Source organism: Limnohabitans sp. 2KL-17, from assembly GCF_003063415.1.
Taxonomy (GTDB): Bacteria; Pseudomonadota; Gammaproteobacteria; order Burkholderiales; family Burkholderiaceae_C; genus Limnohabitans_A.
Window position 1 is genome coordinate 1 of the sequence record NZ_NESK01000015.1, and the last position, 97774, is coordinate 97774.

Sequence of the window (97774 nt, forward strand, 5' to 3'; positions counted from 1 at the left end):
CCTCGCAAGCCTCGTCGGCCAAGTTGAACCAGTGCTGCACAAAGTACATGCGCAACATACGCTCAAGTCCCACCGGCGGGCGACCATTGCCCGGCTTGGGGTAATGCGGCTCGATCACTTCGCATAGCGCATGCCACGGAACGATCTCATTCATTGTGGAGAGGAACACGTCGCGCCTGGTTGCGCGACGGTATTGTTCGAATCCGGCTCCTGCATCGGCCGCTAGGGCAAGGGTCTGTTGTTTCATCGACCTATAACGAAACAGCACCCAATGCGGTGGACTTATTCAGCGCAGCCCTAATCAATTACTGTTGCCAAACTTTTGATTGAACTGGAGCACCCTAAAGCCGACTGTCGTGGACTACCAGTTGCAGCCTGAACCCACCTTTGCCTCACCAAGCGCCAAGTAGCCCAGCACTCACAGCGCCATCAACCTATCTCGCACCCACCCACCCGAATCTCTGGCCTGCGCCATCTCACGCGCAGCGACCAACATCATTCAGTTCTTTTTTGGCGAGATAGATCTTGGCGCGTGTTTTTACGCACACTGCCGCGCAAAAGACAGGCGCCAATCCGCGACAATCGGGGCTCTACCGATGAACACCATGCACACCCAGAAATTTTCTCTCCTGTCCGTCATCCTCGCCATCGCCGTCGGCATCCTGGCGCCCAGCGCCAGCAGTTTCGCCGCCAAACCCCAAAAAACCAAACCCGCCGCCAAATCAAGCGCGGCCAAGCCCAACACCAAAAAGCTGGCGGCGGCTGCCCTCGCTTTGCCCCCGCTGGCGGCGCAGGTGGCCTTGGCCCCCAACGCACCGGCACTGCAGGCCAAAGCCTGGTTGCTGATGGACTTTGACTCGGGCGAAGTGCTGGCCTCGGCCAATGCCGACGAGGCCCTGCCCCCCGCCTCGTTGACCAAGATGATGACCAGCTACATCGTCGAGCAGGCGCTGCGCTCAGGCAAGCTCAAGCCCACCGATCTGGTCACCGTGAGCGAAAACGCCTGGTGTCGGGGCACGAGCGCCGAGTCGTGCATGTACCTGCCTCTTAACAGCCAGGCCACGGTGATCGACATCCTGCGCGGCATCATCATCCAGTCGGGCAACGACGCCTCCAAAGCGATTGCCGAGCACATGGCCAGCTCCGAAGCAGGTTTTGCCAAGCTGATGAACGCCGAGGCCCAGCGCTTGGGCATGACACACACCCACTTTGTGAACCCCACGGGCCTGCCCGATCCGGCGCACAAGTCTTCTGCGCGTGACCTCGCCATCTTGGCGCGTGCCATCATCCGCGACGGTTCCGAGTACTACCCGCTCTACGCCGAACGTGATTTCAAATACAACGGCATCAAGCAAGGTAACCGCAACGCCCTGCTCTACACCGACCCCAGCGTGGACGGCCTCAAAACAGGCCACACGGCCGAAGCCGGTTACTGCTTGGTCACATCGTCCAAGCGCAACGACACGCGTCTGATCTCGGTCATCCTCAACACCCACAGCGCCCAGGCACGCGCTGACCAGACCCGCACGCTGCTCGGCTGGGGTTTTGGCAGCTTCGAGAAAGTCACCCCGTTTGCTGCGAACGCGGTGGTCGGCACGGCCAAAGTCAGCTTTGGCAAGGCCGACACCGTGGCCGCCGGTCTGGGCACCCCTTGGATGCTGACCGTGCCACGTGGCACGCCAGTGCAAACCGCAGTGGAACTCAAACCAGGCCTGGAAGCCCCAGTGCCCAAGGGGACCGTGATCGGCAAGGTGATGGCCACCGTCAATGGCAAGCCGATGGGCGAAGCCCCGCTCGTGGCGCAGGCCGAAGTGGAGCGATCAGGTTGGCTGCTGCTGGCATGGCAGCATGTGAGCAAGTTGTTCGGCCAGTAAACCGCCGAAAAAAGGCTGCACAATGGGCGCCGTCCCAGGCGCCCTGCCCACTTACAGCATCCGCGCCAACGCCGCCTGCAAATGTTCTGAGGGCAAGCGCTTAAAGCCCGTACGGGCAAAGCGGTTCAAGCGGCCTTGCATGAAGGCCACCAGCAAGGAAGCGGTTACCTGCGCATCTCCGGTGGGGGTCGCAGACTCGCTGCCTTTGAGGGATTGGCGCAACTGCGCCTCAATCTTGTCAAACAGCAAATTGATGCGCTCTTGCAAACGCTCGTGCTCTAAAACCAGCGCATCGCCCATCATGACGCGACTCATGCCCGGGTTTTTTTCGGCAAACTGCAACAGCAAAGCCACAATGCGCCCGGCCTGGTTCGGGCCGGCCGGCTCGCGGTCGGTGACCTGACGGATCAGGCCGATCACCGATTGGTCGACAAAATCGATCAGCCCTTCAAACATCTGCGCTTTGCTCGCGAAGTGCCGGTACAAAGCCGCTTCGCTCACGCCAATTTTGGCAGCCAGCCCGGCTGTGGTGACCCGCTCGGCACCCGGCTGCTCGAGCATGGCGGCCAGGGTTTGCAAAATTTGCAAACGGCGCTCACCCGGACGTGGCCGTTTGCGCGCAGGAACGATCTCGTCTTCCGAGAAGTGCTCGCTTTGCTGTGCTGGATCAGACATCTTGTTCCCCTGTTGTCGTGCGGCTTGTGTCTGCTGCTTGTTTTTATCGGCTGCGAATCATGGTGCCAAAAGCCTGCTCGGACAACACTTCCAGCAACATGGCATGGGGTACACGGCCATCAATGATGTGCACCGCGTTCACACCGCTCTTGGCCGCATCGAGGGCGCCCGCGATCTTGGGGATCATGCCGCCACTGATGGTGCCGTCGGCGCACAGCTCATCGATGCGACCTGGGGTCAGCTCGGTCAGCAACTGGCCTTCTTTGTCCAGCACACCACGGATGTTGGTGAGCATCAGCAGCTTTTCGGCTTGCAGCACGGTGGCCAGTTTGGCGGCCACGACATCGGCATTGATGTTGTAGCTTTCGTTGTTTTCACCAAAACCGATGGGGCTGACCACCGGGATGAAGGCGTCGTCTTGCAGGCATTTCAAAATAGACGGGTCGATGCTTTCGATCTCGCCGACCTGTCCTACGTCGTGCTCTTTGCTCGGGTCCTGGCTGTCCACCATGCGCAGTTTTTTGGCGCGAATCAGCCCGCCGTCACGCCCCGTCAGGCCCACAGCTTTGCCGCCAGCGCGGTTGATCATGCCGACGATGTCTTGCTGCACTTCACCGCCCAGCACCCACTCGACCACTTCCATGGTCTCGGCATCGGTCACCCGCATGCCTTGGATGAATTCGCCGGTTTTACCGAGGCGTTTCAAGGCCGCCTCAATTTGCGGCCCCCCCCCATGCACCACCACCGGGTTCATGCCCACCAGCTTAAGCAGCACCACGTCTTCAGCAAAGGCCTGCTGCAAGACCGGGTCGGTCATGGCGTTGCCGCCGTATTTGATGACCAATGTTTTGCCGTGAAACTTGCGGATGTAGGGCATGGCCTGCGCCAGGATCTGGGCCTGGTCGTGAGGCGCAACGGGCTTGACAGCGGTGTGATCGGTCATGGTTTAAAACAAAGCATTGAGGAAAGGTTAAACAGTCCAACAGATTGTGCCGCAAGCCCAAGGCGGCTCAGAGGATCTCGGCCAACATGCGGTCAACACCTTGCTGCCACGGCGGCAACACCAAACCAAAGGCCTGTTGCAGCTTGTGGCTGCTGAGTCGGGAGTTGAGCGGACGCTGCGCTGGTGTTGGGAACGCCGAGGTCGGTACAGGCGCCATATCGGTCACTTTCAAGGTCAGCTGCGGCTGAATATGCCGGGCTTGGGCGATGACATGGCTGGCATAACCGTGCCAAGTGGTCTCGCCGCTGGCCACCAAGTGGTAGATGCCCGCCAGTGACGCAGACTGAGGCTGCATGAGCTGCCGAATGGCATGCGCCGTGACATCGGCGATCAGATCGGCACCCGTGGGCGCGCCATGCTGGTCGTCGATCACGGTCAGGCGTTCACGCTCCCCCGCCAAGCGCAACATGGTGCGGGCAAAGTTGCCGCCCCGCGCCGCATACACCCAGCTGGTGCGAAAAATCAGGTGTTTGCAGCCACTGGCGACGATGGCCTGCTCGCCTTCGAGTTTGGTTTGCCCGTACACGCTCAGCGGCCCAGTGGCATCGGCCTCTTGCCAAGGCCGATCGCCTTGGCCGCTGAACACGTAGTCGGTCGAGTAATGGACCAGCAAGGCACCGACTTCGGCGGCGGCCTGCGCCAACGCAGCAGGCGCCGTGGCGTTCAGGCAGCGGGCCAGCTCAAGCTCGGACTCGGCCTTGTCCACCGCCGTATGGGCTGCGGCGTTGACGATCACGTCAGGCCGGTAAGACAACACCGTTTGCGCCAGGCGCTCTGGCTGGCTCAAATCGCCGCAGAAATCGGTGCTGTGTCGGTCTAGCGCCAGCACCTCGCCCAGCGGGGCCAAGCTGCGCTGCAGCTCCCAGCCGACTTGGCCGTTCTTACCGAGCAGCAGGATTTTCATGAGGCGCTGTATTGTTTGTTCACCCATTCGCGGTAAGCACCGCTTTGCACATGGGCCACCCACTCAGGGTTGTTCAGGTACCACTCAACCGTCTTGCGGATACCGGATTCAAAAGTCTCGGCAGGCTTCCAGCGCAGCTCGGCTTCGAGTTTGTGGGCATCGATCGCGTAGCGACGGTCATGACCGGGTCGGTCGGTCACATAGGTGATCTGCTGGGTGTAGCTGCTGCCGTCGGCTTTGGGACGCATGTGGTCGAGCAGTTGGCAGATGGTTTGCACGATCTCGATGTTGGGCTTTTCGTTCCAGCCGCCCACGTTGTAGACCTCGCCCAAGCGCCCGGCTTCGAGCACGCGGCGGATCGCGCTGCAATGGTCTTTGACGTAAAGCCAATCGCGTATTTGCATGCCGTCGCCGTACACCGGCAGGGCCCTGCCTGCCAGAGCATTCACGATCATCAGCGGGATGAGTTTTTCGGGAAAATGGTAGGGGCCGTAGTTGTTGCTGCAGTTGGTGGTGAGCACCGGCAGGCCGTAGGTGTGGTGCCAGGCGCGCACCAGATGGTCGGATGCCGCCTTGCTCGCGCTGTAGGGGCTGTTGGGCTCGTAGCGGTGGGTTTCGGCAAAAGCCGGATCGCCCTGACCCAATGAGCCATACACCTCGTCGGTCGAGACATGCAAAAAGCGAAAAGCGGATTTTTCGGCCTCGGGCAGGGATGACCAAAAGCCCCGCACCGACTCCAGCAAACGGAAGGTGCCGACGATGTTGGTTTCGATGAACTCGCCGGGGCCATGAATGGACCGGTCCACATGGCTTTCAGCGGCAAAGTTGACCACAGCACGCGGCCGGTGTTCGGCCAACAAGCGGCTGACCAGTGCGGCGTCTCCGATGTCGCCCTGCACCAGTTGGTGGCGCGCATCGCCTTGCAGGCTGGCCAGGGTTTCGGGGTTGCCCGCGTAGGTGAGCTTGTCGAGATTGATGACAGGCTCGTCATGGGCGGCAAGCCAGTCCAGCACAAAGTTGGCGCCGATGAAGCCGGCGCCGCCGGTGACAAGTAGGGTCATGAAAGTGAACGATGGTTGGGCACTACGGGATGTTGTACCTTGATTTCAGGATTTTAGAAGCATTGCGCGGCCCTCAGGTTAAAGTGGCAGCTTGTTCAGGAAGTTAGCCATGGCCAAATCAAACGACTCAACACGCAGCAAAACCCAACCCGTGTCCCAGCCGGACATGCCGACACCGCCAGCCCAGCATGTTTGGCTGGCTGGTTTAGGGGCTATGGCCAAGGCCCAGGAGCAAGGCAGCAAAGCCATCGAAGCCCTGGTCAACGATGGCCTGGCCTTTCAGCGCAAAAGCCAGGCCGAAGCGCAACAGCGCCTGCACGAGGCCACCGAGCGCCTGAGCCACATGGCCACAGGCTTTGGCGAGCAGGCCTCCGGGCGTGTCGACAAACTGGAGCATTTGTTTGAAGACCGTGTCGCCAAAGCCTTGCACCGCTTGGGCATGCCCTCGCTGCTGGACATTCAGATGCTGACCGACCGGGTAGCCCAATTGGAGGCCAAACTCGAAGCCCGCCCCAAGGCCACGCCAGTCAAGCCGGCCACTTCGGCCACTTCGGCGCGCGCCAAACCCAAAGCACCGGTCGCGCGCAAAACGGCCACCCCTCAGACCCCAGCGTCGCGCCCCGCAAAACCCCGCCCCAAAACAGCCTGATGGACAGACTACGCCCCCTGCCATGGCCAAAAAAGCACCCCGCCGCACAGCCCAGCGTATCGCCGAGGTCTCGCTGGAGTTGTTCAACCGGTTCGGCGAGCCCAACGTCTCGACCACGCTGATCTCGGCAGAGCTCAACATCAGCCCTGGCAATCTGTATTACCACTTTGCATCGAAAGACACCCTGGTCAACCAGTTGTTTGACCAATACGAAGTGGCCATGTTGGGGCTGCTGGAGGCAGCGCCCGATGTGAAAGACGTCGAAGACGCCTGGTTTTTTCTGCACTCGCTGTTTGAGCAGGTGTGGAACCACCGTTTTTTATACCGCGACCTGAACAACCTGCTGTCAGGCAACCGGCATTTGGAGACGCATTTTCACGATATTTTGGAGCGCAAAACCCACGCGTTTAAATTGATGCTGGAGGGCTTGGCCGCTGCAGGCCTGATGAAAATTGACCCCGACAACATCGAGACCCTCTCGGCGAGCATGTGCGTGATGGTGACTTACTGGCTCAGCTATGAATATGTGCGCAACCCTCGGCAAGCCCTGGAGCCGGCCAGTGCAGGCTTGGCACTGACCCGGGGTGCGCAACATGTGCTGGCGTTGTTGACCCCCTACATGGCGAACACCGATTTGCAAACCCATCTGCAAGGTTTAACCGCTGCTTACAGCGCCCCAGAACGCTGAGACCTGGCCTGCCAGCAGGCATAACCAACGAGCCCGAAGCGAACCGGGTCAGTTGAAGCGATGCGCAGCCATCGCCAAAAGCCCATCGAAAATCAGGTTGTCCACCAGTTCGAACTGAACCGACATGCTGGGCGCCATTTTCCAGCCTGCACCGCCGGTCATGATGCACATGGGCTCTTGCCCGGTGTGCTCACGCAGGTGCTGTACCGTCCGCTCACAGGCACCGGCAATGGCGTACGTCCCGCCACTGGTCAGGGCATCGCTGGTGTTGGTCGGGAAGGGCGTGACCTCTCCGGTCGGCACATGCAAACCAGCCGTGCCTGATTCGAGTGCCTTCAACATGATGCCGTGGCCTGGCAAGATGAGGCCGCCCAGGAATCGACCTTCGGCATCGATTGCCTCGACCGTCACGGCCGTACCCACCATGACCACCACCAGGGGCCGGGCAGGGCCGCAAGCCAGCATGCGCTGGCGCGCGCCGATCATGGCCACCCAGCGGTCCGAACCCAAACGTGAAGGGTGGTCATAACCATTGATCAGGCCCGCCTCCTGGACGCCCGGCACCACCCATTGCGGGGCGAAATCCCAAATCTCCATTTGCTCTTGAACGCGCCGCTTGATGGCATCGCCTGCGACGACGCAGCCAAGCATCTGGTCTGGCTTGGGCAGTTGCGCCCAGGCGCCTTCAGACAGGCGGTCGATGTTTTCCAGGAATTCAGCGCCATGGGACAGCAACTGCCCTTGGGGGTTGGGTTGGTCGTACAGCGCCCATTTCAGGCGCGTGTTGCCCACATCGATGGCTAAAAATGTCATGGGCCGATGATAATGAATTTCACCCAGAGAATTCACACCCAAAGGCTGGCTTTAAATGACTGGCCGCAGCACCGGCATGACCGACTCATAGGCTCTGGCGGCGCGCAGTACCAAGGCGTCGCCAAACATGGGGCCAACGATCTGCAAGCCCATTGGCAAACCCGACCGGGTCAGCCCGCAAGGCACCGTGATGGCCGGTTGCTGAGTCAGATTGAAGGGGTAGCTGAAGGGTGTCCAGCCCAGCATGGCCTCGGGGGTCATGGGCGCCGAGCCGGCTGGTCGGGCTTCAAATGCCGGGATCGAGACGGCTGGAGTGACCAGCAAATCGAAGCGCTGCATGAACTGGCGCATGTGCGAACCCAAAACGCCGCGGCGCTGGTTCAGTTGCTGCACCTGCAGGGCGCTCAGCTGCGCGCCCAGAGCCGCCTCGGCGCGAAAGTCAGGGTCGGCCAGGGCTTGCTGCTCGGCGCTCAGGCCCGTCCAGACGGTGTAGGCCCCCAAAAACCACAAGCCGGTGGTGATGTCCAGCGGGTCGTCAAAACCCGGGTCGGCCTGCTCGACGTGGGCACCCAGGGCTTCCAGCTGTTTGACCGCAGTGGCCACGGCCGCTGCGATTTCAGGGTGCACGTTTTGCGCAAAGCCCAAGGTGGGGGAATAGGCGATTCGCAGGCCGCGAACACCGTCTTCTAGGCCCACGCTGTAATCGGTGGCATCGGGCGGCAACGCAGTCCAGTCGCGGGCGTCGGGCTGCTTGAGCACATTGGTCATCAAGGCGGCGTCGCGCACGCTCATGGTGTGGGGCCCAAGGTGCGCCACCGAGCCAAAAGGCGACAAGGGGTAGGCGGGTATGCGCCCAAAACTGGGCTTGAGGCCGACGTTGCCGCAAAACGCGGCGGGTATGCGCACGCTGCCCGCGCCATCGGTGCCCACACTCAGCGGCCCCAGGCCTGCGGCCACAGCAGCAGCGGTGCCCCCTGAAGACCCGCCAGGTGTGTGGTTCAGGTTCCAGGGGTTGCGCGTGATGCCGGTGGCAGGCGAGTTGGTCTCGCCCTTGCAACCAAATTCGGGGGTGGTGGTTTTGCCCAGCAACACGGCGCCCGCCTCGCGCAGTCGCGCCGTGGCAGGGGCATCAACCTCCCAGGGTTGGTTCGGGTCGATGGTGCGGCTGCCGCGAAGGGTGGGCCAGCCTCGGGTCAGAATCAAATCCTTGATGGAGGCCGGCACGCCTTCTAGGGCGCCCACAGGCGTGCCTTGCTGCCGATGCGCCTGCCAGCGCGCCTCACTGGCGCGCGCACTGGCCAAAGCGGCCTGTTCGTCGACCAGACAAAAGGCGTTGATTTGGGGGTTGACCCGTTCTATGCGCTTTAAAACGGCCTGGGTCACATCGACCGGCGAAGCATGGCCACTGCGGTACAAGGCCAGCAGCTCATGGGCGGGGGTCTGGGTCAGGTCTTGGTTGGTCTTGCTCATGCGCTTGTCTTTCCAAAAAAATAATCAGGCCAGGCCCCAAGATGAAGTTCAGGGCCGGGTGCGGGTGTTGGGGCTGAGTTTTTTCCAGGGCAAATCGCCTGGATCTGCGGCCATGGGGCCTGCGGCCTTGGCCACCAGCACACGGCTGGCGATGGGCGTGAAATCGGCGCGGAAGTGGTTGGAGCTCTTGACCACCAGCAACTTCATTTGTTCGGGGTGAATGCCCACAGCACGGAACAATTCACGGTCAAGCATCTGCATTTTTCCGCTGGCCACCGCGATCAAAACGCCATCGATCTCCAGGCAGGCGCAGGGGCCGATGTGGGCCTTCATGCCGGTCATCATCGGGCCTTTCAGCTCGCAGTAATCGGGCCCCAAGGCTCGCACTGTGAAGCGGCCTTGCAAAGGCGGGTCACTGGGCTCACCTGTGAAAGTGGGCACGGCACGGCCCAAAGCCAGTTGCAAGACAGCGCCGATACCGGCTGCGTGGGCCTTGCTGGCGGCCTCAGGGTCAAACAACAAACCCAGGGCAACCTGGCCAGGCCAGCGTTGACCGGCCCCTTGTTGCAGCAAGGCGTGCAGCATGCCGGTGGTGTTGCTGTCGCCACCAGCGCCCGGGTTGTCTTGCGTATCTGCGATGACCACAGGCGCTGCGGACACATCGGCTGTGGCCAAGGCCTGAGTCACCGCTTCCCGGGCGGGCAAAACATCCGGGCGCCACTGGCCCGGAGCAGCCACCCGTTCAAACAAACTTTGCACGGCGGCGTCTGCTTGCGGACCGTGGCCCCACACCACGGGGCCGCATTCGGCAAAGTCAGAAGCCGGAAAACCCATGCAAAAACTTAAGGTGCAGCCGGTCTGGGTTTCCAGCGCGATCATCTCGTCGTAGAGATCTTTGGCCGGAGCCATCCAGGTGCTTTGGGCATTGAGAGGAATCAGAAAAGGCAGCCGGCGCGACCGCATCGGACGTTTGCCGCCGGCGCGCAAATGCTCTCGCAGCAGCATGGCTGCCCGTTCGCCAGTTTCGGCCATGTCGATGTGCGGGTAAGTGCGATAGGCCACCAAAGCATCGGCCAACTCAAGCATGCGTTGGGTCACGTTCGCGTGCAAGTCAAGGCTGGCCACAATGGGCAGCTTGGGCCCCACCACCGCGCGGATGCGGGCGATCAACTCACCTTCGCTGTCGTCGGCGTTTTCAGCCACAGCGGCGCCATGTAAATCGAGGTACACGCCGTCTAGGCCCTGCAGCATCGCCGAACGCACGTCTTCGAGAATGGCGGCACAAATGCGCTCGAAAGCATCCCGGGTCACATACGAAGACGGCGTGGCACCGGCCCACGCCGAAGGCACCAATTGCCAGCCTTCACGACGGGCCGCGTCGATGAAGCCGCCCGCAGGAATGTTCACGCCCGTCATCTGGTCCAGCATGGCCTGTCCGCGCACATAGGCCGGAAAGGCCTCGCCACTTTCAAAGGCCGCCCAATGGGCCAGGCTGGGGGCAAAGGTGTTGGTTTCGTGCTGGTAGCCAGCCATCAAAATGCGGGTCATGGGACTTGTTTAAAAAGCTTCAGGTTTCAAGTGCAGGCAAGGCTGCAGGCGCAGCATCGAGCAGGCGACGGGTGTAGTCTTGCTGCGGGTTGGCGTAAACCTCGGCTGTGGGGCCTTCTTCAACAATGAGGCCCTGGTGCATCACGATCACACGGTCACACAATTGAGCGGCCACCCGCAAGTCGTGTGTGATGAAAAGCAAACCCAAACCAAGTCGCCCCTGGATTTCACGCAGCAGGTTCAGGATCTGCGCCTGCACGCTCACGTCCAGGGCGCTCACGGCTTCATCGGCCACCAAGACCTTGGGGCGACAGGCCAGCGCGCGCGCAATGGCCAGGCGTTGCCGCTGACCGCCGCTGAACTGGCTGGGGTAACGCTTGAGCGCTTCGACAGGCAAACGCACCTGGCCCATCAATTCGGCTGCAAGCGCCTCGGCCTCGGCCCGTGACTGGCCGAAATTCATGGCGCCTTCCACCAGGGACTGCCCCACCGTGCGGCGTGGATTGAGTGAACGGTTCGGGTCTTGAAACACCACCTGTACCTGGCTGCGCAAAGGGCGCAACCGGTTTTCAGGCAGTTGGGCCACATCGTTCTCAGCCCAAAAAATCCGCCCCTCAGTCGGGTCGATCAGTCGGATCAGGCAACGCGCAAAAGTCGACTTGCCCGAGCCGGACTCACCCACCACACCCACGGTTTCGCCGGCATGCACCGCCACATGGGCGTTTTGCAAGGCCGCGGTGGCGCGGTTACGGCCCATCCAGTCACGGCTCATGTAGGTTTTGCCCACACCCTGCCCCGACAACAAAACTGGACCGGTGAACGCGGGTTTGGGTGCAGGCGGTGTCATGGCCGGTACTGCCGCCAACAACTGGCGCGTGTACTCGGCTTTGGGGCGGCGCAAGACCTGCTCGCAAGCCCCGCCCTCCACCGCCTCACCCTGGTTCATGACCAGCACGTCGTCGGCAATCTCGGCCACCACGCCCATGTCGTGGGTGATGAACAACACCGCGCTGCCCTGCTCACGTTGCAGATCGGCGATCAGGCGCAATATTTCTTTTTGTGTGGTGACATCGAGCGCCGTGGTGGGCTCGTCACAAATGATCAGCGCAGGTTTGAGGATCACCGCCATCGCGATCACGATGCGTTGGCGCTGCCCCCCGCTGAGTTGATGCGGGTAGCTGCGCAACATGCGCTCGGGCTCGGGCAATCGCACCCGGTCAAAAATGCGCAAGATTTCGGCTCGGCGTTTGTCAAAGGGCCAGTCGGTGTGGGTCGACAACAATTCGTCCACCTGGTCCCCGCAAGTCATGACCGGGTTGAGTGCGGTCATCGGCTCCTGAAACACCATGCCCATGGCCTGCCCGCGCAATTGGCGCATGCGCAAGGCCGACGCTTTGAGCAGCGACTCACCTTGCAAAAGGATCTCTCCGGCATCGGGTCGCAACTCTTTGGCCAGCAAACCCATCACGGTGGTGGCCATGACCGATTTGCCAGAACCCGACTCACCCACCACGCACAAGGTTTTTCCGGCATGAATGTCAAACGACACCCCTTGAACCGCATGGGCCCGGTCTGCGCCAAAAGGCAAGGCCACCGAAAGATGGCGTACCGAGAGCACCGTCTGTTGTTCAGTGGAGGCCATCACGCGCTCCTCTTGGCAAACTTGGGATCGAGCACATCGCGCAAGCCGTCGCCCAGCAAATTGATGGCCAGCACCGTGGGCACCAAAAACAGGGCCGGATACAGCACATTACCCGGGAACTGCGTGAATTGCACACGCCCCTCGGCCATGATGTTGCCCCAGGTCGGAACGTCGGCGGGCAAACCCAAGCCCAGGAAACTCAAGATTGCTTCGGTCAGCACCGCACTGGCGGCGATGAACGTGCCCTGCACAATCAATGGCGCCATGGCATTGGGCAGGATGTGGCGCAACAAGATCACCGGCGTCGGCGTGGCCAGGGCCCTTGCCGCCTCCACAAAAGGTTCTTCGCGCAGGGTCAGCACCAAAGACCGGACCAGGCGCGTGACGCGGGGAATTTCTGGCACGGCAATGGCCACCACCACCGTCCACAGTTGCGCGCCCAGAGCGGCCACCAGGGCAATGGCCAGCAAAATCGCAGGGATCGCCATCAGGCCATCCATGAAACGCATGAGCACCGTGTCCATCAAGCGAAAGTAGCCCGCCAGCATGCCCAGAAAGCCCCCGATGGACAAGGCCACCGTGGCCGAGAACAAGCCCACCAGCAAGGACACGCGTGTGCCAAACAGCACACGGCTGTAAATGTCACGGCCAAAGTTGTCGGCGCCCATCCAGAAGGTGTGCGCCACGCTGGAGCCGTCCAGCAAGGCAAACTGCCCGACCGTGCCAGACAGGGTGTTGATGTTGGCCGAATCCATGGCGGCAGGGTCCACGGTGCCCAGCCATGGGGCGATGGCTGCGATCAAAATCAAAAGGGCCAACACACTCGACCCAAAGCGGATCGAAGTGTTTGCCATCAGTTTGCGAAAAAGCGTTGTCATGCGGTTCTTGGGCTCAGTAACGGATGCGGGGGTCGAGCCAGAGGTAGCTCAGATCGACCAGCAGGTTGATCACCACATAGAGCACGCTGAAAAACAGCACCACGCCCTGGATGACCGGAAAATCGCGGTTGAGCACGGCATCCACCGTGAGAGAACCCAAGCCCGGAATGGCGTACACGGTCTCGGTCACGACAACGCCGCCAATCAGCAGTGCAATGCCAATGCCGATCACGGTGACGATGGGCACCGCCGCATTGGCCAGCGCATGGCGCAGCAACACGGCCTGCTCAGTCACGCCCTTGGCACGCGCAGTTCGAATGTAGTCTTCAGTCAATGCCTCAGACACACTGGCACGGGTGACACGGGCGATCAAGGCCACGTAAATGGTGGCCAGGCTGACCCAGGGCAAGACCAGTTGATAAGCCCAAGGCCCGATGCCCTGCGAAGAAGGACCGAACAAGCGCCGATAGCCTTGCACCGGCAACCACTGCAACTCGATGGCAAACACATAAATCAGCACATAGCCGATCACAAAGACCGGGACCGAAAAACCAGCCACGGCAAAGCCCGAGAGAATCCGGTCGAGCCAGCCCCCCATGCGCCACGCGGCCAAGGTGCCCAAGGGCACCGCCACCGCCACCGACAACAGCATGGTCCCAGCGGCCAAGGACAAAGTCGGCTCGATGCGCTGTGCGATCAACTCGATCACCGGCTTGTTCAGGTAAAACGAATAGCCCAGGTCGCCCTGCAGCACGCCACTCAGCCAAATCGTGAATTGCGTGAACAAGGGCTTGGTCAAACCCAGTTGCTCACGAATCCGGTCGATGTCTTCGTTGGTGGCGTTGTTGCCCGCAATGACCGCAGCCGGATCGCCTGGCGTGAGCCTGAGAATCAGGAACACGATGATGGCCACCGTGAAAAGAACAGGGATCAGCGCCAGCAGGCGCTGCATCAAAAAACGCAACATGAATGATTCCGAGGGTCGAGGAAAAAGACCTGCAGGCCGGGATCAAAACCCCTGACCAGACACTGCACGAAGGTGCATAAGGCTTGCCGAACTCAGCGAGTGCGGCAAGCCCCGGGAATCAGTTCTTCTTGATGTTCCAGTAGACCTGTGCGCCGCCAGGCACCAGCCCGGAGATGTTTTTGCGCAAGGCTGCGGGGTTGAAGTACTGGCCCAATGGCACATGGGAGGCTGTTTCCATGGCGCGCAACTGGATCTGCTCGGCAATCTGCTTTTTCTGTGCTTCGGTGGTGGACTGTGCAAACTTGACCTTCAGGTCCTCAATTTGCTTGTCGTCTTGCCAGCCAAACCAGCCCTTGTCGCCCGCCGCATTCATCATGGACATGGTCAAGGGGTTGAGGATGTCGCCAGCGGTCCATGCGGTCATGAAGGCATTCCAGCCACCTTGTGCAGGCGCATCCTTCTTGGCGCGGCGCGCCACCAGGGTGGCCCAGTCCATTTGCTGCATGTCGACTTTGAAGCCAGCGGCTTCGAGTTGCTGCTTGGCCACCAAAGGCAGTTTGGCAATCGCGGCCAGATCGGTCGGACGCATCAGCAGCACAGGCGTGCCGTCATAGCCCGCATCCTTGAGCATTTGAGCGGCCTTTTTCGGGTCGGCCATGCCGGTGTAAATGCCTGTTTTTTCGCTGGCGAACGGTGTACCGCAGGGGTACATGCTCTTGCAGAAAGTGAACATGCCGGGCGCACCCACCTGGGTCTTGAGGTGAGCCTCCTGGCCCAGTGCCACCATGGCAGCCTGGCGGATTTTCACGTCATTGAACGGGGCATGCAGGTGGTTAAAACGGAAGATGTATTGCAAACCGGCCGGCTGAGCGTCCACCAACTGGATGTCTTTTTGGGCTTTGAGCGAAGCGTATTGCTCGAACGTAGGCTGCTCGACGATGTCGACCTCGCCCGCCACCAAGGCATTGAACTGGGTTTGCGGATCACGGATGATGACCCACTCGACGCGGTCAAGATAGACCTGCTTGCCACCGGTGGTGCCATCGGGCGCTTCGGCACGGGGTTTGTATTTTTCGTTTTTCGCGTACACCAAGCGCTCGCCGGGCTTGTATTCAGCGGACACGAACTTGTAGGGGCCCGAACCGATGTTTTCCTTGATCTGCTCGCTGCCGGGGGTGGCCGCGATACGGGCCGGCATGATGAACAGCACGTTGGAAGACGGCTTGCCCAGCGCCTCGAGCATCACGCCAAAGGGCTGCTTGAGCTTGATCACAAAGGTCTTGGCATCGGGTGTGGCGTACGAATCGACGCTTCTGGCAAGTACACCGCCAAAACTGTCACGGCTGGCCCAACGTTTGATGGAGGCCACCACGTCTTCGCTGGTAACGCTCTTGCCGTCGTGAAACTCCAGGCCGTCACGCAGTGTGAAAGTCCATGTCAGGTTGTCTTTGCTGACATTCCACTTGTCCACCATCTGGGGCTTGACCTTGCCAGCCAAGTCGGTGCCGAACAAGGTGTCATAAATCATGTACCCGTGGTTACGCGTGACAAAGGCTGTGGTCCAGATCGGATCGAGGATCGTGACATTGGAATGCGGTACCACCTTGAGGGTTTTGCCCTGCGCCTGGACGGCCAGCGGTGCGCACAAGGCTGCGGCCAAAGCCGCGACAGCCAAAATTGAACGACGTTTCATGAATTCACTCCAGTCAATAGGGGGACAATGCAATCTTTCTCGTCACACTATAAGTCCATTTATGCAAAGAAGTCATCAGGGCCTTACCCAATACGGTGCATGCGAGTTGTCGCATGCGATACACACCAAGCAAGTGTCGTGCCGGGAGGTCATGCTTGGCACGCTCGCGCAAATCGACCAACACAACACGCACAGCAACGCCATCGTCAGCCGCGTTGAAACGCCACTTCTGCTGGCGCAAGCCGACGAACGTGACGCCCAACTGGCCCGCGGTCAATCCATGGGATGGATGCACGGCATGCCCCAGGCCATCAAGGATCTGGCCAACGTGCAGGGCCTGCGCACCACTTTGGGCAGTCCCTTGATGAAAGACTTTGTGGCCAGCGAAGACGGCCTCATGGCCCAGCGCATGAAGGCCTCGGGCGCCATCTTGATCGGCAAAACCAACACACCGGAGTTCGGCCTGGGATCGCACACTTTCAACGAAGTGTTTGGCCCTACCCGCAATGCTTGGGACGCCAGCAAGTCAGCGGGTGGCAGCAGTGGCGGCGCCGCTGTCGCCCTGGCCAAACGCATGCTCCCCGTGGCAGATGGTTCGGACTTCATGGGCAGCCTGCGCAACCCTGCAGGTTGGAACCATGTGTTTGGCATGCGCCCCTCACAAGGCCGTGTGCCCATGTTGCCCGCGCAAGACGTTTTCATTGCCCAACTGGCCACCGAGGGCCCGATGGCCCGCCATGTGCGCGATCTGGCCATGCTGCTGTCGGTGCAAGCAGGCGCCCACCCATCAAGCCCCTTGAGCCTGACCGACGACCACGCCGTGTTTGCCGGTTCGCTGGACCACAACCCCCAGGGCACGCGCATCGGCTGGCTGGGCAACCTGCGGGGCTATTTGCCCATGGAGGACGGCATTTTGGCCGTCTGCCAATCGGCTCTGGCCAGCCTGTCGGGCATGGGCTGCCAGGTCGATGAAGCCACGCTGGGCATGCCCCCTGAACAAATCTGGCAAGCCTGGCTGGTCTGGCGGCAAGCCCTGGTCGGGCCTCGCGTGGCACCCTTCCTGATTAACCCCGACAACCGCCAGCACATCAAACCCGAAGCGCTGTGGGAGTACGACCAGCATCTGGCCTTGACCGGCGCCCAACTCATGTCGGCCAGTGCCACCCGCACACGCTTTTACCAAAGCATGCTGCCGCTGTTTAAAAAGTTCGATGTGCTGGCCATCCCGGTGGCACAGTCCTGGCCTTTTGACATCACTATGCGCTGGCCGCAAAGCCTGGCGGGGCGACCCATGGACACCTACCACCGCTGGATGGAAGTGGTGATTTACGCCACCTTCGCCGGTCTTCCCTCGATCAGCGTGCCTGCGGGTTTTGGGGCCAACGGCTTGCCCATGGGGCTGGCCTTGATCGGCAAGCCCCAAGGCGACTGGGACTTGCTGAAACTGGCCCACGCTTACGAAATGGCCAACCAAGAACTGGTGGCCCAGCGCCCACCGGGCATCTGACGCTCAGGCCTGGCAGGACCGCCGGCCTGTTGAGCTTGGAAGAGTCGCGTCAGGCAGACACCATGCGCGACCAGCCCGTCAGGTCCAGCGATGCCAGAGCCATGATCTTGGCCGAATCCACCAACTCCTGGATGCCGACGTATTCATCGGGTTGGTGCGCCAGATCAAGGATGCCCGGACCATAGGCAATGCAGTCTTGCAACTTGCCCGTGCGCACGATGTGTTTTTGATCGTAGGTACCGGGGCTTGAAATGTAGCTGGGCTCGCGTCCCAGCACCCGGGCAATGGCCCGCGCTGTGGCATCCACCACCGGGGCGTCTTTGGGAGTAGCGGTGGGCACAAAACTCATGATCTCGCGAACGCCGTAATCAAACCCTGGCCGAGTGCGCTTGAGCTCGTCGAGCATGTCGATGATTTCCTGCTTGACGGCTTCGAGGTTTTCTTCAGCGATGAAACGCCGGTCCAGCACAGTGCGGCAACTGTGCGCCACCACGGGCGCAGGCGTTTGCGCTGTAGGCCAGCCCCGTTCGTCATTCGCGTAATGCTGCTCCACCTGACCGCCGTGGATGCTGTTGATGTTGAGCGTGCTGACCCGTGCGCCTGGTGGCTCAACCGGCTCGGCCGTGTGCCGGCCTTGCAAGCGCGGCTGCAATTGCGTCTCCAGCAAGTGGATGAAGGCACTCATATGGTTGATGGCGCTGTCGCCCAGAAAGGGCATGGAGCCGTGCGCAATGCGCCCTCGGGTTTCCACCTCACCCCACCACACGCCCCGGTGCCCCAGACAGATGCGGTCAACACCCAAGGGCTCAGGAATGATCACATGGTGCACACGCGGTTTGCTGAAATACCCGCGCTCAGACAGGTAGCCCACCCCGGCAAAACCACCCGACTCTTCGTCGACCGTGCCGCTGATTTCCAGTGCGCCGGGAATTGGCAAACCCGATTCGATTAGGGCCTCGCAGGCGATGATGCTGGACGCCAGCCCGCCCTTCATGTCACAGCTGCCGCGGCCATAGACCCGTCCGTTGGCCACCTGCCCGCCAAACGGCTCATAGGTCCAGCCCGACCCCGCCTCGACCACGTCAATGTGGCTGTTGAAATGCACGCACTCGCCGGGCGCCTGGCCTTGCCAGCGCGCCACCACATTGGTGCGAGGATGGCTGTCGCTGTCGCCCGGTGCACCAATGGCGCGCACATATTCAATCGCAAAACCCTTTTTGGCCAGCCGCTCGCCGATGAAATGGGCGCAGGCTTCGTAAGCGTCTCCCGGTGGGTTGATGGTGGGAATGCGAACCAGCGCTTGCGTGAGGGCGGTGACTTCGTCGCGTTTAGCTTCGATGCGGTCGAGCAGCTTTTGAACAGATGTATTCATGACTTCAGTTTATCGCCCGGCGCTGCCTGCCCAAAGTCGCAAAGGGCACAGGTGCAGCACAGTTGCCAAGGAAGGCCCGTCAGCTTTGCTGCCAGGGCAGACCCCGAAAACGCCAGCCCCCCTTCAATCCCCGGTGGGCATGGCCATCCGGATCGCCCTCAAAGCCTTCCAATATGTTGTACGCCTGCAGGCCCAACTCGTTGGCGCGCTGCGCTGCGGCGATGGACCGCACCCCGCTGCGGCAAAGCATCAACAGCTTCTTGCCACCGGCAGCCAGACTTTGAATGCCTGCGTCAAACTCAGGGTTCATGGCCATGCCGGGCCACTGCTTCCAGGCCAGCGCATGGGCGCCGGGCACAAAGCCCACCCAGGCCCGTTCGGCATCGGTGCGCACATCGACCAGCAAAGCCTCGCCCGACTGCACCCAGGCCCAGGCCAGTTGGGGGCTGATGTCACCGGCATAGCCCGAAGCGGGCTGAACATCGAATCCTGAGGAGGTTGGGGGTGTCGTCATGGTGTGGCCATCGGGCTAAATTGGTCAAGAATGATAACTTTTTGCCAGCGCGTCAGCCTGTCAGTGACAGGAAAGGCGGCAGCGGCTAAGATGCTGTATGTGATTGACGTTTACGTCAACGTCAATGCAAACAGACCGCTAACGGAGACACCGAATGACCGACTTGTCCGCAGAGTTCAAGGCCCTGGCCGAATACCGCCCCACCAACAAGGTGCGTTTTGTAACCGCCGCCTCCCTGTTTGACGGCCACGACGCCGCCATCAACATCATGCGCCGCATCCTTCAAGGCATGGGCTCAGAGGTCATCCACCTGGGCCACAACCGGTCGGTCGACGAGGTGGTCACCGCCGCCCTGCAGGAAGATGCCCAAGGCATTGCGATCAGCTCCTACCAGGGTGGGCACAACGAATACTTCACCTACATGATGGAACTGCTCAAAGCCCGGGGTGGTGAGCACATTCAGGTGTTTGGCGGTGGTGGCGGCGTGATCGTGCCCTCCGAAATCCGCATGCTGGCCGAGCACGGCGTGCGCATTTTCAGCCCCGAAGACGGCCAGAAAATGGGCCTAGCCGGGATGATTGGCGAAATGGTCATGCGCTGCGACCAGGACGTCAGCCCACTGGCCCCCAAAACCGTAGACGACATTCAGGGACACGGCGAGATGAACTGGCGCGCGCTGGCACAACTGATCACCGCTTTGGAGAATGACAAGGCCGATGCCGGCGTGGTCAAAGCTGTGCGCGAACAAGCCGCCCAAAAGAAAGTACCCGTGCTGGGCATCACCGGCACCGGCGGCGCAGGCAAATCTTCACTCACCGACGAACTGATCCGCCGTTTGCGGCTGGACCAAAACGACAGCTTGCGTGTGGCCGTGATTTCGATTGACCCCTCACGCCGCAAGAGCGGAGGGGCCTTGCTGGGCGACCGCATCCGCATGAACGCGATTTCGCCTTGGTCGCAAGGCCCTCGTGTCTTCATGCGCTCGCTGGCCACACGTGACTTTGGCTCTGAAATTTCGGCCGCTCTGCCCGATGTGATCGCGGCCTGCAAGGTGGCTGGTTTTGACCTGATCGTGGTGGAAACGTCCGGCATCGGCCAAGGCGATGCGGCCATCGTGCCGCATGTGGATGTGCCCATGTATGTGATGACGCCCGAATTTGGCGCGGCCAGCCAGCTCGAAAAGATCGACATGCTGGACTTTGCCGAGTTCGTGGCCATCAACAAATTCGACCGCAAGGGCTCAAGCGACGCGCTGCGCGATGTGGCCAAGCAGGTGCAGCGCAACAAGGAAGCCTGGACGGTACCGACCGAGCAGATGCCGGTGTTTGGCACCATGGCCGCACGCTTCAACGACGACGGCGTGACCGCGCTGTACCAGGCCCTCAAAAAACGTTTGGCAGAGCTGGGCATGCCCACCACCGAGGGCCGTCTGCCGGTGGTGGATGTGCGCTACAGCACCCACCAGAACCCTGTCGTGCCTTCAGCGCGCACCCGGTATTTGGCCGAGATCAGCGACACCGTTCGCGGCTACAAAAAGCGCGCCATTGACCAGTCGCGCCTGGCCCGTGAAATCCAGCAGCTTCGCGCTGTGGCCCGCATGCTCGAAACGGGCAAGGCCGGTCGCGCCAAAGCCGCCGAGGCCGCCATCGACCTGGCAGTGCAGCGCGAACAAACCCAAGACCCCACTGCCCGCAAGCTCTTGGGCCAGTGGCCTGACATGCAAAAGGCCTACGCGGGCGACGAGTACGTGGTCAAAATCCGTGACAAGGAAATCCGCACGGCCCTCACCACCAAGTCACTCAGCGGCACCACCATCCGTAAAGTGGCCTTACCCAAATACGAAGACGATGGCGAAGTGCTCAAGTGGTTGATGCTGGACAACGTACCTGGCAGCTACCCCTACACCTCAGGCACTTTTGCATTCAAGCGCGAGGGCGAAGACCCTACCCGCATGTTTGCCGGTGAAGGCGACCCGTTTCGCACCAACCGCCGCTTCAAACTGGTGAGCGAAGGCCTGCCCGCCAAGCGCCTGTCCACCGCATTCGACTCGGTCACGCTGTATGGCAACGACCCCGATCTGCGCCCTGACATTTACGGCAAAGTGGGCAACTCGGGCGTGAACGTGGCCACGCTGGACGACATGAAGGTGCTGTATTCGGGGTTTGACCTGTGCAACCCCACCACATCCGTGTCGATGACCATCAACGGACCTGCGCCATCGATTCTGGCCATGTTCATGAACACGGCCATCGACCAGAACATCGACAAATTCAAGGCTGACAATGGCCGCGAACCCACCGAAACCGAAGCCGCCAAGATCAAGGAATGGGTGCTGGCCAACGTGCGCGGCACCGTGCAGGCCGACATCCTGAAAGAAGATCAGGGCCAAAACACCTGCATCTTCTCGACCGAATTCAGCCTGAAAGTGATGGGCGACATTGCGCAGTATTTTGTGCACCACGATGTGAGCAACTTTTACTCGGTGTCCATCTCTGGCTACCACATTGCTGAAGCCGGGGCCAACCCGATCAGCCAGCTGGCCTTTACGCTCTCCAACGGCTTCACGTTTGTCGAAGCCTATCTGGCGCGTGGCATGCACATCGACGATTTCGCGCCCAACCTGAGCTTCTTCTTTTCCAATGGCATGGACCCGGAATACACCGTGCTCGGCCGCGTGGCGCGCCGCATCTGGGCCGTGGCCATGAAAGAGAAATATGGCGCGAATGAGCGCTCGCAAAAGCTCAAGTACCACATCCAGACCAGTGGCCGCAGCTTGCACGCGCAAGAAATTCAGTTCAACGACATCCGCACCACATTGCAGGCGCTGATCGCGATCTACGACAACTGCAACAGCCTGCACACCAACGCGTTTGACGAAGCCATCACCACCCCCACCGAAGAGTCGGTGCGCCGGGCCATGGCGATTCAGCTCATCATCAACCGCGAGTGGGGCCTGGCCAAGAACGAAAACCCCAACCAAGGCGCTTTCATCATTGACGAACTGACCGAGTTGGTTGAAGAATCCGTGCTGGCCGAGTTTGAAAAAATCGCCGAACGTGGCGGGGTTTTGGGCGCGATGGAAACCGGCTACCAGCGCGGCAAGATTCAGGACGAGTCCATGCACTACGAGATGCTCAAGCACACGGGCGAGCTGCCCATTATTGGCGTCAACACCTTCCGCAATCCACATGGCGACCCAGTCAATTACAAGCTGGAGCTGGCCCGTTCGACCGAAGAAGAAAAGCAATCGCAACTCAAACGCCTGCACGATTTCCAGGCCCTGCACGCCAGCGAATCGCCTGAGATGCTCAAGCGACTGCAGCAAGCGGTGATTGACAATGGCAACGTGTTCGAGGTGCTGATAGATGCGGTGCGTGTTTGCTCACTGGGTCAGATCACGAATGCGCTGTTTGAGGTGGGCGGGCAATACCGACGCAATATGTGAGTTTTTATGATCGGCAGATGGTCCTGAATCAACATCCCGATGGCGTTGCCCTCTACACTGGAGAGCACTGATCGAGATTTTCACATGCAGCACCTACCGCCCTTCATCGCCCCATCTGAACACCAGGATGCCGACAGCGCCTTGGCCCAGGTCCAGCACATTTACCAGCAAGGCGTCAACCACCTGCGCCAAGCCATGCGCGACTTTGTGGCAGGGGCGGACATGGCAGGTACCAGGGTACGGGCTTTCTATCCTTTTGTTCGCGTCCAGGTCAGCAGCGCCAGCCGTAAGCCCGCCGGGCTGGACAGCCCTTTAAGCTATGGTTTTGTGGCCGAACCGGGCCGCTTTGAAACCACCCTGACCCGGCCAGATCTGTTCGCTTATTACATTCAAAAGCAGTTGTCGCTTCTGCTAAAAAATCACGGCGTCAGCTTGCAGGTGGGCACCAGCAGCCAACCCATCCCAATCCATTTTTCATTTGCCGAAGACGAGTACATGGAAGGCAGCCTGAGCCCTGATCGACAGGCTCTGATGCGTGAGGTATTTGACCTGCCCGACCTCACCGCCATGGACGATGGAATTGCCAATGGCACCCATGAGCCAGCCGCTTCAGAAGCCCGTCCTTTGTCGCTGTTCACGGCGCCCCGGGTGGACTATTCCCTGCAGCGCCTGCGCCACTACACAGGCACTTCACCACACTGGTTTCAAAACTATGTGCTGTTCACCAATTACCAGTTCTACATCGACGAATTCATCGCCCTGGGTCATGCCGAGATGCAAAACCCTGACAGCGCATACATCGCCTTCATTGAACCCGGCAATGTGGTGACTCGCCGGATTGGCCTGTCACCTGAAGACGCCGATGCACAAGGCCAGCCGCCGCCTCGGCTGCCGCAAATGCCGGGCTACCACTTGGTGCGCAAAGGCCACAGCGGCATCACCATGGTCAACATTGGCGTGGGGCCTGCCAATGCCAAAACCATCACCGACCACATTGCGGTGCTGCGACCGCATGCCTGGCTGATGCTGGGACATTGCGCGGGGCTGCGCACCACACAACAGCTGGGCGACTATGTGCTGGCCCACGCCTATGTGCGTGAAGACCATGTGTTGGACGAAGAGCTGCCGCTGTGGGTGCCGATTCCTGCATTGGCCGAGATTCAGATGGCCCTCGAGCAAGCCGTGGCCGAGATCACCGGGTGTCATGGCGCAGAGCTGAAACGCCTCATGCGCACCGGCACCGTGGCCAGCACCGACAACCGCAACTGGGAACTGCTGCCCACCAGCAATGTGGCCAGCACCCCGCAGCGGCGTTTCAGCCAAAGCCGCGCCGTGGCGCTGGACATGGAAAGCGCCACCATTGCGGCCAACGGTTTTCGCTTCAGAGTGCCCTACGGCACCTTGCTGTGTGTCAGCGACAAGCCGTTGCACGGCGAGATCAAGCTGCCCGGCATGGCCAACCAGTTTTACCGTGAAAGGGTCAAGCAGCATCTGCAAATCGGCATCCGTGCCGTGACCTTGTTGCGCGATGCGGGGCCCGAACAATTGCACAGCCGCAAGCTGCGCAGCTTTGCCGAAGTCGCGTTTCAGTGACCCCATGACACTCATCCTGCTTAACCCGCATGCGCAAGGTGGGCGTGCTGCACGAGCCATTCCTCCTTTTAAAAATTGGCTTCAAACGCACGCACCAGACAGCAGCTTTGCGGCCCCGGATAAGCTGCAAGAAAGCCTTGCATTGCTGCAAAACTTGCCCGAAGGCAGTCGGGTGGTGGCTGTGGGTGGAGATGGCACCCTGAACCGTTGGCTGCCCGCCTTGCTGTCGCGCAAGCTGACACTGGCCCTGGTGCCCATGGGCAGCGGTAACGACTGCGCCAGGGCGTTGGGCCTGTATGGCTTGTCATGGACCGCCGCTTTGCAGCATGCCCTGAACGGCCCGGCCCGATCCGTTGATACCGGCTTGGCGTGCTGGACAGACTTGCAAGGGCAAAGCCATGACACCCACTTTTTTTCGAGCCTGACGGCAGGCTTTGATTCTTCAGTGGGTCTGCGCGCCCTGAACGGACCGCGCTGGTTGAGAGGCTTGCCGCGCTACCTTTGGGCCACACTGAAAGAATTGGCTTATTTGCAAACCTGGCAACTCTCGGTGAGCGCAGACGGTGAGCCGATGTCCTCGGGGCCCGCGCTGTTTGCATCCAGCCTGAACACTCCCAGCTTTGGTTCGGGCATGCCTGCAGTGCCCCACGCCCGGATAGACGACGGGCAACTGGATGCGCTGCTGGCCGGGCCAATGGGGCGGTCAGGCGTTCTGAATTTGCTGCCGCGCTTGCTGGTCGGCAAGCATTTGACCGATCCACGCCTGCAGTGCCGACCCTTCAAGACACTGACCATTGATTGCGTGGATGGCGTTCCGCTGGCGGCTGATGGTGAATGCCTGGGCTTGGCAACGCAGCTTCGCGTTCACTGCCAGAGGGCCCGATTGCAGGCCGTCACTCGCCAGACAAGTTCCAACCGCCCACCTACAATGAACGCATGAATATTCTCTTTATTGCCGACCCCCTCGAGTCCTTCAAGATTTACAAGGACACCACCTTTTCGATGATGCGCGAGACGCAAAAGCGCGGCCATCAGGTGGTCGCCTGCAAGATGACCGATGTGCGGTGGCAGCAAGGTGAAGTCGTATCGGCGCAGGTGCGCGACATCACCCTGACGGGGCAAGCCGATGCCTGGTTCAAGCAGACCGCTACACGTCGCGCAAACCTGAAGGACTTTGACGCCGTCATCATGCGCACCGACCCGCCTTTTGACAGCGAGTACTTTTACGCCACCCACCTGCTGAGCCAGGCCGAGCGCGAAGGCGCCAAGGTCTTCAACAGCCCTGCCGCGCTGCGCAACCACCCCGAAAAACTGGCCATCCTGGAGTTTGCGCAGTTCATCGCGCCCACCCTGGTGACGCGAAGCGATGCCGACATCCGGGCGTTTCATGCCACGCATGGCGACATCATCCTCAAGCCCCTGGACGGCATGGGCGGCATGGGCATTTTCAAGGTGGGGGCTGACGGACTGAATCTGGGTGCGATCATTGAAACACTCAACCGGGACGGCGCGCAAACCGTCATGGTGCAAAAGTTCTTGCCCGGCATTGCCCAAGGTGACAAGCGTGTGCTGTTGATTGGCGGCAAGCCCGTGCCCTTTTGCCTGGCCCGCATCCCGCAAGGCGGGGAAGTGCGCGGCAACCTGGCGGCTGGCGGCAAAGGTGTGGCGCAACCGATTTCAGCGCGTGACCGTGAGATCGCCGAAACCCTGGGACCAATTTTGGCAGCGCGCGGGCTGATGCTGGTGGGCCTGGACATCATTGGCGACAGCCTGACAGAAATCAACGTGACCAGCCCAACTTGTTTTCAGGAAATCACCGACCAGACAGGGTGTGATGTGGCGGCGCTGTTTATGGATGCCATAGAAGCAGCGCTTTAAACATCAGATGGGTTTTGCTGGCGCTGAGGCGGCGTGGGCTAGGGCCTCAAGTCACCGTCTTCAAAGGTGTACAAGCGCCCAGGCTCAAAAGCGATCCAGGCCTCATTGGTGGTCAGCGGGGCAGTCACCACCACCGCCACCCTGTCGTTCTCGCTGGCATGGTCAGCAAAATTCACACTCAGGTCTTCATCGCTCAAAGTCGCCTTCGTGAACGGGTGACTGCGCAACACGTAATGCAGGTTTGTGCTGGCATGCGCCCACAATGCCTGGCCGTTGGAGAGCAAGAAATTGAACGTGCCAAAGCGGGCGATCTGCGGCACCAACTCACGCAATGTCATGGTCAGCTCTTGCACGCTGGGCAGGCTGGCATGTGACTTGGCCAACTCCTGCATCAGCCAGCAAAAGGCGCGCTCGCTATCGGTCTGCCCCACAGGCTTGAAGCTGCCATGCAATCGGGGTGCGTAACTCACCAGGTTGCCGTTGTGTGCAAACACCCAATACCGGCCCCACAGCTCACGCACAAACGGGTGGCAATTTTCCAGGCTCACTTCGCCTTGCGTGGCCTTGCGAATGTGCGCGATCACGTTGCGGCTTTTGATCGGGTAGCGGCGAATCAGCTCGGCCACCGGCGAACTGCTGGCGCTTTGGTGGTCCACAAAATGGCGCACGCCCAGACCTTCAAAAAAGGCAATGCCCCAGCCATCCCCATGGTGGTCGGTGATGCCGCCTCGCTGCGCAAAGCCGCTGAAGCTGAAGGTCACATCAGTGGGGGTGTTGCAATTCATGCCGAGCAATTGACACATGGTTCAGTCCTTGGCGGGGGTGGCTGTGGGCTCGGCCATTTTCCAGGCGGCCAGCAAGGCCAGCGCGGTCGTGGTGGCCAGAAAAACAAAGGTTTCGTTGAAAGCCCGTAAGTCGGCTCTGCTCGGGCTGTTTGCGGCCAAGGCGTAGACCGCCAGACGCCACTCCAGCACGATGGCGCAAATGCTCACACCCGCCGCGCCGCCCAGCATGCGTACAAAACCGATCACGCTGGAAGCCTGCGGGATCAGGTCCTTGGGCAAGCCGCGCAAAGCACCCAGGTTGAGTGAAGGCAAGATGAAGCCCAAGCCAATGCGGCCGAGGATCACCAAAATCCAGAGCAAGGCCAGTCCCGCTGCAGGGTGCACCAAAGGCATGAGCGCAAAGGACAGCGCCAGCAAGGCCAGGCCCCAGCTCACCCAATGCGCTGGCGGCATGCGGTTTGACAAACGCCCCACCGCGGCGATGGTTACGGCCAGCAAAATACCTGCTGGCAGCAAGGCCGCACCAATATAGGACGGCGACAGGCCCAAGCCCATCTGCATATAGACCGGCAGCAAATAAGTGGAGCCAAACAGCGCAATGCCATAGGTGAAAGACACCAACGCCCCCATGGCGAAATGGCGGTGCCCAAATACTCGCAGGTTCATGAGTGGGCCACGCAGTGCCTGCCGTACCGGCTTGCCTTGGCGGCCCGAAGCCGCACGACGCACGCGTCGGCCTGGCTGCAGCAAATGACGCTGCCATGCCACAAACACCGCCATGCCCACGCCCGCCAGCGCCAGCAAGACCATGGCCACCGTATCGTCGTCGCCGCGCAGCTGAACCAGGCCGTTGAGCAGCATCAAGGTGGAGGCACTGGCCAGCGCCAGTCCGATCCAGTCGAGGCCGGGGCTGTCGGCATCGGCCTGAACGCCGCCCGGGGCCGATGTGGGCACGTAGCGTCGTGACAGCCACAGCGCCACCATGGCCAGCGGCACCACCATGAAAAAGATCGAGCGCCAGCCGAACATGTCGACCAGCACACCACCAATGCTTGGGCCGATGGCCGGAGCCAGCACCACGCCCATGCCGAACAGTCCGCTGGCGCGGCCCTGCTCTTCAGAAGCAAACGCCCGCAAGATGATGATGGCAGGAATGGGCTGCACCACGCCTGCAGCCAGGCCTTCGGCGACGCGTGCGGCCATGACCAGTGGGAAATCATTGGCAAAGCCCCCCGCCACACCGCCACCCAAAAGCAACCACATGCACACCTCATAAACCCGGCGATAGCCATAACGGGCCAGCAGCCAGGGAGTAGTGAGCATGGACACGGTCATGGCCACCATAAAGCCCGAGGTGACCCATTGCACCCGGCTTTGACCCAGCGCAAAGTGCTGGCTCATGTCCGGGATGGCCACGTTCATGATGGTGGACGACATCACCGCCGCCATCGAGCCCAGCATCACCGACAGCAGCAACAACCAGCGGTGCCGCTCACCATAACGCGCTTGCAGCGCCTGCAAACTGTGGGGGCCTTGGGCTAGGCTCATGCGCCCTCGCCTTTGGATGGGTCTTCAACTTGGGCTTTGTTGTCTTCAGATGCAGCCACACACGCCGCGCAAATGCAGGCCTTGTTGCGAGCCGCTTCGGGCACCTGTGCCAGCAAGTCGGCACTGAAGTGCACGCGCGTACACCAGCACGGCCCAGGCGCCAAGGCACCCGCCATGGCGCAGGCATTGGGCTGCCCGCACAAGGGGCAGCGGCATGGGTCCATCGCAGGCAGTAAAAGGCTCATGTGGTTTGGCTCACCCTGTTGACTCAATGGGGGGGGTCAGTCCTTGCTCTGACGGCGGCGGTGCGCGTCACGCCACAGGCGAATGACCAGCACCACCAGGGGGAGGGAGTGCAAGAAAAAGTCAAAGATGTCAATGGGCTTGCTCAAGGTGCCTTCGAAGAGCATGCGCCACTTCTCCAACAGGTGCGGCTCCGGCACAAAAGGGGCCCCAGCCAGGTAAATGGCAATACCCAACAGCAGCAACATCGGAATCCGGTCTATCCAGCGCATCACGCCCTCCAAAAAGCCCATTTTCAGGCATTGCCGATGTGCCAAACCTGACACGCAACAAAAACGGCTCCCGAAGGAGCCGCTTTCAAATGTCGGACTTATTTCAGTCCACCCGCCTTCAGGCTGCAGCCTTGACTTTCAGGCGCCAAGCATGCAACAGCGGCTCGGTATAGCCGCTGGGCTGTTCTTTGCCCTTGAAGACCAGGTCACAGGCCGCCTTGTAGGCTGCCGATTTGGCGAAGTTGCCTGCCATGGGCTTATAAGCCGCATCGCCTGCGTTTTGAGCATCCACCACGGCCGCCATGCGCTCCATGGTTTTCTTGACCTGCTTTTCGGTCACCACCCCGTGGTGCAGCCAGTTGGCCATGTGCTGGCTGGAGATGCGCAGCGTGGCGCGGTCTTCCATCAGGCCAACGCCATGGATGTCAGGCACTTTGGAGCAGCCCACGCCTTGGTCAATCCAGCGCACCACGTAGCCCAAAATGCCCTGGGCGTTGTTGTCGAGTTCCTTTTGCTTGTCTTCTTCAGACCAGTTGGCAGCGTCTTTGGCCACGACTGGGAACTGCAGCAACTTGCTCAGGGTTTCTTCGCGCAGTTCTTTGGCATCTTGCTTGGCTATGGCTTTTTCCATTTGCTTTTGCAGGGCCGGCACGTCCACCTGGTGGTAGTGCATGGCGTGCAGTGTGGCGGCCGTCGGACTGGGCACCCATGCGGTGTTGGCACCGGCCAGGGGGTGACCTATTTTTTGCTTGAGCATGTCGGCCATCAAGTCGGGCATGGCCCACATGCCTTTGCCGATCTGGGCGCGGCCACGCAGGCCACATTGCAGACCCACGGTGACGTTGTTCTTTTCGTAAGCACTCAGCCAAACGCTGCTCTTGATATCGCCCTTGCGCATAACCGGGCCAGCCAGCATGCAGGTGTGCATTTCGTCACCCGTGCGGTCCAGAAAGCCGGTATTGATGAAGGCCACGCGGCTCTTGGCCGCAGCGATACAGGCTTTCAGGTTGACGCTGGTGCGCCGCTCTTCGTCCATGATGCCCAGCTTGACAGTAGACGGCTTCATGCCGATCACTTTTTCAACCCGGCTAAACAACTCGTCGGCAAAAGCGACTTCGGCCGGGCCATGCATTTTGGGTTTAACGATGTAGACGCTGCCCGTGCGGCTGTTGCGCAAGGTGCTGGACTTTTTCTTTTGCAGATCGGCCAGGGCGCAGGTCACGGTGACCATGGCGTCCAGGATGCCTTCAGGAATCTCTTTGGTGCTGCCATCGGCGGCCTTGTAGAGGATGGCGGGATTGGTCATCAAATGACCGACGTTGCGCACGAACATCAGCGAGCGGCCGTGCAAACGCACCGAACCCTTGCCATTGGGTTGGGTGTATTCGCGGTCCGGGTTCATGGTGCGGGTGAAAGTCTTGCCGCCCTTTTGCACCTCTTCGCTCAGGGTGCCTTGCAGGATGCCCAGCCAGTTGGCATAGGCCAGAACTTTGTCGTCCGCATCGACAGCGGCCACCGAGTCCTCAAGGTCGAGAATGGTGGACAGTGCGCTTTCAGCGATCAAGTCCGAGACACCGGCGGCATCGGTCTTGCCAATGGCTGTGCTCTTGTTGATTTGCAGGTCGAGGTGAATGCCGTTGTGCACGAACAGCACCGAAGCAGGCGCCTTGGCGTCGCCGGTGTAACCGACCCACTGCTTGGCATCGGCCAGAGTGGTGCTCTTGCCGTTGGCGAGGGTCACCAGCAGCTTGCCCGCCTTGACGGCATAGCCCTTGCTGCCCACGTGCGAACCAGATTTGAGGGGCGCACAGCGGTCGAGCACATTGCGGCAGTAATCAATGACTTTGGCGCCGCGCTTGGGGTTGTAGCCCGAGCCTTTTTCGCAACCATCGGCTTCGCTGATGGCATCGGTGCCATACAAGGCGTCGTACAAGCTGCCCCAACGGGCGTTGGCAGCGTTGAGGGCATAGCGGGCATTCAAAATCGGCACCACCAACTGCGGGCCGGCCAGCTTGGCCAGCTCGGCGTCGACATTGGCGGTGGTGGCCTGGGCGCTTTTGGGCTCGGTCACCAGGTAGCCGATTTGTGACAGGTATTTGCGGTAGGCCTTCATGGCCTTGCCTTCAGCGACCGGGCCGGGGTTGGCGGTGTGCCACTGGTCCATGGCGGTCTGGATGCGGTCCCGCTCGGCCAGCAAGGCGATGTTTTTCGGGGCCAGATCGGCCACGATGTCGTTGAAGCCTTTCCAGAACACGTCTTGGTGCACGCCGGTGGCGGGCAGCATCTGGTCGTTGATAAAACTCAGCAAGGAGTTGGCCACTTGCAGGTTGTGGATCGCGGTGCGTGCAGTCATGAAAACCTCTGGGGTCAAGTCAAAAAATCGGGGATGGACAACATTCAAAGCGACAGATCGCCAGCGGTCCAAAGGGAATATCCACTCTATTCTAAATTTAGACGGTGATAAACCCGCAAAAACTTCTGAGACTCCTGACTTTTAAACACAAATGCGGCGGCAGAAAACCGGCATTTGCCCCCAAAACCTCAAGAGGGGCGTCTTGAAAAAATGCAGCGCTTTTGGCCCACAGCAACGCGCTGCGGTTTAATTCAGCCATGACACGCCCCCACACACCGGACGTCCTGATCAGCGAAGTCGGCCCTCGCGATGGCCTGCAATCGGTCAAGGCCACCATGCACACCACCCACAAGCTGCTCTGGATCGATGCGCTGGCCGCTGCAGGCCTGCGCGAGATCGAGGTGGCCTCGTTCGTTCCCGCGAAACTGCTGCCGCAAATGGCCGATGCCGCGCTGGTGGTGCAGCATGCGTTACGGCATACAGGTCTTCGGGTAATGGCCTTGGTACCCAACTTGCGCGGTGCACAGGCCGCGCTGCAGTCCGGGGCACAAAAGCTCACATTGCCCGTGTCGGCCAGCCCGGCGCATTCGATGGCCAACGTGCGCAAAACACCCGAGGCCATGGTGCAAGAAGTCCAGGCGGTGCTGCATTGGCGCGATCAGCATGCGCCCGGCGTGCCGGTCGAAGTGGGCATGTCCACTGCTTTTGGCTGCACCTTGCAAGGCCATGTCCCCGAAGCCGATGTGTTGCGCCTGGCGGTGCAACTGGCACAAGTGGGCGTGGACGAAATCGGCCTGTCGGACACCACGGGCATGGGCAACCCGGCGCAGGTAAGCCGGCTGTTCCAGCAGCTTTTTCGAGAAATTGGCGAGCGCACGGGATCAGCCCACATGCACAACACCCGCGGTCTGGGCCTGGCCAATTGTCTGGCCGCCTATGAGGCGGGTGTGCGCACGTTTGACAGCTCTTTGGGCGGCCTGGGCGGCTGCCCCTACGCACCCGGCGCGTCGGGCAATGTGGTCACCGAAGACTTGGTCTTCATGCTGGAGGCCATGGGCGTGTCGACGGGCATTGATCTCGAAAAGCTGATGGCAGCCCGTTTGCCACTGCAAGACGGCCTGCCTGGCGAACCTCTTTATGGCATGACGCCCGAAGCCGGCTTGCCCAAAGGCTGGCGAACTTGATGCCGCACAATCAAGGCCATGGACAAGCTCAAAGCCTTTGAAACCTTTGTGTCGGTTGCCACCAAGGGCAGCCTGACCGCTGCGGCCCGCGCCGAGGGCGTGGCCCCGGCCATCATCGGTCGGCGACTCGATGCCCTCGAAGAAAATTTGGGCGTGAAACTGATGGTGCGCACCACGCGCCGCATCACCTTGACCCACGAAGGCAGCGCTTTTCTGGAAGATTGTCAGCGCTTGCTATCTGACGTGGCCAACGCCGAAGCCAGTGTGTCGGCGGGTGGCGTCAAGGCCAGTGGGCATTTGCGCATCACGGCGCCCGCCGGTTTCGGTCGTCGCCATGTGGCGCCTTTGGTGCCGCGCTTCAGAGAGTTGCACCCCGATGTCTCGATATCCCTGAACCTGAGCGACCGCGTGGTGGATCTGGCTGCCGAAGGCTTTGACTGCGCGGTGCGTGTCGGCGACCTGCCCGACTCGTCACTGGTGAGTGTGCGCATGGCCGACAACCGGCGCCTGTGCGTTGCCACCCCGGCTTATTTGGCCCGGAGAGGCACACCCCTGCAACCGTCCGACTTGCTGCAGCACGACTGTCTGACTTTGTCGAGCGATGCCTCGCAAACCCGAGGCTGGGCCTTTAGAAGCCCCACCGACAGCGGCCACGAGGTGGTTCACCTGCGACCCGGCGGCCCCCTCGATTGTTCAGATGGGCAGGTGCTGCACAGTTGGTGCCTGGCCGGTTACGGCATCGCTTGGCGAAGCACCTGGGAGGTGGAAAGCGAAATCCAGTCGGGCCAGTTGGTGGCGGTGCTGGAAGACTTTGCCGCACCACCCAACGGGATTTATGTGGTGTTTCCGCAGCGCAAGCACTTGCCGCTGAGGGTCAGGCTCTGGATTGACTACCTGAAACACCACTACGCACAACCCGGCTACTGGCACAAACCGGGGCATTGACCCTGACAGATCCGGCGAGTGGAACGCTGCAATCGGGCATTTCAGGCCCAGACCGTAAAATCAGACCTTATGCTTTTTGCCAAACAACATTTGCTCACCGCCCTGGCCGCCGAGCTTGAGAAACTTCACACCGGCGCCGGTGCGCGCGCGGCCTTCGAATCCCCCAAAGTGGCCGCCCATGGCGACCTGGCTTGCACGGCGGCCATGCAACTGGCCAAAGCCCTCAAGCAAAACCCCCGGCAACTGGCCGAGACTCTGCGCACCGCCCTGTTGCTGACCCCCGCCTTCGAGCGCTGGGTCGATGCCATCGAGATCGCTGGGCCGGGCTTCATCAACATCCGCCTCAAGGACGCGGCCAAACAGGCTGTGGTGCACGAGGTGCTGCAAGCGGCCGATTGTTTTGGACACCAGCCAGCTCAAGCCGAAAAGGTTCTGGTGGAGTTCGTCTCTGCGAACCCGACCGGTCCGCTGCATGTGGGCCATGGCCGCCAAGCGGCTTTGGGCGACGCCATCTGCAATTTGCTGGCCACACAAGGGCAGCAGGTCTACCGCGAGTTTTATTACAACGATGCGGGGGTGCAGATCGGCACCCTGGCCAGCTCGACCCAGTTGCGCGCCAAGGGCTTCAAGCCCGGCGACGCCGAATGGCCCAGTGGCGAAAATGCCCCGGCCTACAACGGCGACTACATCCAGGACATTGCCAACGACTTTTTGGCCAAAAAGACCGTCCGATCCGACGACCGCGAATTCACTGGCAGCGGGGATGTGAATGACCTGGACGGCATGCGCCTGTTTGCGGTGGCCTATCTGCGCCACGAACAAGACCTTGATTTGAAGGCCTTTGATGTCCAGTTTGACAATTACTACCTGGAATCAAGCCTCTACACCAGCGGCAAGGTCGATGCGGTTGTGCAAAAACTGCGCGATGTGGGCAAAACCTACGAGCACGATGGCGCCCTTTGGCTCAAGTCCACCGACTACGGCGACGACAAAGACCGTGTCATGCGCAAAGGCGATGGCAGCTACACCTACTTTGTGCCCGATGTGGCGTACCACATCACCAAATGGGAGCGCGGCTTTACCCGGGTGGTGAACATTCAGGGCACGGACCACCACGGCACCATCGCCCGCGTGCGTGCGGGCCTGCAGGCGGCCCATGTCGGCATTCCCGAAGGCTACCCCGACTATGTTCTGCACACTATGGTGCGCGTGATGCGCGGTGGCGAAGAGGTCAAGATCTCCAAACGTGCAGGCAGCTACGTCACACTTCGCGACCTGATCGAGTGGACCAGCAAGGATGCCGTGCGTTTCTTTTTGCTGTCGCGCAAGCCCGACACCGAATACATCTTTGACATCGACCTGGCACTGGCACAAAACAACGACAACCCGGTCTATTACGTGCAATACGCGCATGCCCGTATCTGCTCCGTGCTGGCTGCCTGGAAAGACAAAGACGGTGGTGACCAGAGCACGTTGGCCAAAGTAAATCTGTCACCGCTGCAAAGCCCTCAGGCCCATGCACTGATGCTGGCCCTGGCCAAATACCCCGAGATGCTGACATCGGCGGCCACCGACTTTGCCCCACACGATGTCACTTTCTATTTGCGCGACCTGGCATCGCTGTACCACAGCTACTACGATGCCGAGCGTATTCTGGTGGACGACATCCCTGTTAAAAACGCCCGCTTGGCCTTGGTCGCTGCCACAGCGCAGGTTTTGCGCAACGGACTGAAGGTGCTGGGCGTGTCTGCACCTCAAAAAATGTGAATGGAACTGGCATGAGACTCCACCCCCAACGCGGCGGTACTTTTTTGGGCCTTTTCATTGGGCTGGTGCTGGGCCTGGGCGTGGCTTTGGGCGTGGCCATCTATGTCACCAAGGTGCCCACGCCTTTTTCCAACAAGAACCAGCCCCGCACCAACGACCAGGACGCGCAGGAGATCGAGAAAAACAAGGACTGGAATCCGAATGGCGTGTTCCAGCCCAAAGCGCCAGCAGAAACGCCGGCTGCACCCGCTGCTCCGGCCCCGGAAGCTGCCAGCGACAAAACATTGCCCGGCTCAGCCAGCAAGAGCGCCGCCGAGGCGCCCAAAACAGAGCCGCGTCCTGCCGTCACTGCCGATCCCCTGGGCGATTTGGCCAAATCCAAATCCGGGCTTTCCACCCCCGCCCCTTCCAGCCCTTCCGCCGATCCGTTTGATTACGTCATCCAGGTGGGCGCCTACCGGACCAGCGGCGATGCCGATGCCCAAAAAGCCAAACTCACCCTGATGGGTCTGGACGCCAAAATCTCTGAACGAGATCAAGCCGGGCGCACGGTTTACCGCGTACGCTTGGGGCCCTTTGCCGACAAAGCCGCTGCTGAACGCATCCGCACTCGCTTGGAAAGCAGCAGCATTGAAAACACTTTGGTGCGTGTTCAACGATGAACCCGCCCTGTCCATTTGGAGCATGCCCATGAAACGCCGTTTCTTCTCTTCTGCCCTGGTGACCGCAAGCGCTTGGCTGAGCGCCCCTGCGGCTTGGTCCCAAGCGGCCTTGTTCAAGTCGGGCAAAGACTTTCTGACACTGGATCGCCCGGTCGCCACCGAAACGAGTGGGGGCAAGGTCGAGGTCATCGAGTTCTTCTGGTACAGCTGCCCACACTGTTACGCTTTTGAATCGAATTTTGCCCAATGGGTCAGAAATGCCCCAAAAGACGTCTTGGTGCGGCGCATCCCGGTGTCGTTTCGCGATGACTTTGCACCCCAGCAGCGCCTGTTTTTCACAATTGAAGCCATGAATTTGATGGACAGCTTGCACCCCAAGGTGTTCAGTGCGATACATGTGGAAAAACTGCTTCTGAACACCGATGCCAGCGTACTGGCCTGGGCCGAAAAGCAAGGCGTGGACAAAGCCAAATTCAACGAAACCTACAAATCATTTGGTGTGGCCACCAAACTCAAGCGAGCGGTTCAGCTGCAAAATGATTTCAAGGTGGAGGGCGTGCCCTCGCTGGGCGTTGCCGGACGCTACTACATCGATGGAACGCTGGCGGGCAGCATGGACCGTGCCCTGAAAGTGGCTGAATCCTTGATTGCGCAGGTTCGCCAAGGCCGTTGAGCGCATTCCACCCCAGGCGAGATGCCTCTCCACAAGCCCGCCGCATCAAAACGGTGGGCTTTTTTATGCCCGAATCAATGCATTCGTAAGGTTTCGGGTGCGCTTGAGCCTACAATCAAAAGCCATTACCAGCAAGATTCATGCCCTCAATGAAACTCCTCCGTGCCATCGGCCTCCTTGCTTCGGGGCTGTGCTGCCTCAGCCTACCGGCTTGGGCCGAGAAAGCCGACCGCGACAAGCCCATGCTGATTGAGGCGGATGCCATGCGGCACGACGAGAACAAAATGCTCACCCAGTTCACGGGCCAGGTGGTTGCACTCAAAGGAACCATGGTGCTGCGTGGCGCGCGCATGGAAGTGCAGCAAAACAAACAAGGCCAACAAATTGCGCAAATTTGGGCTGCCCCCAACGAGCGCGTGTTTTTCCGCCAAAAACGGGAAGGCCTGGACGAATTCACCGAAGGTGAAGGCGAAATGGCGATTTATGACAGCCAAGCTGACGTCGTGACGTTGATACATCGGGCTGAGGTCCGGGTTTTGCGGGGCACCGAGGTGGCCGATCAACTCAATGGCCAAAAAATCGTCTTCAACAACACAACCGAAGTGATGACGGTGGACGGCATGCCCAAAGGCGCCCAAGCCACCAACGGCCGCGATCAGCGTGTTCGCGCCGTGCTGACCCCCCGAAAAACAACTGCCGCACCCAACGCAGTTCCGGCGACGGCACCAGCCACACCGGCAGCACCGATATTGCGGCTCAGCCCCAATGCCCTTGAAAGCAAAAAGCCATGAGTGAGCCGCTTGTCACCAGTCGGCTGGAAGCGCGCCACCTGAAAAAGGCCTATGGCAGCCGCAAGGTGGTTCATGACGTGTCTGTTCAAGTCGACAAAGGCGAAGTGGTGGGCCTGCTGGGCCCCAACGGCGCTGGCAAGACCACTTCTTTTTACATGATCGTGGGCTTGGTACGCGGGGATGGCGGACAGATCCTGATCGATGGACAGGACGTGACACGTCTGCCGATCCACAAACGTTCGCGCATGGGCTTGTCTTATCTGCCCCAGGAAGCCTCGATTTTTCGCAAGTTGTCCGTCGCCGAGAACGTGCGGGCCATTCTGGAGTTGCAGACCGATGCACAAGGTGCACCCCTGGAAAGTGTCGACCTGGAAAAACGCCTGGACGAATTGTTGAACGATTTGCGAGTCGCCCATTTGCGCGATTCTCCGGCCATGTCATTGTCCGGGGGGGAACGCCGCCGGGTGGAAATTGCCCGCGCACTCGCCACCAACCCGCGCTTCATCTTGCTCGACGAGCCCTTCGCGGGCATTGATCCGATTGCCGTCATCGAAATCCAGCGAATCATCGCCTTTCTCAAGCAACGCGGCATTGGCGTGCTGATCACAGACCACAACGTGCGCGAGACCCTGGGCATTTGCGACCACGCCTACATCATCAGCGAAGGCCGTGTGCTGGCCGAAGGAACGCCTGACGAAATTGTGGCCAACGCCGATGTACGCCGGGTGTACCTGGGCGAACACTTCAGGATGTGATGAACAAATCAAATGCCATCAACATGAAAGCGCAGGCATGAAGCCCGGTCTGTCGCTGCGCATGTCCCAGCACCTGGCGCTCACGCCCCAGTTGCAACAATCGATCCGCCTGTTACAGCTGTCCACGCTGGAGTTGTCGCAAGAAGTCGACCAGATGCTGGACGACAACCCTTTTCTGGAGCGCGCTGAAGAAGAAGCCCCTGCCGAAGCCTTTGGCCTGGACCAGGCAGACACCCATGTCAGCCTGGGCGACCGCGTGAGTGAAAGCGCCAGCTCGTCCAGCAGCAGCGATGACAGCCCCAGCGAAACACGCGAAGAAGCCGTGACCGATGTGGCCGAAAGCTGGGATGGCGATGGCAGCGTGGACATGCGCCCCGACGACAGCGAATGGGGTGGTGACGCCGTGCCACGCCAGAACAACGGCGAAGAAACAGCCGATGCCATTGACCTGGCCCGCAGCAGTGGCTCACTCACCGATTTTTTGCACCGCCAAGCCCTGTCGCTGCGCCTGTCTGAAATCGACCGCGCAGCCCTGCGCTTTCTGATCGAGTCACTCAACGACGATGGCTACCTGACCGACACCTTGCCAGAACTGGCTTCGAGCCTGGCAGGCGCCGACGACTTTGAGCAACTGGACGAACTGGTGCACCGCTTCACCGTGGCGCTGGGCTTGCTGCAGTCGCTTGAACCTGTGGGCGTGGGCGCACGCGATCTGGCCGAATGCATGCGCATCCAAATCAAGGCCTTGCTGCAAGAAGACCCCGACGACGAGGTCGCACAAGCTGCGCTGGCCGTTTGCGCTCATCCACTGGAGATGCTGGCCAAGCGTGACTACAAACGCCTGGCCGTGGCATGCGGCCTGGACGAGTCCGTGGTCAAAGCAGCGATCCCGTTCATCGCCAGACTGGAGCCCAAGCCAGGTCGCCCATTTGCTTTGGCCGAGCAGAACATCATCATTCCCGATGTGCTGGTGGTCAACATCAGCAAAACGGCCACACCCAAGTTCCGCATCCAGCTCAACCCTGACGTGATGCCCAAACTGCGCGTACACGACATCTATGCCAACGCGCTGCGCGGTGGCAAGGGCGACAACCACGCCGGATTGCAGCAACGCCTACAAGAAGCCCGCTGGTTCATCAAAAACATTCAGCAGCGCTTTGACACCATCTTGCGCGTCTCGACAGCCATCGTCGAGCGGCAAAAAAACTTTTTGACCCACGGCGAGCTGGCCATGCGGCCCCTGGTGTTGCGTGAGATCGCCGATGAGCTGGGCATGCATGAGTCCACCATCAGCCGCGTGACCACCGCCAAATACATGTCTACACCGCAAGGCACGTTTGAGCTGAAGTATTTCTTTGGCTCAGGCCTGGGCACTGACAGCGGCAGCGCTGCTTCGAGCACCGCCGTGCGCGCCCTGATCAAGCAATTCGTGGCCGCCGAAAAACCGGCCAAGCCACTGTCCGACAACCAAATATCCGAAATGCTGAAAGAGCAAGGCATCGACTGCGCACGGCGCACGGTAGCCAAATACCGCGAAGCGCTGAAGATTGCCCCCGCGAACCTGCGCAAAACCCTTTGAGAAGAATGCTCCCGTGAATTCATTGAACTTGTTCATGCCTTGTGCCGCTGGCGTGGAGGGCTTTTTGGCCGACGAAGTGCACGCCATCACCGGCCTCACGGGCCAAGACCTGATGACCGGGCGTGGCGGTGTGATGGCCCGCGCCTCATGGCGCGATGCGATGCGCATCAACCTGCACAGCCGCCTGACACAGCGCGTGCTGGTGCAACTCTCGGTCACCGATTACCGCAACGAAAACGACCTGTACAACGCCGCCAGCGAAGTGGCCTGGGAGATTTGGTTCACGCCCAAGCAGACCTTCAAGATCGACATCACAGCGCAGCACAGCCCGCTCAACAGCCTGAACTTTGCTGCCCTGAAAATCAAAGACGCCGTGGCCGACCGCTTTCGCGCCAAGCGCGGCGAACGCCCCAGCGTGGACACCACCTGGCCCGATGTGCGCATCTATGCGCACGTCACACCCGAAACCCTCACGCTGTACATCGACACCTCGGGCGAGCCCTTGTTCAAGCGCGGCTGGCGCACAGAAAAGGGCGATGCGCCTTTGAAGGAAACGCTGGCTGCCGCCATGATCGCCGCCAGCGGCTGGGACGGCACCGTGCCTTTGTACGACCCCTGCTGCGGCAGCGGCACCATCCCGATCGAAGCGGCGCAAATCGCCTGCGGTATTGCCCCCGGTTTGCAACGCCGCTTTGGCTTCGAAAAACTGCTGCCCTTTCAAAACCATGTCTGGCAAGGCCTGGTCGAGGAAGCCCGCGACAACGAACATGAACCTACCGCGCCCGTTTTTGGCAGCGATGTGGCCTTCAGGATGGTCGACTTTGCCGAACGCAACGCCGAGCGTGCAGGCGTATCCGGGGTGGTGGCTTTTCGGGGTGGCGACGCACTGCAACGCATGCCGCCTTGCGAAACACCGGGCGTGATGCTGCTCAACCCGCCCTACGGCGAGCGCATTGCAGCCGCCGGTGTCGCAGGTCGTGGACGCGAAGGGTTTGAGCCAGGGGCCATGTCTGACGCGCGCTCCAGCACACGGGCGGCTGAACCTGGCCACCACCGAGAAACCTCACAAACCGCACCTACCGACGATGGCAGCGAATTTTTTGCACAACTGGCCAGCCACTGGAAGAAAAACTACACCGGCTGGAGCGCCTGGATGCTGACGCCCGATCTGAAACTGCCCGGCAAGATGCGCCTGAAGGAATCGCGCCGCGTGCCCATGTGGAACGGCCCCATCGAATGCCGCTTGTTTCGCTTTGACATGGTCAAGGGCAGCCATAAACGCACGCCAACCGACGCTTCTGTAGACAACCCAGGGGCACCCGAAGCGCCTGCGCCATGACCGTTGATCAGATTGAAAGCGCCCCGGTACGTCGTGTGCTGGACACCAACATCGTGCTCGACCTGTGGGTGTTTGACGAGCCCAAGGCCGAAGCGCTGCGCGTGAGCGTTGAGGCGGGTAACACGCATTGGCTGGCGACTGCCGCCATGCGAGAAGAACTGGCCCGCGTGCTCTGCTACCCGCAAATCGCCAAACGACTGACGCACCGCGAAATACCCGCCGATACCGTGCTCGGCAACTTTGACCGCTGGGCACAAATGCACCCCGATGCCCCCAAAGCAGAATACGTCTGCAAAGACCCCGACGATCAAAAATTCATTGACCTGGCCGTGACCCACACCGCCGCCCTGCACAGCAAAGACGCGCAAGTGCTGTGCATGAAAAAACGCCTGGCACGCTGCGGCGTCACACTGAACCCCGTCACAGCCTGAGCACTCAGTTTACGCAGCTTTTTTAGGGACAGCCTTCATCTGCGCGAAGGTCTTGCAATGCCGTTTACGCATCTTTGATTTAGGCTATAGCGTGAACCTTAACGGAAGTCTGCGGCCAGACTATCAGGCCCGCAGCCATGTACGCACTGTTGGCCACGAATACCAAAAAATCGAGGCTGAAAATCTCAATTTTGCCCATGAGTAGTTGATCCAAGCGTGGTTGGGCCAAGGTCTTGGGCGTGGATGCTTGCGTCTAGATGTTGGCGTTGAAACGCTGCCCCAAAGCGATCATGCTCTGCGAGCGCCAAAGCAGGTATTGCGACAATTGCGACCCAAGGCCGAGAGCTCACGAGTTTTGAGTGCAGGGGCTGGTATAAGTCCTTGGGTATGCGGCCTCAGAACTTAATGGCAAACCGTGTCTATTCAGCGCCAGGTAGAACAACTTCAACAGTGCCTCATCGCCTGAGAACGAGCCCCGGCTCTTTACTTTCGAAATACGTCGTCGTTTTATTAGGCTTTCGGGCCTCATCTTGACTCTGGCAAGTTACAACCACAGCCGGGTCATTTCCATTTGCTTGGCACTCACGCGCTTGTCGCGAGCATCTTGACCTTGCCGTCGAGCCTGACCCCGTTCTCCAGCTTCTGCCTGGGGGTACCAGGCACCTTGTCCGTGACCACCGCCACATGACTCCCTCTGATCAGTCCGGCGGCTTACATCTTTAACTCCAGCGTGTACTTGGCCCGTTTTCTCGTCTCACTCATTGCGTTCTTCTTGAACTGATTTTTAATCATTAGCTAAGCAGTACGTTTTTCGGGGGCAAGGTTACATCGAACATACCCATTCCGTCCAAACCATCTTCTCTTACTTGATAGTGATGTTGGGCTATCCGCTGAGGAGTACGGTTTTCGGGTCACAAGGCTATCAGTTTTTCTTGAACTTTCAAGTTCAAAAAGTTGCTTTTAGATATTTAACAAGCAATTAATGCAATACTGAATATTAAAATACCTAAAAAAGTAATATTTGTTTATTATAAACAAACTAAGGAATCATCATGGCTATCACACCGGCAGCAGCACTCAAGCAGATCCAAGACTACGCAACCAACAACTCCGGAGCAGCGCCCACCCTCAGCACCTACACCGACGCAGGCATCAAAGACGCCAGCGGCAAACTGCTGGTCACAAGCCTGAACTTGGCCGCCATCAACTCAGCTCTGGCCTCTACCAGCGTGACCGCCGCGCAGCTCAACAACACTGCCGCCATCGCTTTACTGGTCGCGTCCTACAACACCATCCTCAACTGGGCCAACGGCACTCTGTCCGACAGCGGCACACGCCCTCAGGCAGCTGACTACACCAAGATCGGCGTGTCTCTTGGCAAAGCTGCCAGCGGCAATACCCTCAACCTGCTCAACGCCGTCGTCGGCGGCAAAACCCGCAGCGGCGTGGACTCGATTGGCGAGCTGCAAACCCTGGTCAACGCCACCAACACCCTGCAAGCCGTGGTCGCAGGCACAACACCGGTCAGCGCACTGACCGTGGCCAACCTGCAAAGCCTGGGCTTGAGCGGCATCACCACCAAAAACTTACCCGCCGTGCTCAGCGCCCTGGCTGCACAGGCAGATGACGGCAGTGCCACAGACTCCCTGACCGAACTGCAAATTCTGGTCACCGCTGCAGGCAAGGCGCAATTGGTCATCGAGGCTTATGCCAACAACAACGGCAACTACCTGGCCCTCTACAGGGCCCCCACCGCCAGGGACTACGCCAGTGTGGGCCTGACCAACCTTAGTGAGACCCAGGTCACCGCCCTCAACAGCGCCCTCAAAACTGCCACCGTGGTGGGCGCCAGCAGCGACAACCCCGCCGAACTGCTCGCCATGAAAGGCATTCTGGACAACCTGCAGGCCATGGCCGGCAACGCCATCAGTGCCAACGCCCTGACCAAGACCGCCCTGGCCACTATTGGCGTTGTTGTGGAGGACGTCAAATACAAAGTTAACAGCACTGAGGTCACCTCCAACATCGCCACCTTGGTCAGCCAGGCCATCAAGGCACAGCCCGGCTCGACACCGCCAACCGTGCAAGAGGTGGACCGGTTAGTCAGCACCTATGAAGGAGTCATGCAGCTCGTTGCTACCGGCAACAGCAGTAAAAGCAACCTCACTCTGAAAAACCTTATGGACTTTGGCTTGGTACCCACACAAGTCACTGACACCCTTCAGACGGTGCTGGCAACCATCACCAATGGTGGCAATGGGGTCCCGGGGATCAAATACCTCGAGTTCACTACTGCCGCAGAACTCAAAGCCGCCATCCTGGCGACATTCGGCTCAGTCGCGACCGTACAGGGCCGCATCGTGGCTGGCCCGCTGACGGGCAACCCCGGTGGCGATCTGGTGGTCCACGCCTACGACGCCGCCGGCAAACTGGTCGGCAGCGCCACGGTCACTGACTATGGTTCTTACAGCCTCACGCTGGTTAACCAGACCAGCGTGGTGCTCAAGGTGCACGATAAAGATGCGTCCGACTCAGACGTGCCACAGTACATGGACGCGGCCACGGGGCGATTGAAAACAATGCCAGTCCTGATGACCGTTCTCACCCTCGGGCAGGGCGCCACCATGACCGCCCACATCACGCCGCTGACCGACATAGCGGCCCGGAGGGCAGGGGTCACCGACGCCTTACCCAAAGCCCCCGTCGCCACCGCCATCGCCAAAAGCAACTCAGAGGTGGCCGCACTGTTTCTGAATGGTGCAGACCTTCTAAGCACCACTCCGGTAACGACCATAGACGCCCATGGCGCAGCCAAAGCAGATGTCAACTTGTATGACGTGGCCCTGCACACCCTCAGCAAGATGGAGGAAACCAGTGGCCAGAAAACAGCACACCTCACGCAAGCGCTGGCCGAGGGTATCACCGTCATCAACGGTACGCCAAGACTGAGTGCGGAATTGGCAGCTTCAGCGCAAGACAGCCTCAGCACCCTGAAAAGCAGCAACAAGGTGCCCAGTAACCTGGCCAACATATTGTCTCAACTGGTTGACGGCAACGACGCGCCCACCGCTGTGACCCTAACCAATACGATCACCAGTTTGGCAGAAAACACAAACACAGCCAGCAGCACAAAGGTGGCTGACATTAGGGTCACAGACGATCCGATGGGTACCAACGACATCACGCTCACGGGCTTTGATGAAGGCCACTTCGAAGTGGTGGGGACCGTCCTGTACCTCAAGGCTGGCGTGAAGCTGGACTATGAAAACAAGGCCAGCTACGCCGTCACCGTTAATGTGGTCGACCGCACCGTATCGGGCAGCACAGCCGTGGGCATCATTTATACACTGAGACTTACCGATGAGAACGAAGCGCCTGTCATCTCCTCATTCGACACAGCCACGGTTGCAGAAAACGCCGATATCAGCACGACGGTCTACACCGCGTCGGCCAAAGACGTGGACGCCGACCAGACCCTGACCTACAGCCTCTCGGGCACCGATGCGGACAAATTGGTCATCAACGCCAACAACGGCACGGTAACCCTGAAGAATTCAGCCAACTTTGAAGTCACGCCAAGCTACAGTTTCACCGTCATCGCTACCGACAGCGGCACGGGAAACCTGACCGCCAAACAGACCTTGATCCTGAGCGTCACCGACCTGAACGACAACGCGCCGGTGTTTAAAAGCGGCGCCAGCGGCACCGTTGCAGAAAACGCGACCACGACGCAGGCCATCTACACCGCCAGCACGACAGATGCCGACGGCACTGCGGCTAACAAATCGGTGGTGTACAGCCTCAAAGCGCTCACGGGCGATGTAGCCTTGCTTAACATTGACAGCACCACAGGCGCAGTCACCTTAAAGGCCAGCGCGAACTACGAGGCCAAGGCCAGCTACAGCTTTACTGTGGTGGCCACGAATACGGGTGTCAGCGGAACACTGACGGCAGAGAGCGCCGTCAACGTCGCCGTGATCGACGTTGCCGAATTACCTTCTTCGATCGAGCTTTCTGACAGTCACCTGTCTGAGAACATCGCTGTCGGCGATGGGGTATTGATCGGGCAGATCGTTCTTGTTGAAGATCCAGACCTGACTCGCGACAACGTTTTGACATTGTCAGGCGCTGATGCGCAGAACTTTGAAATCCGAAACGGTGCGCTCTACTACATAGGCGCCAACCCAGACTATGAAGCCCTGAGCAGTTACAACCTCACCGTCACAAGCAGCGAGGGCTCTTTGGCGAAGAGTCAAACATTCACCGTTACTGTGACCAACGTCAGCGAAGGGGTTAAATCAATTTCACTTTCGGCAAACAAAATGCGGGAAAACACAGCAGCAGTAGGAGATGGCATACGAATTGGACAGATATCCATTTTGGAAGAGAACCTCTCCAGCACAACTTTATCCCTATCGGGCCAGGATAGTAAGAGCTTTGAAATCCGTGAAGCGGTCTTGTACTACGTGGGCGCCGCCCTAGACTACGAAACCAAAAGCAGTTACAGCATCACCGTCAACTGCACCAATGGGATATTGAATACAAGCAAAATTTTTTCAATCGGCGTCACGAATACAAGCGAGGGAATCAATCAGGTCAGTCTGGAGATGAACACGCCCCTGAACTTGACGTTGTACGACTTTACTCAGGGCTCGCAAGCAGACAGCACGAACCAGAAAATAGTGATCAAAAAATTGCCGTCCAATGGCCTCTTGAAATTGGATGGGGTAAACGTCAGAGTGAATCAACCCATTGAATCCGCTGATCTGTCCAAACTTGTCTATACTCCGCTCGCCACAGGAATTGGGCGAGACATTGAACGCATAGGTTTCACGTTATCAGGCAGTGAGCGCAAAGCGCTTGATCTTGATGGCCTCAACGACTATGCGAACCTAGGTAGCTTGACCTTAGGATCTAGCTTTACGTTAGAAGCCTGGTACCAAGCCGATACCATCAAAACGAATGCACGAATATTTGACCTGGGAAACGACGCTGGAGCTGACAACATCATCCTTGCCCAAAACTATTTATACGTTAGTTCAGCATACCGCGAAGTATTGCGGATTCCAATTGCCTCCAATCATCTAAAAACAGCCGCATGGACCCACGTGGCGGCAACCGTTGACTCCAACGGGTTGGCAACTGTTTACATAGATGGTCAAATAATTGCTGCTTCTGTACTGACAGGGTCGTTGCAATCGTTAGAGCGAACAAAGAATTACATCGGTAAAAGCAACTGGTCGCAGGACCCCTATTTTGATGGACAAGTCGCTGGCATCCGGATATACAAAGATGCTCGAACTATGGCCGAGATCCAGGAGGACATGCGGGGAACTTTGGATGTAACGGATCCCAACTTGCTTGTTACCGAAGAATTTAACGGCGCCAGCAGCACAGTGACTCTGGTCAATGGCCCCACCTACGTCGACCGCATCGAGCAACTGCGCTTAGAAATAACAGGAGGGAAAATCCTGTGGGGCGATGGCTCCGGAAATGGCAATACCGGTTTGGAGGGGATCAAATTCGATGGCGGGGGTGACGGCGACCAACTTCATGGCACCTCGCTTAACGACATTATTTTCGGCGATGGATCTGGCGGTGGACAGATGTCTAATGGAAGTACTGCGGGCAAGGCAGGCGGAGGCGACGATCAGTTAGCGGGTGGTGCTGGCAATGATTTGCTTTTCGGTGACGGCTTCGCTGCCAGCGGCATGCACGGTGGGTACGGCGGCGGCGGTGGAGGCGAGACCGTCTGGTACGGAAGTGGTGGAAAAGGAGGGATAGGTGCCGGAAATGGCTATTCCGGGGGTAAAGAGGGTGGCTCCTCGTGGCTCGGGGCGCTCAACCTGGGCACAGGGCTTCAGGCCCGGCGATTAGGATTGACAGAGGACAACTGGCGCGGAGGTGCAGGCGTTCGAAGCTCGAACCTGCACTCTGGCTCAGACACCGATGCAGTCACCGCAGACTTGAGCTATGGTGCGGCAGCAAATGTGGCAGCCTACGGGAACCGTAGCGTCTATGACAAGGTTCTTTGGGATCTGAGCCTGGGCACGAATGGCATGGGCTCCGGCAACAGCTCCTCAGACGCGGTCGGCACGGGCAACGGTGGACTCAACATTGATTTGCGTTTGTACAACCAAGCCACAGGCTCCGGTGCCGATGTCCTGCAAGGCGGACGGGGTAACGATTGGCTAATGGGTGGCGGTGGTGCGGATTCGTTTGTCTGGATCGGTGACGATATGGATGGCGGCAGCGACTACATCGTCGACTTCAATGCTCGGCAAGGTGATTTGCTCCGATTCGATGCCTCTAAGTTTCGGGGGTATCGGGCAGGGGCCGACCTCCGTCAGTGGTTCAAATCAGAAACGGGCCTGACACAGGCATCTCCTTTTGATGCTGGCAAGGGTACCTATAGCCGCCTGACGGTGGATCTTTCGGGGCAGGCTGATTTTTCCCAGCCAGATCAAGTCATCTATCTGCGCGGGAATCCATTGGCACTGACTACACTGGCCGCATCTATTGACATCACAACGCAAGCACTGACTCAAAGACCTGTGGCGATGAACGCTCGCCTAAGCGAAGCGAGGTGGGCCTTCGATCGCGGCGTCGTGGGCTCATTGGATGAACGGGATGTGATTGAGTTGGAATTTTCAGCGCCGGTGACTTTGAGCCAATCGAGTTTGCCCGTATCGATTTGGGGGATTGATGCTGTAGCAAAGTCTTTATACGTTGCCAAAGGTGCAAGTTCTACTTGGTCGATCACCCTTGGCAAAAACCATACGGTGACTGCCGGCTGCATCCTGACCTTGATCTCTGTACAGGATGCAGTAGGGATCGAGGGCAATACGCAAATAGTATGGCCTGGCGCTGCGTCAACCGCATCCATCAAGCCTTTTGGTTCCAGCGCCCTGTATGAAGGCATTGAATTTTATGGAAAGGTCAACGCCAATACGAAATTGCTTCTGCAGTGGGGCACGGTCAGCGCCAACATCAGCTCTGATGCCTCAGGTAATTGGCGCTACAGTTACTACGAAAACAACTCTCTCTTTGGACAAAAAGCGCCAGATGCCACTACCGATCAATCGGTATCCTTGTTCCAAGTTAACGGCGACGGAACGACCAACAAGCTGTGGGAACAAAATGCACGCATCGATTTGCGATCACCCGAGCTTTTAAAGCTGCAGCAGAGCCAAAGTTCTCACCTGGAATATCTGAGTCCCTCACAAAGCATTTTTCTGAACGCTCAATTCTCGGAGGATTTAGGCACAAGCCTGACCGCACAAGACCTCAGTACGTTTGGTGGCTTTCTCAGTCAGATCACGGGCACGGGGGTTAACCGAACACTGCTTTTTACCGCCGAGTCATCGCAAGTCTCTTATTTGGCGAGGCTTGGAACCTCGCTCGGGGGATTACGGGACAGTGCCACAAATGCTAACAAGAACGAAAGCTGGCTTTACATGCCGGTTATTGGCGAATCGGGACCAGTCATTTATCCCAGCAGCCGAGAAATCAATGTGCGTGCCGGGCGCACCGTCATGTTGGATCTGCGCGATCCGGCGCTCAATGTGGCGAATGGCCAGTGGCGGGTGATGGTGCAAGGCTTGGCACCTGAGCAATCGCTCAGCCACGGGCTGCGAGACGCCTTGACGGGTTTTTGGTCGGTCAATGCTGAGGACTGGGGTTTGCTGGCTGTTGCGACACCTCGGTCAACAGCAGGTGGTCATCGCGAGGTTCATCTGACCTATCAAAAACAATCCAATACAGGTTGGCTAGATGTGTCGAAAACCGCTGTATCCGTTAACGTCAGAACTTGGTATCAAGTCAAAGCAGATCAAAGCGTCGAGGATTTCAACAACTTCACCCACATTCAGGAAGCCTGGAACATGGGTTTAAACCGCGTTACGGGCCGGGGTGTCAAAGTTGAAGCTGAAGGTAGCCATGTGGTCCCCCAAAATGACGACTTCCAGAAAGGCAACGTCCTGTATGGCAGCGCCAGTGGGTCTGAACCCAATCACGGCACGGGGGTTGGTCAACGAATTGCTGGTGATTGGGACAGCAGTTTTGTCGGTACAGCTTATGGCGCCAGCGTGATATGGGGACCCACCGACCAAGTCGATATTGACAACAACAGTTGGACTTTTAGTTATGGCAGCTTTGGCAGCTTTGGCGAACCCGAAAACATGAGTTCAATCACCAAAGGTCGTGGTGGCTTGGGACAGATTGTCGTTTTTTCAGGCGGCAATGGGGGCCCAACGACCAACGATAGTTTGCTCACAGGTAAAAAAGAGCCGGCCTACATGGCGATTGCATCCTTAGATAACGCCAATGGTCAGATCACGGGTTTTAGCAACAGCGGGGATGCCTTGCATGGAGCTGTGCCCGGCTGGGGTGGCACCAGCCATGCCGCACCCCACTTGGCCGGAATTGTGGCATTGATGCTGGAAATCAACCCCGGCTTGGGGTTTAGGGATGTGCAGGCCATCTTGGCTTACGGGGCTACTTACTTGAAAGATGGACAAACCCCAGACAAGTCCGGTTTTTACCTCAACCAGGGCCGTACCCTCAATGGCGTGGGCATGCACTTTTCGCGCTCAGCAGGGTTCGGCGTCATGGACGCCTACAACGCCACCCGCCTTGCCAAAGATTGGTTACGCGGCTATCAAGCCGAGACGGTGGTCGACTGGACGCTCAAAGGCTCGCAAGACAAAAATACCTACACCGTTTCGTCTGATGGTAAAACTGTTACCCAGATTTCATTGACGAGTGATCAAATCGTACGCCTGCAATCAGTAGTGGTTAAAGCCACCTACACGGACCCGGCTTTCAACACAATGGTGTTTAAGCTGATTTCCCCATCAGGAACCGTCAGCCATATCATGACAGGCAACACCAACGAAGGCGGCAGCAGGCAAAATGAAATCATCAGCGCAGTCAGCAAGCGGTTCTGGGGAGAAGAGTCGCAGGGCACTTGGACCATCGAATACTCACATGCTGGGACCACCTCGGCAAACGCAACCGTCAAAGATATTCAGTTGATTTTTTACGGCGAAAAGGGCGAGGTCAGCCAGCGACACATTTACACCGATGAACGCCGCCAGACTTGGCAGACCTTGGCCACTCAAAATGACAAGCAAAAAATGCTCTGGCTGGACGACCGAGATGGCGGTCATGATGTCATCATGGGCTCGGCGCTCACGCATGCGCTGAAGGTTTGCTTGGGCTACAGCGGCTGGCTCAGTTATGACGGCATGCGCTCATTGTTTACGGCAGGAACACGGGTTGAAAACGCATTTGGGGGCGACGGCAACGACTGGCTCAGCGGATTACCCGACGGCACCAGTCTGCTACTTGGCAACCAGGGCAGCGATGTGTTGATCGGCTTCGGGCAGGACTCGCAGCTTGAAGGTGGCGATGACGCAGACTGGCTTTGGGTGGGCGGCAATACCCAAGCGAAGGGCGCTGACGGCTCGGACTATTTCATGGTGTACGGTGGCAAAACAATTTTCAAAACCAGCGCCAGCATTGCAGCGCAGTTGCCTGACTTCGATCCGAACAAAGACATGCTGCTCACTTACGACAAGACTGGCGTCTTTGAAGTCGCTAGATTTGATTTGCAGGGTCAGGTCAGTGCGTGGGAAGTTGTCAAGGACGCATCGTTCATTGAGCAACTGAATACCCAATGGCAAAGCTCTGTGCGCCCCAATCCACTTGGTATTACCGTCTCATTAAGCAGCATTGCCCTGGACTTTGGAATGAAAATCGTTCACGAAGCGTCAAATTACACCGACTGGACACTCGGCGGACGCAGCCCAGAGACGGCCATATTAGCCGGGTCCGTCTTAACTCTGGGCTACAACACCGCTTTTTCAGGCCTGCAGGTCATGGACTTGTCTAAAGCTGAGATCTACAGCCCCTTGGGTTTGAAGATGACCTATAAATCACTGTATTTTGGCAATGACCAAGCCAATGCTTTGAATGCATCGACCGAGTCCGCCGCCGTGATTGTTTACGGCGCTGGAGGTGCCGATGAGCTAACAGGCGGAGGAGGTGCCGACCTGCTCATCGGTTCGACTGACAGCACCCACTCCATGAGGGGAGGGGCGAGCAGCGATGTGTTCCGGATAGAAGGGCTGTTGAGCAAAGGGGGGGCAAGTCGCATCCTCGACTTCAGCTTGCAGGAAGGCGACGCGTTGGATCTGAATCAATTACTCAGTTCGACCGACTCGCGTATTTCATACCTGGATATCGTCAAACTCAGTCAAGACGGAAACAATCTGTTGTTGAATTTTGACCTCGATGGTCAGGGCCCAAACGCTGCATTGGGCTTCACCGTAGAGCTCAATGGTTTCTTCGTCAACAACTCCCTTCCTGACTTCGCCTTATCCAAGCTCTGTTCGCCAAATATGACCTGGATCATCTGAAAGGCAAGATCTGCCCGCCTAGGTGCATGGGTGATTTTTCGATATCACCTCTGCCCAAGGCTGGCTGGTTCTGGCCATAGTGATTGACCTGTTCAGTCTTTAGATGATGGGCTGGTCATTGCGCGAGGAAATGACTCGCGATACCGTTATCAATACACTTCACATGACATGGTTCAATCTGTATCCGGGCAAGCAGTCTGGCCGGAATTTGGGGTCCACTTCAGCCCTCTGCAAAAGCGGAATGTTAAGTTTCAACTGCTCCAGCCAGAATCGTCGCCCTCGTTACGCACTCCTACAATCTAATTCTAAAAATAGGAATACCCGATGAACACCAACCCTGGCCTGGAAGCCGAAGACTTTGACACCCTGGACAACATCCTGGACGACCTGCGTGAGCGCTTTGAAGAAACACCTCAATGGGAATTCTGCGAAGGCTTTATGGCCGCGATGGTCTGTAGCCGCCGCGCCATCCCTGAGCATGAATGGGTGCCGATGCTGCTGGGCATTGACCCGGACGATGCCGATGGCGGCAGCTTTGCCGATGACGACCAGCGCCAGAAGTTCATGGCCTTGTGGCAGCGCCGTTTTGACGAAATCAAATTATCTCTGGACACGCCAGTGGAAGCGCTCGACGACGACAAGGCCTATGCCCCCGAAGTGATGGATGTGCGCGGCGCCATCGCCTCATTGCCCCCCGAAGAACGTGAAGAAATCGACGACAGCGAGATCCCCTCTTTTGCCCAAGTCTGGGCACTGGGCTTCATGTTTGCGGTAGAAAATTGGCCCGACGAATGGGCCCACCCCAAAGACAAGGAAGCCGCCAAATGGTACGACTTGTCGCTGGAAGCCGTGGTGGCCCTGACCGAAGACGACACCCATGCGCCCACCATGTCGGCCCTGTCGGAGGACGGCCCGCCCAGCGTGAGCGAAGAACGCCTGAACGCCTATGGCGAAGCCCTGTGGGCGGTGTATGACCTGCGCGAGATCTGGCGCAACATCGGCCCCCGCGTGGCACAAGTGATCAAAGCGGCCACGCCAGGGCGCAACGATGCATGTTCGTGTGGCAGCGGCAAGAAATACAAGAAGTGTTGCGGGGCCTAAGCCCAAGTCGTCAAGCCATCCACTGCGCCAATGCTTCGCTGGTGGCTTCGGGCAGTTCTTCGGGAATGAAGTGCCCTGATGGCATGACCTGCCCGCTGACACGCCCTGCACATTGAGCTTGCCATAGTTCGACCGGCTTTAACATGCGATTGACCACGCCCCGATCCCCCCACAAGACCAAGGTGTCGCAAGCGATTTTGTCGCCACGCTCACGCCCTTCAAGGTCGTGCTGCAGGTCAATGCCTGCGCTGGCGCGATAGTCTTCAGCCGCGCTGTGGATGGCGGCTGACCAGCCTTTGTCGTTCAAGGTCGGGTTGCAAAACGCACGCTCATATTCGGCCAGCGCTTCGGTCTCGATGTAGTCCAGGCCTTGGCTGCCCCAGCCGCCGAGCTTGGCGTGCAAGTAGGCTTTGGGGTTGCCTCCGATCATGAACTCGGGCAGCGGTGCGGGCTGCGTGAGGTGGAACCAGTGGTAATAAGCCTGCGCAAAAGCGAAGTACGGATCGGCCACTGGGCCAGAGGCCTCGGGTGTTTTGCCCCAATGGCCGCTGTACATGTCGAAGGTGGGCGCGATGTCGATCACGCACAGTTTTTTGACACGCGAAGCATGGTCCAACGCCAGCCGATGCGCCACCCGGCCGCCTCGGTCGTGACCACACAAAAAGAAGTTGCTCACACCCAAGGCGTCCAGCAGGCTTGCGACTTCCTGGGCCATGGCGCGCTTGCTGTAATGCAGATGCTGGGCATCCCCCACGGCATGCGATGAGTCACCGTAGCCGCGCAGGTCGGGCAGGACCAACCTGTAGCGGCCGCGCAGACTTTGCGCCACGCGATGCCACATGACATGGGTTTGCGGAAAGCCGTGCAACAAGACCAGCACCGGCAAATGCGCTTGTTCGTCCCAATCGGCCGAACGCCGAAAGCTAACGGGCAGGCCCGCCACCGTGAGCACTTGCCTCTCAAAACCTTCAAACCATGCCATCAATCCACCTTGGCGCCGGATGCCTTGACCACTTCGGCCCACTTTTTGTGCTCGCTGTCGATCAGGGCAGCAAATTGTGCTGGCGTGTTGCCACTGGGGATCGCACCCAATGTGGCCAGACGCTCCTTCATGGCAGGACTGGCCAGCGACTTGGCGACTTCTTGCTGGATGCGGCTGACCACATCGACAGGCGTGCCCGCAGGGGCCAGCAAACCGAACCAGCTGCTGGCTTCAAAGCCTTTGAGTCCGGCGGCCTCTTCTACCGTAGGCAGATCAGGCAAGGCGGCAGAGCGCTGGTTGCTGGTCACCGCCAAGGCTTTGAGCTTGCCCGACTTGATGAGCTGCATGGCCGATGGAAGGTTGTCGAACATGACGTCCATGCTGCCTCCTGCCAGGTCCAGCAAGGCCGGGCCGGAACCCCGGTAAGGAATGTGGGCCATGAAAATGCCCGTCTGCGACTTGAACAACTCCCCTGCCAGGTGGATGGACGTGCCGTTGCCACTGGACGCCATGTTCAATTTACCCGGGTTGGCCTTGGCGTACTGGATGAAATCCTTGACGTTGTTGATCTTGTTGGCTGCGGCCTTTTCGGCATTGACCACCATCACGTTGGGCACACCCGCTACCAAAGTGACGGGTGCAAAGTCCTTGAAGGGGTCGTAAGGCAGTTTGGCGTAGAGCGCGCGGTTGATGCCGTGCGTGCCTACCGTGCCCATGAGCAGGGTGTAGCCATCACCAGGCGCCTTGGCCACTTGTTCGGCCCCCAAATTGCCACCGGCGCCCCCTTTGTTTTCAACCACGAAGGACTGCCCGAAGGCTTTGCTCAGATCGGGTGCGATGGCGCGGGCCAGGATGTCGGTGGTGCCACCGGGCGCAAAGGGCACGACGATCTTGACCGGCTTGTTGGGCCAGGCTGTTTGGGCCCAGGCCGCAGGCGCTGCAGACAACAAGAGGGCAGCGGCCATGCCGAGAATCGGGCGGCGAGTGAAAGAACAAGAAACATGAACCATGTGGGTCTCCAGGCTGGTATGCAAATGATGTTGCCACGGCCATGGCCAAACTCTGTCACGCAAGCGAAGATTCGGCTTGATTTAAGGGTTTGTCCTGATCAACATGGCCTGCAAGACCGGTTTTTGCACTTTGCCCAATGCGCTTTTGGGCAAGCCGTCCAGCCACACGAGCTTGCGGGGTAATTTGAAGCGGGCAATTCGGCTTTGCAGGGAGTGCATCAATGCTTCGGGCGTCAAGGCTCGCCCGGCCTCATCGGCACTGCGCACCAGCACCGCCACGGGCACTTCGCCCCAACGCGCATCGGGCACGCCGACCACCGCGCATTCGGATACGCCAGGAAAGGTCAACAGCAAGTTTTCGATTTCTGCCGGGTAAATGTTTTCCCCGCCCGAGATGATCATGTCCTTGCTGCGGCCCACGATGGTGATGCACCCGTTCTGGGCTTGTTGGCCGAGGTCGCCGGTGCAAAACCAGCCGTCCTGCAAGCCCACGCCCGCAGCGCCATCGCTTTGCCAATAACCGCGCATCACATTGGACGCACGGATGCACACCTCGCCCGTTTTCCCAACGGGTACGGCGCCGCCTTGTTCGTCACGCAAGGCCACTTCTGCCTGGACATGGGGCCACCCGGTACTGCCCAGATGTTCTGTGGCCTGGTCCAGCCGCAACACGATGGAGACCGGACCGGTTTCGGTTGTGCCGTAAATCTGTCCCACGGGGATGCCCCGATCGTGGAAAGCCTGTAGATACGCCACCGGGATGGTGGACGAGCCCGCCATGACACCACGCAGCGAAGACAATTGCGCCAGCGCCCAACGGGGGTGGTCGAGCACAGCACGCAAGGTGGCAGGCACGAGCAGCGACAAGCTGGGCCGACTTGTTTCCACCTCATCCAGCCATGCCCCGGCGTCAAAGCGCGCGTGCAAGATCACCGACACTCCCGCCAGCAAAGCGGGCAGGGTCTGGATGCACAAGCCGCCCACATGGAACATCGGCAAAGTCGACAGCACTTTGTCACCGGCCACAAAACCATGCGCCGCATGGCTGGCACGCGCATTGGCCAGCAAGTTGTCTTGTGTATGCACCGCGCCCTTGGCTTGGCCCGTGGTGCCCGAGGTGTAGACCAGCAGCACGGGCGCATCACCCGTCACCCAAGGCAAGTGCAAACCCCGAGGCGATGGCGATTCAATCAGGGCATCCGAATGCGTGTGTTGCAGCCCCGACAAATTCAAAGCGGCAGCCACCTCGGCATGCAAACTGTCATTCACCAGCAAGCTCGGCTGGCCGTCATCCAGCACCTGCTGCAACTCGGCCAAGGCCAAACGATAGTTGAGGGGCATGAACACCGCACCCATCCGCGCACAAGCCAGCAGGGTGACCAATTGAAGCTCGTGATTCAGGCCCAGCCAGGCCACGCGGTCACCGGGTCGAATGTGCCAAGTGTTTTGCAGGTGAGCGGTGACACGCTTTACACGGCGCCAGAACTTGGCAAAGTCGCAAGACCACACGCCGTGGTCCTGAGGGCAGTACAAGGCCATCTGGTCGCCCTGCTGCATGGCCAGCGCGTGCATACGCCGGGCCAGAGGACTGTGTTCAACCCCTTGTCCTGCGTTGGGGCTCATTCGTCTTTTTCACCCGGTTCGTACAAGGCTTCTCGGCCGATGCGGTCCATGCAGAGCTCGGCTGTCCAGGGCAGCATGAGCGAGCCGCAACGTGCATCGCGGTACAGGCGCTCCAGCGGCAGGCTTTTGAGCATGGACTGACCGCCGCAAGTGCGGATGGCCAAACGGGCGATGTCTTGCGCGTTTTCCATGATGGTGTACTGCGCGGCGTAGGCCCGCAGGCGGGTGGACTTGCTCGGGTCGACCTTCGCGTCTTCAATGGCGCGCAAGAACAAGTTGCGGGTTTGTTCGAGCTTGATGAACATCTCGGCCACGGCGATCTGTTTGGTCGCGAACTGGCGGCGCTTGACGGGGCCAGTGCCCGCAATCTCGCCACGCAGATAAGCCACGGTGAAGTCGTACGCCGCTTGCGCGATGCCCATGTACGTGGGCGAGAGCGTCATGAACATGTGGGGCCAGCGGCTGGCGGCCTGAAAGTACAGGCCCTGCGGCATGAGCGCCGCGTCATCGGGCACAAACACGTCTTTGAAAATCAAATTGCGCGACACGGTGGCGCGCATGCCCAGCGGGTCCCAATCGCCTTCGATCGTCAGACCCGGCGCGGTGCGGGGTATGGCCAGGTACAAGGTGTCGCGGCGCGAAAGGTCAGCGCCCTCTTTCTTCTCGGTGCAGAGCACACCAAAATAATCGGCGGCATCTGACAGGGATGCGAAGATTTTTTTACCGTTGATCTTCCAGCCGCCATCGACCTTGACGGCGATAGTGCCGAAGGGCTGAGCGCCTGAGGCCGCAGCGCCACCTTCTGAAAAAGGCTGCGCGTAAATCGCGCCGTCATTCACCACACGGGCAAAGTGCGTGGCCTGGTGCGTGCGGTGGATGGCGCGTTGCTCGGGCGTCATCTCCAGGTCTTCAGACAACAAGCCGCTCCAAAGCATGGTGCAGACGTGCATGTTGAAGGTGAGCGCGGTGGCGCCGCAGTAGCGGCCGATCTCGGCCGAGACCATGGCGTAGGTGGCGTAATCGGCACCCTGGCCGCCATGCGCTTCGGGCACGCACAGCGCCAGCAGGCCCGAGTCGCGCATGTCGTCGTAGTTGGCGAACGGGAACTGCGCGTCGCGGTCGAGTTGCGCGGCACGCGGGGCGAACTTCTCGCGGCCGAGTTGCCGCGCCAAAGCCATCAGCTTTTGCTGCTTCTCGGTCAGGGGGTAGTCGTCACCACAGATGGGCATGACATCTGGTTGAGAGGGGGCTTGCAAATCGGTTGTCATGGTTTCACATCCTTCAGAAATTTTTCCAGTTCGACGTTGAACGCCTCGGGCTGTTCGTAATGCAGCAAATGGCCAGCGCCAGCCAGGCAGGCGTAGCGCGCACCGGATATCTTTTGCGTCATGCGCTCCATCACTGCAGGAGGCGCTGTGCGGTCATGCTCTGCGGCCAAGCACAGCACAGGGATGGTGATGGTGGGCAGCGCCGCACGTTGCTCAAACTGCACCAGCGCATGCAAAGCTGCGCGGTAGGTGTCCTGTGGCACCGCCGACATACTTTGGTGCGCCTGATGCAGTTTGGCCGCATCGCCACCGGGTATGGCCATGCTGGGGATCAGCTTGTCGGCGATGTCGCCCATGGTTTTTCCTGCTTCCAACGGTGCCAGCCGCTGCGCCAGAAACTGCTTTTGAAAATCGCCGTCGCTGTTGCCAAAGGCCGGGCTGCTGGCTGCCAGCACCATGGCCGTGATGCGCTCGGGCATCTGCGTCCAGGCTTGCAGGGCCACCATGGCGCCCATGCTGTGGCCGACCAGCACCGCTTGGCGAATGTGCGCGGCATCCATCATCTGCCACATGGCCATGGCGAGGTGCTCAAAGTCATAAGGCGTGAGCATGGCGCTTGCGCCATAGCCCGGCATGTCCCAGGCCAGACTGCGCCAGCCCAGCACGGACAGATGCGCTTGTTGCGGGGCCCATCCATGGCGACCACCGCCCACGCCGTGCAGGAACACCACGACCGGCTGACCTGGCGAACCCACGTCTGTGAAAAAAGGCGTGCTCACATGAAGCCCCTTGTCACAGAGCCAAAATTTGAAGCCCTCATACCAGCGCAGCCTTTTGCACCACACCCGCATCCACCACCACGGTGTCGTCCAGCTGGATGGTGCAGCCTCGCATGGGCAAATCGAAATGCCCCAACGTGTGGCGACCTGCCACCTCGTTCGCCCCGGTCGAGTACAAAAAGTTGCCCGCAAAGGCCCGCAGCTCGGTGCCGTTGCAGTCGCGCTTGTCATAGAACGCCATGGCATCCCAACGCGCTGCCGGGTTCAGGCCAAAGCCCACATGCGAGACGGCATAAGCGGCGCGGTGGCCCTCAAAGTCTTCCCAGGCTTTCCAGTAGCCGCGCATCATGTCCACATCGACGCCCTGCCCCTCGATGGCCACGACGCTGTCGCTCTCGATGGTCAGGCGGATCGTGTCGCGCAAATAGCTTTTGAAGGTCAGGTTCACATCACCCGGGGCCATGACCAAGGTGCCGTTGACACTGCCCGCAGCGGGGAAAGCCAGCGCCAGCCCAGCAGGCCAGTGCGACACCATGCCCGGCTTGGGGCAAAAGCCCCACACACCGCCGACCACCGCTTGTTTGTCGCCATGTTTCAGGTTCACTCGCAGGTCGGTGCCTGCGGCAGACGCGACGTGCATTTGTTGTGCGCCACGCAGCTTCTTCATGGCGGCACGCACCACGCCCTCGAGCGCCGGATCGGGCACGGTGCGCTCCAAAATTTCAGGGTGCTCGTTGGACACCATGAGCAGGCGCGGCATGTGGCCGTCGACGCCTTTCATGATGGTGGGCAACTCGGGGGCGTGCAGCAGGCCTTCGACGGTGCAGTCCACCACCATGTCGGCGCGGGCCAATGCAGCCACCACGGGGCCGAGTTGGCCAATCGCGTCGCTGGCGCCTGTGGAGCGCACGGGCGCGGGGGCGGTGAGTGCGGGCGTGGTCAACGTCACTTCGAACACACGAGCGCCCATGCCCTCCAGCGCGAGGCGGGCCAAGTCCACGTTGACCCGGCGTGATTGGGTTTCGGCCAGAATAGCGACCACTTCGCCAGGCTGCACCTTGCACAGCGTGAAGGTGCGGGTAAACGCCGCGAGCCACCTGTTTTCGATTCGTTCCACCAGCATGCTTGTCTCCTTGGCCTGCAGCTCTGAACGGTTCTCCTGCAGACATGACTGGTCAGTTTATATGAAAATTCATGCAATTCAACTATCATCCACCCATGCACCAAGCCCCCCCATCTCACATCAAAGCGCTGAGTCCAGACTTTGAAACACCGCATTTCAAGCAAGCACTCTCGCGCTTTGCCACGGGGGTGACCGTCATCACCACGTTCGCACCAGGCGCACACAAGGGCGATTCGGCCAGCAGCAGCTTTGTGGGCATCACGGCCAGCTCATTCAATTCGGTGTCGCTCACGCCGCCGCTGGTGCTGTGGAGCCTGGGGCAAGGCGCCAGCAGCGCACCGCTGTTCCATGCGGGCACGCATTACGTGGTGAACGTGCTGGCCGCCGATCAGCTGGATGTCTGCAACCGCTTTGCCTACGGCAAAGGCGACCGCTTTGCCGACACCACTTACACGCTGGGCGAGTCGGGTTTGCCCATTTTGGATGGCGCTCTGGCCTGGTTTGAATGCCACAACCGCAGCCGCCACGAAGAAGGCGACCATGTGATTTTTGTGGGCGAGGTGGAGCGCTGCGGCTTCAGCGATGGCTCAGCACCTCTCGTTTACCAGGGCGGTCAGTTCAGCACCACCACGCCTCTGACCCATCCTCTGCCATGACCAACTCGGCAGGCTTTGTCGACGACTACCTGGCCTATTTGCTGGCACGCGCCAGCCATTTGATTTCGAGCGAGTTCCACGCCGTGGTCGAGGCCAGTGGCCTGAGCCTCATGGAGTGGCGCGTCATGGCCAGCCTGTCGGGCAAAGACAGTTTGAGCATCAACGAACTCGCCAGCATCGTGCTGGCCAAACAGCCCACCGTGACCAAGCTGGTGGGCCGCATGCAAGACGCTGGGTGGGTCAAGCGTTGCGATGCCGCACACGACAAACGGCAAAGCCTGGTCAGCCTCACGGCCGCAGGTCGGCGCAAAGTGCAGCCCCTGCTGAAGCAAGCCAAAGCGCACGAAGCGCAGGTGGTGTCGGCTTTGGGTGTGGACCCGGCTCATCAACTCAAGCTGATGTTAGAGAGCTTGATTGCGGCGCATGGCAGTACCTGAGCGCGCAAGGGCACAGCCAAAATTTTGGGCTTTAGGTATGGGCGAACCATTTATTGCAATCTCTGCGGCAAGTGGATATGGCTAAGACTCAATGGCTGCGTTGCAGCGATAGCGGCCGGTGGTCGCCGCAAGGCGGATTCACCTTACCTACCACCAAGCGATCGTTAGGCCCAATGACAATCGAAAACTGTATGAGGGCCAGCAATCCAACGCTATGTTGCCCGGTCCAGGCGAATAATCGCGCAATCGAATGCCAATCCCGAACTACGCTTTGCAGCGACGTCCCTCGACTCCAGCACGCAGACAGCCCAGCACTTTCGATAAGATGCACATAGCTCTCGGCACAGGGAGCGCATCACTATGCAGATGAACAACATTCAGGAGGTTCTGTGGCAGCCAAGGTTCAGGTCAAATCGCTGACGTTTGGGAAACCCCCATTCCGTAAGCTGGGCAATATCAACATTGAGTTCGCGGATCGGCTTACCCTAATCGCAGGGCACAACGGGATCGGTAAATCGACCATCTTGGGGTTGGTTGCCAATACCTTCGGTATAACTGAGCGCGGCGGCCCTAAAAGCTATTTTGGTGAACCTTTCTCGGCAAACATAGAACGCATCGTGTACTTGGCCTTGGCTGAAGTGGACGAAACCCAGAAAGACTTGGCTTCAGCTCCCGTTGTGACTGCCTACGTCAATGGCACTGAGGTCAAGAAGCGTTGTTCAATGACCCGCAGGTCGGTCTGGAAACGCGCTCGTGTTGTTCCACGGACCATAGATAAAGCCGAAGATGACACGGTAGGCCAGGATGCCAAGATACCGCTACCAACCATATACCTTGGAATGCGACGGCTAGCTTCGGCCGGTGAAGCCGACGAAAAAGAAGTGACCAGCAGCCAGCTGGATATGCACCCTGCCGACAGCAACCTGATGGTGGCCTTTGTCAGCTCAGTGATTCATGGCACCGAACTGAACACAGACGTGACCCACCAGACCATAAAAGGCTCCAAGAAAAAAACCGCTCAACCCGGCTACACCCAGCATGACGCGCTCGCCGTCTCCATGGGACAGGACAGCCTAGGTAGCATGGCGACAGCGCTGGCGTCATTCAATCAGTTGAAACGCGAAATGGGGGATGCGTATCCAGGAGGACTACTGGTTATCGACGAAATGGATGTGGGCTTCCACCCGCATGCCATTGAACGGCTTGCCAAGTCACTGAAAACCTACGCCAAACAACTTGACCTGCAAATCATTGCCACCACGCACTCTCCTCGGCTCATAGAAGCAGTCCACCCAGACGGCGACGGGAACGCCAATGCGCCAGATAAGGTGATTTATCTACTCGACACCAAGTTCCCCAGGCTAGCTGAGGACCAATCGCTTCGAGCCATGCTCGACGACATGGCCTTGAAGCCTGAAGAAGAAAAGCCAAAGAGAAAAGCAAAGCCAACCTTGGCTGTTTACTTTGAAGACGATGAAGCAGCCCAGTTTTGTGACCGATTGATTCCAACCGCCAAGAAAAGCGCCTTATCCAAGAAATATGGCGTTCGCATCAACTGGATTCCACTGGGCATAGGTGGATCGCATCTGGTCAAGCTCCCAGAAAAAGACCCGCTGTTCTTGGACAGAGTGCTGATCGTCGATGCAGACACGACCGTGCCACAAGCTGCCGCAGCAAGAGGCAATATCGTCAAGTTGCCCAATGTGCCTGGTACAACCGGCGTTGCACGGTCATTGGAAAACACCACCAAACAATTCCTGCGCGACATCTCCAATACCGCAGACGGTCCACTGCACCAAGCGCTGCTAAACCTCAATACGCAAAACCCTACCAGTGACAAAGTTCATAGAAACTTCTTCCAAGACGGTGATGGCGAAAGCACCGAGCGGAACAAAACCAAAGCCTGGTGGAAAAGGCATTGGTCCAAGCTGAAAAACTGGGGAGTAATTGAGCAATGGGCCGAGGTTTACAAGGCCGAGGCGGAAAAATTTGAAACTGCCTTTGAGGCTGCAGTCGCCCGCACTGCTGGTCGACTGAAAGACAAGGCATGAGGTAAGCTACCAGCTTAGCTGTTTATCCATGTACTCCAACAAGTTGTATACCCCTCTGCGCTACCCAGGTGGTAAAGCTCGCTTTGCCCCGTTGATAGCTGAGGTCATCACCAACAACAACCTTGCCGGCGGTCACTACCTTGAGCCGTATGCAGGGGGAGCTGGCGTTGCCCTGTCTTTGCTTATCGACAACGTAGTTGAACACATCCACATCAACGATGCCGACCCCGCTATTGCAGGTTTCTGGCGAGTGGCCAGCCAAAAAACTGCTGAATTGGTAACCATGGTCGCCACCGAGCCCATCACCATGGATGCGTGGCACCACTGGCGCGGGGTGATGCTGGGGCAGGAATCTGGATCGGAGCTGGAACGTGGCTTTGCCACGCTGTTCATGAACCGGACCAACCGTTCAGGCATCCTGAAAGGTGGTGTTATTGGCGGTAAGGCGCAATCCGGCAGCTACAGAATTGATGCCCGCTTTATGCGTGACGAGCTTTGCAAGCGTCTGGAACGTATTGGGCTACACGCCGAGGGCATCCATGTGTATGAAGAAGATGCCCACGAACTGCTGAGGCGTTGCCACCAGTTTTTGCCAGCCAAATCACTGATCTACCTGGACCCGCCGTACTACGTCAAAGGCGCGGGCCTGTACCGCAACTTTTACAAACACGACGACCACGTGAAAATCGCACAGCTTTTGGGGAGACAGCGCTTCAGCCGACCGTGGGTCGTGTCATATGACAACGCTGAAGAAATCAGAGAGATGTACGCATATGCCACACCCTATGCGTATGGACTCCACTACACAGCACAGCGCCGCTACACGGGCTCAGAAGTCATGTTTTTCAGCAAGCGCCTTAAAGCACCGCTGGATACGATGGAAAAGATTGCGGCCTGACGCATGAGACACCTGTCGTCTAAGGGCCGGTAACGATCACTGCAGACCTTCGAGCCCTGCCTTTGTGTGACCGGGATCAGCCTAAACCTGCCCATCGATCTAGGCTTTCTCCAGTTTCTCACCAAGGCCTTTTTCGTTCAATCCGGCACCACCGCCGTCACCTCGATCTCCACCAAAGCCCGGTCTTCCACCAGATCGGCCACTTGGACCAGCGTCATGGCCGGATAGTTCTTGCCAATGACTTCCTGATAGACCTTGCCCAGCTCGCGACCACGGGCAAGGTATTCCTTCTTGTCTTTGACGTACCAGGTCATGCGGGCCATGTGCTGTGGGCCTGCGCCTGCACACGCGAGCGTGTCGACGATGTTTTGCAGGGCTTGGCGGCACTGGGCCACAAAGTCGTCGGTTTCGAATTGGGCTTGGCCGTTCCAGCCGATCATGCCCGCGACGAACACCATGCGGCCACGTGCTTCGATGCCGTTGGCATAGCCTTTGGCGGGTGCCCAGCCTTCGGGTTGCAAGACGTTGAACATGCTTATCCTTTATCAGTTGGGGACAGAGCTAAAGATCTGTCCCGCAAAGTTATTTGTTGACTGAAATTTGCCGCAGCTTGAAGCGCTGCAGTTTGCCGGTTTCGGTGCGGGGCAAGGCGTCTAAAAAGACCACTTTGCGCGGGTACTTGAACGGGGCGATGGTTTGTTTGACGTGCTCTTGCAAGGCTTTTTCCATGGCCGCATCGCCCGTGTGGCCGGGCTTGAGCACCACATAAGCTTGCACGATGTGCCCACGGTCTTCGTCGGGCATGCCGACCACGCCGCATTCGGCCACGGCCGGGTGTTGCAGCAAAGCGCCTTCCACCTCGGGGCCTGCGATGTTGTAGCCCGCCGAGATGATCATGTCGTCGTTGCGGGCCTGGTAGCTGAAGTAGCCGTCGGCGTCCATGACGAAGGTGTCGCCGGGCAGGTTCCAGCCGTCTTTCACATAGTCTTGCTGGCGCGGATCGGCCAGGTATTTGCAGCCTGTGGGGCCGCGCACCGCGAGTCGCCCCACGGTGCCCGGCGGCACGGGTTGCATGTCGTCGCCCACGATCTGCGCCACATAGCCGGGCACCACTTGGCCAATGCTGCCGGGGCGCACTTGCGCGCCCGCACTCGAGATGTAGATGTGGATCACTTCGGTGCCACCAATGCCATCGGTCATCTCGATGCCTGTGGCCTGCTTCCACAGCTGGCGGGTGGCGTCGGGCAAGGCCTCGCCTGCTGAGACGGGATGCTTGAGGCTCGACAGGTCAACGCCTTTGGCCAGCGTTGCCATCTGGCGGTATAGGGTGGGCGCGGTGTAGCACTGCGTGGCGCGGTACTTGGCAATGGTCTGCATCAAGGTCTCGGGCGTGTGCTTTTCGAGCAGCACGGTACTTGCACCAACACGCAGCGGGAACGCCAGCAGACCACCCAGCCCGAAAGTGAAGGCGATGGGCGGCGTGCCGCAGACCACATCGTTCTCGTTCATATGCAAGATGTGGCGCGGGAACAAATCGCACATGGCCAACACATCGCGGTGAAAGTGCATGGTGCCCTTGGGTTGGCCCGTGGTGCCGCTGGTGAAGGCGATCAGGCACACGTCGTCGCGGCTGGTGGGGTGGGCGGTGTACGCGCCACTTTGCCGCGCCATGCGCTGCTCCAGGCCATCAGAGGCATCGCTTCGGAACTGCACCAATTGCCGTAAGTTGGCTGTGAGGCTGGCGTGACCCGGTGTCATGCAGTGCTGCAGTTCATCGGCCAGCAGGCTGTCGCAAAGCGCAGCACTGACTTGGGCTTTGTCGATGATCTGTGCCAGCTCGCCCGCACGCAGCAGCGGCATGGTGGGCACCGCCACCAGGCCCGCCTTGAGCGCACCGAGCAAGCAAGCCGCCATCATGGGGCTGTTGCCGCCGCGCAGCAAAATGCGGTTACCGGGCACGAGGCCCATGTCTTGGGTCAGCACCTGGGCGATGCGGTTGCTCTTGTCTTGCAACTGCGCATACGTCCAGCTGAAGTCGCCACCGCCCTTGTTGAACTCGCTCACGCCATGCAGTGCAATGCGACTGCCTCGGCCTGCCTGCACATTGCTGTCCACCAATTCCACCGCGCAATTGATCTGGTCTGGGTAGTCCAACTCGGGCCGGTCGGCGATGAACACGGGCAGCTGATCTTGCGGCGGCAGTCGGTCGCGCGCAAAGGTGTCGGTGTGGCTGCTGGGCAGCAGTTGGTTCCAGTCCTTCATGTCCTTGTCTCCATTTTTTTATTTTGCCGTGCAGCGCTAGCCGCACCACGCTGTCGAGGGGCCCCGGGGGCGGGGGCCGATTTCTGCGTACCCCCGCAGCATGAGTCCCCCGCCCCCGGGGCTTCTCGGCAGCTCACCTGCTTCACGGGGCAAGGCCTTACCCCTTCAACACATCCTTGCCAATGATCAACTGCTGCACTTCCGTCGCCCCTTCGTAAATACGAAGCGCACGGATCTCGCGGTACAGCGACTCGACCATCACGCCTTTTTTGACGCCCATGCCGCCGTGCATCTGCACCGCCATGTCGATGATCTGTTGCGCGTTTTCGGTCGCGGTCATCTTGGCCATGGCCGCTTCGCGGGTGATACGTGCGCCCTGGTCGCGCAGCCAGGCGGCGCGGTAAGTCAGCAAGGTGGCTGCATCAAGCATCGTGGCCATCTGTGCGATCTTGGTCTGGGTGATCTGGAAATCGCCCAGGCTCTGGCCAAACATCTTGCGTGAACGCGCCCAGGCGATGGACTCGTGCAGCGCACGTCGACCAAAACCCAAAGCCGCCGCCGCCACCGAGGTACGGAACACATCCAGCGTGGCCATCGCCACCTTGAAGCCCTGGCCGGGCTCACCAATGCGTTGCTCCGGCCCGAGCTTGCAGTTGTCAAATTTCAAGGTCGCCAACGGGTGAGGAGCGATGACGTCGATGCGCTCTTCGATGGACAGGCCCGGCGTGTCAGCATCGACGATGAAAGCAGAGATGCCGCGCGCCCCGGGGGCTTCCCCCGTGCGGGCAAACACCACATAAAAGTCTGCAATGCCACCGTTCGAGATCCAGGTTTTTCGGCCATTGAGGACATGACCTTCTACCGTGGCTGTCGCGCTGCACTGCATGGCGGCCACGTCGGAGCCCGCATCGGGCTCACTCAAGGCAAAAGCCGACAATGCAAGCCCTGTGGCCACGCGCGGCAGATAGCGCTGCTTTTGCGCCGGTGTGCCCATGAGGCTGATGGCCCCCGTGCCCAGGCCTTGCATGGCAAAAGCGAAATCGGACAAGCCGTTGTGAAACGCCAGCGTTTCGCGCAGCAGGCAAAGCTGGCGGGTGTCGATCGCATCGGATGCCGCGCCGTAAGCCTTGCCTGCGACGGCATGCCTGAGCCAGCCGCCGCTGCCGAGCAGGCGCACCAGGCGAACGCATTCGGCGTCCACCGCATCACGGCTTTCGTCATGGTGTGCGTACGCCAAATGCTCGCCGCACCAAGTGTCCAGCTGCGCTTTGAATTCGCGGTGGCTGTCGTCAAAGAAAGGCCAGTCCAGCTCGGGGGGGTGTTGACGCATTTTCAATCTCCTTCAAACACAGGCGTCTGCTTGGCCACAAAGGCATGGTAGGCCCGGTGAAAATCGTTGGTGGCCATGCAGATGGCTTGGGCCTGGGCTTCGGCTTCAATGGCTTCGTCCACCCCCATATTCCATTCCTGCTGAAGCATTTTTTTAGTCATGCCGTTGGCGAACGTCGGGCCGGACACCAGTTGTGCGGCAATGGCCTGGGCATCAGCCAGCAAAACATCGGCAGCGCACACCCGGTTGTAAAAACCCCAGCGCTCGGCTTCAGCCGCACCCAAGCCGCGACCGGTGAAAAGCAGCTCGCTGGCACGCCCCTGGCCAATGATGCGCGGAAGCAGCGCGCACGCACCCATGTCGCACCCGGCCAACCCCACCTTGTTGAACAAAAAATAAGTTTTACTGCGCTCGGTACCGTAGCGCAGGTCCGAGGCCATGGCCAGAATCGCGCCTGCGCCCGCGCATACGCCATCGATGGCCGCGATGATGGGTTGCGGGCAGGCACGCATGGCCTTGACCAAATCGCCCGTCATACGCGTGAAGCTCAAGAGGCCTGGCATGTCCAACTGGGTCAGTGGGCCAATGATTTCGTGCACATCGCCACCCGAGCAAAAATTGCCACCTGCACCCGTGATGACCACAGCATGAACATCGGTCGCATAGACCAAGGCACGAAAGAAGTCACGCAGCTCGGCATAAGAGTCAAACGACAGAGGGTTTTTGCGCTCAGGTCGGTTGAGGGTGACCGTGGCCACGCCGGCTTTGACGTCCAGCAAAAAGTGCTCGGGCTGGTAGCCAGACATGGCTTGGTTGTGACGCGGCAGCTGCTGCGGCTGGCCTGGCAAATAGCGTGAGGTCATGGGGTCTCCTTCGGGGATTTTGGGTGGCCGGACTTCAGGGTGCCCAGCAAGTTGTGCAGGCTCTCCTGCTCAGATTCATTCATGGGTGCCAGCAGTTCCACCACCCAGCCCTCATGGGCTTGGGCCATGGCAGAAAACACGGCACGCCCGTCGTCGGTCAGGCTCACGGTGAATGAGCGGCGGTCTGTCAGTTGCATCTGTCGACGCACCAGTTGTTCTTTTTCGAGCTGGTCCACGATGCTGGTCACGTTGCCACCAGTCACCATCATGCGGCGCGACAACTCGCTCATGGAAAGGCCCTGCGGCTCGCGTTCAAGTTGGGCCATCAGGTCAAAGCGCGGCAGCGTGATACCAAACTGCTCACGCAAGCGTTGGCGAATCGTGTCTTCAATGCGTGTGGTGGCTGACAGCAAACGCAGCCACAAACGCAAGGAGGCATGGTGATCGGCATGTGCGCGCACTTCCATGTCGGTCATGCTCTGGCCAGTGATCTGCAAGGTGCTCATCCGGCCAACTCTCCGCCATCGATGCCGATGGCTTGTCCGTTCAAGGCGTCACTGCCTGGGGCGCACAACCACAGCACACTTTGTGCAACTTCATGTGCTTGCACCAGTCGCTGCTGAGGGTTGCCAGCCGCCAACGCCTGACCTGCTTGTGCTTCGTTTTTGCCTGTTTTGGCCATGATGTTTTGTACGGCCTCGCGCACGATGTCTGTCTCGGTGTAGCCTGGACAAATCGCATTCACCGTGACGCCCTTTCGGGCCAGTTCCAACGCCAAGGCTTTTGTCAGCCCGACCACACCGTGCTTGGCTGCGACATAAGCGCTGACATAGGCGTAGCCCTTGAGACCCGCCGTACTGGCGATGTTGATGATGCGCCCAGGCGTGCCGCTGTTGGCTGCTTCAAGCATGCCAGACAGCACGGCCTGGATGCAGTGGTAGGTGCCCGTCAGATTCACGTTAATCATCTGGTGCCAAAGCGCTGCATCGGTTTTTGCAAAAGGCTGGCTTTGAGCCTGCCCGGCGCTGTTCACCAGAATGTTCACCGGCCCGAACCTTGCCTGCGCTTGCTGCACAGCGACTTGCACCGACTGCTCGTCACCCACATCCATGGGGGCAATGAACACGGCCACATCAGGCACCTGCTGGCGCAAGACCTCGGCCTGAGCCTGTAGCTTGTCTTGTGAACGACTGAACAAGGTGAGGCGGCAACCCGCCTGCGCCAATGTCAGGGCAATGGCCGCACCAATGCCGGCGCCCGCGCCAGTGATGAGGGCGTGCCGGCTATTCAGCATGACAATCTTTAGGCAGCACCGCTGCACCCGATATGGAAGTTTTCACTCGGCGATGCTGCTTGTTTGCGGTTGCAGGGGCAGTGCGGGTCACGTCAATCACCTTTGGTCGCGCTTTGCAAGGCACGTTCGCGTGCAAAGCCGGCTTCAAGTTGCGGCTTGCCTGATACATAGGCCTGCGGCCAAGTCAAGTCAGTGAAGCCAATGCGCGCCGCTTCGGTCAGCGTCCAGGCCGGATTGGCCAAGTGCGGGCGCGCTACAGCGCACAGGTCGGCTCGGCCCGCGGCCAGAATGCTGTTGACATGGTCGGCTTCTGAGATCGCCCCCACAGCAATCGTGGCAATGCCGGCTTCCTGGCGGATGCGGTCGGCAAATGGCGTTTGGTACATGCGGCCGTAGGTGGGTTTTTGCAGCGCACTGACCTGCCCTGATGAGCAGTCGATCATGTCAGCACCTGCGGCCTTGAAGGCGCGTGCGATGTCAACCGCATCGGACGGGGTGATGCCCCCTTCGACCCAGTCGTTGGCGGAAATGCGCACCGACATGGGCAAGTGTTCGGGCCAGACTTTGCGCACGGCAGCGAACACTTCGAGTGGATAGCGCAGCCGATTTTCCATGGAACCGCCGTACTCATCAGTGCGCAAATTGGTCAGCGGACTGATGAAGCTTGACAACAGATAGCCGTGGGCGCAATGCAACTCCAGCCAGTCAAACCCAGCCTTTGCTGCACGCTGAGTGGCATTCACAAAATCGGCTGTCACAAGGTCCATGTCAGACCTGTTCATGGCGCGCGGCACATCACCGTGTTGAAGGTACGGCAGTTTCGATGCAGCGATCAAGGGCCAGTTGCCTTCTGTGTCGTCTGCAGCCATGGGCTGGTCCATGCCCAAACCTTGCCAGGGGCGGCAGGTGGAGCCCTTGGGCCCGGCGTGGCCGATCTGCAAGCCAATTTTGGCATCGCTCTGGGTGTGCACCCAATGGGTGATGCGGTGAAAGTCTTGTGTTTGCTGGTCATTCCACAAGCCCGGGCAGCCGTGTGTGATGCGACCATCTGCACTGGGTGCTGTCATCTCTACCATCACCAGTCCTGCTCCCCCAATGGCACGCGCACCCAGATGAACCATGTGGTAATCAGCCACACGGCCATCCACTGCGGCGTATTGCGCCATGGGCGAAACCACAATGCGGTTCTTAAGTGTGACCGAACGTTGTGTGTAGGTCGTGAACATAGGAGGACGTATGCCGGGCGTAGCCGTTTGTCCGGCAAACCAAGCCTCGTAGCCCTCCAGCCACTCTTTGTCACGCAATCGCAGGTTTTCGTGGCTGATACGCTGGCTGCGTGTGAGCATGGAATACATGAGTTGTTCAGGTGCCAACTGGTCGCAATAGCGCTCGCCACACACCTCGAACCACTCCATGGCGTTCCAGGCTGCGTTTTGCAAGCGGATCACATCAATCTCACGAACCTTCTGGTAGTGCTGCAACACTTGCGGAATACGATCCGGGGTGTCCCCCAATGATTTGAATTGACGCACCAGTTCAATGGAGTCTTCAAGTGCCAGCTTGGTGCCTGATCCAATCGCGAAGTGTGCCGTGTGCACCGCGTCACCCAACAGCACGACATGGCTGTTGCCGTTGAAGCTTGACCATTGGGCGCATTTGACGCGCTGAAAATTCAACCAAGACGAGCCCCGCAGATGGCGGGCGTTGGTCATCAGCTTTTCGCCTTGCAGGTTCTTTGAAAAGAGATTTTCGCAAAATGCGATTGACTCGTCCTGATCGGCTTTGTCCAGCCCGTGCGCAAGCCAGACGTGCTCTGGACATTCGACAATGAATGTCGATGTCTGGTTGTCGAACTTGTACACGTGCGCCTGGAACCAACCATGCTCTGTTTTTTCGAACAAGAAGGTAAATGCGTCATATTGGCGGTTGGTGCCCAACCAGATGAATCGATTGGGACGCGTCACGATGTCAGGTTTGAAGACATCGGACAAGCGGCTGCGAACGCGAGAATTGACGCCGTCACTTGCGATGATCAGGTCGGCATCGGGAAAGTCCAGATCAGAATCTACATCCTGCTCGAACAGCAACTTGACCCCCAACTCTTCACATCTGACCTGCAGAATATTCAGCAGTTTCTTGCGTCCGATGCCGACAAAACCATGACCTCCCGATCGGATCACCTGATCTTTGAAATGCAGTTCTATGTCGTCCCAGTGGTTGAACGCCTGCTGAACTTCATTTGCCGTTTCAATGTCCCAATGGCGCATGTTGTCCAGTGTCTGGTCTGAAAAAACCACGCCCCAACCAAACGTGTCATAGGGCTTGTTGCGCTCAACTACAGTGATGTCGTGGTGCGGTCCTATCTTTTTCATGAGCAAGGCGAAATAAAGGCCAGAAGGACCACCACCGATTGAAACGATTTTCATGTCTTCTCTCTTGGATATTGACCAAACAACTACTGGTTAAGGCCTATAAAGTTGAAGTCTGAAGTATTTGAGTAAAACAATAACCTGTCAATCACGTAGTAACCCGTGGATTAGTACGCAGAGAGTGGGCGGTTGCGGGGTGCGAATATGCTTCGCACAAAGCAAAACGCCCCACCGAGAGGTGGGGCGTTCAGGGCTGTTAGAAGCCTGACGATGACCTACTTTCACACGGGAACCCGCACTATCATCGGCGCTAAGTCGTTTCACGGTCCTGTTCGAGATGGGAAGGAGTGGTACCAACTTGCTATGGTCATCAGGCATAACTTGTTGTCATCTTGACCAAGTCAAGACAACGAATTCATAGAGTTTCGAATCAGATTTTTTTGGCTTTCACACCAGACTGTTCATCTGGCGATTGAGCTTTTTTGAATGCGTCAACTTGGCATAACTTCCCTGACCAATGCACACCTTTCGATGTGTGATCAAAGTTATAGGGTCAAGCCTCACGAGCAATTAGTATCAGTTAGCTTAACGCATTACTGCGCTTCCACACCTGACCTATCAACGTCCTGGTCTTGAACGACTCTTTAGGGGGCTCAAGGCCCCGGCAGATCTCATCTTGAAACGAGTTTCCCGCTTAGATGCTTTCAGCGGTTATCTCTTCCACACTTAGCTACTCGGCAATGCCACTGGCGTGACAACCGATACACCAGAGGTGTGTCCACTCCGGTCCTCTCGTACTAGGAGCAGGCTTCCTCAAATCTGCAGCGCCCACGGAAGATAGGGACCAAACTGTCTCACGACGTTTTAAACCCAGCTCACGTACCTCTTTAAATGGCGAACAGCCATACCCTTGGGACCGGCTACAGCCCCAGGATGAGATGAGCCGACATCGAGGTGCCAAACACCGCCGTCGATATGAACTCTTGGGCGGTATCAGCCTGTTATCCCCAGAGTACCTTTTATCCGTTGAGCGATGGCCCTTCCATACAGAACCACCGGATCACTATGTCCTACTTTCGTATCTGCTCGACTTGTCAGTCTCGCAGTTAAGCACGCTTATGCCATTGCACTATTATCACGATGTCCGACCGTAACTAGCGTACCTTCGAACTCCTCCGTTACGCTTTGGGAGGAGACCGCCCCAGTCAAACTGCCTACCATGCACTGTCCCCGATCCAGATAATGGACCTAGGTTAGAACCTCAAACACACCAGGGTGGTATTTCAACGTTGGCTCCACCCGATCTAGCGACCGGGCTTCAAAGCCTCCCACCTATCCTACACAGATCTGTTCAAAGTCCAATACAAAGCTACAGTAAAGGTTCATGGGGTCTTTCCGTCTTTCCGCGGGGAGATTGCATCATCACAAACATTTCAACTTCGCTGAGTCTCAGGAGGAGACAGTGTGGCCATCGTTACGCCATTCGTGCAGGTCGGAACTTACCCGACAAGGAATTTCGCTACCTTAGGACCGTTATAGTTACGGCCGCCGTTTACTGGGACTTCAATCAAGAGCTTGCACCCCATCATTTAATCTTCCAGCACCGGGCAGGCGTCACACCCTATACGTCCACTTTCGTGTTTGCAGAGTGCTGTGTTTTTATTAAACAGTCGCAGCCACCGATTTTTTGCAACCCCGTTGGGCTCCCTTTGTTCAAGTTCACCTACTAGGGGCATACCTTCTCCCGAAGTTACGGTATCAATTTGCCGAGTTCCTTCTCCTGAGTTCTCTCAAGCGCCTTAGAATACTCATCTCGCGCACCAGTGTCGGTTTGCGGTACGGTCAATTACAAGCTGAAGCTTAGTGGCTTTTCCTGGAAGCAGGGTATCACTCACTTCGTGTGCAAGCACACTCGTTATCACCCCTCATCTAAGCCCGGCGGATTTGCCTACCAGGCACGACTACAGGCTTGAACCAACATATCCAACAGTTGGCTGAGCTAACCTTCTCCGTCCCCACATCGCACTTGTAATCGGTACAGGAATATTGACCTGTTTCCCATCAGCTACGCATCTCTGCCTCGCCTTAGGGGCCGACTCACTCTACGCCGATGAACGTTGCGTAGAAAACCTTGCGCTTACGGCGAGGGGGCTTTTCACCCCCTTTAACGCTACTCATGTCAGCATTCGCACTTCTGATACCTCCAGCAGGGTTTACACCACCACCTTCACAGGCCTACAGAACGCTCTCCTACCACTTGCAATAAATTGCAAATCCGCAGCTTCGGTAACTGGCTTAGCCCCGTTACATCTTCCGCGCAGGACGACTCGATCAGTGAGCTATTACGCTTTCTTTAAATGATGGCTGCTTCTAAGCCAACATCCTGACTGTTTTAGCCTTCCCACTTCGTTTCCCACTTAGCCAATTTTAGGGACCTTAGCTGGCGGTCTGGGTTGTTTCCCTCTTGAGTCCGGACGTTAGCACCCGGTGCTCTGTCTCCCAAGCTGTACTCTGCGGTATTCGGAGTTTGCCTTGGTTTGGTAAGTCGCCATGACCCCCTAGCCAAAACAGTGCTCTACCCCCGCAGGTAATACTTGAGGCACTACCTAAATAGTTTTCGGAGAGAACCAGCTATTTCCAAGTTTGTTTAGCCTTTCACCCCTATCCACAGGTCATCCGCTAATTTTGCAACATTAGTCGGTTCGGACCTCCAGTACCTGTTACGGCACCTTCATCCTGCCCATGGATAGATCACTTGGTTTCGGGTCTACACCCAGCGACTGATCGCCCTATTCGGACTCGATTTCTCTACGGCTTCCCTATTCGGTTAACCTTGCCACTGAATGTAAGTCGCTGACCCATTATACAAAAGGTACGCAGTCACCCCTTTCGAGGCTCCTACTTTTTGTAAGCATGCGGTTTCAGGATCTATTTCACTCCCCTCCCGGGGTTCTTTTCGCCTTTCCCTCACGGTACTTGTTCACTATCGGTCAATGATGAGTATTTAGCCTTGGAGGATGGTCCCCCCATATTCAGACAGGATTTCTCGTGTCCCGCCCTACTTGTCGTTAGCTCAGTACCACACATTTGTTTTCGCATACGGGACTATCACCCACTATGGTCGGCCTTTCCATGCCGCTTTGCTAACAATTGTGCTATCACTAACAGGCTCTTCCGATTTCGCTCGCCACTACTTTCGGAATCTCGGTTGATGTCTTTTCCTCGAGCTACTGAGATGTTTCAGTTCACCCGGTTCGCCTCGCATGACTATGTATTCATCATGCGATACCCCTAAGGGTGGGTTTCCCCATTCAGAAATCTCCGGATCAATGCTTATTTGCCAGCTCCCCGAAGCTTATCGCAGGCTTTCACGTCTTTCGTCGCCTATCATTGCCAAGGCATCCACCACATGCTCTTATTCACTTGACCCTATAACTTTGAACTCTCTTGCGAGACCTCATCGTTATTTTCAAGGAATGTCTGTCAGGTCTTTCACCTGACGCGTTATGCCGTAAATGAATAATTCCTCAACACCAGATGTTTCCATCTAATATCAAAAGAACAATTCGTCTTTACTTGAATTTCAAACCTAGTTTGAATATTCGTTTTGACGCAATCAAAAAATTGTCACCAGGGGCACGGTCCGCACTAAACCTTTACGAATGTGCGGTTTCCCCTGGCAACTCTGATTCGACTCTATGAATTTTTAAAGAACAGCCGTGCGTCTTTCGACGCTTATTAATCGATCAATATCAATCAACACAAAAAAAGCCTCTACAACATGTGCAAAGCCACTTTTGTTTTGAATGAATGCAATCATGGACTCCAACCTGAAATCCCGATGATTTAATAAGTAATGGTGGAGGATGACGGGATCGAACCGACGACCCCCTGCTTGCAAAGCAGGTGCTCTCCCAGCTGAGCTAATCCCCCGTTGTCATACAACGTAACTTACCCATGTGCTTTTCAGCACCCGTCTTCGGAAGGATTGGTGGGTCTGGTTGGTCTCGAACCAACGACCCCTGCGTTATCAACACAGTGCTCTAACCAACTGAGCTACAGACCCAAGCCGGTCACCAATGACCAGGCTTACGCCTCAGCCGTCAGCGACAACCTTCCAACAACCGATAAGTGTGAGCGTTCAATTTAGATTGCAGTTTCCAGAAAGGAGGTGATCCAGCCGCACCTTCCGATACGGCTACCTTGTTACGACTTCACCCCAGTCACGAACCCCGCCGTGGTAATCGCCCTCCTTACGGTTAGGCTAACTACTTCTGGCGAGACCCGCTCCCATGGTGTGACGGGCGGTGTGTACAAGACCCGGGAACGTATTCACCGTGACATTCTGATCCACGATTACTAGCGATTCCGACTTCACGCAGTCGAGTTGCAGACTGCGATCCGGACTACGACTGGTTTTATGGGATTAGCTCCCCCTCGCGGGTTGGCAACCCTTTGTACCAGCCATTGTATGACGTGTGTAGCCCCACCTATAAGGGCCATGAGGACTTGACGTCATCCCCACCTTCCTCCGGTTTGTCACCGGCAGTCTCATTAGAGTGCCCAACTGAATGTAGCAACTAATGACAAGGGTTGCGCTCGTTGCGGGACTTAACCCAACATCTCACGACACGAGCTGACGACAGCCATGCAGCACCTGTGTTACGGCTCTCTTTCGAGCACGAAGCTATCTCTAGCGACTTCCGTACATGTCAAAGGTGGGTAAGGTTTTTCGCGTTGCATCGAATTAAACCACATCATCCACCGCTTGTGCGGGTCCCCGTCAATTCCTTTGAGTTTCAACCTTGCGGCCGTACTCCCCAGGCGGTCAACTTCACGCGTTAGCTTCGTTACTGAGTCAGTGAAGACCCAACAACCAGTTGACATCGTTTAGGGCGTGGACTACCAGGGTATCTAATCCTGTTTGCTCCCCACGCTTTCGTGCATGAGCGTCAGTACAGGTCCAGGGGATTGCCTTCGCCATCGGTGTTCCTCCGCATATCTACGCATTTCACTGCTACACGCGGAATTCCATCCCCCTCTACCGTACTCTAGCTATACAGTCACAAATGCAGTTCCCAGGTTGAGCCCGGGGATTTCACATCTGTCTTATATAACCGCCTGCGCACGCTTTACGCCCAGTAATTCCGATTAACGCTTGCACCCTACGTATTACCGCGGCTGCTGGCACGTAGTTAGCCGGTGCTTATTCTTACGGTACCGTCATGAGCCCCCCGTATTAAGAGAGGCCTTTTCGTTCCGTACAAAAGCAGTTTACAACCCGAGGGCCTTCATCCTGCACGCGGAATGGCTGGATCAGACTTTCGTCCATTGTCCAAAATTCCCCACTGCTGCCTCCCGTAGGAGTCTGGACCGTGTCTCAGTTCCAGTGTGGCTGGTCGTCCTCTCAGACCAGCTACAGATCGTTGGCTTGGTGAGCCTTTACCCCACCAACTACCTAATCTGATATCGGCCGCTCCAATCGCGCGAGGCTCTTGCGAGTCCCCCGCTTTCATCCGTAGATCGTATGCGGTATTAGCGTAACTTTCGCTACGTTATCCCCCACGACTGGGCACGTTCCGATATATTACTCACCCGTTCGCCACTCTCAAGGGGTTGCCCCCTCTACCGTTCGACTTGCATGTGTAAAGCATTCCGCCAGCGTTCAATCTGAGCCAGGATCAAACTCTATAGTTCGATCTTGATTTTTTTTCGGTCTTTCGACCAACTCATAAATTGGAATCGACGTGGTCACCATCTCTGATTTCCACATCTTTTTTACTTCATGAGCGTTTGTTAGCTAATTAAAGCTAAGTTCCGAAGAACTTGGCAATCACCATCAAACGCCCACGCTTATCGGCTGTATATTTTTAAAGAACCCAGGCAACTTACGCTACCTTGTTTTGCCTCGCCGCGATCAGCGAAGCCTTGAATTGTATCACGCATTAGCGTTTCTTTTAAAAGAATTTAAATATCTTCTAAAAGAAACGCCCCACCGAGAGGTGGGGCGTTCAGGGCTGTTAGAAGCCTGACGATGACCTACTTTCACACGGGAACCCGCACTATCATCGGCGCTAAGTCGTTTCACGGTCCTGTTCGAGATGGGAAGGAGTGGTACCAACTTGCTATGGTCATCAGGCATAACTTGTTGTCATCTTGACCAAGTCAAGACAACGAATTCATAGAGTTTCGAATCAGATTTTTTTGGCTTTCACACCAGACTGTTCATCTGGCGATTGAGCTTTTTTGAATGCGTCAACTTGGCATAACTTCCCTGACCAATGCACACCTTTCGATGTGTGATCAAAGTTATAGGGTCAAGCCTCACGAGCAATTAGTATCAGTTAGCTTAACGCATTACTGCGCTTCCACACCTGACCTATCAACGTCCTGGTCTTGAACGACTCTTTAGGGGGCTCAAGGCCCCGGCAGATCTCATCTTGAAACGAGTTTCCCGCTTAGATGCTTTCAGCGGTTATCTCTTCCACACTTAGCTACTCGGCAATGCCACTGGCGTGACAACCGATACACCAGAGGTGTGTCCACTCCGGTCCTCTCGTACTAGGAGCAGGCTTCCTCAAATCTGCAGCGCCCACGGAAGATAGGGACCAAACTGTCTCACGACGTTTTAAACCCAGCTCACGTACCTCTTTAAATGGCGAACAGCCATACCCTTGGGACCGGCTACAGCCCCAGGATGAGATGAGCCGACATCGAGGTGCCAAACACCGCCGTCGATATGAACTCTTGGGCGGTATCAGCCTGTTATCCCCAGAGTACCTTTTATCCGTTGAGCGATGGCCCTTCCATACAGAACCACCGGATCACTATGTCCTACTTTCGTATCTGCTCGACTTGTCAGTCTCGCAGTTAAGCACGCTTATGCCATTGCACTATTATCACGATGTCCGACCGTAACTAGCGTACCTTCGAACTCCTCCGTTACGCTTTGGGAGGAGACCGCCCCAGTCAAACTGCCTACCATGCACTGTCCCCGATCCAGATAATGGACCTAGGTTAGAACCTCAAACACACCAGGGTGGTATTTCAACGTTGGCTCCACCCGATCTAGCGACCGGGCTTCAAAGCCTCCCACCTATCCTACACAGATCTGTTCAAAGTCCAATACAAAGCTACAGTAAAGGTTCATGGGGTCTTTCCGTCTTTCCGCGGGGAGATTGCATCATCACAAACATTTCAACTTCGCTGAGTCTCAGGAGGAGACAGTGTGGCCATCGTTACGCCATTCGTGCAGGTCGGAACTTACCCGACAAGGAATTTCGCTACCTTAGGACCGTTATAGTTACGGCCGCCGTTTACTGGGACTTCAATCAAGAGCTTGCACCCCATCATTTAATCTTCCAGCACCGGGCAGGCGTCACACCCTATACGTCCACTTTCGTGTTTGCAGAGTGCTGTGTTTTTATTAAACAGTCGCAGCCACCGATTTTTTGCAACCCCGTTGGGCTCCCTTTGTTCAAGTTCACCTACTAGGGGCATACCTTCTCCCGAAGTTACGGTATCAATTTGCCGAGTTCCTTCTCCTGAGTTCTCTCAAGCGCCTTAGAATACTCATCTCGCGCACCAGTGTCGGTTTGCGGTACGGTCAATTACAAGCTGAAGCTTAGTGGCTTTTCCTGGAAGCAGGGTATCACTCACTTCGTGTGCAAGCACACTCGTTATCACCCCTCATCTAAGCCCGGCGGATTTGCCTACCAGGCACGACTACAGGCTTGAACCAACATATCCAACAGTTGGCTGAGCTAACCTTCTCCGTCCCCACATCGCACTTGTAATCGGTACAGGAATATTGACCTGTTTCCCATCAGCTACGCATCTCTGCCTCGCCTTAGGGGCCGACTCACTCTACGCCGATGAACGTTGCGTAGAAAACCTTGCGCTTACGGCGAGGGGGCTTTTCACCCCCTTTAACGCTACTCATGTCAGCATTCGCACTTCTGATACCTCCAGCAGGGTTTACACCACCACCTTCACAGGCCTACAGAACGCTCTCCTACCACTTGCAATAAATTGCAAATCCGCAGCTTCGGTAACTGGCTTAGCCCCGTTACATCTTCCGCGCAGGACGACTCGATCAGTGAGCTATTACGCTTTCTTTAAATGATGGCTGCTTCTAAGCCAACATCCTGACTGTTTTAGCCTTCCCACTTCGTTTCCCACTTAGCCAATTTTAGGGACCTTAGCTGGCGGTCTGGGTTGTTTCCCTCTTGAGTCCGGACGTTAGCACCCGGTGCTCTGTCTCCCAAGCTGTACTCTGCGGTATTCGGAGTTTGCCTTGGTTTGGTAAGTCGCCATGACCCCCTAGCCAAAACAGTGCTCTACCCCCGCAGGTAATACTTGAGGCACTACCTAAATAGTTTTCGGAGAGAACCAGCTATTTCCAAGTTTGTTTAGCCTTTCACCCCTATCCACAGGTCATCCGCTAATTTTGCAACATTAGTCGGTTCGGACCTCCAGTACCTGTTACGGCACCTTCATCCTGCCCATGGATAGATCACTTGGTTTCGGGTCTACACCCAGCGACTGATCGCCCTATTCGGACTCGATTTCTCTACGGCTTCCCTATTCGGTTAACCTTGCCACTGAATGTAAGTCGCTGACCCATTATACAAAAGGTACGCAGTCACCCCTTTCGAGGCTCCTACTTTTTGTAAGCATGCGGTTTCAGGATCTATTTCACTCCCCTCCCGGGGTTCTTTTCGCCTTTCCCTCACGGTACTTGTTCACTATCGGTCAATGATGAGTATTTAGCCTTGGAGGATGGTCCCCCCATATTCAGACAGGATTTCTCGTGTCCCGCCCTACTTGTCGTTAGCTCAGTACCACACATTTGTTTTCGCATACGGGACTATCACCCACTATGGTCGGCCTTTCCATGCCGCTTTGCTAACAATTGTGCTATCACTAACAGGCTCTTCCGATTTCGCTCGCCACTACTTTCGGAATCTCGGTTGATGTCTTTTCCTCGAGCTACTGAGATGTTTCAGTTCACCCGGTTCGCCTCGCATGACTATGTATTCATCATGCGATACCCCTAAGGGTGGGTTTCCCCATTCAGAAATCTCCGGATCAATGCTTATTTGCCAGCTCCCCGAAGCTTATCGCAGGCTTTCACGTCTTTCGTCGCCTATCATTGCCAAGGCATCCACCACATGCTCTTATTCACTTGACCCTATAACTTTGAACTCTCTTGCGAGACCTCATCGTTATTTTCAAGGAATGTCTGTCAGGTCTTTCACCTGACGCGTTATGCCGTAAATGAATAATTCCTCAACACCAGATGTTTCCATCTAATATCAAAAGAACAATTCGTCTTTACTTGAATTTCAAACCTAGTTTGAATATTCGTTTTGACGCAATCAAAAAATTGTCACCAGGGGCACGGTCCGCACTAAACCTTTACGAATGTGCGGTTTCCCCTGGCAACTCTGATTCGACTCTATGAATTTTTAAAGAACAGCCGTGCGTCTTTCGACGCTTATTAATCGATCAATATCAATCAACACAAAAAAAGCCTCTACAACATGTGCAAAGCCACTTTTGTTTTGAATGAATGCAATCATGGACTCCAACCTGAAATCCCGATGATTTAATAAGTAATGGTGGAGGATGACGGGATCGAACCGACGACCCCCTGCTTGCAAAGCAGGTGCTCTCCCAGCTGAGCTAATCCCCCGTTGTCATACAACGTAACTTACCCATGTGCTTTTCAGCACCCGTCTTCGGAAGGATTGGTGGGTCTGGTTGGTCTCGAACCAACGACCCCTGCGTTATCAACACAGTGCTCTAACCAACTGAGCTACAGACCCAAGCCGGTCACCAATGACCAGGCTTACGCCTCAGCCGTCAGCGACAACCTTCCAACAACCGATAAGTGTGAGCGTTCAATTTAGATTGCAGTTTCCAGAAAGGAGGTGATCCAGCCGCACCTTCCGATACGGCTACCTTGTTACGACTTCACCCCAGTCACGAACCCCGCCGTGGTAATCGCCCTCCTTACGGTTAGGCTAACTACTTCTGGCGAGACCCGCTCCCATGGTGTGACGGGCGGTGTGTACAAGACCCGGGAACGTATTCACCGTGACATTCTGATCCACGATTACTAGCGATTCCGACTTCACGCAGTCGAGTTGCAGACTGCGATCCGGACTACGACTGGTTTTATGGGATTAGCTCCCCCTCGCGGGTTGGCAACCCTTTGTACCAGCCATTGTATGACGTGTGTAGCCCCACCTATAAGGGCCATGAGGACTTGACGTCATCCCCACCTTCCTCCGGTTTGTCACCGGCAGTCTCATTAGAGTGCCCAACTGAATGTAGCAACTAATGACAAGGGTTGCGCTCGTTGCGGGACTTAACCCAACATCTCACGACACGAGCTGACGACAGCCATGCAGCACCTGTGTTACGGCTCTCTTTCGAGCACGAAGCTATCTCTAGCGACTTCCGTACATGTCAAAGGTGGGTAAGGTTTTTCGCGTTGCATCGAATTAAACCACATCATCCACCGCTTGTGCGGGTCCCCGTCAATTCCTTTGAGTTTCAACCTTGCGGCCGTACTCCCCAGGCGGTCAACTTCACGCGTTAGCTTCGTTACTGAGTCAGTGAAGACCCAACAACCAGTTGACATCGTTTAGGGCGTGGACTACCAGGGTATCTAATCCTGTTTGCTCCCCACGCTTTCGTGCATGAGCGTCAGTACAGGTCCAGGGGATTGCCTTCGCCATCGGTGTTCCTCCGCATATCTACGCATTTCACTGCTACACGCGGAATTCCATCCCCCTCTACCGTACTCTAGCTATACAGTCACAAATGCAGTTCCCAGGTTGAGCCCGGGGATTTCACATCTGTCTTATATAACCGCCTGCGCACGCTTTACGCCCAGTAATTCCGATTAACGCTTGCACCCTACGTATTACCGCGGCTGCTGGCACGTAGTTAGCCGGTGCTTATTCTTACGGTACAGTCATGAGCCCCCCGTATTAAGAGAGGCCTTTTCGTTCCGTACAAAAGCAGTTTACAACCCGAGGGCCTTCATCCTGCACGCGGAATGGCTGGATCAGACTTTCGTCCATTGTCCAAAATTCCCCACTGCTGCCTCCCGTAGGAGTCTGGACCGTGTCTCAGTTCCAGTGTGGCTGGTCGTCCTCTCAGACCAGCTACAGATCGTTGGCTTGGTGAGCCTTTACCCCACCAACTACCTAATCTGATATCGGCCGCTCCAATCGCGCGAGGCTCTTGCGAGTCCCCCGCTTTCATCCGTAGATCGTATGCGGTATTAGCGTAACTTTCGCTACGTTATCCCCCACGACTGGGCACGTTCCGATATATTACTCACCCGTTCGCCACTCTCAAGGGGTTGCCCCCTCTACCGTTCGACTTGCATGTGTAAAGCATTCCGCCAGCGTTCAATCTGAGCCAGGATCAAACTCTATAGTTCGATCTTGATTTTTTTTCGGTCTTTCGACCAACTCATAAATTGGAATCGACGTGGTCACCATCTCTGATTTCCACATCTTTTTTACTTCATGAGCGTTTGTTAGCTAATTAAAGCTAAGTTCCGAAGAACTTGGCAATCACCATCAAACGCCCACGCTTATCGGCTGTATATTTTTAAAGAACCCAGGCAACTTACGCTACCTTGTTTTGCCTCGCCGCGATCAGCGAAGCCTTGAATTATGACACAGTTTTTAAGCCTGCGTCAAATTTTTGAAATTTTTCTTGCGCTAACAAGTTCTTCTTCATAACTTTGTCTTTGCTGCGTTTTGTTCTTTTGGAACATAACTTGTGTGCAGCGAAGCCCTCGATTATGGCACAGCTTTTGTGATGTTTTGATATTTTTTTGAACGCATGGCCAATGTTTCGCTCTACCTCGCCCGGATAATAGGGTCATGGCTTTACTCACACTTTTGAACGCTTCTCTGGCTTTTGGCCATGTTGCACTCCTCGATCACGCAGACTTTTCACTGGAAACTTCCGAGCGTATCGGCTTGATCGGTCGCAACGGCACGGGCAAATCGTCCTTACTCAAGATATTGGCAGGCATGGAGCGTCCTGACGATGGGTCACTGCATTTGCAACAGGGTGTCCGCATCGCCTATGTGGCGCAAGAACCCGTCCTGATACCCGAGCACACGATTTTTGAGTCCGTGCGTGAAGGTTTGGCCGAAGTCGTTCAATGGATCGACGATTACACCCACAGTCGAGGCGACTTGGACACCTTGCAAGGCCAAATCGAATCCAGGGATGGCTGGGGATGTGAGCAACGGCTTGACGAAACATTGCAACGGCTACAACTTGACCCAAATGCTGTTGTGCACTCCCTTTCAGGGGGCATGCGCAAACGTGTAGCCCTAGCGCAGGCGTTGGTGACCCGCCCTGATGTCCTCTTGTTGGATGAACCGACCAACCACTTGGACCTGAACGCCATCACTTGGCTGGAAGACTTGCTGATTGATTTCAAGGGCAGCGTGATTGCCATCACCCACGATCGGGCCTTCCTGGACCGCATTGCGACCCGAATTGTGGAGTTAGACAGGGGCAAACTACGCTCCTACCCTGGCAACTTTGCGCAATACCAAATCCAGAAAGAAGACCAGCTTGCACAAGAAGCCGTGGTCCAGGCCAAAGCCGACAAGCTGCTGGCCCAAGAAGAAATCTGGATCCGTAAAGGCGTAGAAGCACGCCGCACCCGGAGCCAAAGCCGCATCACCCGGTTGCAAAATCTGCGTGGCGAGCGCGCTGCACGCCGAGAAAAAGTTGGCAATGTGCGCATGGAAGTAGCCTCGGGCGTACCCAGTGGCAAGTTGGTGGCCGAGTTGACCGATGTGAGCAAGAGCTTCACCCGGCCCGATGGATCTGTGCGAACTGTGATCCAGAAGTTCACCGGCACCTTGTTGCGCGGTGACAAGATCGGCTTGCTGGGCCCCAACGGGGCAGGCAAGACCACCTTGCTCAAACTGATTCTGGGCGAACTCGAGGCCGACAGCGGCGAAGTGCGCCGCGGCACCAAGCTGGAAGTGGCCTACTTTGACCAAATGCGCGATGCACTTGACCTGGACGCCACGCTGGAAGACTTCATCAGCCCTGGCAGCGAATGGATCGAGATCGGCAACAAGCGCCAGCACGTCAAAAGCTACCTGGGTGACTTCTTGTTTTCTCCCGCACGGGGCACATCGCCTGTGCGCTCCCTCTCTGGTGGCGAACGCAACCGCCTGCTGCTGGCCCGCTTGTTTGCACGCCCAGCCAACGTGCTGGTACTTGACGAACCCACCAACGACCTGGACATCGAAACACTGGAACTGCTGGAAGAGCTGCTGCAAACCTACGAAGGCACCGTGTTTCTGGTCAGCCACGACCGCGCCTTCATGGACAACGTGGTCACCGGCATCATCGCTTGCGAAAGTGCCCCAGATCAACCTGGCTTTTGGCGCGAGTACGAAGGCTCTGTGCAAGATTGGCTGGTTCAGTCCAAACGCAGTCAAGCCATCCGGGCCCAAGCTGCTCAGCGCAATGGCGTCACGCCACCAGCACCACAAGCCAGCCCGGTGGCCACGCCTGCGGCCGTGGCCACCACACCCGCCAAAGGCAAGCTCAGCTACAAAGAGCAACGCGAATTGGCAGAACTGCCCGCCAAAATCGAGTCTCTGGAAAAAGAACAAGCCCTCACGCGTGCGCAGCTGGCCGATGGCAGCGTTTTCCAACGTGACCCAGGACTGGCACAACAACTGTTCAGACGCGACACCGAAATCGACGATCTCCTGCTGGCGGCCATGGAGCGCTGGGAAACTTTGTCCAACCGCTGACTCGGTGGCGCCTCAAAGCAATTGAGCACGCGTCCTGGCCAGCGCCCGCCAGAACTTATCGTATTGGGTGCTGGCGAAGTTCACGCGCATGAGCGAGCCAGGTCTGCGATCGGCATGAAACAAAGAGCCGGGTGCCAACAGGTACCCGGCATCGTGCATGCGCAATGCCAGCACATCGGTGTCCACCCCGACATCGACCCAGCCAAACAATCCCTGAGGCGGCGCCACGAACTGACAGCCGTACGCCAGCGCCAGCTTCACACTGCGGCTGCGGGCGGCATCCAGCAATTGCGATAAGCGCTCGGTGTGACGCCGAATCGCTCCATGCTCCAGACACAACGCCAGTGCTTTTTCAAACAACACAGGGGTGGTGAGGGTGGACAACAATTTGGTGTCCAAAAACGCATCCTTCAGATCGGCCGGAGCCGCCAGATAGCCCACGCGCCAACTGGGCGCGAGGATCTTGGCATAGCCGCTGACGTAAATGGTTTTTTGCAGGCCATCGAGCACCGACAATCGCACCGCATGCGAAGGCGCCATGTGGCCGTAGGTATCGTCTTCAACCAAGTAAAAGTTGTAGCGGTGCGCCAGGTTCACCAACTGGTGCGCACAAGGCAATGAGAAGCCGTAACCCGTGGGGTTGTGCAAGACCGATACGCTCACCATCATCTTGGGCGCATGCCGTTGCGCATAGCGCTCGACCACTTCCAGATCGGGCCCCGTCTCCAGACGCGGCACAGGCAAGATGCGAACGCCCAGGCTTTGCAATCTGGCAAATTCAATGGCCCAACCGGGTTCTTCGACCATCACGCAATCGCCAGGTCTCAACAAGGTCCGGCTGATGATGTCAAGCGCATGGGTCGCCCCCACCGTGGTGATCAATTGTCCTGGCGCAGCGTGCAAGCCGAGACTGTCAAGCTTGGACGACAGGATGTCACGCAAACCCGTGTCCCCCTGTGGCTCGCCGTAGCGCAAAGAAGCCTCACGCAGTGCTGGACTGGCCACCACCTTGCGCAAAGCCGCAGACAAAAAGTCGGCGTCCAGCCAATCAGGCGGGAACACCCCCATGCCCGGCTGCGGCTCTGCGCTGGGTTGGTGAAACATGCCCCGAATCAGGCTTGATGCATCCACTGGAGGCGGGCTGGGCTCGACGCCTCTGGCAACGGTCGATGGCGGTATGCGCCGTGCCCGATCGCGCACAAAAAACCCCCGATTCGGACGGGCGTCAATCCAGCCCTGCGCCACCAGCCAGTCGTAAGCGGCCACCACGGTGGACGCGCTCACACCGTGCACCTGGGCGCATTGCCGCACCGAGGGCAGGCGAGCACCTGACACCAACAACTGGTCGCGAATGCGCGCCACAAACCGCTGCGCCAATTGTTCGGTCAAGGGTTGGCTGGATTCTCGGCTGAGCAATGACATAGGCAGATTGAGGTTGAGTGTGTCGTCACGAAGGGCAATACAGTTTCCAGAATGTTCTTACAAACTGTACCGATACTGTACTCATTCTGGCGCTACATTCAACAGCATGACCTCCTCTGAACTCAGCGCCCTTTTGGTGCTTGCCACCGTCAGCAGCTTCACACCCGGGCCGAACACCACCCTGTCGACGGCCATGGCCGCCAACCACGGCCTGAAACGCGCCATGCGCTTTGTGTTGGCTGTGCCAGTCGGATGGGGAATTTTGTTCACGCTTTGCGCCACCGGCCTGGGCGGTTTGGTGGTGGCCTGGCCGCCTTTGCGCTGGGGCATCGTGACGCTGGGCACGGGGTATTTGCTGTGGCTCGCCTCTCGCTTGTGGCAAAGCGCCAGCTTGCAGCAAGCCGACAGCAACAAGCTGCAAGTAGGCTTTGTCCAAGGCGTGGGGCTGCAGTTTCTCAACATCAAAGCCTGGATGCTGGCCCTGGCGATCGTGGCGGGCTGGGTAGCGGGGCGAGAAGATGCCTCCGAGCGCACACTGATGCTGCTGCCGATCATGGTGGTCTATGGTTTTGTGAGCAACCTGACCTATGCCGTGGCCGGTTCGATGCTGCGGCATTGGCTGGCGCACGGGCGCCGGTTGCTGATGTTCAACCGCTGCATGTCGGGGGCGCTGGTGGCCACGGCCCTGTGGATTTTGAATGGCTTGCGCCAAAGTGTGGCCTGAAAAATCGCCATGCAGAACCTGTCCGACGAACGCATAAAGCGCGAAAACCGAGGCTTGTGGCTGGGTCTGCTGGGTGTGGTGATTTTTGCGCTCACCCTGCCCATGACCCGCTTGGCCACCGGCACGGCCGATGCACCGCAGCTTTCCCCTTGGTTTGTCACGTTCGCACGCGCTGCTCTGGCGGGAGGCCTGTCGGTCATTTACCTGATCGCCGTTCGCGCGCCTTGGCCTCAAGCCACACAACGCGGCCCCTTACTGCTCTCGCTGGCAGGCAATGTCATCGGTTACCCCCTGCTCTTGGGCTGGGCCTTGCGCCACGTCACAGCCAGCCACGCCGCCGTGATCACCGCCTTGCTGCCACTGGGCACGGCCGCTGCAGCCGCCTGGCTCATGCACCAACGGGCACGGCTGGGGTTTTGGGTGTTTGCCGGTTTGGGCAGCGCACTGGTGGGGGTTTACAGCCTGCTGCGCGCCGCTCAACTCGGTCATGGCTTTGGCCTGAGTTGGGCCGACACCCTGCTGCTCGGCGCGGTGGTGGCGGCCTCGCTGGGTTATGTGGCCGGGGCCAAAGTCACGGCCAGTCTGGGTGCAGAAAAAGTCATCAGCTGGGTCTGCGTGCTGGCATTGCCCATTACGGTACCCGGTGCCTGGCTCACCTGGCCCGAGCACGCCATTGCGCCTGCTGCCTGGCTGGCCCTGCTGTACGTTGGGGTGTTCTCGATGTGGGTGGGCTTTTTCGCCTGGTTTCGCGGCCTGTCGCTGGGCGGGCCCCTGCGGGTCAGCCAGACCCAATTGCTGCAACCATTCATCAGCATTCTGGCGGCCATTCCATTGCTGGGAGAATCGCTGGATGCCATGACCCTGGGCTTTGCCCTGCTGGTCGTGTTCACGGTTTTCGCAGGCCGACGCATGGCCCAAGCCCCAACAACCCCCACAAAAAATTCACAAGACCTCAAGGAGCAAAAACAATGAACTGGACCCTGGCCCAACGCGCTGAAAAGATGAACCCCTCGGTAATTCGAGAAATCCTCAAGGTCACCGAGATCCCGGGCATCATCAGCTTTGCCGGGGGACTGCCTTCGCCCCAGACTTTCCCGATTGAAGAGATGCGCGTTGCCTGCGAACGCGTGCTCAGTCAGGACGGCAAAGTCGCCTTGCAATACGCCGCCAGCGAGGGCTATGGCCCCTTGCGCGAGTGGGTGGCGCAAGACCTGCGCAAACAAGGCATGCAAGTCAGCCCGGACCAAGTGCTGATCACCACCGGCAGCCAACAAGGGCTGGACCTGGTGGCCAAGATCCTGATCGACGCAGGCAGCCGCATCCTGGTCGAGACCCCCACCTACCTGGGCGCCCTGCAGGCTTTCACCCCGATGGAGCCCACCGTGGTCAGCGTGAACAGCGACGCGCACGGTGTGGACGCCGAAGATCTGCGCGCCAAAGCCGGCACCGGCGCAGACAAGGCCCGCTTTGTGTATTTGTTGCCCAACTTCCAGAACCCCACCGGCCGCACCATGACCGAAGAGCGCCGCGCCGCGGTGGCCCAAGTGGCCTTGGAGACCGGCTTGCCCATCATCGAAGACAACCCTTATGGCGACCTTTGGTTTGACGCACCCCCAGCGCCCTCTCTGAGTTCACGCCACCCCGATGGCAGCGTTTACCTGGGATCATTTTCCAAAATTTTGGCCCCCGGCCTGCGCCTGGGCTATTTGATCGCCCCCAAAACGCTCTACCCCAAGTTGCTGCAAGCCAAGCAGGCCGCCGACCTGCACACGCCCAGCTTCAACCAGCGCGTGGTGGCCGAAGTTCTCAAGGACGGCTTCATTGACCGCCATGTGCCCACCATCCGGGCGCTCTACAAAAAGCAATGCGAGGCCATGCTGGCCGCGCTGGAGCGGGAAATGGCAGGTCTGGGCCTCACCTGGAACCGCCCGGCCGGCGGCATGTTCCTGTGGGTACAACTGCCACCCGGCATGAAAGCTATCCCGCTGCTGGACAAAGCCGTGAAAAAAGGTGTGGCCTTTGTCCCCGGCTCGGCTTTTTATGCACAAGGCGCTGACGAAAGCACCGTGCGCCTGTCCTTCGTGACCGCCACAGTGGACCAGATCAACACCGGCATGGTGGCACTGGCTGCCGCGATTCGGGAATCGCTTTGAAGCCAGCATAAACAAGGGTGCCACAAGTGCACCCTGCCAGACTTTCACTGAAACAGCCCCTTATGGCACGTCCCAGCGAGCAAACACCATGACACCACGCGCCTTCCAACAAGTTGACGTCTTCACCGACACCGCCTTTCTGGGCAACCCGCTGGCCGTGGTGCTGGATGGCCAAGGCCTGAGCGACGCGCAAATGCAGCGCTTTGCCGCCTGGACGCAGTTGAGCGAAACCAGCTTCGTGCTGCCCCCAACGCCCGAAGGGGCTGCAGGCGGGGCTGACTACCGCGTGCGCATTTTCACGCCGGGTGCCGAATTGCCTTTTGCCGGACACCCCACGCTGGGCACCGCCTACGCCTGGCGTCAAGCCGGCGGCCAGCCCCAACAAGCGGGCGTGCTGGTGCAGGAATGTTCTGTCGGCTTGGTCAAACTCAAGCTCACCCAACAACGCTGGGCGTTCGCAGCGCCACCCTTGACCCGGCAGAACATCCCCTCGGCAGAACTCGCCCCGGTGCTGGCGGCTTTGGGGCTGGCAGCATCCGATGTCATCGCGTCACAACACCTGAACAACGGCCCGCACTGGCTGGGCTTGCTGGTGAACGGCGTTGACACCCTTTTGGCGCTGGAACCCGACCATGTGGCCCTGAAACGGCTGGGCACCAAAGTCGGCTTGGCCGCACGCAGAACCGCGCCAACAACAGGCCTGATCCGCCGCGCCAACCGCGAAGCGCGCGCCTTTGGCCAGCCGCACCCGGGTCTTGCCCATGACCCGACCGACCTGGAAGTGCGCGCCTTTGCCGCCCCGGTAGGCATCGCCGAAGACCCGGTCACCGGCAGCCTGAACGCCTCGCTTGCGCAATGGCTGATCGCTGACAGCCACATAAGCGCGCCTTACAGCGCCCGACAAGGCACCCTGCTGGGACGCGCCGGGCAAGTTTTCTTGTCACAAGACGACACCGGCCAGATCTGGGTGGGTGGCGACGTCGTCGGCTGCATTGAAGGCCATGTCTCGCTTTGAACCCCTGAACCCCAAGACCTGAACCGCTGAAAACACCATGCACACCGATCTGCCCACATTGGCCCAAATACAAGCGGCAACGCACCTCGTCTACGCAGCCTTTGGCCCCACGCCCCAGTACCGCTGGACCACCCTCAGCCAGCGGCTGGGCACCGACTGCTGGGTCAAGCACGAAAACCACACCCCAGTGGGCGCCTTCAAGGTGCGCGGCGGCCTGACTTATTTTGAACACCTGGCCCGTTCAGGCCAGATGCCCCAAGAAGTGATCTGTGCTACCCGGGGCAACCATGGCCAAAGCATCGCTTATGCGGCCGCACGACACGGCGTGGCCTGCACCATCGTGGTCCCTTTGGGCAACTCCAAAGAGAAAAATATCGCCATTCGGGCGTTGGGCGCCCAGCTCATCGAACATGGCCACGACTTTCAGGCCGCCCGCGAACACGCCTTGAACCTGGCCCAGACGCGATACGCCCACATGGTGCCCAGCTACCACCCGGCTCTGGTACTGGGAGTGGCCACGGCTTGGCTCGAGTTTTTACAAGCGGTGCCCGCACTCAATGTGCTGTACGTGCCAATTGGCTTGGGCTCGGGAGCCTGCGCCGCACTGGCGGCCAAACAAGCCCTTGGGCACCCCGTCAAAGTGGTGGGCGTGGTGAGCGCACACGCCACCACCTACGTCGACTCGATGGCGGCAGGCTGCGTGGTCGAGTCCCCGGTCAGCACCGTGCTGGCCGATGGCATGGCAGTGCGCCGCGCCGACCCGCAAGCGCTGGCCATCCTGCAAGCTGGATTGGACCGCGTGGTCCAGGTCAGCGATGCGCAGGTGGCCCAAGCCATGCGCGACCTGTACACCGACACCCATAACCTCGCCGAAGGTGCTGGTGCAGCCAGTTTTGCCGCGGCTTGGGCAGACCGTGACCGATTGCAGGGTCAAGTGGTTGGCACCACCCTTTGCGGTGGCAATGTGGACGCCAGCACACTGCTTCAAGTGCTGGCACAAGCTGCCTGACCACGCGAACCACCCACCGACCCGGTCGCTCCTGGGACAAAAGCAGCGCTCCCTCGCCACCACAATCGCTGTCTATGGGAACACTCTATTTAGTCCGCCACGGACAAGCTTCTTTAGGGGCCGATGATTACGACCAACTCAGCGCACTGGGTCGCCAGCAAGCGGTGCGTTTGGGTGAATACCTGCGCCCCAAGTTGCAAGACGCCCCGATCGAGGCCGTGATGATGGGCAGCTTGAAGCGCCACCGTCAAACCTGGGAAGGCATTGCCGAAGGCGCGGGCCTGTCGCACACCCCCGCCGTCTGGCCGGGCCTGAACGAATACGACAGCCAAGCCTTGATCGAAGCGATTCACCCCGAGCCACTGGCCAAGCCCGACACGCCCGAGTTGTACCGCCACCATTTCCGGCTACTGCGCGATGCGCTGCAAGCCTGGATGGCCGGGCGCACCCAACCACGTGGCATGACCAGTTACACCGATTTTGTGGGTGGCATTGAGGCGGCGCTTGACCATGTGCGGCAAAACCATGCGGGCGATGTCATGGTGGTCTCGAGCGGCGGCCCCATTTCCACCGCTGTGGGCCGGGTGCTGGGAACCCCGGCCGAAACCACCATCGAGTTGAACCTGCGCATCCGCAACACGGCACTCACCGAGTTCGTGTTCAACCCCAAACGGCACATGCTGCTGACCTACAACACCTTGCCTCACCTGGACAGCGATGCGCACAAAAGCTGGGTCACCTTCGCCTGAAACCAGCCCCTGCAAGGAACGGGTGTAACCCCTAGAAAAGGCCCCGCAAGTATTGGGTGTAATCCCTAGGAAAAGCCCTGCACAACAGCGGGCAAAATACCTTGGATGAACTGTTCGACTGCCTGGCTTGCTCTTCAGTCACTGGAGGGTGGCATCCAACTCTCCGCCTGCCCGGCCAATCAGGCCGATCGACTGGCCTTAGATCTTTCGGCATGGCTCAAGGATTGGGGCCTCCAATCTGCTGTGCAAACCCTCACGCTTCCCGCCAAAGATGGTCTGGTTGCCATGATTTGCAGCCTGCGCCCCGAGTTCCAGCAAGCCTGTATGCCTGGTCACGACACCCTGGCTTTGCACGAGCGGCTAGGGCATCTCGGCTCGTCAGACCCTGCCAACCAAGAGGTTTGGGCGCTTGAGCGCGAAATATGGGTCGCCTTGCTGGGCTCCCCGCACCGCTTCGAGTTCGCCAGTCTGGCCTCGCTGGCCTCGCACATCAGGGTTCGGCGCAACATGGCACTGGCTGCCCGCAAAACGGCTCTGGCCTTCAAAACCGAAGCGGCCGAGCGGCCCGCAGCCGACTGGCATTACGAAGAAGAAGCCGGTTTCATCCTCAAACCGGGGCGCCCGCTGATTCAGGCGCTGATCGCCGCCACACAACCCGAGGCCACTGGCAAGCTCTACGACTTTTCCTGCTACCGCGCCACCGAATACGTGATTTTGCTGGGCATTGCGCAAGAAGCCGAGGTCCATCACCCCGGTTTGCTGGCCGAACTGCAAAAACTGAACGAGCGGCACGCCATTCGTTCAGGCCAGTTCCACGATGTGTTTTTGGTCGAGTACGGCAGCATGGAACACCCCCTGCCTGCCCGCTTTTACATCCCCGGCGATCGGCTGTGGTTTCGCAACCCTGACGAACGTTCCTCAGATGTCACGGGTTTTGAAGGCTCCTGGGTCATGTACATGGGCGGTGGTTTGTTCAGCAATTTCTGGAAACGCGAAACACCTTTTACGCTCGAATCCAAAGCCATCGAAATATTCCATTGGCGCCACGGCGTGTACACCGACGCCCAAGGCGAATTGCAAATGGACGAAGCCGTGGTTGACCGCCTTGTGGCCCAAACCATGGCCAACCCCCAGGCCAAAGCGCAAGTCCTGGAGAAAATGATCCGCATGCGTGACCCCCAGGGCGTCTATGCCCAAGGCGGTTGCATCGACACCACGCGTGAATACCCCAAAAGCGTGAGCCGCGACCATTGCGAACTGGTGCTGCCCCGGGTCTGAACGCCGGGTTGCTTCAGCCGACCTGATCGCTCAAGGTATCGGGCGGCAATCGGTCAATTTCCGACAACAACTGCGCCAGAGCCAAGCCCGAGGCATCCAGCACGGCCTGCCCTTTTGCTGCGGTGGCTGCGGCGGCATTGCCCGCTGCACCATGGCGGTTGTAGTCCTGCATTTGCCAACCCAGTTTGGCGCTTTTTCCGTTGCCCAGAATCTCAAAGCGCTCTGCGCGGTCTTGCGAAGTGGATCGGAAATTTTGTGCTTTGTCCATGCGCACACGATCGGGCCGCAGCGCCAGCATCATGGAGGTTTCACTGTCGCCCGCGTGCACGCCAAAGCGATGCTCTTCGGCGCTGAACAGCGCATTCACATCCTGCCCCTGAGCATCGCGCATGGGCAAATTGAACCAGCTCACGCTGTACACCAACATGCCCAAACGGGCACGCAGATCGCGGGCTACGATGTCCATCACACTGACCTGCCCACCGTGGGCATTCAGCAAAACCAGTTTGCGCACGCCACTGGCGGCCACAGATTCGCCGATGTCCGTCCACAAGCGGATCACGGTTTCGGCCTTCAGCGTCAAGGTGCCCGCAAAACGGGCGTGCTCAGGGCTCAGGCCCACCGTTTGGGTCGGCAAAAACAAGACCGGCAAGTCGGCAGGCAGGTGCGGCAAAGTCGCCGCCACCACACCTTGCACCATGTCGGTGTCCACCGACAGCGGCAGGTGCGGCCCGTGTTGCTCGGTGGCCGCCACAGGCAGCACGGCGATGGCCCGGTTCAGCGCCAGCGCTTGAAAATCGGTGGTGGTCCAGTCGGCCCAAAAGCGGGAAGGGTTTTGCATGGCGTCATCTTAATGGAGCTTTGGCAAGCGACGGGCGCCCTTTGGCGCGGAGCCTCCTGGGCTTTGCGGGCGCATGGCGCAATCCCGTTTCACATCAGGCTGAAACATCGGCGCCACCGGCCATTGCACGGGGGCGGTGTACAGTGCCTTTTTCAGGGTGCCCCGCCTGTTGCTGTCGGGGCTGAATTGGGAGTGGGTGTTGAACGTTTTTGTGTTTTGCCGGTGGCTGGGTCGGGGCCTGGAACCACTGCACTGGCCCGGTATGGGCGCCCTGGTCTTGTTGGCCCTGCTTTGGGCATGCTTTCCTGGCCTGAGCCGTGCACAAACCAGCCCACTTTTTTCAGCGCCAGCATCCAGAGCCTCGGGCGTTTCTGCCCTGCTGGCCGGCAGCACCCACGTGGTCACCACAGACCAAGTGCGCAGCGAACTGCTGGTGCACGCTCCTCAGGGCGTTCAAGCCGGGCAAACTTTCTGGCTGGGCCTGCAGATCGAGCACCAGCCCCATTGGCATACTTATTGGCAAAACCCTGGCGATTCGGGCTTGCCCACCCGGCTGCAATGGCAACTGCCCGAGGGCTTGCAGGCAGGCGACATCGCCTGGCCCCTGCCCAAAAAGATCCCGATAGGCACACTGGCCAACTATGGCTACGAGGGCCGCCTCTTGCTGGTTGTGCCCGTGACGGTTCTTGCGGACTTCAAGTTTCCCGCCAACAGCCAGCTGCCTTTGAAATTGCAGGCCGAATGGCTGGTCTGCCGCCAGGAGTGCATTCCGCAAGAAGGCCGCTTCACGCTGAACTTGCCTTCGGCCGCCCCCCAGACAGGCCAAGCGGCCTTGTTTGACGCCGCCCGAAAACTCGGCCCCCAAATGCTGCCCCAGCAACAGCAAGCTGGCACCTGGATCACCGGTGGCCAGACCCGGGTGTCCGAAGACGGCAAGCAACTCAGCCTGAATTTGCATGGCCTGCCCGCGAACTGGCGGGGCCAGACACTCAGCGCGTTTCCGGTGACGGCCAACGTGGTTCACAACGCGGCCGTGCAAGGCAAAGGTTGGACGCAAAGCTGGCAAGGCGCGGTCTGGAACGCCAAAATTCCTGTCTCCGATGAGCGCAGCGACAGCCCTAAAAACATGCGCTGGGTGATCGCTGTGGGGCCCGAATCCGCCCCCAAGGCCCCGGCGCTCGAGGTTGAAACGCCGGTGCAAGGCACCTGGCCCGCCGTGGCTCAAGCTGCGCCGGCCGAAATTTCGCCCGCATTGGCCAAGGCCCTGGCAGACAACGCCAGTGCTCAGGCGAAGTCCTTGGCCCAAGGCAGTGACAGCACCTCCCTCAGTTTGGCGTTGGCGATTTTGGGCGCCCTGCTGGGCGGCTTGTTGCTCAATCTCATGCCTTGTGTGTTCCCCGTGCTGGCCATCAAGGTGTTGGGCTTTGCACAACCTGGTACCTCCCAGGCCCAACACCGTGCCGCTGGTGCGGCCTACACCGTGGGGGCAGTGCTTTCCTTCATGCTGTTGGGCGGCTTGATGCTGGGCTTGCGGGCGGCAGGCGAACAACTCGGCTGGGGTTTTCAATTGCAATCGCCACCCGTGGTCGCAGGCTTGGCCTTGTTGTTCACCCTGTTGGGCTTGAACCTGGCCGGGGTATTTGAATTTGGCCAGATGCTGCCCAGCGGCCTGGCCAGCATGCAAAGCCGCCACCCCACCGTGAATGCGGGTTTGTCGGGCGTGTTGGCCGTGGCCGTGGCTTCTCCGTGCACCGCACCCTTCATGGGCGCTTCGCTGGGCCTGGCCATTGCGCTGCCGGTCTGGCAAGCGCTCACGGTATTTGCCGCCATGGGCGTGGGCATGGCCTTGCCTTATTTGGCGGCCAGTGCGTGGCCCGGCATCGCCCGCGCGCTGCCGCGCCCCGGGGCCTGGATGGTGGTGTTCCGCCAGGCGATGGCCTTTCCCATGTTCGCCACCGTCGTCTGGCTGTTGTGGGTGCTGGGCCAACAAACCGGCATCGACGGGGCCAGCGGTTTGCTGGCCACGTTGCTGACATTGGCCTGGCTGGTCTGGGCTCTGGGCTTGTCGGGCCGCACCCGATGGGTCATGAGCATGCTGGCCTTGGGCATCATGATCTGGGTGAGCAGCAGTTGGTTGCCCCTGGCCCTGCGCGAAGCGCCTGAAAACACCCTCAACGGCATCAGCGTTAACGCACCGCCCAGCCAAGCCTCGGCGCCAACATCAGGCTGGCAAGCCTGGTCCCCTGCAGCCCAGCAAGCGCAACTCGACGCAGGCCGCGCGGTGTTTGTGGACTTCACGGCCGCCTGGTGCGTGACCTGCCAATACAACAAGAAAACCACACTCGCCGATGCCAGCTTACTGGCCGACTTTCAGGCGCGGCAAGTGGTGCTGATGCGCGCCGACTGGACGCGCCGTGACCCGGCCATCACTCAGGCATTGACCGCCATGGGGCGAAGCGGCGTGCCGGTGTACGCACTGCACGCACCGGGGCAGCCCCCAATGCTTTTGTCTGAATTGCCCAGCGTGGCCGAGGTGCAGGCAGCCCTGCAAAAACTACCCCCTGCAAAATAGCCCGATCAACGCCAAAGCCGCTCCCAGCGCCCACATTCGTCCTGCCACAATCACACCATGAGCAACCGTTTTTTGAACCCCACACCCTCTGCGTTTGCCCCCTTGCAAAACGACACTTTCTTGCGCGCCTGCCTGCGCCAAGCCACCGACCACACCCCCGTCTGGCTCATGCGCCAGGCCGGGCGCTACCTGCCCGAGTACCGTGACACCCGCGCCA

General features: G+C 58.6%; 68 protein-coding genes, 4 tRNA genes and 6 rRNA genes. 34 read left to right on the forward strand and 44 right to left on the reverse strand.

Translation table 11 applies throughout. From position 1 onward, the window contains the following. Positions 1 to 247 (reverse strand): transposase (locus tag B9Z45_RS08905; protein ID WP_146180858.1); only part of this gene is annotated, 247 nt, incomplete at its 3' end. Positions 248 to 596: 349 nt separating this feature from the next. On the opposite strand from B9Z45_RS08905, the gene B9Z45_RS08910 reads away from it, so the two are divergent. Next, positions 597 to 1874, forward strand: a complete 1278-nt coding sequence (locus B9Z45_RS08910) for a D-alanyl-D-alanine carboxypeptidase family protein (protein ID WP_304481797.1) — start codon at positions 597 to 599, stop codon at positions 1872 to 1874. A 51-nt stretch (positions 1875 to 1925) separates the two neighbouring features. On the opposite strand, the gene slmA is transcribed toward B9Z45_RS08910, so the two are convergent. The 4 genes from slmA to rfbB all read right to left on the reverse strand — a co-directional run bounded on the left by slmA (position 1926) and on the right by rfbB (position 5517). After that, positions 1926 to 2549, reverse strand: coding sequence for a nucleoid occlusion factor SlmA (gene slmA / locus B9Z45_RS08915; RefSeq protein WP_108406881.1), 624 nt, complete (start codon positions 2547 to 2549; stop codon positions 1926 to 1928). A 43-nt stretch (positions 2550 to 2592) separates the two neighbouring features. Next, positions 2593 to 3492 carry an acetylglutamate kinase gene (argB, locus tag B9Z45_RS08920; protein ID WP_108406882.1) on the reverse strand — a complete coding sequence of 300 codons (900 nt, stop codon included), beginning with the start codon at positions 3490 to 3492 and terminating at the stop codon, positions 2593 to 2595. Between the two features lie 67 nt (positions 3493 to 3559). Beyond that, entirely contained in the window at positions 3560 to 4456 is an 897-nt protein-coding gene (gene rfbD, locus B9Z45_RS08925; RefSeq protein WP_108406883.1) for a dTDP-4-dehydrorhamnose reductase, read from the reverse strand. Further along, positions 4453 to 5517, reverse strand: coding sequence for a dTDP-glucose 4,6-dehydratase (rfbB, locus tag B9Z45_RS08930; RefSeq protein ID WP_108406884.1), 1065 nt, complete (start codon positions 5515 to 5517; stop codon positions 4453 to 4455). Before rfbB ends, rfbD begins: the two co-directional genes overlap by 4 nt. A gap of 109 nt (positions 5518 to 5626) precedes the next feature. Between rfbB and B9Z45_RS08935 the strand changes: the two genes are divergently transcribed. Further along, the gene (locus B9Z45_RS08935) at positions 5627 to 6166 is read left to right on the forward strand and encodes a phasin family protein (RefSeq protein WP_108406885.1); all 540 of its coding nucleotides are present in this window, start codon (positions 5627 to 5629) and stop codon (positions 6164 to 6166) included. 22 nt (positions 6167 to 6188) lie between these two features. Beyond that, on the forward strand, positions 6189 to 6854 hold the full coding sequence (locus B9Z45_RS08940) for a TetR/AcrR family transcriptional regulator (protein ID WP_108406886.1): 666 nt from the start codon (positions 6189 to 6191) through the stop codon (positions 6852 to 6854). A gap of 48 nt (positions 6855 to 6902) precedes the next feature. Here the strand turns inward: B9Z45_RS08940 and B9Z45_RS08945 are convergent, their stop codons facing one another. From B9Z45_RS08945 to B9Z45_RS08975, 7 genes are all read right to left on the reverse strand, one after another. Then, positions 6903 to 7667, reverse strand: a complete 765-nt coding sequence (locus B9Z45_RS08945; protein ID WP_108406887.1) for a type III pantothenate kinase — start codon at positions 7665 to 7667, stop codon at positions 6903 to 6905. A 51-nt stretch (positions 7668 to 7718) separates the two neighbouring features. Next, entirely contained in the window at positions 7719 to 9137 is a 1419-nt protein-coding gene (locus B9Z45_RS08950) for an amidase (protein ID WP_108406888.1), read from the reverse strand. 48 nt (positions 9138 to 9185) lie between these two features. Beyond that, positions 9186 to 10685, reverse strand: coding sequence for a M81 family metallopeptidase (locus B9Z45_RS08955; RefSeq protein ID WP_108406889.1), 1500 nt, complete (start codon positions 10683 to 10685; stop codon positions 9186 to 9188). Between the two features lie 19 nt (positions 10686 to 10704). After that, complete coding sequence (locus tag B9Z45_RS08960) at positions 10705 to 12327, reverse strand: ABC transporter ATP-binding protein (RefSeq protein ID WP_108406890.1); 1623 nt, start codon at positions 12325 to 12327, stop codon at positions 10705 to 10707. After that, a complete protein-coding gene (locus tag B9Z45_RS08965) occupies positions 12327 to 13181 on the reverse strand; it encodes an ABC transporter permease (protein ID WP_370445822.1) in 855 nt (284 codons plus the stop codon). The genes B9Z45_RS08960 and B9Z45_RS08965 overlap by 1 nt, the downstream gene beginning before the upstream one ends. A gap of 37 nt (positions 13182 to 13218) precedes the next feature. Then, positions 13219 to 14172, reverse strand: coding sequence for an ABC transporter permease (locus tag B9Z45_RS08970; protein WP_108406892.1), 954 nt, complete (start codon positions 14170 to 14172; stop codon positions 13219 to 13221). A 118-nt stretch (positions 14173 to 14290) separates the two neighbouring features. After that, positions 14291 to 15865 (reverse strand): ABC transporter substrate-binding protein, encoded by a 1575-nt coding sequence (locus B9Z45_RS08975; protein WP_108406893.1) that lies wholly within the window; start codon positions 15863 to 15865, stop codon positions 14291 to 14293. 61 nt (positions 15866 to 15926) lie between these two features. On the opposite strand from B9Z45_RS08975, the gene B9Z45_RS08980 reads away from it, so the two are divergent. Beyond that, on the forward strand, positions 15927 to 17372 hold the full coding sequence (locus B9Z45_RS08980) for an amidase (protein WP_108406894.1): 1446 nt from the start codon (positions 15927 to 15929) through the stop codon (positions 17370 to 17372). A 49-nt stretch (positions 17373 to 17421) separates the two neighbouring features. On the opposite strand, the gene B9Z45_RS08985 is transcribed toward B9Z45_RS08980, so the two are convergent. Next, positions 17422 to 18744: an acetylornithine deacetylase/succinyl-diaminopimelate desuccinylase family protein gene (locus tag B9Z45_RS08985; protein ID WP_108406895.1), complete on the reverse strand. Its 1323-nt coding sequence runs from the start codon at positions 18742 to 18744 to the stop codon at positions 17422 to 17424. 79 nt (positions 18745 to 18823) lie between these two features. Beyond that, positions 18824 to 19258 carry a rhodanese-like domain-containing protein gene (locus B9Z45_RS08990; protein ID WP_108406896.1) on the reverse strand — a complete coding sequence of 145 codons (435 nt, stop codon included), beginning with the start codon at positions 19256 to 19258 and terminating at the stop codon, positions 18824 to 18826. Between the two features lie 154 nt (positions 19259 to 19412). On the opposite strand from B9Z45_RS08990, the gene icmF reads away from it, so the two are divergent. The 4 genes from icmF (at position 19413) to gshB (ending at position 26174) form a co-directional block, all read left to right on the forward strand. Further along, a complete protein-coding gene (icmF, locus tag B9Z45_RS08995) occupies positions 19413 to 22703 on the forward strand; it encodes a fused isobutyryl-CoA mutase/GTPase IcmF (RefSeq protein WP_108406897.1) in 3291 nt (1096 codons plus the stop codon). An 84-nt stretch (positions 22704 to 22787) separates the two neighbouring features. Beyond that, positions 22788 to 24296 carry an AMP nucleosidase gene (locus B9Z45_RS09000; protein WP_108406940.1) on the forward strand — a complete coding sequence of 503 codons (1509 nt, stop codon included), beginning with the start codon at positions 22788 to 22790 and terminating at the stop codon, positions 24294 to 24296. 4 nt (positions 24297 to 24300) lie between these two features. Then, the gene (locus B9Z45_RS09005; RefSeq protein ID WP_158270397.1) at positions 24301 to 25236 is read left to right on the forward strand and encodes a diacylglycerol kinase family protein; all 936 of its coding nucleotides are present in this window, start codon (positions 24301 to 24303) and stop codon (positions 25234 to 25236) included. Beyond that, positions 25233 to 26174, forward strand: a complete 942-nt coding sequence (gene gshB / locus B9Z45_RS09010; RefSeq protein ID WP_108406899.1) for a glutathione synthase — start codon at positions 25233 to 25235, stop codon at positions 26172 to 26174. Before B9Z45_RS09005 ends, gshB begins: the two co-directional genes overlap by 4 nt. Positions 26175 to 26212: 38 nt before the next feature. Here the strand turns inward: gshB and B9Z45_RS09015 are convergent, their stop codons facing one another. From B9Z45_RS09015 to B9Z45_RS09035, 5 genes are all read right to left on the reverse strand, one after another. After that, positions 26213 to 26977, reverse strand: a complete 765-nt coding sequence (locus tag B9Z45_RS09015; protein WP_108406900.1) for a class II glutamine amidotransferase — start codon at positions 26975 to 26977, stop codon at positions 26213 to 26215. A gap of 3 nt (positions 26978 to 26980) precedes the next feature. Continuing rightward, complete coding sequence (locus B9Z45_RS09020) at positions 26981 to 28507, reverse strand: MFS transporter (protein WP_108406901.1); 1527 nt, start codon at positions 28505 to 28507, stop codon at positions 26981 to 26983. Beyond that, on the reverse strand, positions 28504 to 28752 hold the full coding sequence (locus B9Z45_RS09025) for a cysteine-rich CWC family protein (RefSeq protein WP_108406902.1): 249 nt from the start codon (positions 28750 to 28752) through the stop codon (positions 28504 to 28506). Before B9Z45_RS09025 ends, B9Z45_RS09020 begins: the two co-directional genes overlap by 4 nt. A gap of 36 nt (positions 28753 to 28788) precedes the next feature. Then, entirely contained in the window at positions 28789 to 29043 is a 255-nt protein-coding gene (locus B9Z45_RS09030; RefSeq protein ID WP_233252145.1) for a hypothetical protein, read from the reverse strand. 97 nt (positions 29044 to 29140) lie between these two features. Beyond that, positions 29141 to 31375: a malate synthase G gene (locus B9Z45_RS09035; RefSeq protein ID WP_108406903.1), complete on the reverse strand. Its 2235-nt coding sequence runs from the start codon at positions 31373 to 31375 to the stop codon at positions 29141 to 29143. A gap of 257 nt (positions 31376 to 31632) precedes the next feature. Here B9Z45_RS09035 and B9Z45_RS09040 point away from each other — a divergent pair, with 257 nt between their 5' ends. The 12 genes from B9Z45_RS09040 to B9Z45_RS09095 all read left to right on the forward strand — a co-directional run bounded on the left by B9Z45_RS09040 (position 31633) and on the right by B9Z45_RS09095 (position 53023). Beyond that, a complete protein-coding gene (locus tag B9Z45_RS09040; RefSeq protein ID WP_108406904.1) occupies positions 31633 to 32559 on the forward strand; it encodes a hydroxymethylglutaryl-CoA lyase in 927 nt (308 codons plus the stop codon). A gap of 18 nt (positions 32560 to 32577) precedes the next feature. After that, complete coding sequence (locus tag B9Z45_RS09045; RefSeq protein WP_108406905.1) at positions 32578 to 33504, forward strand: LysR family transcriptional regulator; 927 nt, start codon at positions 32578 to 32580, stop codon at positions 33502 to 33504. Between the two features lie 69 nt (positions 33505 to 33573). Continuing rightward, positions 33574 to 35271: an arginine--tRNA ligase gene (gene argS, locus B9Z45_RS09050; RefSeq protein WP_108406906.1), complete on the forward strand. Its 1698-nt coding sequence runs from the start codon at positions 33574 to 33576 to the stop codon at positions 35269 to 35271. 11 nt (positions 35272 to 35282) lie between these two features. Next, positions 35283 to 35933 carry an SPOR domain-containing protein gene (locus B9Z45_RS09055; RefSeq protein WP_108406907.1) on the forward strand — a complete coding sequence of 217 codons (651 nt, stop codon included), beginning with the start codon at positions 35283 to 35285 and terminating at the stop codon, positions 35931 to 35933. A 28-nt stretch (positions 35934 to 35961) separates the two neighbouring features. Then, the gene (locus B9Z45_RS09060) at positions 35962 to 36606 is read left to right on the forward strand and encodes a thiol:disulfide interchange protein DsbA/DsbL (RefSeq protein ID WP_108406942.1); all 645 of its coding nucleotides are present in this window, start codon (positions 35962 to 35964) and stop codon (positions 36604 to 36606) included. Positions 36607 to 36755: 149 nt separating this feature from the next. After that, positions 36756 to 37397 carry a lipopolysaccharide transport periplasmic protein LptA gene (gene lptA / locus B9Z45_RS09065; RefSeq protein ID WP_108406908.1) on the forward strand — a complete coding sequence of 214 codons (642 nt, stop codon included), beginning with the start codon at positions 36756 to 36758 and terminating at the stop codon, positions 37395 to 37397. After that, positions 37394 to 38152 carry an LPS export ABC transporter ATP-binding protein gene (gene lptB / locus B9Z45_RS09070; RefSeq protein ID WP_108406909.1) on the forward strand — a complete coding sequence of 253 codons (759 nt, stop codon included), beginning with the start codon at positions 37394 to 37396 and terminating at the stop codon, positions 38150 to 38152. Before lptA ends, lptB begins: the two co-directional genes overlap by 4 nt. Positions 38153 to 38189: 37 nt before the next feature. Further along, positions 38190 to 39731, forward strand: coding sequence for an RNA polymerase factor sigma-54 (locus B9Z45_RS09075; protein ID WP_108406910.1), 1542 nt, complete (start codon positions 38190 to 38192; stop codon positions 39729 to 39731). Positions 39732 to 39744: 13 nt separating this feature from the next. Continuing rightward, on the forward strand, positions 39745 to 41070 hold the full coding sequence (locus B9Z45_RS09080) for a class I SAM-dependent RNA methyltransferase (protein ID WP_108406911.1): 1326 nt from the start codon (positions 39745 to 39747) through the stop codon (positions 41068 to 41070). Continuing rightward, positions 41067 to 41501 (forward strand): putative toxin-antitoxin system toxin component, PIN family, encoded by a 435-nt coding sequence (locus B9Z45_RS09085; RefSeq protein WP_199221872.1) that lies wholly within the window; start codon positions 41067 to 41069, stop codon positions 41499 to 41501. The genes B9Z45_RS09080 and B9Z45_RS09085 overlap by 4 nt, the downstream gene beginning before the upstream one ends. Before the next feature lie 1052 nt (positions 41502 to 42553). Next, complete coding sequence (locus B9Z45_RS09090; RefSeq protein ID WP_108406912.1) at positions 42554 to 51922, forward strand: cadherin domain-containing protein; 9369 nt, start codon at positions 42554 to 42556, stop codon at positions 51920 to 51922. A gap of 324 nt (positions 51923 to 52246) precedes the next feature. Next, a complete protein-coding gene (locus tag B9Z45_RS09095; protein WP_108406913.1) occupies positions 52247 to 53023 on the forward strand; it encodes a YecA family protein in 777 nt (258 codons plus the stop codon). 10 nt (positions 53024 to 53033) lie between these two features. On the opposite strand, the gene B9Z45_RS09100 is transcribed toward B9Z45_RS09095, so the two are convergent. The 6 genes from B9Z45_RS09100 to B9Z45_RS09125 all read right to left on the reverse strand — a co-directional run bounded on the left by B9Z45_RS09100 (position 53034) and on the right by B9Z45_RS09125 (position 59808). After that, positions 53034 to 54005, reverse strand: a complete 972-nt coding sequence (locus tag B9Z45_RS09100) for an alpha/beta fold hydrolase (RefSeq protein ID WP_108406944.1) — start codon at positions 54003 to 54005, stop codon at positions 53034 to 53036. Further along, a complete protein-coding gene (locus B9Z45_RS09105; protein WP_108406914.1) occupies positions 54005 to 55015 on the reverse strand; it encodes a tripartite tricarboxylate transporter substrate binding protein in 1011 nt (336 codons plus the stop codon). The genes B9Z45_RS09100 and B9Z45_RS09105 overlap by 1 nt, the downstream gene beginning before the upstream one ends. An 81-nt stretch (positions 55016 to 55096) precedes the next feature. Beyond that, positions 55097 to 56638, reverse strand: a complete 1542-nt coding sequence (locus tag B9Z45_RS09110) for a class I adenylate-forming enzyme family protein (RefSeq protein ID WP_108406915.1) — start codon at positions 56636 to 56638, stop codon at positions 55097 to 55099. Continuing rightward, positions 56635 to 57906, reverse strand: coding sequence for an acyl-CoA dehydrogenase family protein (locus B9Z45_RS09115; protein ID WP_370445823.1), 1272 nt, complete (start codon positions 57904 to 57906; stop codon positions 56635 to 56637). The genes B9Z45_RS09110 and B9Z45_RS09115 overlap by 4 nt, the downstream gene beginning before the upstream one ends. Beyond that, complete coding sequence (locus tag B9Z45_RS09120; RefSeq protein ID WP_108406916.1) at positions 57903 to 58685, reverse strand: alpha/beta fold hydrolase; 783 nt, start codon at positions 58683 to 58685, stop codon at positions 57903 to 57905. Before B9Z45_RS09120 ends, B9Z45_RS09115 begins: the two co-directional genes overlap by 4 nt. Positions 58686 to 58722: 37 nt before the next feature. Further along, complete coding sequence (locus B9Z45_RS09125) at positions 58723 to 59808, reverse strand: peptidase M29 (protein WP_108406917.1); 1086 nt, start codon at positions 59806 to 59808, stop codon at positions 58723 to 58725. A 71-nt stretch (positions 59809 to 59879) separates the two neighbouring features. On the opposite strand from B9Z45_RS09125, the gene B9Z45_RS09130 reads away from it, so the two are divergent. The 4 genes from B9Z45_RS09130 to B9Z45_RS09145 all read left to right on the forward strand — a co-directional run bounded on the left by B9Z45_RS09130 (position 59880) and on the right by B9Z45_RS09145 (position 63850). Beyond that, positions 59880 to 60464 carry a flavin reductase family protein gene (locus B9Z45_RS09130; protein ID WP_370445824.1) on the forward strand — a complete coding sequence of 195 codons (585 nt, stop codon included), beginning with the start codon at positions 59880 to 59882 and terminating at the stop codon, positions 60462 to 60464. After that, on the forward strand, positions 60461 to 60901 hold the full coding sequence (locus B9Z45_RS09135) for a MarR family winged helix-turn-helix transcriptional regulator (RefSeq protein ID WP_108406919.1): 441 nt from the start codon (positions 60461 to 60463) through the stop codon (positions 60899 to 60901). The genes B9Z45_RS09130 and B9Z45_RS09135 overlap by 4 nt, the downstream gene beginning before the upstream one ends. A gap of 389 nt (positions 60902 to 61290) precedes the next feature. After that, the gene (locus B9Z45_RS09140; protein WP_108406920.1) at positions 61291 to 62952 is read left to right on the forward strand and encodes an AAA family ATPase; all 1662 of its coding nucleotides are present in this window, start codon (positions 61291 to 61293) and stop codon (positions 62950 to 62952) included. A gap of 28 nt (positions 62953 to 62980) precedes the next feature. Then, complete coding sequence (locus B9Z45_RS09145; RefSeq protein WP_108406921.1) at positions 62981 to 63850, forward strand: DNA adenine methylase; 870 nt, start codon at positions 62981 to 62983, stop codon at positions 63848 to 63850. 137 nt (positions 63851 to 63987) lie between these two features. Here the strand turns inward: B9Z45_RS09145 and B9Z45_RS09150 are convergent, their stop codons facing one another. The 17 genes from B9Z45_RS09150 to B9Z45_RS09230 all read right to left on the reverse strand — a co-directional run bounded on the left by B9Z45_RS09150 (position 63988) and on the right by B9Z45_RS09230 (position 83429). Continuing rightward, positions 63988 to 64383: a RidA family protein gene (locus B9Z45_RS09150; RefSeq protein WP_108406922.1), complete on the reverse strand. Its 396-nt coding sequence runs from the start codon at positions 64381 to 64383 to the stop codon at positions 63988 to 63990. A gap of 49 nt (positions 64384 to 64432) precedes the next feature. After that, a complete protein-coding gene (locus B9Z45_RS09155; RefSeq protein WP_108406923.1) occupies positions 64433 to 66112 on the reverse strand; it encodes an AMP-binding protein in 1680 nt (559 codons plus the stop codon). Between the two features lie 157 nt (positions 66113 to 66269). After that, the gene (locus B9Z45_RS09160; protein ID WP_108406924.1) at positions 66270 to 67442 is read right to left on the reverse strand and encodes an acyl-CoA dehydrogenase family protein; all 1173 of its coding nucleotides are present in this window, start codon (positions 67440 to 67442) and stop codon (positions 66270 to 66272) included. A 2-nt stretch (positions 67443 to 67444) separates the two neighbouring features. Next, positions 67445 to 68305, reverse strand: a complete 861-nt coding sequence (locus B9Z45_RS09165) for an enoyl-CoA hydratase family protein (RefSeq protein WP_108406925.1) — start codon at positions 68303 to 68305, stop codon at positions 67445 to 67447. Continuing rightward, positions 68302 to 68811: a MarR family winged helix-turn-helix transcriptional regulator gene (locus tag B9Z45_RS09170; RefSeq protein WP_108406926.1), complete on the reverse strand. Its 510-nt coding sequence runs from the start codon at positions 68809 to 68811 to the stop codon at positions 68302 to 68304. Before B9Z45_RS09170 ends, B9Z45_RS09165 begins: the two co-directional genes overlap by 4 nt. Next, positions 68808 to 69599, reverse strand: a complete 792-nt coding sequence (locus B9Z45_RS09175) for an SDR family NAD(P)-dependent oxidoreductase (RefSeq protein ID WP_108406927.1) — start codon at positions 69597 to 69599, stop codon at positions 68808 to 68810. The genes B9Z45_RS09170 and B9Z45_RS09175 overlap by 4 nt, the downstream gene beginning before the upstream one ends. Positions 69600 to 69691: 92 nt before the next feature. Beyond that, positions 69692 to 72025: a bifunctional salicylyl-CoA 5-hydroxylase/oxidoreductase gene (locus B9Z45_RS09180; protein ID WP_108406928.1), complete on the reverse strand. Its 2334-nt coding sequence runs from the start codon at positions 72023 to 72025 to the stop codon at positions 69692 to 69694. 205 nt (positions 72026 to 72230) lie between these two features. Continuing rightward, positions 72231 to 72343: ribosomal RNA gene (gene rrf / locus B9Z45_RS09185) — 5S ribosomal RNA — on the reverse strand. 174 nt (positions 72344 to 72517) lie between these two features. Continuing rightward, a 23S ribosomal RNA gene (locus tag B9Z45_RS09190) occupies positions 72518 to 75397 on the reverse strand. 428 nt (positions 75398 to 75825) lie between these two features. Continuing rightward, a tRNA-Ala gene (locus tag B9Z45_RS09195) sits at positions 75826 to 75901 on the reverse strand. 56 nt (positions 75902 to 75957) lie between these two features. Continuing rightward, positions 75958 to 76034, reverse strand: a tRNA-Ile gene (locus tag B9Z45_RS09200). A gap of 98 nt (positions 76035 to 76132) precedes the next feature. After that, a 16S ribosomal RNA gene (locus B9Z45_RS09205) occupies positions 76133 to 77665 on the reverse strand. 329 nt (positions 77666 to 77994) lie between these two features. Then, positions 77995 to 78107 (reverse strand): 5S ribosomal RNA (gene rrf / locus B9Z45_RS09210). A gap of 174 nt (positions 78108 to 78281) precedes the next feature. Then, positions 78282 to 81161: ribosomal RNA gene (locus B9Z45_RS09215) — 23S ribosomal RNA — on the reverse strand. A 428-nt stretch (positions 81162 to 81589) separates the two neighbouring features. Continuing rightward, a tRNA-Ala gene (locus B9Z45_RS09220) sits at positions 81590 to 81665 on the reverse strand. A gap of 56 nt (positions 81666 to 81721) precedes the next feature. Further along, positions 81722 to 81798, reverse strand: a tRNA-Ile gene (locus tag B9Z45_RS09225). 98 nt (positions 81799 to 81896) lie between these two features. Beyond that, positions 81897 to 83429 (reverse strand): 16S ribosomal RNA (locus B9Z45_RS09230). The 16S, 23S and 5S rRNA genes sit together here with 4 tRNA genes alongside, the layout of an rRNA operon. 451 nt (positions 83430 to 83880) lie before the next feature. Between B9Z45_RS09230 and B9Z45_RS09235 the strand changes: the two genes are divergently transcribed. Next, positions 83881 to 85794 (forward strand): ATP-binding cassette domain-containing protein, encoded by a 1914-nt coding sequence (locus B9Z45_RS09235; RefSeq protein WP_108406929.1) that lies wholly within the window; start codon positions 83881 to 83883, stop codon positions 85792 to 85794. A 12-nt stretch (positions 85795 to 85806) separates the two neighbouring features. Here the strand turns inward: B9Z45_RS09235 and B9Z45_RS09240 are convergent, their stop codons facing one another. Further along, positions 85807 to 87210 (reverse strand): PLP-dependent aminotransferase family protein, encoded by a 1404-nt coding sequence (locus tag B9Z45_RS09240; RefSeq protein WP_199221875.1) that lies wholly within the window; start codon positions 87208 to 87210, stop codon positions 85807 to 85809. 112 nt (positions 87211 to 87322) lie between these two features. Here B9Z45_RS09240 and B9Z45_RS09245 point away from each other — a divergent pair, with 112 nt between their 5' ends. The 7 genes from B9Z45_RS09245 to B9Z45_RS09275 all read left to right on the forward strand — a co-directional run bounded on the left by B9Z45_RS09245 (position 87323) and on the right by B9Z45_RS09275 (position 94144). After that, positions 87323 to 87940 (forward strand): LysE family translocator, encoded by a 618-nt coding sequence (locus B9Z45_RS09245; protein ID WP_108406931.1) that lies wholly within the window; start codon positions 87323 to 87325, stop codon positions 87938 to 87940. A gap of 9 nt (positions 87941 to 87949) precedes the next feature. Continuing rightward, positions 87950 to 88912: a DMT family transporter gene (locus B9Z45_RS09250; RefSeq protein WP_108406932.1), complete on the forward strand. Its 963-nt coding sequence runs from the start codon at positions 87950 to 87952 to the stop codon at positions 88910 to 88912. Beyond that, positions 88909 to 90093, forward strand: a complete 1185-nt coding sequence (locus tag B9Z45_RS09255) for a PLP-dependent aminotransferase family protein (protein WP_108406933.1) — start codon at positions 88909 to 88911, stop codon at positions 90091 to 90093. Before B9Z45_RS09250 ends, B9Z45_RS09255 begins: the two co-directional genes overlap by 4 nt. 88 nt (positions 90094 to 90181) lie before the next feature. Beyond that, on the forward strand, positions 90182 to 91108 hold the full coding sequence (locus B9Z45_RS09260; protein WP_108406934.1) for a PhzF family phenazine biosynthesis protein: 927 nt from the start codon (positions 90182 to 90184) through the stop codon (positions 91106 to 91108). A gap of 37 nt (positions 91109 to 91145) precedes the next feature. Beyond that, the gene (locus B9Z45_RS09265; protein WP_108406935.1) at positions 91146 to 92117 is read left to right on the forward strand and encodes a threonine dehydratase; all 972 of its coding nucleotides are present in this window, start codon (positions 91146 to 91148) and stop codon (positions 92115 to 92117) included. 74 nt (positions 92118 to 92191) lie between these two features. Further along, complete coding sequence (locus B9Z45_RS09270) at positions 92192 to 92866, forward strand: histidine phosphatase family protein (RefSeq protein ID WP_108406936.1); 675 nt, start codon at positions 92192 to 92194, stop codon at positions 92864 to 92866. Positions 92867 to 92971: 105 nt separating this feature from the next. Next, entirely contained in the window at positions 92972 to 94144 is a 1173-nt protein-coding gene (locus B9Z45_RS09275; RefSeq protein WP_108406937.1) for a hypothetical protein, read from the forward strand. Between the two features lie 13 nt (positions 94145 to 94157). Here the strand turns inward: B9Z45_RS09275 and B9Z45_RS09280 are convergent, their stop codons facing one another. Further along, positions 94158 to 94985 carry a creatininase family protein gene (locus B9Z45_RS09280; protein ID WP_108406938.1) on the reverse strand — a complete coding sequence of 276 codons (828 nt, stop codon included), beginning with the start codon at positions 94983 to 94985 and terminating at the stop codon, positions 94158 to 94160. 262 nt (positions 94986 to 95247) lie between these two features. Here B9Z45_RS09280 and B9Z45_RS09285 point away from each other — a divergent pair, with 262 nt between their 5' ends. Then, on the forward strand, positions 95248 to 97557 hold the full coding sequence (locus B9Z45_RS09285) for a protein-disulfide reductase DsbD (RefSeq protein ID WP_108406946.1): 2310 nt from the start codon (positions 95248 to 95250) through the stop codon (positions 97555 to 97557). Positions 97558 to 97614: 57 nt separating this feature from the next. Then, the coding region (locus B9Z45_RS09290) for a uroporphyrinogen decarboxylase family protein (protein ID WP_304481798.1) at positions 97615 to 97774 on the forward strand (160 nt) is incomplete at its 3' end.

Bases quoted from the DNA above. Each gene is read 5' to 3' on its own strand.
- B9Z45_RS09160 (WP_108406924.1), bottom strand. From the start codon at position 67,442: ATGCGTCAACACCCCCCCGAGCTGGACTGGCCTTTCTTTGACGACAGC.
- icmF (WP_108406897.1), top strand. From the start codon at position 19,413: ATGACCGACTTGTCCGCAGAGTTCAAGGCCCTGGCCGAATACCGCCCC.
- lptA (WP_108406908.1), top strand. From the start codon at position 36,756: ATGAAACTCCTCCGTGCCATCGGCCTCCTTGCTTCGGGGCTGTGCTGC.
- B9Z45_RS09155 (WP_108406923.1), bottom strand. From the start codon at position 66,112: ATGAAGGACTGGAACCAACTGCTGCCCAGCAGCCACACCGACACCTTT.
- B9Z45_RS09030 (WP_233252145.1), bottom strand. From the start codon at position 29,043: ATGGGCTTTTTGGAGGGCGTGATGCGCTGGATAGACCGGATTCCGATG.
- B9Z45_RS08970 (WP_108406892.1), bottom strand. From the start codon at position 14,172: ATGTTGCGTTTTTTGATGCAGCGCCTGCTGGCGCTGATCCCTGTTCTT.
- B9Z45_RS09150 (WP_108406922.1), bottom strand. From the start codon at position 64,383: ATGTTCAACGTCTTGCAACCCGAAGGCTGGGCACCCGCCAAAGGCTAT.
- B9Z45_RS08985 (WP_108406895.1), bottom strand. From the start codon at position 18,744: ATGAATACATCTGTTCAAAAGCTGCTCGACCGCATCGAAGCTAAACGC.
- B9Z45_RS09045 (WP_108406905.1), top strand. From the start codon at position 32,578: ATGGACAAGCTCAAAGCCTTTGAAACCTTTGTGTCGGTTGCCACCAAG.
- B9Z45_RS08955 (WP_108406889.1), bottom strand. From the start codon at position 10,685: ATGACCCGCATTTTGATGGCTGGCTACCAGCACGAAACCAACACCTTT.
- B9Z45_RS09125 (WP_108406917.1), bottom strand. From the start codon at position 59,808: ATGCTGGTGGAACGAATCGAAAACAGGTGGCTCGCGGCGTTTACCCGC.
- B9Z45_RS09035 (WP_108406903.1), bottom strand. From the start codon at position 31,375: ATGACTGCACGCACCGCGATCCACAACCTGCAAGTGGCCAACTCCTTG.
- B9Z45_RS09115 (WP_370445823.1), bottom strand. From the start codon at position 57,906: ATGACAACCGATTTGCAAGCCCCCTCTCAACCAGATGTCATGCCCATC.
- B9Z45_RS09175 (WP_108406927.1), bottom strand. From the start codon at position 69,599: ATGCTGAATAGCCGGCACGCCCTCATCACTGGCGCGGGCGCCGGCATT.
- B9Z45_RS09095 (WP_108406913.1), top strand. From the start codon at position 52,247: ATGAACACCAACCCTGGCCTGGAAGCCGAAGACTTTGACACCCTGGAC.
- B9Z45_RS09060 (WP_108406942.1), top strand. From the start codon at position 35,962: ATGAAACGCCGTTTCTTCTCTTCTGCCCTGGTGACCGCAAGCGCTTGG.
- B9Z45_RS09085 (WP_199221872.1), top strand. From the start codon at position 41,067: ATGACCGTTGATCAGATTGAAAGCGCCCCGGTACGTCGTGTGCTGGAC.
- rfbB (WP_108406884.1), bottom strand. From the start codon at position 5,517: ATGACCCTACTTGTCACCGGCGGCGCCGGCTTCATCGGCGCCAACTTT.
- B9Z45_RS09255 (WP_108406933.1), top strand. From the start codon at position 88,909: ATGAACTGGACCCTGGCCCAACGCGCTGAAAAGATGAACCCCTCGGTA.
- lptB (WP_108406909.1), top strand. From the start codon at position 37,394: ATGAGTGAGCCGCTTGTCACCAGTCGGCTGGAAGCGCGCCACCTGAAA.
- argS (WP_108406906.1), top strand. From the start codon at position 33,574: ATGCTTTTTGCCAAACAACATTTGCTCACCGCCCTGGCCGCCGAGCTT.
- B9Z45_RS09020 (WP_108406901.1), bottom strand. From the start codon at position 28,507: ATGAGCCTAGCCCAAGGCCCCCACAGTTTGCAGGCGCTGCAAGCGCGT.
- B9Z45_RS08940 (WP_108406886.1), top strand. From the start codon at position 6,189: ATGGCCAAAAAAGCACCCCGCCGCACAGCCCAGCGTATCGCCGAGGTC.
- B9Z45_RS08910 (WP_304481797.1), top strand. From the start codon at position 597: ATGAACACCATGCACACCCAGAAATTTTCTCTCCTGTCCGTCATCCTC.
- B9Z45_RS09165 (WP_108406925.1), bottom strand. From the start codon at position 68,305: ATGACCTCACGCTATTTGCCAGGCCAGCCGCAGCAGCTGCCGCGTCAC.
- B9Z45_RS09260 (WP_108406934.1), top strand. From the start codon at position 90,182: ATGACACCACGCGCCTTCCAACAAGTTGACGTCTTCACCGACACCGCC.
- B9Z45_RS09055 (WP_108406907.1), top strand. From the start codon at position 35,283: ATGAGACTCCACCCCCAACGCGGCGGTACTTTTTTGGGCCTTTTCATT.
- B9Z45_RS09265 (WP_108406935.1), top strand. From the start codon at position 91,146: ATGCACACCGATCTGCCCACATTGGCCCAAATACAAGCGGCAACGCAC.
- B9Z45_RS09090 (WP_108406912.1), top strand. From the start codon at position 42,554: ATGGCTATCACACCGGCAGCAGCACTCAAGCAGATCCAAGACTACGCA.
- B9Z45_RS09015 (WP_108406900.1), bottom strand. From the start codon at position 26,977: ATGTGTCAATTGCTCGGCATGAATTGCAACACCCCCACTGATGTGACC.
- B9Z45_RS09110 (WP_108406915.1), bottom strand. From the start codon at position 56,638: ATGAGCCCCAACGCAGGACAAGGGGTTGAACACAGTCCTCTGGCCCGG.
- B9Z45_RS08990 (WP_108406896.1), bottom strand. From the start codon at position 19,258: ATGACGACACCCCCAACCTCCTCAGGATTCGATGTTCAGCCCGCTTCG.
- B9Z45_RS09040 (WP_108406904.1), top strand. From the start codon at position 31,633: ATGACACGCCCCCACACACCGGACGTCCTGATCAGCGAAGTCGGCCCT.
- B9Z45_RS08960 (WP_108406890.1), bottom strand. From the start codon at position 12,327: ATGGCCTCCACTGAACAACAGACGGTGCTCTCGGTACGCCATCTTTCG.
- rfbD (WP_108406883.1), bottom strand. From the start codon at position 4,456: ATGAAAATCCTGCTGCTCGGTAAGAACGGCCAAGTCGGCTGGGAGCTG.
- B9Z45_RS08975 (WP_108406893.1), bottom strand. From the start codon at position 15,865: ATGAAACGTCGTTCAATTTTGGCTGTCGCGGCTTTGGCCGCAGCCTTG.
- B9Z45_RS09275 (WP_108406937.1), top strand. From the start codon at position 92,972: ATGAACTGTTCGACTGCCTGGCTTGCTCTTCAGTCACTGGAGGGTGGC.
- slmA (WP_108406881.1), bottom strand. From the start codon at position 2,549: ATGTCTGATCCAGCACAGCAAAGCGAGCACTTCTCGGAAGACGAGATC.
- B9Z45_RS09105 (WP_108406914.1), bottom strand. From the start codon at position 55,015: ATGGTTCATGTTTCTTGTTCTTTCACTCGCCGCCCGATTCTCGGCATG.
- argB (WP_108406882.1), bottom strand. From the start codon at position 3,492: ATGACCGATCACACCGCTGTCAAGCCCGTTGCGCCTCACGACCAGGCC.
- B9Z45_RS09170 (WP_108406926.1), bottom strand. From the start codon at position 68,811: ATGAGCACCTTGCAGATCACTGGCCAGAGCATGACCGACATGGAAGTG.
- B9Z45_RS09100 (WP_108406944.1), bottom strand. From the start codon at position 54,005: ATGGCATGGTTTGAAGGTTTTGAGAGGCAAGTGCTCACGGTGGCGGGC.
- B9Z45_RS09075 (WP_108406910.1), top strand. From the start codon at position 38,190: ATGAAGCCCGGTCTGTCGCTGCGCATGTCCCAGCACCTGGCGCTCACG.
- B9Z45_RS09180 (WP_108406928.1), bottom strand. From the start codon at position 72,025: ATGAAAATCGTTTCAATCGGTGGTGGTCCTTCTGGCCTTTATTTCGCC.
- B9Z45_RS08965 (WP_370445822.1), bottom strand. From the start codon at position 13,181: ATGGCAAACACTTCGATCCGCTTTGGGTCGAGTGTGTTGGCCCTTTTG.
- B9Z45_RS08950 (WP_108406888.1), bottom strand. From the start codon at position 9,137: ATGAGCAAGACCAACCAAGACCTGACCCAGACCCCCGCCCATGAGCTG.
- B9Z45_RS09130 (WP_370445824.1), top strand. From the start codon at position 59,880: ATGCAATTCAACTATCATCCACCCATGCACCAAGCCCCCCCATCTCAC.
- B9Z45_RS09000 (WP_108406940.1), top strand. From the start codon at position 22,788: ATGCAGCACCTACCGCCCTTCATCGCCCCATCTGAACACCAGGATGCC.
- B9Z45_RS08980 (WP_108406894.1), top strand. From the start codon at position 15,927: ATGCAAAGAAGTCATCAGGGCCTTACCCAATACGGTGCATGCGAGTTG.
- B9Z45_RS09245 (WP_108406931.1), top strand. From the start codon at position 87,323: ATGACCTCCTCTGAACTCAGCGCCCTTTTGGTGCTTGCCACCGTCAGC.
- B9Z45_RS09280 (WP_108406938.1), bottom strand. From the start codon at position 94,985: ATGCAAAACCCTTCCCGCTTTTGGGCCGACTGGACCACCACCGATTTT.
- B9Z45_RS09145 (WP_108406921.1), top strand. From the start codon at position 62,981: ATGTACTCCAACAAGTTGTATACCCCTCTGCGCTACCCAGGTGGTAAA.
- gshB (WP_108406899.1), top strand. From the start codon at position 25,233: ATGAATATTCTCTTTATTGCCGACCCCCTCGAGTCCTTCAAGATTTAC.
- B9Z45_RS08935 (WP_108406885.1), top strand. From the start codon at position 5,627: ATGGCCAAATCAAACGACTCAACACGCAGCAAAACCCAACCCGTGTCC.
- B9Z45_RS09135 (WP_108406919.1), top strand. From the start codon at position 60,461: ATGACCAACTCGGCAGGCTTTGTCGACGACTACCTGGCCTATTTGCTG.
- B9Z45_RS09235 (WP_108406929.1), top strand. From the start codon at position 83,881: ATGGCTTTACTCACACTTTTGAACGCTTCTCTGGCTTTTGGCCATGTT.
- B9Z45_RS09270 (WP_108406936.1), top strand. From the start codon at position 92,192: ATGGGAACACTCTATTTAGTCCGCCACGGACAAGCTTCTTTAGGGGCC.
- B9Z45_RS09025 (WP_108406902.1), bottom strand. From the start codon at position 28,752: ATGAGCCTTTTACTGCCTGCGATGGACCCATGCCGCTGCCCCTTGTGC.
- B9Z45_RS08945 (WP_108406887.1), bottom strand. From the start codon at position 7,667: ATGACATTTTTAGCCATCGATGTGGGCAACACGCGCCTGAAATGGGCG.
- B9Z45_RS09285 (WP_108406946.1), top strand. From the start codon at position 95,248: ATGGGCGCCCTGGTCTTGTTGGCCCTGCTTTGGGCATGCTTTCCTGGC.
- B9Z45_RS09005 (WP_158270397.1), top strand. From the start codon at position 24,301: ATGACACTCATCCTGCTTAACCCGCATGCGCAAGGTGGGCGTGCTGCA.
- B9Z45_RS09250 (WP_108406932.1), top strand. From the start codon at position 87,950: ATGCAGAACCTGTCCGACGAACGCATAAAGCGCGAAAACCGAGGCTTG.